Origin of the sequence: Prauserella flavalba, assembly GCF_003202235.1 — a bacterium.
Lineage (GTDB): Bacteria > Actinomycetota > Actinomycetes > Mycobacteriales > Pseudonocardiaceae > Prauserella_A > Prauserella_A flavalba.
The window spans coordinates 227,136-332,401 of record NZ_MASU01000008.1 but is presented as its reverse complement, the minus strand read 5'-3'; the positions used below and the strand labels follow the sequence as shown (position 1 = coordinate 332,401).

106 protein-coding genes, 1 tRNA gene and 4 pseudogenes (1 of these 111 only partly in view) are annotated in these 105,266 nt (G+C 71.1%); 58 read left to right on the top strand and 53 right to left on the bottom strand.

Annotation, left to right across the window (positions count from 1 at the left end):
- The first annotated feature begins 69 nt into the window (after positions 1-69).
- Both istA and istB read left to right on the top strand, forming a co-directional pair.
- Positions 70-1,287: an IS21 family transposase gene (gene istA, locus BA062_RS22015; RefSeq protein ID WP_210406951.1), complete on the top strand. Its 1,218-nt coding sequence runs from the start codon at positions 70-72 to the stop codon at positions 1,285-1,287.
- Positions 1,287-2,078 carry an IS21-like element helper ATPase IstB gene (istB, locus tag BA062_RS22010; RefSeq protein ID WP_110339647.1) on the top strand — a complete coding sequence of 264 codons (792 nt, stop codon included), beginning with the start codon at positions 1,287-1,289 and terminating at the stop codon, positions 2,076-2,078. The genes istA and istB overlap by 1 nt, the downstream gene beginning before the upstream one ends.
- Before the next feature lie 1,101 nt (positions 2,079-3,179).
- Here istB and BA062_RS22005 read toward each other — a convergent pair.
- The 4 genes from BA062_RS22005 to BA062_RS21990 form a co-directional block, all read right to left on the bottom strand.
- A complete protein-coding gene (locus BA062_RS22005; protein ID WP_245959939.1) occupies positions 3,180-4,562 on the bottom strand; it encodes an MFS transporter in 1,383 nt (460 codons plus the stop codon).
- A gap of 29 nt (positions 4,563-4,591) precedes the next feature.
- On the bottom strand, positions 4,592-5,086 hold the full coding sequence (locus BA062_RS22000; RefSeq protein ID WP_110339645.1) for an SRPBCC family protein: 495 nt from the start codon (positions 5,084-5,086) through the stop codon (positions 4,592-4,594).
- Positions 5,087-5,208: 122 nt separating this feature from the next.
- Positions 5,209-5,781, bottom strand: coding sequence for an RNA polymerase sigma factor (locus tag BA062_RS21995; protein ID WP_245959938.1), 573 nt, complete (start codon positions 5,779-5,781; stop codon positions 5,209-5,211).
- A gap of 286 nt (positions 5,782-6,067) precedes the next feature.
- A complete protein-coding gene (locus tag BA062_RS21990) occupies positions 6,068-6,403 on the bottom strand; it encodes a YciI family protein (RefSeq protein WP_110339643.1) in 336 nt (111 codons plus the stop codon).
- A gap of 477 nt (positions 6,404-6,880) precedes the next feature.
- Between BA062_RS21990 and BA062_RS40565 the strand changes: the two genes are divergently transcribed.
- From BA062_RS40565 to BA062_RS21965, 4 genes and pseudogenes are all read left to right on the top strand, one after another.
- Entirely contained in the window at positions 6,881-7,522 is a 642-nt protein-coding gene (locus BA062_RS40565) for a transposase family protein (RefSeq protein WP_342768939.1), read from the top strand.
- Positions 7,420-8,169 (top strand): annotated as a pseudogene (locus BA062_RS40560) (ISL3 family transposase); the annotation flags it as partial. The gene BA062_RS40565 and the pseudogene BA062_RS40560, both read left to right, overlap by 103 nt.
- Before the next feature lie 83 nt (positions 8,170-8,252).
- On the top strand, positions 8,253-8,471 hold the full coding sequence (locus BA062_RS21975) for a cupin domain-containing protein (protein WP_245959935.1): 219 nt from the start codon (positions 8,253-8,255) through the stop codon (positions 8,469-8,471).
- Between the two features lie 320 nt (positions 8,472-8,791).
- On the top strand, positions 8,792-9,358 hold the full coding sequence (locus BA062_RS21965) for a dihydrofolate reductase family protein (RefSeq protein WP_110339639.1): 567 nt from the start codon (positions 8,792-8,794) through the stop codon (positions 9,356-9,358).
- 96 nt (positions 9,359-9,454) lie between these two features.
- Here BA062_RS21965 and BA062_RS21960 read toward each other — a convergent pair whose 3' ends face one another.
- The 4 genes and pseudogenes from BA062_RS21960 to BA062_RS21945 all read right to left on the bottom strand — a co-directional run bounded on the left by BA062_RS21960 (position 9,455) and on the right by BA062_RS21945 (position 11,801).
- Positions 9,455-9,943: an SRPBCC family protein gene (locus tag BA062_RS21960; protein WP_245959934.1), complete on the bottom strand. Its 489-nt coding sequence runs from the start codon at positions 9,941-9,943 to the stop codon at positions 9,455-9,457.
- Between the two features lie 155 nt (positions 9,944-10,098).
- A pseudogene (gene folE, locus BA062_RS21955) lies at positions 10,099-10,700 on the bottom strand (GTP cyclohydrolase I FolE).
- 46 nt (positions 10,701-10,746) lie between these two features.
- Positions 10,747-11,205: a hypothetical protein gene (locus BA062_RS21950; protein ID WP_110339635.1), complete on the bottom strand. Its 459-nt coding sequence runs from the start codon at positions 11,203-11,205 to the stop codon at positions 10,747-10,749.
- 41 nt (positions 11,206-11,246) lie between these two features.
- Complete coding sequence (locus BA062_RS21945) at positions 11,247-11,801, bottom strand: DUF2231 domain-containing protein (protein ID WP_110339633.1); 555 nt, start codon at positions 11,799-11,801, stop codon at positions 11,247-11,249.
- A gap of 131 nt (positions 11,802-11,932) precedes the next feature.
- On the opposite strand from BA062_RS21945, the gene BA062_RS21940 reads away from it, so the two are divergent.
- Entirely contained in the window at positions 11,933-12,688 is a 756-nt protein-coding gene (locus tag BA062_RS21940; RefSeq protein ID WP_168214050.1) for a helix-turn-helix transcriptional regulator, read from the top strand.
- Positions 12,689-12,844: 156 nt separating this feature from the next.
- Positions 12,845-13,666 (top strand): annotated as a pseudogene (locus BA062_RS21935) (DUF72 domain-containing protein); the annotation flags it as partial.
- Between the two features lie 196 nt (positions 13,667-13,862).
- Here the strand turns inward: BA062_RS21935 and BA062_RS21930 are convergent.
- The 7 genes from BA062_RS21930 to BA062_RS21890 form a co-directional block, all read right to left on the bottom strand.
- Complete coding sequence (locus tag BA062_RS21930; RefSeq protein WP_110339627.1) at positions 13,863-14,696, bottom strand: carbohydrate ABC transporter permease; 834 nt, start codon at positions 14,694-14,696, stop codon at positions 13,863-13,865.
- Positions 14,686-15,660 carry a carbohydrate ABC transporter permease gene (locus tag BA062_RS21925; protein ID WP_245959933.1) on the bottom strand — a complete coding sequence of 325 codons (975 nt, stop codon included), beginning with the start codon at positions 15,658-15,660 and terminating at the stop codon, positions 14,686-14,688. The genes BA062_RS21930 and BA062_RS21925 overlap by 11 nt, the downstream gene beginning before the upstream one ends.
- Complete coding sequence (locus tag BA062_RS21920) at positions 15,654-16,505, bottom strand: metallophosphoesterase (protein ID WP_210406950.1); 852 nt, start codon at positions 16,503-16,505, stop codon at positions 15,654-15,656. The genes BA062_RS21925 and BA062_RS21920 overlap by 7 nt, the downstream gene beginning before the upstream one ends.
- A gap of 2 nt (positions 16,506-16,507) precedes the next feature.
- Positions 16,508-17,881: an ABC transporter substrate-binding protein gene (locus tag BA062_RS21915; protein WP_110339623.1), complete on the bottom strand. Its 1,374-nt coding sequence runs from the start codon at positions 17,879-17,881 to the stop codon at positions 16,508-16,510.
- Positions 17,882-17,911: 30 nt separating this feature from the next.
- Positions 17,912-19,003 (bottom strand): ABC transporter ATP-binding protein, encoded by a 1,092-nt coding sequence (locus BA062_RS21910; RefSeq protein ID WP_110339621.1) that lies wholly within the window; start codon positions 19,001-19,003, stop codon positions 17,912-17,914.
- Positions 19,004-19,696: 693 nt separating this feature from the next.
- Complete coding sequence (locus BA062_RS21895) at positions 19,697-19,939, bottom strand: hypothetical protein (RefSeq protein WP_110339617.1); 243 nt, start codon at positions 19,937-19,939, stop codon at positions 19,697-19,699.
- Between the two features lie 70 nt (positions 19,940-20,009).
- Positions 20,010-20,636, bottom strand: a complete 627-nt coding sequence (locus BA062_RS21890) for an HNH endonuclease family protein (RefSeq protein ID WP_245959932.1) — start codon at positions 20,634-20,636, stop codon at positions 20,010-20,012.
- A 337-nt stretch (positions 20,637-20,973) separates the two neighbouring features.
- Between BA062_RS21890 and BA062_RS21885 the strand changes: the two genes are divergently transcribed.
- A complete protein-coding gene (locus tag BA062_RS21885; RefSeq protein ID WP_110339613.1) occupies positions 20,974-22,557 on the top strand; it encodes an alkaline phosphatase D family protein in 1,584 nt (527 codons plus the stop codon).
- Between the two features lie 673 nt (positions 22,558-23,230).
- Here BA062_RS21885 and BA062_RS21880 read toward each other — a convergent pair.
- The 13 genes from BA062_RS21880 to BA062_RS21815 all read right to left on the bottom strand — a co-directional run bounded on the left by BA062_RS21880 (position 23,231) and on the right by BA062_RS21815 (position 36,528).
- Entirely contained in the window at positions 23,231-24,817 is a 1,587-nt protein-coding gene (locus tag BA062_RS21880) for a glycerophosphodiester phosphodiesterase family protein (RefSeq protein ID WP_110339611.1), read from the bottom strand.
- Between the two features lie 681 nt (positions 24,818-25,498).
- Entirely contained in the window at positions 25,499-27,019 is a 1,521-nt protein-coding gene (locus tag BA062_RS21870) for a long-chain-fatty-acid--CoA ligase (RefSeq protein ID WP_110339609.1), read from the bottom strand.
- Positions 27,020-27,035: 16 nt separating this feature from the next.
- Positions 27,036-28,457 (bottom strand): MmgE/PrpD family protein, encoded by a 1,422-nt coding sequence (locus BA062_RS21865; protein WP_245959931.1) that lies wholly within the window; start codon positions 28,455-28,457, stop codon positions 27,036-27,038.
- Positions 28,454-29,221, bottom strand: coding sequence for an ABC transporter permease (locus BA062_RS21860; RefSeq protein WP_110339607.1), 768 nt, complete (start codon positions 29,219-29,221; stop codon positions 28,454-28,456). The genes BA062_RS21865 and BA062_RS21860 overlap by 4 nt, the downstream gene beginning before the upstream one ends.
- A complete protein-coding gene (locus tag BA062_RS21855; protein ID WP_110339605.1) occupies positions 29,218-30,027 on the bottom strand; it encodes an ABC transporter permease in 810 nt (269 codons plus the stop codon). Before BA062_RS21855 ends, BA062_RS21860 begins: the two co-directional genes overlap by 4 nt.
- Positions 30,024-30,851, bottom strand: a complete 828-nt coding sequence (locus BA062_RS21850; protein ID WP_110339603.1) for an ABC transporter ATP-binding protein — start codon at positions 30,849-30,851, stop codon at positions 30,024-30,026. Before BA062_RS21850 ends, BA062_RS21855 begins: the two co-directional genes overlap by 4 nt.
- Positions 30,852-30,858: 7 nt before the next feature.
- Positions 30,859-31,851: an ABC transporter substrate-binding protein gene (locus BA062_RS21845; RefSeq protein ID WP_110339601.1), complete on the bottom strand. Its 993-nt coding sequence runs from the start codon at positions 31,849-31,851 to the stop codon at positions 30,859-30,861.
- A complete protein-coding gene (locus tag BA062_RS21840) occupies positions 31,848-32,381 on the bottom strand; it encodes a LeuD/DmdB family oxidoreductase small subunit (protein ID WP_110339599.1) in 534 nt (177 codons plus the stop codon). The genes BA062_RS21845 and BA062_RS21840 overlap by 4 nt, the downstream gene beginning before the upstream one ends.
- Positions 32,378-33,640: a 3-isopropylmalate dehydratase large subunit gene (locus BA062_RS21835; protein WP_110339597.1), complete on the bottom strand. Its 1,263-nt coding sequence runs from the start codon at positions 33,638-33,640 to the stop codon at positions 32,378-32,380. Before BA062_RS21835 ends, BA062_RS21840 begins: the two co-directional genes overlap by 4 nt.
- On the bottom strand, positions 33,633-34,490 hold the full coding sequence (locus tag BA062_RS21830; RefSeq protein WP_110339595.1) for an isocitrate lyase/PEP mutase family protein: 858 nt from the start codon (positions 34,488-34,490) through the stop codon (positions 33,633-33,635). Before BA062_RS21830 ends, BA062_RS21835 begins: the two co-directional genes overlap by 8 nt.
- On the bottom strand, positions 34,483-35,256 hold the full coding sequence (locus BA062_RS21825) for an IclR family transcriptional regulator (RefSeq protein WP_110339593.1): 774 nt from the start codon (positions 35,254-35,256) through the stop codon (positions 34,483-34,485). Before BA062_RS21825 ends, BA062_RS21830 begins: the two co-directional genes overlap by 8 nt.
- Positions 35,257-35,333: 77 nt before the next feature.
- The gene (locus BA062_RS21820; protein ID WP_110339591.1) at positions 35,334-35,678 is read right to left on the bottom strand and encodes a hypothetical protein; all 345 of its coding nucleotides are present in this window, start codon (positions 35,676-35,678) and stop codon (positions 35,334-35,336) included.
- A gap of 274 nt (positions 35,679-35,952) precedes the next feature.
- On the bottom strand, positions 35,953-36,528 hold the full coding sequence (locus tag BA062_RS21815; protein WP_110339589.1) for a CGNR zinc finger domain-containing protein: 576 nt from the start codon (positions 36,526-36,528) through the stop codon (positions 35,953-35,955).
- Between the two features lie 81 nt (positions 36,529-36,609).
- Here BA062_RS21815 and BA062_RS21810 point away from each other — a divergent pair, with 81 nt between their 5' ends.
- The gene (locus BA062_RS21810; protein ID WP_110339587.1) at positions 36,610-37,782 is read left to right on the top strand and encodes an epoxide hydrolase family protein; all 1,173 of its coding nucleotides are present in this window, start codon (positions 36,610-36,612) and stop codon (positions 37,780-37,782) included.
- 31 nt (positions 37,783-37,813) lie between these two features.
- On the opposite strand, the gene BA062_RS21805 is transcribed toward BA062_RS21810, so the two are convergent.
- Both BA062_RS21805 and BA062_RS21800 read right to left on the bottom strand, forming a co-directional pair.
- Positions 37,814-38,827 (bottom strand): MerR family transcriptional regulator, encoded by a 1,014-nt coding sequence (locus tag BA062_RS21805; protein ID WP_110339585.1) that lies wholly within the window; start codon positions 38,825-38,827, stop codon positions 37,814-37,816.
- Positions 38,821-39,507, bottom strand: coding sequence for a HEAT repeat domain-containing protein (locus BA062_RS21800; protein WP_110339583.1), 687 nt, complete (start codon positions 39,505-39,507; stop codon positions 38,821-38,823). Before BA062_RS21800 ends, BA062_RS21805 begins: the two co-directional genes overlap by 7 nt.
- Before the next feature lie 109 nt (positions 39,508-39,616).
- On the opposite strand from BA062_RS21800, the gene BA062_RS21795 reads away from it, so the two are divergent.
- The 5 genes from BA062_RS21795 to BA062_RS21775 all read left to right on the top strand — a co-directional run bounded on the left by BA062_RS21795 (position 39,617) and on the right by BA062_RS21775 (position 47,809).
- Positions 39,617-40,939 (top strand): M20/M25/M40 family metallo-hydrolase, encoded by a 1,323-nt coding sequence (locus tag BA062_RS21795; protein ID WP_110339581.1) that lies wholly within the window; start codon positions 39,617-39,619, stop codon positions 40,937-40,939.
- A 66-nt stretch (positions 40,940-41,005) separates the two neighbouring features.
- A complete protein-coding gene (locus BA062_RS21790; RefSeq protein ID WP_110339579.1) occupies positions 41,006-44,146 on the top strand; it encodes an ATP-binding protein in 3,141 nt (1,046 codons plus the stop codon).
- A 189-nt stretch (positions 44,147-44,335) separates the two neighbouring features.
- Positions 44,336-45,037 carry a GntR family transcriptional regulator gene (locus BA062_RS21785; protein WP_110339577.1) on the top strand — a complete coding sequence of 234 codons (702 nt, stop codon included), beginning with the start codon at positions 44,336-44,338 and terminating at the stop codon, positions 45,035-45,037.
- 29 nt (positions 45,038-45,066) lie between these two features.
- Complete coding sequence (locus BA062_RS21780; protein ID WP_110339575.1) at positions 45,067-46,233, top strand: NAD(P)/FAD-dependent oxidoreductase; 1,167 nt, start codon at positions 45,067-45,069, stop codon at positions 46,231-46,233.
- Between the two features lie 25 nt (positions 46,234-46,258).
- Complete coding sequence (locus tag BA062_RS21775) at positions 46,259-47,809, top strand: AbgT family transporter (RefSeq protein ID WP_110339573.1); 1,551 nt, start codon at positions 46,259-46,261, stop codon at positions 47,807-47,809.
- 80 nt (positions 47,810-47,889) lie between these two features.
- On the opposite strand, the gene BA062_RS21770 is transcribed toward BA062_RS21775, so the two are convergent.
- Genes BA062_RS21770 through BA062_RS21760 form a run of 3 tightly spaced genes read right to left on the bottom strand, consistent with a single transcriptional unit; the run spans position 47,890 to position 50,346 of the window.
- Positions 47,890-48,747 carry an ABC transporter permease gene (locus tag BA062_RS21770; RefSeq protein ID WP_110339571.1) on the bottom strand — a complete coding sequence of 286 codons (858 nt, stop codon included), beginning with the start codon at positions 48,745-48,747 and terminating at the stop codon, positions 47,890-47,892.
- Positions 48,744-49,742, bottom strand: a complete 999-nt coding sequence (locus BA062_RS21765; RefSeq protein WP_110339569.1) for an ATP-binding cassette domain-containing protein — start codon at positions 49,740-49,742, stop codon at positions 48,744-48,746. The genes BA062_RS21770 and BA062_RS21765 overlap by 4 nt, the downstream gene beginning before the upstream one ends.
- Positions 49,743-49,761: 19 nt before the next feature.
- Entirely contained in the window at positions 49,762-50,346 is a 585-nt protein-coding gene (locus BA062_RS21760) for an NADPH-dependent FMN reductase (RefSeq protein WP_110339567.1), read from the bottom strand.
- A 108-nt stretch (positions 50,347-50,454) separates the two neighbouring features.
- On the opposite strand from BA062_RS21760, the gene BA062_RS21755 reads away from it, so the two are divergent.
- The 6 genes from BA062_RS21755 (at position 50,455) to BA062_RS21730 (ending at position 54,371) form a co-directional block, all read left to right on the top strand.
- Positions 50,455-51,240, top strand: coding sequence for an MOSC domain-containing protein (locus BA062_RS21755; RefSeq protein WP_110339565.1), 786 nt, complete (start codon positions 50,455-50,457; stop codon positions 51,238-51,240).
- Positions 51,237-52,223, top strand: a complete 987-nt coding sequence (locus BA062_RS21750) for a PDR/VanB family oxidoreductase (protein ID WP_110339563.1) — start codon at positions 51,237-51,239, stop codon at positions 52,221-52,223. The genes BA062_RS21755 and BA062_RS21750 overlap by 4 nt, the downstream gene beginning before the upstream one ends.
- 168 nt (positions 52,224-52,391) lie before the next feature.
- Positions 52,392-52,742, top strand: a complete 351-nt coding sequence (locus BA062_RS21745) for a histone-like nucleoid-structuring protein Lsr2 (RefSeq protein ID WP_110339561.1) — start codon at positions 52,392-52,394, stop codon at positions 52,740-52,742.
- Between the two features lie 256 nt (positions 52,743-52,998).
- Entirely contained in the window at positions 52,999-53,346 is a 348-nt protein-coding gene (locus BA062_RS21740; protein ID WP_110339559.1) for a histidine triad nucleotide-binding protein, read from the top strand.
- A gap of 48 nt (positions 53,347-53,394) precedes the next feature.
- Positions 53,395-53,742 carry an ArsR/SmtB family transcription factor gene (locus BA062_RS21735; RefSeq protein ID WP_210406949.1) on the top strand — a complete coding sequence of 116 codons (348 nt, stop codon included), beginning with the start codon at positions 53,395-53,397 and terminating at the stop codon, positions 53,740-53,742.
- Positions 53,739-54,371, top strand: coding sequence for an SRPBCC family protein (locus BA062_RS21730; protein WP_110339555.1), 633 nt, complete (start codon positions 53,739-53,741; stop codon positions 54,369-54,371). The genes BA062_RS21735 and BA062_RS21730 overlap by 4 nt, the downstream gene beginning before the upstream one ends.
- Positions 54,372-54,375: 4 nt before the next feature.
- On the opposite strand, the gene BA062_RS21725 is transcribed toward BA062_RS21730, so the two are convergent.
- Both BA062_RS21725 and BA062_RS21720 read right to left on the bottom strand, forming a co-directional pair.
- The gene (locus BA062_RS21725; protein ID WP_110339553.1) at positions 54,376-55,983 is read right to left on the bottom strand and encodes an amidohydrolase; all 1,608 of its coding nucleotides are present in this window, start codon (positions 55,981-55,983) and stop codon (positions 54,376-54,378) included.
- Between the two features lie 136 nt (positions 55,984-56,119).
- Positions 56,120-57,322, bottom strand: coding sequence for an ROK family transcriptional regulator (locus tag BA062_RS21720; protein ID WP_110339551.1), 1,203 nt, complete (start codon positions 57,320-57,322; stop codon positions 56,120-56,122).
- Positions 57,323-57,403: 81 nt separating this feature from the next.
- Here BA062_RS21720 and BA062_RS21715 point away from each other — a divergent pair, with 81 nt between their 5' ends.
- From BA062_RS21715 to BA062_RS21670, 10 genes are all read left to right on the top strand, one after another.
- Entirely contained in the window at positions 57,404-58,504 is a 1,101-nt protein-coding gene (locus BA062_RS21715; RefSeq protein WP_110339549.1) for an ABC transporter ATP-binding protein, read from the top strand.
- A gap of 74 nt (positions 58,505-58,578) precedes the next feature.
- The gene (locus tag BA062_RS21710) at positions 58,579-59,259 is read left to right on the top strand and encodes a hypothetical protein (protein WP_110339547.1); all 681 of its coding nucleotides are present in this window, start codon (positions 58,579-58,581) and stop codon (positions 59,257-59,259) included.
- A 90-nt stretch (positions 59,260-59,349) separates the two neighbouring features.
- Positions 59,350-60,315 carry an aldo/keto reductase gene (locus BA062_RS21705; protein WP_110339545.1) on the top strand — a complete coding sequence of 322 codons (966 nt, stop codon included), beginning with the start codon at positions 59,350-59,352 and terminating at the stop codon, positions 60,313-60,315.
- Between the two features lie 97 nt (positions 60,316-60,412).
- A complete protein-coding gene (locus tag BA062_RS21700; protein WP_110339543.1) occupies positions 60,413-60,607 on the top strand; it encodes a hypothetical protein in 195 nt (64 codons plus the stop codon).
- A complete protein-coding gene (locus tag BA062_RS21695; RefSeq protein ID WP_210406948.1) occupies positions 60,604-61,578 on the top strand; it encodes an AAA family ATPase in 975 nt (324 codons plus the stop codon). Before BA062_RS21700 ends, BA062_RS21695 begins: the two co-directional genes overlap by 4 nt.
- Positions 61,575-62,501, top strand: coding sequence for a DUF58 domain-containing protein (locus BA062_RS21690; RefSeq protein WP_110339539.1), 927 nt, complete (start codon positions 61,575-61,577; stop codon positions 62,499-62,501). The genes BA062_RS21695 and BA062_RS21690 overlap by 4 nt, the downstream gene beginning before the upstream one ends.
- Positions 62,498-63,457: a VWA domain-containing protein gene (locus tag BA062_RS21685; protein ID WP_110339537.1), complete on the top strand. Its 960-nt coding sequence runs from the start codon at positions 62,498-62,500 to the stop codon at positions 63,455-63,457. Before BA062_RS21690 ends, BA062_RS21685 begins: the two co-directional genes overlap by 4 nt.
- Before the next feature lie 10 nt (positions 63,458-63,467).
- Positions 63,468-64,337 (top strand): S1C family serine protease, encoded by an 870-nt coding sequence (locus BA062_RS21680; RefSeq protein ID WP_110339535.1) that lies wholly within the window; start codon positions 63,468-63,470, stop codon positions 64,335-64,337.
- 6 nt (positions 64,338-64,343) lie between these two features.
- Positions 64,344-65,033, top strand: coding sequence for a response regulator transcription factor (locus BA062_RS21675; RefSeq protein ID WP_110339533.1), 690 nt, complete (start codon positions 64,344-64,346; stop codon positions 65,031-65,033).
- Complete coding sequence (locus BA062_RS21670; RefSeq protein WP_110339531.1) at positions 65,033-66,250, top strand: sensor histidine kinase; 1,218 nt, start codon at positions 65,033-65,035, stop codon at positions 66,248-66,250. Before BA062_RS21675 ends, BA062_RS21670 begins: the two co-directional genes overlap by 1 nt.
- Before the next feature lie 75 nt (positions 66,251-66,325).
- On the opposite strand, the gene BA062_RS21665 is transcribed toward BA062_RS21670, so the two are convergent.
- The 3 genes from BA062_RS21665 to BA062_RS21655 all read right to left on the bottom strand — a co-directional run bounded on the left by BA062_RS21665 (position 66,326) and on the right by BA062_RS21655 (position 69,119).
- Positions 66,326-66,916: a TetR/AcrR family transcriptional regulator gene (locus tag BA062_RS21665; RefSeq protein WP_110339529.1), complete on the bottom strand. Its 591-nt coding sequence runs from the start codon at positions 66,914-66,916 to the stop codon at positions 66,326-66,328.
- A gap of 64 nt (positions 66,917-66,980) precedes the next feature.
- Complete coding sequence (locus BA062_RS21660; protein ID WP_110339527.1) at positions 66,981-68,336, bottom strand: MFS transporter; 1,356 nt, start codon at positions 68,334-68,336, stop codon at positions 66,981-66,983.
- Between the two features lie 153 nt (positions 68,337-68,489).
- Positions 68,490-69,119 (bottom strand): TetR/AcrR family transcriptional regulator, encoded by a 630-nt coding sequence (locus BA062_RS21655; RefSeq protein ID WP_110339525.1) that lies wholly within the window; start codon positions 69,117-69,119, stop codon positions 68,490-68,492.
- 114 nt (positions 69,120-69,233) lie between these two features.
- Here BA062_RS21655 and BA062_RS21650 point away from each other — a divergent pair, with 114 nt between their 5' ends.
- Both BA062_RS21650 and BA062_RS21645 read left to right on the top strand, forming a co-directional pair.
- A complete protein-coding gene (locus tag BA062_RS21650; protein ID WP_110339523.1) occupies positions 69,234-70,130 on the top strand; it encodes a shikimate dehydrogenase in 897 nt (298 codons plus the stop codon).
- A complete protein-coding gene (locus BA062_RS21645; RefSeq protein ID WP_110339521.1) occupies positions 70,117-71,931 on the top strand; it encodes a bifunctional sugar phosphate isomerase/epimerase/4-hydroxyphenylpyruvate dioxygenase family protein in 1,815 nt (604 codons plus the stop codon). Before BA062_RS21650 ends, BA062_RS21645 begins: the two co-directional genes overlap by 14 nt.
- A gap of 183 nt (positions 71,932-72,114) precedes the next feature.
- Here BA062_RS21645 and BA062_RS40255 read toward each other — a convergent pair whose 3' ends face one another.
- The gene (locus BA062_RS40255) at positions 72,115-72,465 is read right to left on the bottom strand and encodes a hypothetical protein (RefSeq protein ID WP_210406947.1); all 351 of its coding nucleotides are present in this window, start codon (positions 72,463-72,465) and stop codon (positions 72,115-72,117) included.
- Between the two features lie 117 nt (positions 72,466-72,582).
- On the opposite strand from BA062_RS40255, the gene BA062_RS21635 reads away from it, so the two are divergent.
- On the top strand, positions 72,583-72,849 hold the full coding sequence (locus BA062_RS21635; RefSeq protein ID WP_110339519.1) for a hypothetical protein: 267 nt from the start codon (positions 72,583-72,585) through the stop codon (positions 72,847-72,849).
- A 52-nt stretch (positions 72,850-72,901) separates the two neighbouring features.
- Here the strand turns inward: BA062_RS21635 and BA062_RS21630 are convergent, their stop codons facing one another.
- The 3 genes from BA062_RS21630 to BA062_RS21620 are packed head-to-tail and all read right to left on the bottom strand — an operon-like array spanning position 72,902 to position 76,503.
- Positions 72,902-73,363 carry an NUDIX hydrolase gene (locus BA062_RS21630; protein ID WP_110339706.1) on the bottom strand — a complete coding sequence of 154 codons (462 nt, stop codon included), beginning with the start codon at positions 73,361-73,363 and terminating at the stop codon, positions 72,902-72,904.
- A gap of 23 nt (positions 73,364-73,386) precedes the next feature.
- Positions 73,387-75,591 (bottom strand): SF1B family DNA helicase RecD2, encoded by a 2,205-nt coding sequence (gene recD2, locus BA062_RS21625; RefSeq protein ID WP_110339517.1) that lies wholly within the window; start codon positions 75,589-75,591, stop codon positions 73,387-73,389.
- Between the two features lie 12 nt (positions 75,592-75,603).
- Entirely contained in the window at positions 75,604-76,503 is a 900-nt protein-coding gene (locus BA062_RS21620) for a LysR substrate-binding domain-containing protein (protein WP_110339515.1), read from the bottom strand.
- Between the two features lie 70 nt (positions 76,504-76,573).
- On the opposite strand from BA062_RS21620, the gene BA062_RS41200 reads away from it, so the two are divergent.
- The 3 genes from BA062_RS41200 to BA062_RS21610 all read left to right on the top strand — a co-directional run bounded on the left by BA062_RS41200 (position 76,574) and on the right by BA062_RS21610 (position 78,982).
- Positions 76,574-77,293, top strand: coding sequence for an FAD-binding oxidoreductase (locus BA062_RS41200; RefSeq protein ID WP_342768937.1), 720 nt, complete (start codon positions 76,574-76,576; stop codon positions 77,291-77,293).
- A complete protein-coding gene (locus BA062_RS41195) occupies positions 77,185-77,949 on the top strand; it encodes a BBE domain-containing protein (RefSeq protein WP_342768936.1) in 765 nt (254 codons plus the stop codon). The genes BA062_RS41200 and BA062_RS41195 overlap by 109 nt, the downstream gene beginning before the upstream one ends.
- Before the next feature lie 94 nt (positions 77,950-78,043).
- Positions 78,044-78,982: an endonuclease/exonuclease/phosphatase family protein gene (locus tag BA062_RS21610; RefSeq protein ID WP_210406946.1), complete on the top strand. Its 939-nt coding sequence runs from the start codon at positions 78,044-78,046 to the stop codon at positions 78,980-78,982.
- 28 nt (positions 78,983-79,010) lie between these two features.
- Here BA062_RS21610 and BA062_RS21605 read toward each other — a convergent pair whose 3' ends face one another.
- Positions 79,011-79,286, bottom strand: coding sequence for a PASTA domain-containing protein (locus BA062_RS21605; protein ID WP_110339513.1), 276 nt, complete (start codon positions 79,284-79,286; stop codon positions 79,011-79,013).
- 116 nt (positions 79,287-79,402) lie between these two features.
- Here BA062_RS21605 and BA062_RS21600 point away from each other — a divergent pair, with 116 nt between their 5' ends.
- Positions 79,403-80,266 (top strand): P-loop nucleotide/nucleoside kinase family protein, encoded by an 864-nt coding sequence (locus BA062_RS21600; protein ID WP_110339511.1) that lies wholly within the window; start codon positions 79,403-79,405, stop codon positions 80,264-80,266.
- A gap of 150 nt (positions 80,267-80,416) precedes the next feature.
- Here BA062_RS21600 and trxA read toward each other — a convergent pair whose 3' ends face one another.
- Complete coding sequence (gene trxA, locus BA062_RS21595; protein ID WP_110339509.1) at positions 80,417-80,794, bottom strand: thioredoxin; 378 nt, start codon at positions 80,792-80,794, stop codon at positions 80,417-80,419.
- 66 nt (positions 80,795-80,860) lie between these two features.
- Between trxA and BA062_RS21590 the strand changes: the two genes are divergently transcribed.
- From BA062_RS21590 to BA062_RS21575, 4 genes are all read left to right on the top strand, one after another.
- Positions 80,861-81,490, top strand: a complete 630-nt coding sequence (locus BA062_RS21590; RefSeq protein WP_110339507.1) for an alpha-ketoglutarate-dependent dioxygenase AlkB — start codon at positions 80,861-80,863, stop codon at positions 81,488-81,490.
- 71 nt (positions 81,491-81,561) lie between these two features.
- Positions 81,562-82,842: an ATP-grasp domain-containing protein gene (locus tag BA062_RS21585; protein ID WP_110339505.1), complete on the top strand. Its 1,281-nt coding sequence runs from the start codon at positions 81,562-81,564 to the stop codon at positions 82,840-82,842.
- 9 nt (positions 82,843-82,851) lie between these two features.
- On the top strand, positions 82,852-84,873 hold the full coding sequence (locus BA062_RS21580; protein WP_110339503.1) for a CocE/NonD family hydrolase: 2,022 nt from the start codon (positions 82,852-82,854) through the stop codon (positions 84,871-84,873).
- Between the two features lie 130 nt (positions 84,874-85,003).
- Complete coding sequence (locus tag BA062_RS21575; RefSeq protein ID WP_110339501.1) at positions 85,004-85,909, top strand: IS5 family transposase; 906 nt, start codon at positions 85,004-85,006, stop codon at positions 85,907-85,909.
- 66 nt (positions 85,910-85,975) lie between these two features.
- Here BA062_RS21575 and selB read toward each other — a convergent pair whose 3' ends face one another.
- From selB to BA062_RS21560, 3 genes are all read right to left on the bottom strand, one after another.
- Positions 85,976-87,736: a selenocysteine-specific translation elongation factor gene (selB, locus tag BA062_RS21570; RefSeq protein WP_110339499.1), complete on the bottom strand. Its 1,761-nt coding sequence runs from the start codon at positions 87,734-87,736 to the stop codon at positions 85,976-85,978.
- A complete protein-coding gene (gene selA, locus BA062_RS21565) occupies positions 87,724-89,016 on the bottom strand; it encodes an L-seryl-tRNA(Sec) selenium transferase (protein WP_110339497.1) in 1,293 nt (430 codons plus the stop codon). Before selA ends, selB begins: the two co-directional genes overlap by 13 nt.
- A 21-nt stretch (positions 89,017-89,037) precedes the next feature.
- Positions 89,038-89,129: transfer RNA gene (locus tag BA062_RS21560), tRNA-Sec, on the bottom strand.
- 60 nt (positions 89,130-89,189) lie between these two features.
- Between BA062_RS21560 and selD the strand changes: the two genes are divergently transcribed.
- Both selD and BA062_RS21550 read left to right on the top strand, forming a co-directional pair.
- Positions 89,190-90,182 carry a selenide, water dikinase SelD gene (gene selD / locus BA062_RS21555; RefSeq protein ID WP_110339496.1) on the top strand — a complete coding sequence of 331 codons (993 nt, stop codon included), beginning with the start codon at positions 89,190-89,192 and terminating at the stop codon, positions 90,180-90,182.
- A 54-nt stretch (positions 90,183-90,236) separates the two neighbouring features.
- Positions 90,237-90,823 (top strand): annotated as a pseudogene (locus tag BA062_RS21550) (YbhB/YbcL family Raf kinase inhibitor-like protein).
- Positions 90,824-90,945: 122 nt separating this feature from the next.
- Here the strand turns inward: BA062_RS21550 and BA062_RS21545 are convergent.
- Positions 90,946-92,340 (bottom strand): aldehyde dehydrogenase family protein, encoded by a 1,395-nt coding sequence (locus BA062_RS21545; RefSeq protein ID WP_110339495.1) that lies wholly within the window; start codon positions 92,338-92,340, stop codon positions 90,946-90,948.
- A 78-nt stretch (positions 92,341-92,418) separates the two neighbouring features.
- The gene (locus tag BA062_RS21540) at positions 92,419-92,610 is read right to left on the bottom strand and encodes a DUF2795 domain-containing protein (RefSeq protein WP_110339494.1); all 192 of its coding nucleotides are present in this window, start codon (positions 92,608-92,610) and stop codon (positions 92,419-92,421) included.
- A gap of 56 nt (positions 92,611-92,666) precedes the next feature.
- On the opposite strand from BA062_RS21540, the gene BA062_RS21535 reads away from it, so the two are divergent.
- The 3 genes from BA062_RS21535 to BA062_RS21525 are packed head-to-tail and all read left to right on the top strand — an operon-like array spanning position 92,667 to position 94,196.
- Positions 92,667-93,236 (top strand): nucleotidyltransferase family protein, encoded by a 570-nt coding sequence (locus BA062_RS21535; protein WP_110339493.1) that lies wholly within the window; start codon positions 92,667-92,669, stop codon positions 93,234-93,236.
- Positions 93,220-93,486, top strand: a complete 267-nt coding sequence (locus BA062_RS21530) for a BON domain-containing protein (RefSeq protein ID WP_110339492.1) — start codon at positions 93,220-93,222, stop codon at positions 93,484-93,486. The genes BA062_RS21535 and BA062_RS21530 overlap by 17 nt, the downstream gene beginning before the upstream one ends.
- A complete protein-coding gene (locus BA062_RS21525) occupies positions 93,483-94,196 on the top strand; it encodes a metallophosphoesterase family protein (RefSeq protein WP_110339491.1) in 714 nt (237 codons plus the stop codon). Before BA062_RS21530 ends, BA062_RS21525 begins: the two co-directional genes overlap by 4 nt.
- Here BA062_RS21525 and BA062_RS21520 read toward each other — a convergent pair.
- On the bottom strand, positions 94,178-96,163 hold the full coding sequence (locus tag BA062_RS21520; RefSeq protein ID WP_245959930.1) for a VanW family protein: 1,986 nt from the start codon (positions 96,161-96,163) through the stop codon (positions 94,178-94,180). The genes BA062_RS21525 and BA062_RS21520 overlap by 19 nt on opposite strands.
- A gap of 99 nt (positions 96,164-96,262) precedes the next feature.
- Positions 96,263-97,852: a serine/threonine-protein kinase gene (locus BA062_RS21515; RefSeq protein WP_110339490.1), complete on the bottom strand. Its 1,590-nt coding sequence runs from the start codon at positions 97,850-97,852 to the stop codon at positions 96,263-96,265.
- Positions 97,853-98,118: 266 nt separating this feature from the next.
- On the opposite strand from BA062_RS21515, the gene BA062_RS39910 reads away from it, so the two are divergent.
- Genes BA062_RS39910 through BA062_RS21460 form a run of 11 tightly spaced genes read left to right on the top strand, consistent with a single transcriptional unit; the run spans position 98,119 to position 103,623 of the window.
- Positions 98,119-98,655, top strand: a complete 537-nt coding sequence (locus tag BA062_RS39910; RefSeq protein WP_168214048.1) for a hypothetical protein — start codon at positions 98,119-98,121, stop codon at positions 98,653-98,655.
- A 5-nt stretch (positions 98,656-98,660) separates the two neighbouring features.
- Positions 98,661-99,731, top strand: coding sequence for an SRPBCC family protein (locus tag BA062_RS21505; protein WP_245959929.1), 1,071 nt, complete (start codon positions 98,661-98,663; stop codon positions 99,729-99,731).
- Positions 99,728-100,141 (top strand): gas vesicle protein GvpJ, encoded by a 414-nt coding sequence (gene gvpJ / locus BA062_RS21500; RefSeq protein WP_110339489.1) that lies wholly within the window; start codon positions 99,728-99,730, stop codon positions 100,139-100,141. Before BA062_RS21505 ends, gvpJ begins: the two co-directional genes overlap by 4 nt.
- 1 nt (position 100,142) lies before the next feature.
- Positions 100,143-100,916 (top strand): GvpL/GvpF family gas vesicle protein, encoded by a 774-nt coding sequence (locus BA062_RS21495; RefSeq protein WP_110339488.1) that lies wholly within the window; start codon positions 100,143-100,145, stop codon positions 100,914-100,916.
- A gap of 4 nt (positions 100,917-100,920) precedes the next feature.
- Positions 100,921-101,172 (top strand): gas vesicle protein GvpG, encoded by a 252-nt coding sequence (locus BA062_RS21490; RefSeq protein WP_110339487.1) that lies wholly within the window; start codon positions 100,921-100,923, stop codon positions 101,170-101,172.
- Between the two features lie 5 nt (positions 101,173-101,177).
- On the top strand, positions 101,178-101,471 hold the full coding sequence (locus tag BA062_RS21485) for a gas vesicle protein GvpO (protein WP_210406944.1): 294 nt from the start codon (positions 101,178-101,180) through the stop codon (positions 101,469-101,471).
- Positions 101,468-101,920, top strand: a complete 453-nt coding sequence (locus BA062_RS21480) for a gas vesicle protein (RefSeq protein ID WP_110339486.1) — start codon at positions 101,468-101,470, stop codon at positions 101,918-101,920. The genes BA062_RS21485 and BA062_RS21480 overlap by 4 nt, the downstream gene beginning before the upstream one ends.
- 18 nt (positions 101,921-101,938) lie before the next feature.
- Positions 101,939-102,742: a GvpL/GvpF family gas vesicle protein gene (locus tag BA062_RS21475; RefSeq protein ID WP_110339485.1), complete on the top strand. Its 804-nt coding sequence runs from the start codon at positions 101,939-101,941 to the stop codon at positions 102,740-102,742.
- The gene (locus tag BA062_RS21470; protein WP_110339484.1) at positions 102,739-102,936 is read left to right on the top strand and encodes a gas vesicle protein; all 198 of its coding nucleotides are present in this window, start codon (positions 102,739-102,741) and stop codon (positions 102,934-102,936) included. Before BA062_RS21475 ends, BA062_RS21470 begins: the two co-directional genes overlap by 4 nt.
- Positions 102,929-103,231 (top strand): gas vesicle protein K, encoded by a 303-nt coding sequence (locus tag BA062_RS21465; protein WP_110339483.1) that lies wholly within the window; start codon positions 102,929-102,931, stop codon positions 103,229-103,231. The genes BA062_RS21470 and BA062_RS21465 overlap by 8 nt, the downstream gene beginning before the upstream one ends.
- 20 nt (positions 103,232-103,251) lie before the next feature.
- Positions 103,252-103,623, top strand: coding sequence for a DUF6401 family natural product biosynthesis protein (locus BA062_RS21460; protein ID WP_110339482.1), 372 nt, complete (start codon positions 103,252-103,254; stop codon positions 103,621-103,623).
- 100 nt (positions 103,624-103,723) lie between these two features.
- Here the strand turns inward: BA062_RS21460 and BA062_RS21455 are convergent, their stop codons facing one another.
- Entirely contained in the window at positions 103,724-104,581 is an 858-nt protein-coding gene (locus tag BA062_RS21455; RefSeq protein ID WP_110339481.1) for a mechanosensitive ion channel family protein, read from the bottom strand.
- Between the two features lie 202 nt (positions 104,582-104,783).
- Positions 104,784-105,266, bottom strand: the 3' portion of a protein-coding gene (gene mmuM / locus BA062_RS21450) for a homocysteine S-methyltransferase (protein ID WP_110339480.1). Its footprint extends 408 nt past the window's final position; 483 of the gene's 891 nt are visible here — the last part of the coding sequence; the start codon falls outside the window, past its right edge; it ends in the stop codon at positions 104,784-104,786.

Here is a 105,266-nt window from a genome sequence, read left to right as displayed (position 1 = left end):
TGTCGACGACGCTCGAAAACGAGGCCGTAGCGACGCTCGAAAACGAGGCCACCCAGACAGATTGGATGGGTGATCTCGGTGGAGGACTGGGCGTTGATCCGGCGGCTGGTCGCGGACGGTGTTCCGCGGCGGCAGGTCGCGCGGCAGTTGGGTATCGGGCGGGCGACGGTCGATCGGGCGGTGGCGTCGGACCGGCCGCCGAAGTACGAGCGCAGGCCGGTGCCGACGGCGTTCACGCCGTTCGAGGCAAGGGTGCGGGCGATCTTGGCGGAGCATCCGGAGATGCCGGCGACGGTGATCGCTGAGCGGGTGGGCTGGACCGGCTCGATCACGTGGTTCCGGGACAACGTGCGCCGGTTGCGGCCGGGGTATCGCCGCCCTGATCCGGCTGACCGGCTGGTCTGGGAGGCGGGGGACGCGGCGCAGTGCGATCTGTGGTTCCCGCCCAAGCGGATCCCGTTGGAGGATGGGTCCAGCGCGTTGTTGCCGGTGTTGGTCATGGTCGCCGCGCACTCGCGGTTCATCACCGGGCGGATGCTGCCCACTCGGCGGACCGAGGACTTGCTGCTCGGCTCTTGGGAGTTGATCGGGCGGCTTGGGCGGGTGCCACGCCGGCTGATCTGGGACAACGAGCCGGGCATCGGTCGCGGTGGTCGCCTGGCCGCCGGCGTCGCGGCGTTCACTGGCACGCTGGCCACGAAGGTGGTGCAGCTGCCGCCGAACGACCCGGAGTCCAAGGGCATTGTCGAGCGCCGCAACGGGTTCTTTGAGACTTCGTTCATGCCCGGCCGTTCCTTCACCTCACCAGCCGACTTCAACACCCAGTTCGACCAGTGGCTGAGCCGCGCGAACGCGCGCATCGTGCGCACGATCAAGGCCCGCCCGGTCGACCTGATCGAGGCTGACAGGGCACGGATGCTCGCGCTGCCGCCGGTTCCGCTGCTGCTGGGTTGGCGGCACCGGGTCCGGCTCGGCCGCGACTACTACGTCCGCCTCGATGCCAGCGACTACTCCGTCGACCCGACCGCGATCGGGCGGATGGTCGAGGTGAGCGCGGATCTGGACCGGGTCCGGGCCCGCCTCGACGGCCGCGTGGTCGCCGACCACGCCCGGGTCTGGGCCCGCGGCGCCACCGTCACCGACCCGGCTCACAAGCGGATCGCGCAGGCGCTGCGTGAGCAGGCACGACAGCCACGGGTCGCCGCCACCGCCACCAACGCGGATGACCTGACCCGGGACCTGGCCGACTACGACCGCGCATTCGGGCTCAGCGGGGAGGTCGCGTGATGGCTGCCAAGACCACCCCGGAGTCGGTCAAGCAGATCCACTACCTCGCCGCCGCACTCAAGGCACCGCGGATCACCGAGACCGCGCAGCGGCTGGCCGACCAGGCCCGTGACGCGGGCTGGACCCACGAGGACTACCTGGCCGCCGTGCTCGAACGGGAAGTGTCCGCGCGCAACGCCTCCGGCGCCGAACAACGCATCCGCTCGGCCGCCTTCCCCGCCCGCAAGACCCTCGAGGACTTCGATTTCGACGCCCAACCCGCCATCCGGGCCCAGGTCGGCTCGCTGGCCTCAGGCGCCTTCCTGACCGAGGCACGCAACATCGTGCTGCTCGGCCCACCTGGCACCGGCAAGACCCACCTGGCGATCGCACTCGGCGTCGCTGCCGCCCGCCACGGCCACCGCGTGCTGTTCGCGACCGCGACCGATTGGGTCACCCGGCTCACCGAAGCCCACCGCTCCGGCCGACTGCCGCAGGAACTGACCAAACTGCGCCGCTACGGGCTGATCATCGTCGACGAGGTCGGCTACCTGCCCTTCGAGCAAGACGCCGCGAACCTGTTCTTCCAACTCGTCTCGTCCCGATACGAACACGCCTCGCTCGTGCTCACCAGCAACCTGCCGTTCTCTGGCTGGGCCGGCGTCTTCGGCGACCAAGCCGTCGCCGCCGCGATGATCGACCGCATCGTCCACCACGCCGACGTGCTCACCCTCAAAGGCGCCAGCTACCGCCTCCGCGGACGAGGAATCGACAGCCTGCCCAGCATCAGAACACAGAACCAGGCAGACTAGACACACCGACCGGTGGCCTCATTTTCGAGCGTCACAACGGCCTCAGATTCGGGCGTCGTCGACAGTGGGGACGGGACGGGGAGTCGCATGTCTGTCCCGGAGTCCCGGGCGCGGATATGCCCAGGTCAACGGGGCGCGGGGGGCGTCCCGAGACGTTGCGCAGCGACGGTCGGCCGGGGACGGCTAGGACGGCCCTCATTTAGCTCAATGGCGATTCTGTGACGGATGCCAGCATGTGGCGCCCGGTATGTGGAGCCGTGAGGCTAACGTGCATATCCCCCTCGGACACCAGCACAATCCCTACGACCTGGTCTGCTGGTCGCTGTCACCGCATCCTCTTCATGTTGGTAGACCATCTCCAGTCCGAGACCGGCATACGGCTCCTGCAGCTTGTTGGCTTCTCCGCGCTGGATGATGCGTCTGACGTCGCCTAGTGAGTCGATCCTGGCGTGGATCTCGGCTGCCGTGAGCTCGTTGGGTGCGGGAGTCCCGTCGAGTTCGGCGCGTGCGGCAGCACGTTGCTCTTGCCGGGTTGATGCTCTCGACGAGTGCGGCCGGCCGGGTCGACACCTGCCTCGATCGCCGCGGGGAGCTTGCGAAGGCGCCCTTCGGCAAGTTGAGCCGCTGTTGAGCCGCCTCTCGCGTGGCCGTTCCGGCTCCGGATCGGCGCTGCGAGTCGAGAAGGGAGGCGACGCGCCGGTCGACGTTGTCTCGCCGAACAGGCTGTCCAGCCAGGCGTTGAGTGGTTCGAGCACAGCCGCTACGGCCAGGTAGACGTTCTTCGGGTGGATCTCCAGTGCGGGTGCTCCGGGTACGAGTGAACGAGCAGCGCAGCGATGGTAGGTCCGGGATTGCCGGGGTGTGCCCTCCATGCGTCGTGTGCAATACCCGCACCGCAACGGGAAGCTGGTTCTCGTGGGTCGTCGGGCAAGCAAATCGGTCAACGTCTGCGGTTCGCACGGCATCCGCGAAAACATTTGCGCCGTAAGCTGCGGATTTCGGCGACCGTGGGGATTGTCCGGCGCGGCCGCAGGTAGGTTCGAACCTTGTTGGTTGCACAAAGGTCTGAGGCTTGGTTACATGCTCCCGGAACAGGAGGCACTACTTCTTCCTGAAGCCGATCACCGCTGTGATTATTCCTAGACCTGCGAGAACACCGATGGCGGCGAAGGCGGTGCGGAAGCCGTCGAGGCCCGTTCCCGTGACGAGGACTGTCGCGACGACGGCCACGCCTGCCGCGGCACCGATCTCACGCGTCGTTTCGATCAGGCCCGAGGCGACTCCCGACTCCGCCTCGGTGACGCCGGACAATGCGCCGATTTGCAGCGAGGGGACACAGAGCCCGAAGCCGATTCCGGCGAGCAGGAACGCCGGAAGCAGGCCGATGAGGTAGTTGCCGTCGGCGGAGACCTGAGTGAGCCACGCCATCGCGGTGGCCAACAGTGTCAGACCGGTTACCAGCATGCGGCGGACGCTCAGGACGGCTGTGAGACGACCCGCGGCGGACGCGGTCCCGAATTCGGTCATTGTCGTGGCCAGCCACGCGAGACCTGTTTGCATGGGCGAGTAACCGAGTTCCTGCTGCATCAACAGCGACCCGAGGAAGATGAACGAGAAGAACGCACCGAAGGCGAGCAATGCGGTGAGGTTCGCCGCGACGAGTGTGCGGTTCCTCAGTGTTCTGCCCGGCACCAACGGGGCGGGTGAACGCCTCTCGATCAACACGAACGCGGCCATCAGCACACCTGCCACGACAAACCATGCCAATGTGGAGACAGAGGCCCATCCGTGGGTGGCGGCGTGGTGGAGTGCGTAGACGGATGTCAGCAGTCCACCGGTCGCCGCGCTCGCCCCCGCGACGTCGAGCCGCCCGGAACGGCCACGGGCAACATCGGCCGCGAGGCAGGTGATGGCGAGCGCGACGAGCACGAGGCCGACAGGAACGTTGATGAAGAACGACCACCGCCAGCCAGGGCCGGCGGCGATGAAACCGCTCGCGACGACGCCCACCGTTCCGGCCGCTCCGCCGACAGCTGCAAAGATGCCGAAGGCCCGGTTGCGTTCCCGCCCCTCCTGAAACGTGGCAGCCACCAGCGAGAGTGCGGCCGGCGCGATGAGTGCCCCGCCCAGCCCCTGAAGGCCGCGCGCGGTGATCAGCACGCCGCCGTGCTGCGCCAGGCCCGCTACGAGCGACGCAATGGTGAACAGGCTGAGGCCGGCGAGAAAGATGCGGCGTCGTCCCAGCAGGTCGGTCATCCGGCCGCCGACGAGGAGGAATCCGCCGATGACCAGGCCGTAGGCAACGACCACCCATTGCACGGTGCCTTGGCTGGCGCCGAGGTCTCGCTGAATCGAGGGCAGGGCCACGTTCACGATGGCGATGTCGAGGCCCACCATTGCCTGGGCCGCGCAGGCCAGGCCGAGCACGAGCCCTTGGCGAGTATGCGTCGCCTTCTGGCGCGCGACGGTGTTCCCGAAATTCATGGTTGGGCTTCCCTTCGACCCGCGGCGGGTCAGCGGTGGTAGCTCGGCATCGGCTGGCCGACGCCGGTGGTGATCAGCTGCGGCAGGCTCTTGGTGATATAGAAGGTCCAGCCGGCCGAGCACGCTTCGAAACAGGCGGATTCGGCCGCGGTGAGACCCTCGTGTGTGAACTGCACCGTCGTGCCCTGATCCGTGACACCGATGTCGAAGACGACGGTGGTGCCAGTCCACTCGTCCGGGTCGTCGACGAAGGTCAGCACGGAGTCCACGCAGTGCCAGACCATCCGGCTGCCTGGCACGACCTCGGTGAGCTGAAACCGGGCGAAACGGATGCCCTTTTTGGCTCGGGCGGTCTCACCGGCGTACTCGCAGTCGTCGGTGAATACGAACTCATCGTGTAGTGCGGCCGAATGGCCGATGAGGTTCTCGCTCCACCACCCACGCACGTTGGTGACGGCCTCGAAGACCTCCTCCGGCGTCCGGTCGACGGTCATGGTGGCGGTCAGGTACTCGGTGTTCGACATGGGTTCTCACTTCTCTCCGTTTGGCGGCTTTGCCCACCGACGAAGGAGAACGCCCAGGATCGACATCGGCGCCGAAGAACTTGAGAAAAATCTACGACAGAGGTGAAGGCACTGGTCAGAGGCTATGAAGACGTGCCTTCAGGTAACGACGCTCGGCGTCGGTCGGCGCCAGTTCCAGCGCTTCCTCGTAGGCCGCGGCTGCCTCGGTGAGGTGGCCTTTTCCTGTGGAGGAGGTCGGCCCGGGTGGCGGGCAGGAGGTAGTAGCCGTCGGGTCGGCCGGCCTCGGCGAGCTCGTCGACGAGCGCGAGCCCCGCGGAGATGCCCTCGGCCATCGCTGTCGCCACGGCACGATTCAGGTCCACGACGGGAGACGGCGCCAGCCGCGCGAGCTCGGCGTAAACGGTGTTGTGACAGGCGGCTATCGCAGCCTGCACCTGGTACGGCCCAGAGCGCCGCATGGCCAGCGCTTCGTCGAGTGTCGCGACACCCCCGGCGATCAGCGCGTGATCCCACCGGGACCGGGGCATCACCCGGACGAGCGTCCGTGCGAGGTGAATCGCGGGTGCGACCCGATACGGGATCCCTGCCTCGACGATCTTGCGCTTGGCACGCACCAGGCGTTGCGTCATCGTCGGCTCGACGGCCAGGAACGCCTTGCCGAGCTCACCCGTGCTCAATCCCGCCAGCGTGCGCAACGGAGGCGACGCGGGCCTGGAACGGCAGGGCGAAGGTGCGGCAGTTCGCTGTGCTGGAGCGGGTGCCAATCGAGCCCGCGTCGGAGGAGATTCCGGACGAGCGGCTGTGGCTGATCTTCACAAGCCGTCATGGCGCGCCGGACGGAACGGAACTCCGTCGCGCGTCCACGTCGCCAACGCGGCGGCCAACGCCTCCTGCGCGCAGTCCTCAGCCAGATCCCAGTTCCCGGGTCCCACTCGTCCCGGTACGCCGCGTCGACCGCGGCACGAACCATCTCCGGCGCGGTCACTCCCATACGGGGCGGACCTCGATACAACCCCGGCTCGCGTAGGGGTGCAGCGCCGCGAGCGCGAGAGCGTCGTCGAGATCGGCGCACTCGACGATGTCGATACCGCCGACGAAGTCCTTCGTCTCCGCGAACGGGCCGTCGGACACCATCGTCTCGCCGTCCCGGACACGGACTGTCGTTGCGGCCGCCACCGGTCGCAGCCGCGCGCCGCCGAGGCTGCCTCCCCGCCGGTCCACCTCCGCATCGTAGGCCTGGAACGCCGGGTCCGCCCTTATCTCCTCCATGGACGGCGACGTCGTCTCATCGTCACAGATCAGGAACACATACTTCATGGGCTCACATGATGCCCGAACGGGCGCGGGCGTCATCGGCACTGCGGGAATAAACATCACCTGCGTCGCAGACGGCGGTGCGCCAGCCCGGGACTGTCCGTGATCCGGCCGAACCGGGGCCTGCTGGCGATGATCTTGATGTTCGGGTCGCGCGGGAGCTGATCGACAAGGCCCGCGACGAAGGCGTGTCGCCGACTTCTGCGTCGAGTGGGAAGAGAAATACCCCGCCATGATCCGACTCTGGCGCAATAGCTGGGAAGAATGCACGCCCTTCCTCGTTTACCCACCTGAGTTGCGGAAGCTGGTGTAGACGACGAACGCGATCGAGACTTTGAACTCGCCACGCGACGGCGCGGTTGTTGGAAACGCGCGCTGAACACGCTGGCCATGCGCTACGGCGACCGACTCGACATCACCACTGACAGGCGATCGCACCGTCACCCACAAGATCGCTGGCTCTGTCGCTGATCTTGTGGAGTGTCTACCTGGTTTCTGACTCGAAGCATCATAGGGTGGCGACTGTGCAGTGTGGACAGTCATAGCTTGTGGCCTCACCTCAGTGAGTTGATCGTAGAACACATCGAGCGGAAGGTCGACGAAGTCGTCGTCTCCGCGCGGGTCCGCGGTCATCGTGCTCGTTGCCGTCACTGTGGGAAGTATTCTGGGCGGGTCCACGGCCGCTACGACAGGACGTTGGCGGATGCTCCGGTGGCAGGGGCTGGCGTGGTGGTTGTCCTCCAGGTGCGGCGTTTCCGTTGCACCAACGGAAAGTGTGCCGCCGTGACCTTCACCGAGCAAGTCCCGGGTGTGACCACTCCACACTCTCGAGCGACGCCGTTGTGGCAGGACATGGTGGCGCGCATTGGGCTGGCGCTGGCCGGCCGCGCCGGCGCGCGGTTGGCAGCGGCGATCGGCATCAACTGTGGCCGAGACACGATCCTGCGGCGTGTCCGGGCTCCACCGGACCCGCCGCGCGGTGAGGTGACGGTGGCGGGCGTGGACGATTTCGCCCTACGATACGTGAGGGCACACGTGCCACCACCACCCGCGAGCGCTGGCACCACGTCCACGACCTCCTCGACCGCGGTGTGGGAATGCTGGAGTGCGCACGACGACTGAACCTCGCCCTTAACACCGTCAAACGGTACGCACGCATCACCGAACCAGAGCGTCTCGTGCGCGCCCCGGTCTATCGGCCCACGCTGGTCGACCCATACCGAGAACATCTCCGCCAACGCCGTGCCGATGACCCCACCGTCGGCGTGACACAGCTACTCAAGGAGATCAAAGCCCTGGGCTACCAAGGCAGCGCGAATCTCCTCGCCCGTTACATCAACCAGGGACGAGTCGAAAACGATCGGGCCTCGATCTCGCCGCGCCGCCTCACCAGCCTCATCCTCACCCACCCTGATCGCCTGACCGACGTCCAACGACACCTGCGCGACGAACTCACCAGCGCCTGCCCCGAGATGATCGATCTCGCCGATGCCGTCCACGGCTTCGCGGAACTGCTGACACCCAGCCCAGGCAACGCCACCCGGCTACGCGCGTGGATCACGACCGTGCGCAGCTCTGACCTGCCCTACCTGCACTCCTTCACCCGCGGACTGGGCAAAGACGCTAGCGCCGTGACCGCCGCGCTCACCCAGCCTTACAGCAACGGCCCCACCGAAGGCCACGTGAACCGCATCAAAATGATCAAGCGACAGATGTACGGCCGAGCCGGACTCGACCTCCTCCGCAAACGCGTACTCCTCACCAACTAATAAGAAGACATCACAAGATCAGCGACAGAGCCAGATCGCTGATACTCCCCCCGCTGGGACAGACCGTTTTCGTCACCGAGGGGATGGGCCTGTGCCAGCGCCGGGGCGGGCCGGTCGAGGTCATCCGGCCCGGTGACCGAGTTCTGTTCGAGGCCGACGAGGAGCACTGGCACGGCGCCGCACCGAACCGGCTGATGGTCCACCTGGCGATCAACGAGGGCGACGCCGACCATGATGTCGTCCACTGGCTGGCCCCCGTCACCGACGAGGAGTACGCCGCGGCCCCGGAACCTCACCTATGACTTCGCCGGCCAGGTCGCCGCGAAGGAACTCACCGACGACGGCCACCGAGCCCTCGCCCTACCTGCGACGTCGCCGACGAAGACGCCGACCAGTTCGACCGCGTCAGCGCCATCAACCTGCGCTTCATCTGGGCGAGCATGAAGCACGGGCTATGTCACCGGCATCGCCCTGCCCGTCGGCGGCGGTGACACGGCCCCATCACAGCCGCGACCGTCGCCGCCACGTCAGGCTGCCGGTGAAGGGTGCTCAGATCGCGCTCCGATGAGTTCTCCGCGTCGCGCCGGTCTGTACCCGAAACGACTCGCGGGAGGTTGGCGCCATGCGGAAACTGAGCTTCGGGATGAACGTGAGCCTGGACGGCTACATCGCCGCGCCCGGCGACGACATCGGCTGGGGCGGGCCACCGAGCGAGGAGCTGTTCCAGTGGTGGCTCGAGCTGGAACGGGCGAGCGGCCTGTCGCTGTACGGGCGCAAGCTGTGGGAGACGATGAGTTCCTACTGGCCGACCGGCGACCAGCAGCCCGACGCCACCCCGGCGGAGATCGAGTTCGCGCGGAACTGGCGGGAGACGCCGAAGGTGGTGTTCTCCTCGACGATCGACAAGGTCGACTGGAACACTCGCCTGGTCACCGGCGACGCGGTCGCCGAGATCACCCGGCTCAAGGCCGGGGACGGCGGCCCGATGGGCATCGGCGGCGCGACGCTCGCCGGGGCGGCCATGCGGGCCGGGCTCATCGACGAGTACCAGCTGGCCACCTACCCGGTCCTGGTGGGCGGCGGCACGCCGTTCTTCACCGCGCTCGACAACTGGGTGAACCTGAACCTCGTCGAGACGCGGACGTTTCCGGGCGGCGTGGTGCTGACCAGGTACCAGACGAGGCGCTGAGCGCTCGCCCCGGGAGTGTTCACACCGGCCGTTGAGAACCCCGGTTCGGCGTTCGACGGCGAACCGAGACGGCGCGGCGGTTCCTCCGGGTCTCGGTCACGCCGGCGCCGCCGATGCAGCGAGCTCCGCCAAGTGGTGCAGCGAGTTGGTGAGATGCTCAGGGCCGAACGGCGGGAAACGGATGCCGCGCTCGCGGATGTACCGCGGCACCGCCGACCAGTCGTAGGTGAGCGTGACCTCGGTCTTGGCCAGGCCGAGCGGCGCCAGGTCGTAGCGCCAGGTCCAGCCACCGAACTCCAGCCGGCCGTCGGTCTTCCGCTGCCCCGTCAGCCAGCCGATGGCGTGCGGCGGATCGAGCGCCTGGACCTTGTTGACCACCTGGTAGTCACCGTCCGGATGTCCGGCGTGATACATGTCCATGCGGAAGAGCTGTCCCACCGCCGTCAGCGGGGCCCGGTCGACGGGTTCCTGAACCCAGCCGGTGCCGTCGATCGCGGAATGGGTCGCCGGGTCCGCCAGCACCGCGAACACCCTGGTGACGGGCACGGCGATCGTCAGGGTGGCGCTCACGTTCTCCTCGGTCATGGTGTGCACGCTCCTTGTCACTGCGTTCCGGGCCTTCGCGAGCGCGAGGCCCCTCGCACAGTGGCAACGAACTCGGCGACGCCGGTTCGACACGGGGTCCGGGTTTTTTCGCCGGGGCCAGGGACTCGGACGCCGAGTCCCTGGCGCCGGTGCCTTCAGCCGTGGACGCCGGTGAGGGCGAAGAACTCCTGCCGGGAGCGGGCGTCCTCGCGCAGGACGCCCAGCAGGGTCGAGGTGACGGTGGTCGAGCCGGCGGCCTGCACTCCGCGCAGGGTCATGCAGCTGTGCTCGGCCTCGATCACGACCCCGACCCCCTTCGGGTGCAGGTGCTCGGCGAGCCAGTCGGCGACCTGCTTGGTCAGCCGCTCCTGCACCTGGGGCCTGCGCGCGAAGTGTTCGACGATCCGGGCCAGCTTGGACAGCCCGAGAATGCGTTCGCCCGGCAGGTAGCCCACGTGAGCCACCCCGACGAACGGCAGCAGGTGGTGCTCGCAGACCGACCGGACCGGAATGGCGCGGGCCAGCACCAGTTCGTCGTAACCCTCGTCTTGGGAAACGTCGTGAGATCGAACGGACGCGGGCTGAACAGCTCGGCGTAGGCGCGGGCCATCCGCCCTGGGGTGCCACGCAGGCTCTCCGAATCCGACTCGACGCCGAGTGCCCTGAGGAACTGTGCGGCGGCGTGCTCGGCCGCGACCAGATCGACACCCGGATCGGGCTCGTGGACCACCCGTAAGGCGGCGGAGGCAGAGTGCATGGACAGCCCTTTCGATCGTCGACATGGTGGAGAACGGGGTGTGGGCTCAGCTTCCGCCGATCTCGAGGGCGGACAGCAGGACGAGCACCACGGTGGCGAGCGCCAACACGCCGTGTGCGCCGACCACCACGACCGGGAAATGCTGCTCGGCCGGTTCCCGGTCACCGGTCTCGGCCGTGCCCGGCCGGCCACCGCCGCTGCCGGTGGTGACCGTGGCGCGAGCCCGGTAGGCGGGTATCCAGCGGGCGAGCATGGTGAAGCCCAGCAGGGCGACGGGGACCAGCAGCCCGAACGCGATCCAGGCCAGCACGGTCGTGTCCGCGACGAGGTAGATGATCCACACGACGAGACCGGCGGCGGCGAGTGCGAAGTGCCCGAAGATCACCGCGGGCGGGAAGTTGCTGGCGCGCGGGGTACGGGCGCCGCCCTTGGCGATCCAGGTGCCGAGCAGGACGAAGCCGCCGGCGGCGGTGACGACCCAGGCGATCAGTGCGGCGATGGACATGATCGGCCTCCTTACGGGAACGGGACAGCGGTGGGTCTGGTTCAGTGGGCGTGGCCGGTCCGTCCGCGCACCGGTGGTGTGCGGACGGACCGGTAGCCCTCTGCCTGTGCGGTTTCCTCGGCGACCCGCACGCCGTAGCGGTAGGCGAGTTTCCCTCCCAGATACCCGGACACGCCCAGCGCCGCGAGGCTGACCGCGGACAGCGCCAGTGGGCCGACGGCCACCGGCCCGGGCTGGCCGTAGGTGGCGTTCCGCCAGAAGAAGTTGCCGATGTAGGCGCCGACGACCAGCAGGTTGAGGCTCATGTGCAGCAGGCCGGTGCGGAACGCGCGGGTTCCGGTGGGAATGGCCAGCAGGTCGAGGAATCCGATCATCGCCGCCAGCAGTGCGCCGATCACCCCGATCGCGATCAGCCACACCGAGCCCTGTGTCAGGAACGCGGGGTCGCCGATGATCCGCGAGGCGATGTCGAACACGAGACCGGCCACCCAGGCGCCGATGGGCACGGTGACCAGGATCGGGTGGAACGGGTGCCCGTACGGGCCGGCGAGCGCCTTGCTCACCGGCTGCTTGGCCTGTTGGACATCTCCGGTCACAGGGAACACCACCTCTCCGCTAAATCACTAAGAAATTTTGGTCCTATTGAGAGCCTCCGTCAAGCTCGCCCTGTGTCCGGGCGTTCGCCGAGCTGTCATGGGATACGTTTGTTGGTGTTATCGTGAGGGACGTGACAGGCGATGCGGGCATCAGGGCTGTCGCCGTACTGGACGACGAGCTGCGCCGGGGCATGTACCGGTTCATCCGGGCCGCCCGGCGCCCGGTCACCCGCGACGAGGCCGCCGCCGCGGTCGGGATCTCCCGCAAGCTGGCCGCGTTCCACCTGGACAAACTCGTCGACGCCGGGGTGCTCCAGGCCGGCTACCAGCCGGTCAGCGGCATCCGGAAGGTCGGCCGGGCGCCGAAGGTGTACCAACCGGTCGCGGCCGACATCCGGGTGAGCATCCCGCCCCGCCAGCCCGACCTGCTCGCCGACATCCTGGTGGACGCCGTCCTCTCCGGCACCCAGTCCGACGACAGCGACAACCGCGATGACAGCGACAACGGCGACGAGGACGGCCGCGAACGTGACGGGCAGGTCCGGCGCGCCGCGCTGCGGGCGGCCCGCCGGCGCGGTCACCGGATCGGCGCGGCCGAGCGCGAGCAGGCCCGCCCCGGACGGCTGGGTGCCGAGCGTGCCCTCACCCTGACCGCGGCGGTGTTGGGCCGTCACGGATTCGACCCGGATCGCGGGTCGTCGACGTGCCTGCGACTCGGTACCTGCCCGTTCCACCCGTTGGCTGACAGGGCACCGGAGCTGGTGTGCGGCATCAACCACGCGTTCCTCGCCGGTCTGCTCGACGGACTCGGCGCCGCGACCGTCGAGGCGGTGCTCGACCCGCACGCGGGTGAGTGCTGCGTCGAACTGCGCGCCCGTCGCGGGTGACCGGCACCCGATTCGTGGAGCCGATCGCCTTCGACAGGCCAGGGCCGGCCTTCGACCAGGCCACGGGCGCGTGCCCGCAGGTGCTGCCCGGGTAGTAGGTTCACTGCCGGCTGACGGGAGGTGGATGGAGTGGCACGTCTGCACGTCGGTTGCGCGATGTGGACCCACAAGGCGTGGGCAGGGCGGTTCCTGCCGCAGCCGCTGCCGGCGAAGGAACGCCTGCGGGCCTACGCCGGCTGGTGCAACGCGGTCGAGGGCAACACCACCTTCTACGCGACCCCCGCCCGGGACACCGTCACGACGTGGGCACGGCAGACCGACGCCGGCTTCCGGTTCCTGGTCAAGCTGCCCAAGGTCGTCACGCACGAGCGCCGGTTCGCCGGTGTCGAGGCCGAGATGCGGGCATTCCTCGACGCGATCGAACCCCTTGGCGAACGGGCGGTCCTGTGGACCCAGTTGCCCGCCTCGTTCGGCCCCTCGGACGTCGACGCTCTCGGCCGCTTCCTGCGCCGGCTCCCCGCCGGCCGCCGACGCGCCGTCGAGGTGCGCCACCCGGGGTTCTTCACCGACATCCACTCGACGTCGCTGCTGGAAGGAACACTCGCCGACGCGGACGCCGAGTGGGTGCCGTTCGACACCACGGTCTTCTTCCAGAGCCCGCCGACCAGCGAGGCCGAGCAGGACGCCCGGGCCAAGAAACCGCGGCTGCCGAGGCGGACGCGAGCGCTGACCGACCGGCCGATCGTCCGCTACCTGGGCCGGGACTCTGTCCAGGAGACGGTCGAGGGGTGGCGGCCGTGGACCGAGGTGGTCGCGGGCTGGCTGCGCGAGGGCCGATCTCCGACGGTCTTCGTGCACACCCCCGACAACGCCGACGCGCCCGCACTCGCCCGCCGCTTCCACGACGACGTGCGAGCCCTGGTGCCCGGCCTCGACGCGCTGCCCGAACCGGCACCGGTCGAGCCCGCGACCCTGTTCTGGCCGATGCCGCGGCGGGAGCGGGACACCCCTCCCCCGCCGCCTGATCCGTGCGCGCCGACGCGGTCCAGATTCCGGTGGACCGGCGAAAAACGGCAGCGCCGGTGAACCTGCCGCCGCGCCGACCCGGCGCCACGGCAATCCTGACGACCATCAGGCCGGTCTAGGTTGTTTCTCGGCTGCCTGCCCGGCACGCCTACTTGAGCCCCGACCGCACGAAGGCGTTCACGATGTGCCGCTGCAGGACGAGGTAGAGGACGAACACCGGAAGGCACGCCAGACCGGCCGTGGCCATCAGCGGACCCCAGTCGTTGCCCTCGGTGCCCATGAAACTGCGCAGCCCGAGCTGCACCACGGCGTTGCTCCGCTGCAGCACCATCGCCGGCCAGAAGTACTCGTTCCATGCGCTGATCGCCAGCAGGATACCCAGCGCGGCGAGCGCGGGCCGCAGTGCCGGCACCACGACCGTCCACAACGTACTCCACGACGAACGGCCGTCCATCCGCGCTGCGTCGAGGAGCTCCTTCGGGAAGCTGTTCAGGTGCTCCCGCAGCAACAGCACACCCAGCGCTGAGCACAGGGTCGGCACGATCACCCCGGCGAGGGTTTCCAGCAGGCCCAGCCGCGACAGCAGCACGTAGTTGGGCAGCATCGTCGCCTGGAACGGCACCAGCCACGTGCCGACGAACATCAAGTACAGCAGCCGTTGCAGCGGGAACCGCCACGCCGCGAAGGCATAGGCGGCGAGCAACGCCACCAGCAACTGTCCGAGGGCGCTGAGCACCGCGATCACCCCGGTGTTGAACAGCATGCCCAGCACGTCGTTCTTCGCGAACGCCTCCGTGTAGCTCGCCGTGGACAACGGCCACGGCAGCACCGACAGCGAGTACACGTCCTGCGGTGCACGCAGCGACGTCGCGTAGAGCCAGTAGATCGGGAACACGCACGCCAGGCTCAGCACCCCGAGCACGACGTGCCCGCCGAGCCGCCTTCCCCGGGACGACTCCCCCACCACCTCGTCAGTCGTCATGGTGACTGAGCCTTTCCGCGAGCCGCGTCAGCAGTGCGGCCACCACAATGAAGCCGAGGAAGAACAGCACACCGGCCGCGGCGGCCAGGCCCGCATCGTGGCTGCGGAAGCCGTACTCCCAGAGCAGGTAGTAGAGGTTGGTGGTCGACCCGACCGGCCCGCCCTGGGTCAGGGTGTCGATCAGCGGGAACGTCCACTGCGCCGACAGCAGCACGGTCATCAGCACCAGGAACGCCAGTGTCGGCGAGAGCAGGGGCAAGGTGATCCAGCGTGTCACCTGGCTTCGCGAGGCTCCGTCGACCTGCGCCGCGGCGGCGTAGTCGGGATTGATCCCCGCCAGCCCCGCCGTCACCACGAGCACGGCGAACCCGACGACGTGCCAGCCGGTGATCACGATGATCGACAGCTGCGCGGTGCCCGCGGTGTTGAGCCAGTTCACGTCGGTGCCGAGCACCCGGTTGACCGCGCCGGCGGACGGGTCGAGCAGCCACTGCCAGACCGCGGCACCAGCCACCGGCGCGACGAGCATCGGCGCGAACACCAGGGCCCGGTACACGCCCTGCGCCCGGCCACGCACCCGCCGCGTGAGCAGCGCGACCGCCACCGGGATGCCGACCGTGAACGGCAGTATCCCGAGGATCACGACCACCGTGCGCCAGACCGAACGGCCGAGCTCCGGCGTGCTGAGCAACCGCTCGTAGTTGCCGAGCCCGACGTCGACCATCGGTGTGCTCGGCACGAGGTTCCACGAGTAGGTCGAGAGCACGAACGTCTGGGCCAGTGGCTGGTAGGTCCACACGACGAGCAGCACCACGGCTGGCAGGAGGTAGAGGTAGGGCGGCGCGATGCGCCGCACCCGCTGCCACAGCGCCGGGGAGGCGGGCACAGTGTCCGGCATGCCCGCCGCGCGCGCTTCCCGGCTCCGCACGGGCGGAGCGACCTCCACGAAGGCGCCGCTCACCATGCGCCGACGACCTCACGCACGAGCCGCACCCGCTCGGCGGCCGCGACGTCGTACACGCCCTCGGCCCGCGACAGCGGCACCGCGGTGGCGACGACCTGCTCGCCGAAGACGTCGATGCGGCTGAACGCCGCGTCCGCGCCCGCCCTCAGCCTGCCCTTCGGCGGCACCGCCGCGACGCCGTAGGCCAGCGCGGGCCCGACCCAGACCGGCACGCCGCCCAGCGCCCCGCAGCCCGCGTGGTGGGCGTGCCCGGTCACGACGAGCCGGACGTCGCTGCCCGCGACCACCCCGGCCAGCCGTTCCGCCCCACGCAACCGCAGCAGGTGCACGGTCGGCACCGGCGAGGGCAGCGGTGGGTGGTGACACACCAGCACGGTGCCTGACGGCGCGGGGTGGGCGAGCACGTCGGCCAGCCAGTCGAGCTGCTCACCGGACAGATGCCCGTCGTGCTGTCCCGGCTCACTGCTGTCCAGAGACACGACGCGCAGGCCGCCGACCATAGTCACCGTGTTGTAGTCCGCTGTGGATGGCTCCTCACCGAGTACTTCGGCACGGAAGGCACCGCGCTCGTCGTGGTTGCCCATCGTGTAGATCACCTCTGCACCGAGCCGCCGGGCGGCGGGCTCCACCGCCTCCCGCAGCCTGCGATAGGCGGAGGGAGCGCCATTGTCGGCGAGGTCGCCGGTGAGCAGCAGAGCCGCCACCGGCAGCTGCGACCGCTCGATCATCTCCAGCGCCGCGACGAGGTTCGCGGCCGTGTCGACCACGTCGTGCATCAGCGCTCCCTCGGGCAGCAGGTGGGTGTCGGTCAGCTGCACCAGGGTGAGGTCCGGCCCGGTGCCCACGCTCACTTCCCTCCGCCCGGGAGCAGCGCGGACGCCTCCTCCTGCGCGGACCGCAACGAGTCGGCGGGATTCGCGCCCTGGTACACGGCGTTCTCCACTGCCTGCATCATCCCGTCGCGGATCTGCAGGTAACTCGCGCCGGGCATCGACACCCACGGCTCCAGGTGCTCCAGCTGCTTCAGGTTCGGCTCGAGGTACGGGTTCTCGTCGGCCCATTTCTTGAGGCCTTCGGGGTCGTTCACGAGCCCGGTACGCAAGGGCAGATAGCCGATCTTGGTCGCGATCGTCGTGTAGGCGCGCTCGCTGGTCAGGAACTTGATCAGTTCCCACGCCGCCCGCTGCTTGGCCTGGTCCTGGGAGAACACGAACAGTGCGGCACCGGAGTTGGTCGGGATGGCCTGCTTGCCCTCGAAGCTCGGCATCGCCGCTGCGCCGAGCTCCCACTTGTCCCCGGCTCCCTTGAGGAACGTGCCCTGGATGGCGCTGGACTCCAGGATCATGCCGAGGTCGCCGCGGGCGAACGACTCGACAGCCTGCATCTGCGTGCGATTGGGCATCACGCCGGCCTTCACCATGTCCTGCATGGTGCGCACGGCCTGGACCGACGGTGGATCGGCGAACGTCAGCGTCGAGCGGTCCTCGGAGATCACCCGCCCGCCGGCCGAACGCACGAGAGCCTGGAAGCACCAGTCCTTGGCGGCCTTGGTCAGGCAGTCCACATAGGCGCCGTCCTCGCCCGTCTTCTCCTTGATGGCCTTGGCCGCGTCGCGGACCTCGGCCCAGGTCGTCGGCGGGTGCTCGGGGTCGAGACCGGCCTGGGTGAACAGCTGCTTGTTGTAGTAGAGCATCGGCGTGGAGAACACGAACGGCACGCCGTAGGTCTTGCCCTTCCAGTCTCCGAGCGTGCGCGCCGACTCTGCGTAGGGGTACTCGTCACCGTCGAAGTTGGCCTGCACGGCGTCCTTGCCGACCAGGTCGTCCAACGGCAGCGCTTTGAGCTGGTTGACGGTGAAGTCGAGATCGGAGAAGCCGAGCTGCACGACGTCTGGCGGGCTGCCCGCGGTGAGCTGGCTCTGCAGGCTGGAGATCGTGTCGGTCGCCGGGTTCGCGCTGTTGCCCTGCGGCTTCTGCGCCGTCACCGAGATGTTCGGATGCTCCTTCTCGAACGCGGCGATCAGCTCGTTGAACGTATCCGTCCACGCTCCGGCCTGACCGAAGTTGTAGCTCTCGAAGACGATCGACACCTTCTGGTCCGGCTGCAGCTCGGGAACGCGGCTCACCGACCCTTCCGCGCCGGTGCTCTCGCTGCCCAGTCCGCAGGCCGAGGTGGCCAGCAGGAGCGTCGCGGCGCAGGCCGCGAGCAGGGTCCTTTTCATGGGGAGGTTCCTCTTTCTGTGCGGGGACGATCAGACGGGCTGAGGGACCGACGCGGCCTGCCAGGCGAGCCTGCGGCCGCTGTCGTGGTCGAACAGGTGCAGGTGTTCCGGCCGGGCGGACAGGGTGACGGCCTCGCCGGGGACGACGCCGAGCGGGCGCGGACCGCGCACGGAGACACCGGTGTCGCAGTGGGCGACCTCCTCGCTGCCCAGGTTCTCGACCGCCGTGACGACGGCCCGGATTCCCTGGCCGCCGGCGGAGGTGAGGGTGAGATGCTCGGGCCGGACACCGAGCCGCACCGGCCGGTCCGGGATGTCCGCGTCGATGCCTAGTGACAAGCGAAGCCCTTCGGCCTCGGCGACCAACGTGCCGTCCACGGCGCGCACGGTCGTGTCGACGACGTTCATGGCGGGCGAGCCGAGGAACGTCGCGGCGAACACCGACGCGGGCGCGTCGTACACCTCGGACGGTGTCCCGAGCTGCTCGAGCCTGCCCTCGTTCAACAGTGCGATACGCGTGGCCATGGTCATGGCCTCGACCTGGTCGTGGGTGACGTACACCGTCGTGGCCCGCAGTCTCCGGTGCAGCCCCGCGATCTCGGCCCGTGTTCCCGCACGCAGCTTGGCATCCAAATTGGACAATGGTTCGTCCATGAGGAAGGCACCGGGGTCTCGCACGAGCGCCCTGCCGAGCGCGACCCGTTGCCGCTGGCCACCGGAGAGTTCCCTGGGCTTGCGGTCGAGCAGGTCCGTGAGCCCGAGGGTGGCGGCCACCTCGGCCACCTTCGCCTTGATCTCGGCGCGCGGACGTTTCCTGGTGCGCAACGGGAACCCGATGTTGCGGGCCACGGACAGATGTGGGTAGAGCGCGTAGCTCTGGAACACCATCGCCACGTCGCGCCGTTGCGGCGGCAGATGCGTGATCTCGGTGTCGTCGAGCCAGAGCCTGCCCTCACTGGGTGGAAGAAGACCGGCGATCATGCGGAGGAGCGTCGACTTGCCACAGCCGCTCGGTCCCAGCAGAACGAGAAACTCGCCGTCGGCGACATCGAGCCCTATGTCGTCAACGGCCGTCACCGCGCCGAAGCGCCGCGTCAGCCCCTGAAGTTGAATCCGGCTCACAACCGCTACCGCACCTTTCCCTCGCGTCGGTGGCTTTCCACCGAACGGCGTTCAGCGCAACAGTGGTTCGTGTACGGACGGTGAACAGACCCCGCGGCGATCGGGAAACCCAATCGGCCCAATGCGATCGCCTCTGGCCACCTGCTCGGGCGGCACCGGTGGCGTTTCCCGAACCCAGGCTGAGTCACGGCCAACGGACCCGTACCAGCACTACGCCCGGCTGCGCGCGAGCGTGCCAGTCTTCGAGCAGCCACCCGGGTTCTTGTTGCTCACCCGCTACGACGACGTGTCGGCGCTGCAGGAAGCCGAAGGGCATTCACTGCTGCCCCGGTGCGGCGCTTGCCCGAAACGCTGAGCTACCTGCCGAACATCTCCATCCGACGGATGCGGGCGCTGCCCGTCCGACACCACACGGCTGGCGCACAAGAAGACGGGGATCGCCGGGCACACGCCCGAAGCAGGCGACGGGGTGGTGCTGCTGTTCGGATCGGCCAACCGTGTCCCGGAAGCCCTCCCCCGACCCCGATCGCTGTGACATCACCCGGTATGCCGGCACCCAACCCGCGGCGCGTCACCTCACGTTCAGTCGCAGCTGCTGTCGACGGGCCGTCGCTCGCCGACCGTCCCCGCACCCATCGCTACTTGGTCAAGGTCCGGCAAGGATCGACACAATCCTCACGGGCTCTGATCAGGTCAAGGGCGGGCGAGCACGGTGGCCAGGATGCGGTGCACGACTTCATGATCGCGCGGATCGTGCAGGCGGTAACCCTCGCCGGGCAAGGTATACCACTCGTCGGCGCCGCTGTAGGTGATCGCCAATGTGAGGGCGCCATCGTCATCGCATTGGGTGCGCAGCTCGAGTTCGCCGCTGATCACGCCGACCTCGGCGGTCATCACCCCGTGGCTGGCCGTGAAGACCGAGGACTGTTGCGTCATGCCAGAACTCCCTGTGCCGCAAAACCGCGGCGTCATACGCGCGAGCCCACGACGCCGCGGCGGGGCGGACTCAGTAGGTGCAGCTGTTGAGCATGCTCTGCAACGCGGACTTCTCCGACGACTGCAGCTGCAGGTCCCAACGGTACTTGGTGTGAATCCACCACTTCGCATACGCGCAGCGGGCACCGGAACGGGGTGGCTGCCACGTGGACGGGTCCTGGTCACCCTTGGCCTGGTTCACGTTGTCGGTCACCGCGATCAGCTGCGGGCCATCGAGGTCGTTGGCGAACGACTGGCGCTTGGACGTCGTCCAGTGACTCGCCCCGGAACGCCACGCCTCGGCCAGCGGCACGATGTGGTCGATGTCCAGGTCGGACGCCTGGTACCAGACGGCCCCGTCGTAATAGCTGTACCAGCGACCGGAGGTGGGGTAGCAGTCGGAGCCGACCGTGACCGAGTCGGCATCGCGTTTGAGCACGGTTTCGCGAGTGTTGCAGGCGCCGGAGATCGTGATCCAGTGCGGGAACTTGTCGCGAGAGTAACCCGTCATCGACTCCTGCGAACGGACCGACAGCGCGTTCAGCTCCGACTGCGCGGTCGCCTTGGACGGCGTCCCCGGCGGTAGCGCCCAAGCGGACGGGGTTGTAACGATGGTTCCTGCGATGAACAGCAACGCAGCGACCGCGACGGTGAGCAAGCAACTCAGAGCGTTTCTCGGCGAGACAACCACTTTGTGAACCCTTCAGGCAGAAAGATACGACCCTCCCACGATGTTCGGGCTCGGTGACATGACCGTGCTGCGCCCATGACGCGGTGCTAGCCGATTCGCGAACAGTATCGGTGTCTTTCGGCACCGGCGGTGACCGAATCCGGGCGAAGTCAACACATTTGACCTCGTCGATCTCTGTGGACTCAGCGCCGAGGGTCGAACTGACGCATTGAGTTCGCGGGGCAGGCTACCGGCGTTCACCTGATCGAGGGTCTGATCGGTCAAAGTTGACGCGGCCCGCGTCCGGTTCGCTGGAGGTCCTGTCGTGTCCGCTTCCTCGTCTTCGTCGTTCTCTCGCCGTGCCCTGCTGGGTGGAGTCACCGGTGCCGCGGCGCTGGGCGTCGCCACACTGGGTGGCTCCGGGCTCGCTGCGGCTCGAGTGAACTCGTCGCCGAAGGTGATCGACCCGTTCACGCTGGGGGTGGCTTCCGGCGATCCGCTGCCCGACGGCGTGGTGCTGTGGACCCGGCTGGCTCCCGACCCGCTCAACGGCGGCGGTATGCCGGCGCGGCCGGTGCCCGTGCAGTGGCAGGTCGCCACCGATGAGCGGTTCGCCACGATCGTGCGGGAAGGCACGGTGCTCGCGCACCCGGAGAGCGCGCACTCCGTGCACGTCGAGGTCAGTGGCCTGCAGCCGCGGCGCGAGTACTTCTACCGGTTCCGCGCCGAATCGGAACTGAGCCCGGTGGGGCGGACGAAGACGGCGCCGGCGTTCGGCGCGCCGGTCGATGCGGTGACCTTTAGTTTCCTGTCCTGCCAGAACTTTCCGGCCGGCTACTACACCGCATACCGCAACATGGTCGACGAGGACCTCGACCTGGTGATCCACCTCGGCGACTACATCTACGAGGGCCCGTCGCAGGGCACGCTCGGCCGGGCACACCTGCCTGATGTCGAAGTGCGGAGCCTGGCCGACTACCGCATCCGCCACGCGCAGTACAAGACCGACGCCGATCTGCAGGCCGCCCACGCCGCGTTCCCCTGGCTGGTCACGTGGGACGACCATGAAGTCGAGAACAACTACGCCGACGAGGAGTCCGATCCGGACAGTCCCGCCGCGGAGTTCCTCACTCGCCGCGCGGTCGCCTACCAGGCCTACTACGAGCACATGCCGCTGCGGCGCGGCTCGATGCCCACCGGGCCGGACATGACCTTGTACCGGCGCATCTCCTACGGCGAGCTGGTCGACTTCAACGTGCTCGACACCCGCCAGTACCGCTCCGACCAGCCGCGCGCGTGCGCCCCGGAAACCCGGGACTCCAGCGGGTACTGCGCCGAGGCCCTCGACGAGGGCCGCACCATGTTGGGTGCCCACCAGCGGCAGTGGCTGCTCGACGGGCTGGCAAACTCGCCGGCCCGGTGGAAGGTGCTGGCCCAGCAGGTGCCGTTCGCACCCATGGACCAGGACGCCGACCTCGCCGAGCGCTCGTTCGGCGGCGACAAATGGGACGGCTACGTGGCGGACCGGCAGCGGATCCTCGACCTCATCACCCAGCGCCAGGTCGACAACCCCGTGGTGATCACCGGCGACGTGCATGTCAACCGGGTCTGCAACGTCCCCCCGAACTTCACCGACTTCGACGCCGCACCAGTGGCCACCGAGTTCATCGGCACCTCGGTCACCTCCGGCGGAGACCGCACCCTCAATACCCGCTACGACATCGACCCGAACAACCCGCACCTGCTGTTCCGCGACAACCACCACGGCTACGTCCGCTGCACCCTCAACGACGACCAGTGGGTGGCCGACTACCGCGTCGTCGACACCGTCGAAGCGCCGACATCCCCGATCCACACTCTCGCGTCGTTCGCCGTCGACAGCGGCAAGGCGGGCGCCCACCGCGTCTGACTGGGCGACGGCGGTCAAACTCGGGTTACCTCGCTGGATCTCGGTCATCCAGCGAGGCGCTGACACCAGCCTCCAGTGCACCTGGCCATCGTCGAGCACTCACCGGCCGTGGCCAGGCGATTGCGATCAACGGGGCGACGTCCGACCGTCGACCCCCAGATTCCCGACGACCTCGAGCCCGCCGTGAAGCCCCTGCGAGGCTGACCTGCGGGCGCAAACGCGATTGAGCTCCGGGTCGTTGCCGATCGCGGATCATGCTCACGGGCTCGGTTCCTCGCCGAAGGCTCATTCGCCGGAGTTCCTGCGACGTGCCCTCGATCTGCTCGAAATGAGACGCTCGGTGCTGAATATCGCCGCATCGCCTCTCAGCGCCGGGCAGGTGGGCTCAGTCGAGGCGAGGGCGTTGCCAGGGCGCGCGCGACAGCGACGAACAACCGCCCGCCCGCCTCGTGCGTCGGTCGTGGGGTCGTCAGCTGCGGCACGGCGAGCTCCAGCGGTTTCATCGCGTCGGTCATCGTCTGCTGGTAACCGACCGAGACGTAGACGGTGCCGCATCACTTGCGACGGACTCGGGACTTCAGGCTGGTCGAACGACGCTCACCGAAACCGCGTGAACGTGGGGAGTGTGCGGCGCCGGCCGGTTCGTCCGAGCCCGGCGCCGCACAACGGGGCGTCAGGCGCGCGGGCTCCAGGAGCCCGGGGTCGAGCGCGGCTCCGTGAAGGTCGCGGGCACGGCGGTGCCGGCTCCGTTGTTCCACAGTGTCGCCAGCTCGTCGGTGCTGAGCACGCGGTTCCAGATGGCGACGTCGTCGATGGCGCCGGCGAAGTAGCGGCCGTCGGCGCCGCGGTAGGTGCCGACGCGCAGTCCCGTGGTGTCGGCCAGCTGGCCGCTGCCGGTCTCCTTGGGGTCGGCGAACGTGGTCACTTCGGTGCCGTCGAGGTAGAGCCGGGAGGAGCCGGTGGCGGCGTCGTAGGTGACGGCCACGTGGTGCCAGCGGCCCCCGGCCGGGGTGACGGTGGACTCGGCGATCACCGAGGTGCCGCCGGTCTGCACGGAGTACTTCAGGTGGCCGCTGACGTCGGCGAGCTCGATCGAGATGGCCCAGGAGCCCGCGGTCTCCAGGACGAACTGCCGCCCCCGGCCGACCTGCCCTGGCTTGAACCAGGCCGACGCGGTGTAGGCGGGAGCCTGGTCCGGCAGCACCTGGAAGGGAACCTCGACGTGGTCACCGTTGCCGTCCAACGCCACCGCGCCCTTGAGGTGCCCGTGGCCGGGAGCGGTCAGGTCGGCGTTGGCCCGGAGCCTGCCGTTGCGCAGCGGGTTCGGGGAGCCGTCGTCGTCAGCGACGCCGCCCGTGACGTCGTCGAACGACCAGTGTCCGAGCAGCCCCCGGCCGAGGCCCTCGCGCCGGTCGTGACCGAACAACAGCAGCGCCTGGTCGACGCTGTCGGTGTAGAGGCGGTCGATGCCCCAGCCGATGAAGCGCTGCATGACCTCGGTGTCGTTGACCGTCCACGCTCCCGATTCGAAGCCGGCGTCCTCGATCGTGGCGATCACCGACGGGCTGATGCGGGCCTGGTTGACCACGAGTGACTCGAAGCCGCGATCGCGGGCGGTGGCCAGCTCCGCGTTCAGGTCTCCGCTCGGCGGCAGGTCCCAGAAGACGTGGATGCTGGGATCGAGTTCCTTGACCAGGCTCATCTTGGCCAGGTTCCCGTCGTTGAAGCCCACCCACCGCTGCATACCGAGCTCCTGCACCAGCGCCACGGCGGCGGCGGTGGAGCCGTCCTTGGGCTGGATCGAGAGCCGAGTGCGGTCCTGCGTCTTGATCAGCTCCAGCACCTCGGACAGCAGCGGCATCCTGGCGGGTGGCACCTCTTCCTCGGTCAGGCCGTTCGCCGCACGAAACCCGTGGGCGACGTCGAGCCGGCTCAGCTCGGCGTAGGTGCTCTCGGAGATGCGCAGGTCGCGATCGGCGAACCGGCCCGTGGTGGCGTCGTGCGACACGACGATCCGGCCATCGGCCGAGGTGAAGATGTCCAGCTCGATCCAGTCCACCCCCAGCCGCAACGACTCGGTGAACGCACGCATGGTGTTCTCCGGGTAGGCGCTGGAGTAGCCGCGGTGCGCCGTGACGCCGTTGTCGAGGAATCCGGTGGGCTCGCCCGGGTCCGGCTGCGCGGCGGCCGGTACCGCGGCCAGCCCGGCCAGCAGCGCGGCGCAGATGAGCACACCACAGTTGCGGTGAACGTTCCTCATGGGATCAGGTCTCTCCGATCGTGACTCGGCGTCGCGGGCCGCCAACCGGGCCGCGACGCGACGGCGGCACCGGCACGCGGCGCGCTCGTCGCCGGAATCCTGCTGAGGAATCGTGAACGGTGCGTGCCGCACGGCCGACGCGGTCGTGAACGCGGCCACAAGAAACCCCGGCTGCGTGCGGCCCGCGGTGCTGTTCGCACAACCCCGCCGGAAGGTGCACGACGGTTCGTTCAGGGTTCACCTCGTGTGCCCGGCTCGTTCCCCCGATGCCCAAATCTCCTGCTCGCCGCCCGCAGACGGGCCCCGAGTGCCCGATGCCCGCGTGGGCGTGCACGGCATCGAAAGGGCCTGATCATGAACAGACGGCAGGACGATCGGCGAGCTGCGCGGCAGCGGCAGCGCGAAGGTCTCGCGATGATCATCATCAGCCACGATCTCGGCGTGGTCGGCAGGACGGCACGGTCGATGGTCGTCTCGGTGCGGGCGATCTTGTTCCTGGCCGCCTGCGAACCCGGGCGCTCACACTGGGCGGCCAGATCATGTCTGGCGCGGCTTTCGTCAACGCCATCGGCCGTCGCGGACGATGCGACCGTGTTGACAGGGCTGGTGGTCAGGGGAACGGCCTCTCCTTCGAGCCCGAGTCCGAGTCCGGCCAGGATGGTGTCGGATTCCGGCCGGCCGTCAGATCTCCCGCTTGAGGATCTTGCCGGTGGCCGTCATCGGCAGGGTGTCGCGGAACTCGACGATGCGCGGGTACTTGTACGCGGCGAGGCGCTCCTTGGTCCACGAGACGATGTCGTGCTCGGTGACGTCGTCGTGGCCGGGGTTCCTGACGACGACGGCCTTGATCTCCTCGCCGTGGGAGTCGTGCGGGACACCGACGACCGCGACCAGCGAGACGGCCGGGTGTGTCAGCAGCAGCTCCTCGATCTCGCGCGGGTACACGTTGAAACCGCCTCGGATGATCATGTCCTTGGCACGGTCGACGATGTAGTAGAACCCGTCAGCGTCCTTTGTGGCCAGGTCGCCGGAGCGGAACCAGCCGTTTCTGAGCGCTTCGCCGGTCGCTTCGGGCCTGCCGTAGTAGCCCTTCATGACGTTGTGGCCTTTGATCGCGATCTCGCCGATCGCCTCGGGACCGTCGGGCACGTCGGACCAGTCGTCGTTGATCAGCTTCATCTCGACGCCCGGGATCGGCAGGCCGATCGATCCGACGCGCGGTTCCCGCCCGTAGACGGCGAACGACGCCACCGGCGAGGTCTCGGACAGGCCGTAGCCCTCGAGGATCGTCACGCCGAACCTGGCCTTGAACTCCTTGTGCACCTCGCCGGGCAGCGCCGAACCGCCGGCCACCGCCACCCGCAGGTTGGCCGCAAGGGCCGGCCCGTCCGCGCCATCGCCGAGGGCACCGAGCAGACCCCAGTACATGGTCGGCACCCCGGCGAAGAAGGTCACCGTCTCCGTGAGCATCAGAGTCAGCGCCGCGCGCGCGTCGAACCGCGGCAGCATGACCATGGTGCCGCCGAACGCGACCGCGCCGTTCTGGATGACCGTCTGCCCGAACGAGTGGAACAGCGGCAGCACGCACAGGTACGTGTCGGGGTTCTCCGCGTCGGCGGCGAAGAGATCCTCGCCGGCCAGCGCGTTGTCGCGCATGTTGCGATGCCGCAGCTCCGCTCCCTTCGGCCGGCCGGTGGTGCCCGAGGTGTAGAGGATCACCGCGGTCTCGTCGTCGTCGACGTCGACCGTGTCGAAGTCGGCAGGCTGGTCCGCCCAGGGCGGTGGGGCCGCCGCGGCGGGGACGATGAACAGTGAGCGGCAGTCTTCGGTTTCCTCGAATGCCTGTGCCGCCGACTCGCCGATCGGGAGGTCCGTCGTGCCCTCGAACGCGAAGTACGCGACCGCGTCGGAATCGTCGAGGTGACACGCGATCTCGCGCGGCTTCAGCAGCACGTTCAGCGGCACGACCGTGGCACCGGCCTTGAGGATGCCGAAGTAGATGATCGTGAAGTGCGGCAGGTTGGGGCAGGACAGCGCGACCTTGTCGCCCGGACGCACCCCGTGGGCGGCGAGCAGGTTCGCGACCTGGTTCGACGCCGCGTCGAGCTGGGCATAGGAGAGCCGGCTGTCGCCGAACACGATCGCCGTGCGTCCGGGGTGCTTCGCGGCGGTCGAATCCAGCAGGGCGGCGAGGTTCCTCATGGGAGTCCTCTCGGGGTCAGAGCGTCACGGGCAGCGCGGGGACGCTCGACGCGAGCTCGCCGACCAGAACGGAAGCGTCCGGCAGGGAGTCGAGGTCGAGCACCAGGCGTTCGATGCGCTGCCACCGTTCGGAGATGTCGATCGACTCGGCGAGACGGCGTGCCTTCGCCACCACATCGCGGTTGGGCAGCGGTCGCGTGGGCCCGCCCAGAGGGCCGTCGACCTCGATCTCCACGGTGTCCCCGCTGTGCGACGTCAGCCGCATGCGGGTCCGGAAGCGGTCGTCGGGGCCGTCGAAGTCCGCGCGGTGGTGGACCTCGATCCGGCGGAGCAACGACCAGACGTCGTCGGCGGAGATCCGGTCGCGGGTGAACTGCTCGGCGAGGACCTGGCCGTCCAGCAGCGCCACCGAGACGGCGTAGCCGATGTTCATCTGCGCGCCGATGGTCTCCAGCGGAGGCTCGGGCTTCCACCAGCCGTGGTGGTAGGCCGCGTGGGACACCTCCACCGAGATGGCCCCGATGTCGTCAGCCGAGATGCCGCGCGCGCGGGCCTCCAGTGCGCAGTCGATGGGGGCATGGGTGGCGGCCATCGCGGCGTAGGCCTTCACACCGGTGTCCATCAGCACCCAGTCCTGGCCCAGCCCGTCGGTGATCAGGTCCGCACGGGGGCTGTGTCCCTCGCCGAATGTGGCCAGGAACCCGCCGTACTCGCGCTCGTACACCCTTTTGATCCCGGTGTAGCCGGCCTCCGCGAGTGCCGCCGCGTAGAGGCCGTTGCGGGAGGAGAAGCCGTGGTGCATCCGCTTGGACATGGCTTCGTACTGGGCGGCCATCAACCCCGCGGACTGGGTTGCGGCCAGCCCGAGGGCGTCCTCGACACGCGCCGGGTCGAGGCGTCGTAACCACGCCGAGGTCGCGGCGCTCGCGTGGGTGCCGAAGACCGCGCCGGAGTGCCAGCCGCGCGAGAGCATCTCGGCGCCGTGCAGCGCCAGGCCCACCCGTGGGCCGACCTCGTAACCGGCGATCAACGCCGTGAGCAGTTGCCGCCCCGAGACCTTCCCGTCGAGGGTCGTGAGTGTGCTGATGGCGCTCGGGACGACCAGCGAGTTGCTGTGCAGCGGTGCGCGCACGTGGTAGTCGTCCAGTTCGAAGCCCTGGATGAAGGTGCCGTTCAGCAGGCACGCCGCGGGCGCGGAGGTGGTGAGACCCCAGCCCATTATGGGGACATCGCCCCTGCCCTCGAGGGCCAGCACGGCCTCGACGGCCCGCTCGGACCAGGGGAGCCGGGCGCCGACCAGCGCGCACACGAGCCCGTCGAGCAGGAGGTGCCGCGCTCGCTCGCGCACGGCCTCCGGGATGTCGTCGTACCGCAGCTCCGCGATCCAGGTCGCCAGCCGGCCGGTCACGCCCTGGGGATCGGTCGGTTCGATGGTCACGCGGTCACCTCGTAACGGTTGCGGATGCGGAGCTCCAGCTGCTGCAGAGCCAGCGTCGGGACGAGCGCGAGGACACCGATCAGGATGACCTGGCCGATGATGTTCTCGACTCGCGCCAGCGACAGGTTGCGCAGCAGCTCGTAGCCCAGTCCGGAGGACCCGGAGAACATCTCGGCGAGCAGCAGGCCGATCAAGGTGAGACCGAAGCACAGGCGCATACCCGAGGCGAGGGACGGCAGCACGCTCGGCACCACGATCCGCCGCAGCAGGGACCATCGCGACATCCCGAGGCTGGCCGACATCTTCAGATGCAGCCGGCTCACCCCCGCGGTCGCCTCCACCATGATCAGGAACATCGGGAGCACTCCCGAAACGAACGCGAAGGAACCCCTGCTGAGGTCTCCGATGCCCAGGAAGAGCAGGAAGATGGGATACAGGACGATTTTGGGAACGCTGTTGAGCGCGTACACCACCGGAAGAGCGGCTCTCGACCAGAACGCGCTGAGCCCGAGCAGCATGCCGGTGATCGCACCCACGCCGATCGCCGCGGCGTACGAAAGGAGCAGCACGCGGGCGGTGTCGGCGACACTGCCCATGAACCGGGTGTCGCCGATGTCCGCTCGCAGGCTCTCCAGTGCCTGGCCTGGTCCGGGGTAGACGGCGCTGTCTGCCAGCGCGGCCGTCACGGTCCACACGGCCACGATCGCGGCGGCCAGCACCAGCGGCGGGATCCACGCGGGACCGCCCGCGCGACGCGCGCTCATCGCCGCCTCCAGTCGAACGCGTTCAGCGCGGCACCGAGAGCGAGGTTCGCGAGCAGCGCGAAGACGCTGACGAAGACGATGCCGGCGTACATGTCGACCGTGTTGAAGTTGTTGTAGGCCCGATTGACCACCTGACCGAGCCCGGTGGTGGCGAGGATGAACTCCGTCGCGAGGACGGCGATGATCGCGTAGGCCAGGCCCAGCTTCAGTCCCGCGAGAATGTCCGGCAACGCCGAGGGCAGCAGGATCTTGCGCAGCTGCTGTGACCGCGACATCTCGAGCGACAGCGCGAGCTTGGTGACGATCGGCGGTGCCGACTCGAACCCGACCAGCGCGTTGGAGATGACGATCACGACGCTGAACAACGTGGCCAGCAGGATGATCGGGACGACGCCGGTCCCGAACATGACGACCATCACCGGGTACAGCGCGAAGATCGGGAGGGCGTAGAACACGTTGACGTACGGCTTGACGGCACGGTGTACCCAGCGGGATCGGGCCATGACGTACGCGACGGCCACCCCGGCGACCGCCGAGGCGGTGAAGCTCGCGCAGATGAGCAGGACGCTGCGGAGCAGCGCGCCGACGACGAAGTCGCGATCACCGAGCAGTTCGACCGAGCGGGAGACCATCTCGCTGACCGGGATCAGATCAAGCCGCGACACGGCGCCCGAGCGCGCGTACAGCTCGATGGCGACGACGAGTCCGGCGACGAGAACGACCGTCCACGCCGGGGAAGGAAGTCCGGCGACCCGGCGCGGAGTCGGCCGCACGTAGGACGGGACGACGGACGAGCGTGCCTTCATGGTGTGCTCCTCGTCGCCACCATCGCCACCTCGGCCTCGGCGCGGATCTGCGCCCAGATCCGTTCCTGAGCTGCGGTGGCGGACGGTTCGGACAGTGCGGCGTGCATGCGCGGGCGGGGCAGGTCGATGGGGACCTCGTCGATGAACGTTCCGGGCCGGCGTCCCATCACGAGCACCCGGTCCGACAGCAGCACGGACTCCTGGATGCTGTGCGTGATGAACAGGACGCCGCAACCGATCCTCTCGACGACACGGAGGAGTTCCTCGGCCATCAGCATGCGGGTCTGCTCGTCGAGCGCGCCGAACGGCTCGTCGGCGAGGATGAGGTCCGGGTCGGTGGACATCGCGCGCGCCATGGCGACGCGCTGCCGCATGCCGCCCGACAGCTGTGCCGGGTAGTGGTTCTCGAAGCCACCGAGTCCGACGAGCTCGACGAGTTCCCTGGCGCGTTCCCGTCGCTCCTTGCGGCCGATGCCGCGCACCTCGAGCGCGAACGCGACGTTGTCGACGACCGTGCGCCACGGCAGTGTCGCGGACTCCTGGAAGACGATCGCGGTGCGCCGGCGTGGACCGGTCAACGGCGCGCCGTCCACCTCGACGGAGCCGCGCGCCGGGTCCTGCAGGGCGCCGATGATCTCGAGCAGGGTCGACTTGCCGCAGCCGCTCGGCCCGACGATCGACACGAACTCGCCGCGCCCGATCGTGAGGTCGACGGGTCCGAGTGCGTGGACGGGTCCGAAATGCTGCTCGACGCCTTCGAGCTGCACGATCGGTGTCGGGGCGGTGGGCGCGCTGTCGCGCTTTTCCTTCATCTGCGTGGTCATCGGCGACTCACTCACATTCGGTCGGCAGCGTGCTGCGGACGTTCCCCGGCAGGAACGTGTTCTGGAACAGATCGCAGAACTCGAGGTCCGTGCGATCCATGGCGATGCGCTGGGCCTCGACGGCCTGCTCGATGGCCTCGGCGTCGAAGCCGGCGCCCCAGTTGTCGTACTCGATCGCCTTCTCGACGATCGAGGTCGCGGACTCGACGTCGATGTCGATGTAGTCGGCGTAGAGCTGCGCGGCCTTACCGGGTTTCTCGCGGATGAACTCCACCGCGTCCGCGTAGCCTGCGACCACGGCCTTGACCGTCTCGGGGTTCCGCTCGGCGAACTCCGGCGTCGTGGTGATCACGCTCTGCTGGAACTTCTTCAGGTAGTCGGCGCTGGAGACGACCACGCGGAACTTGTCCGTCTTCGCGACCACCGACGGCGGGACCACGGCGACGTCGACGTCCCCCGCCTCGAGCAGTGCCACCCCCTCGCCGACGCCGCCCGAGGAGGTCCGCTGGATCTTCTGGGTCACCCCCGCGACCTCGGGCAGGATGAACGACAGGGCCTGGGTCACCGACTGTGGGTTCGTGTAGGCCCAGTTCCGGACGTCCTCGATGGTCTGCACGTCCGTGTTGCTGTCGAGCGTGTAGAAGTCGAGGCCGTAGACGCTCTGCGTCGCACCGCCGACGACGGTGAGGGGCGTGCCCGCCTCACTGGACTCCAGCACCGAGGTGAAGCCGACGTCGGCGATGGGGAGGTCGCCACTGAGCATGTTGCGAACGGTCGTACCGCCGCCCTTGCCCGGGACGATCTCGCCGATGGTCACCCCGCGCTTCTCGAAAAAGCCCTGGTCCTTGCCGACCAGCCAGGGGATGGAGTACGGCTCCGAGGCGTTGCTGACCGCGATGTCGAACGAGGTCACCCCCTCCGCGTCGCCGCTTCCGCCGCACGCGCTCAGCACCAGGGCGGCGGTGGCCGTGCAGGCGATCAGAGCGTTCCTGCTCTTCATGGTTGTCCTCCGGTGGTCGCGTCGTTGCGATCCAGGAAGCCTTCGGCTTCCAGGCGGTTGATCAGTCCCCCGCCGGCGACGAGTTCGACGACGAAGGCCGGCAGGGGCTCGATGTGGTGCTCGGCTCCCCGCGTTTCGTTGCGCAGCAGGCCTTCCACGGCGTCGATCACGAGGACGTCGCCCTCGTCGATCAGCGTGCGCGCCTCCGGCACGGTGAGCGCCGGGAGCCCGTAGTTCAGGGCGTTGCGGTGGAACAGGGAGTTGTACTGCTCGGCCACGAGGCACGAGACGCCGAGGTGGACGAACAGTTCGGCGCACGCGCGGCTCGACCCGAGGCCGAAGTTCTTGCCCGCCACCACGATGTCGCCCTTCTCGACGAGGGCGGGCCACCCGGGCCGGGTGGCGTCGAACATGTGCTGCGCCGCTTCGGAAACGGGCAGCTTCATCGCGAAGCCCGGGTACATGTCGTCGGTGTTGATCTCGTCGCCGAAGACCCAGGCGCGTCCCCGGACTCGCAGGGGCGATGTCACGCGGCCACCTCCATCAGCTGGTCCGGCCCGGCGATGTACCCGGTCAGCGCGGACGCCGCGACGGTGGCGGGCGAGGCCATGTAGACCTTCGCCTCGGTGCTGCCCATGCGACCGCGGAAGTTGCGGGTACTCGAGGTGACGCAGACCTCCCCCGGCGCGAGCACTCCCATGTGGTAGCCGAAGCACGCGCCGCACGTGGAGTTGGTGACCACGGCGCCCGCCTCGACGAGCGTGGCGACGTAGCCGCGCCGGACGGCCTCGAGATACACCTGCTGCGAGGCCGGCGTGACGATGAGCCGCACGCCAGGAGCCACCTTGCGTCCCTCGACGATCCTCGCCGCGGTTTCGAGGTCCGCGAGCTGGCCGTTGGCGCACGACCCGATGAACGCCTGGTCGATACGGGTCCGTTCGAGACCGCTGAGCGGCACCGCGTTGTTGATCACGGTGCCCGGCAGGGCCACCATCGGCTCGACCGCGCCGAGGTCGATGGTCCGCACCTCGGCGTAGACCGCGTCCGAATCCGGGTCACTCGGCACGTACGACGACCCCTGAGCCACACCGGCCAGGAACTCCTCGGTGACGGCGTCGCACGGAAACAGCGTGAAGTCCGCGCCGATCTCGGCTCCCTGGGTCGCGATGGTCCGGCGGTCCGGCATGGGCACGGAGGCGAGGCCCGGGCCGCCGAACTCGAGTGCGTGGTCGGTGGCGTCGCCGTACCGTCCGGAGATCGTCAGGAAGATGTCCTTGCCGTTGACGTGGGCCGGTTTCGTGCCGGTGAGCTCGTAGCGGATCGTCGGCGGCACGCGGTACCAGGTCTGGCCGGTGCAGAGCATCTGGAGGATCTCGAGCGGCCCCAGTCCCCGCGCGGCGGAGTTCAGCGCCCCGCCTGCGCACGTGTGGGAATCGGTGCAGCATACGACGGTGCCCGGCAGCACGAGCCCCTGCTCGGCGATGACCTGGTGAACGATGCCGTGGCGGCCCACGTCGTAGAACCGGTCGATGCCGTGCTTGGCGACGAAGGTCCGCGCCTTCGCGCCGTGACCTGCGTCCCTCGGCGTGGGTGCCGGGACCGCGTGGTCGAGAACCACCGCGACCTTGTCCGGGTCGTGGACCGCGCGGACGTCCGCGAGACGGTCGTGGGCGAACTGGACGTCGATCACCACGGTCATGTCGACGTCGCACGTGACGATCTGTCCTGGTTGGACGTCGGCCAGCCCGGCCGCGCGGGCCAGGATGCGCTCGATGATGGTGTCAGGCACGGCTCGGCTCTTTCCGTGCGCGCCGTGCGGCCCACTCATCGAGACCCACGGCCTCGAACAGGGCGCGCGGTCCGATCGCGGACCCGGACGCGAGGCCGCCACCCGCGATGTCGGACAGGGCTTCGGTCATGGCGGTGAACGCGGCGCCGATGGTCGCGGCGGGCAGGATCGCGCCGGCGTACCCGAACTGCTCGAGCCGCTCCCGTGACACCTCCGGCGTTTTGCCGCCAGGGACGACGTTGAAGATGACCGGTGCTCCGATCGCCGACGGGATCGCCGCCACCTGCTCGACGGTCTGCGGTGCCTCGACGAAGATCACGTCGGCGCCGGCGGCGACGTACTGCTTCGCCCGCGCGATCGCGGCGTCGAAGCCTTCGACGGCGATCGCGTCGGTGCGCGCGACGATCAGGCTCCCCCGGCGCCGTGCGGCGACCGCCGCCTCGATCTTGACGGCGAACTCCTCGACGGGAATGAGGGCCTTGTCGTCGAGGTGGCCGCATCTCTTCGGGAACACCTGGTCCTCGAGCTGCACGGCCGCCGCGCCGGCGTCCTCGTAGGTCCGCACGGTGCGGAAGGTATTGGTCTCGTCGCCGAAGCCGGTGTCGGCGTCGGCGATGACCGGGACGTCCAGGTGACGCCTGACCACCGCGATCGCACGGGCGATCTCGGTGACGGTGGTCAGCCCGATGTCGGGCAGTCCTTCGGCGGCGGAGACGGCCGCGCCGGAGACGTAGGCCGCCTCGACGCCTGCCCGCGCGGCGACGGCGGCCGACAGGCCGTCGTAGACACCGGGTGCGACGAGCAGCCGCCGCTGGCGCAGGAGTCCGGAAAGGACGGAGGCGTCAGACATCGGCGGGCTCCTCTGCCGGGACGTGCCCCATCCGGGCCGCGATGGCCCGCGCGGTGGCGGCGACGATCGGGCCGACCCGCTCGGCCTCCTCCCGGTCGAGCCGGATCGACGGACCGCCGATCGCCAGTGCTGCCTCCGGCCTGCCGTCGAACCCCGTCACGGGGGCGGCAACGGAGTTGAGGCCGACCTCGCGCTCGCTCTCGGTGAAGGCCCAGCCGCGTTCGCGCACCTGTGCCAGCTGGCGGTCCAGCTCCTCCCGCGCGACCACCGTCGCGTCGGTGAAGCGCTCCAGACCCGCGTCGAGCGCGGTGCCGAGCGCGTCCTCGTCGAAGGCCATGAAGCACTTGCCGGCCGCACCGGCGTGCAGCGGAAGCACCTGGCCGACGTAGCCCCGGTAGATCACGGAGTGCTGGGAAGCCGCCGAGATCACGAGCACGCGGCTGGCGCCCTGGCGCACGTAGAGGCCGGCGCTCTCCCCCGTCACGTCACGCAGCTGGTCGACGAACGGACGCGCGACGCCGAGCAGGCTCGACCCCGACCGCGCCGGCGCGCTCCACACCAGGACGCGCAGGCCGACCCGGTAGGAGTCCCCCTCCCGGACCAGGAGCCCCTCCTGCAGGAGCGTCGAGACGATCCGCGCGACGGTGGTCGCGGGCAGCCCCGTACGCGCGCGGATGTCCGCCACCCCGAGACGCGGCTCGGTCTCGGTGAAGCAATCCAACACATCGCACGCGCGGCCCAGCACGCGCACCCCAGGCTCTGGCATCCCATCCTCCAACACCGTTCTGCGGTTTCTGAAACCGTATAGCGGTGTGGAACGATAAGCAGGTGGCCTGCGTCACGTCAAGCCCGCGTGATCGAGGCTCGCTCCACCGGCGACGTCCGCGGCCGGACGGCCGGCCGGACGACAGGACACGCTGTGACCGGCGCCCCAGGATGGACCGCCCGCGCGATGCTGAGACTCTCGCCCACGCCGGCCACCACGTCGTCGGCGTGGATCTCCCTGCCACGGGCAACGTTGCCGACCTTGCCACCGCGCAAGCCGCGGCTCGGTGCGCCGACGCCGTCCGCCACCTCGCTGTGCTGGAGACCGCTCGCCGCGAGCGCGTCGCACGGGTCGTGCCGATCAGTTCCGCCGCGGTGCACCTGCCAGCCGTGGGCGACCGTCCGCTGACCGTTCTGCCCCACCTTCGGGATGACCAGTGTCGTGCTGCGCGCGGATCCCCAGGTCGACAGCCGCGCCCGCGCGGACCCGAGGGGACGGCCCCGTGCCGAGCTGCGCTACGCACGCGGGGGCTGGCTGTGTCGCCACGACCTGGCCGAGGCCTGCCTCGAAGCCGTGAATTCCGGAGTTACGCGAACCCGGATTCCGGCCCCGGGCGACTTCGACCATGGCGGAGAGGCAATTCCGGCACCAGACGTTGTCGGAGTATGTCCATGATGGACATGCCGAGGGCAGCGATCACCTTGCCGGTCGGGGGTTCTTGCTCCGGTTGGCGTTGAAGCGCGCCTTTTTCTGACGGTTGCCGCATGTGTTCATGTCACACCATTTGCGGGTGCGGCTCTGGCTGGTGTCGAAAAAGGCCGCCTGGCAGGTCGGTGATGCGCACAGCGCCAGTTTCCCGTCTCGTTCGCCGGCGATGATGCTGATCGCGTCGGCCGCGATCACGCCGAGGGCGTCTTCCACGCGGGAAGCCGAGCTGAGCCGCCACCGCCGTTCACCCTCGGGCGTCAGTACCGCCGCGGCCCGGCCCTGAGCGCTGCAGTCGTTGATGACGTGGACCGCCGCCGCGGGGAGAGGGTCCTGGATCGCGGCCGCTGTCGCGGCGGCGTGGATCGCCTCCCTCAGTTCCCGGGCGCGGTCGAGCTGGGCGGGGGTGCAGGAGTCCACGGCGAGGCCGTACACCGCCAGCCAGTCGATGAGCCGCTGCGGCGTGGGGATGCGCTCCACAGGGTCGCCCTGACGCTCGGACAGAGTCCCCGTGAAGCTGGTCGCCAGCACGTTACCGAGTCGGAAGTCAGGGAATCCAGCACGCATGGAACCACCTTAGCCGGTTGCACCCGGCATGCCGGCGTGCTAGAACCGGCTTAGCCGGTTCGCCGATGGCCAGGAGGTCTCATGTCCCGCCCCACCAGCGACGTGCACGCATTCGAAGCCCACGCGCCTGACGCCGACCTCGACGATCTGCGCGCGAGACTGGCCGCGGCGCGGCTACCGGAGGCCGAGACGGTCTACCGCGCCCCGCCCGGCCCACGCCGGTGGGACCAGGGCGTTCCACTCGCCGACCTCATCGAGGTCCTGAACTACTGGCGCACCGGGTACGACTGGCGGTCGTTCGAAGCGCGGCTCAACCGCATCGGCCAGTTCCGCACGACCATCGATGATCTGGGCATCCACTTCCTGCACCGCCGGTCCGCGCGCGCGGATGCCACTCCCCTGATCCTGACGCACGGCTGGCCGGGCAGCATCGCCGAGTTCATCGATGTAGTGGACGAGCTGGCGGCCCCGGAAGATGCGGGCGCGCCGGCGTTCCACGTCGTGGTCCCGTCGTTACCCGGCTTCGGGTACAGCGACAAGCCGGCCGCCACCGGGTGGGGAATCGAGAAGATCGCCGCCGCCTGGGTGGAACTGATGGGAAGGCTCGGCTACGGCAGGTTCCTGGCCCACGGCGGCGACTGGGGAGGTGTGATCACCACCGTCCTCGGCGGCAGGTTCCCGGCGCACGTTCTCGGCATCCACACATCGACCGCGCAGGCCCCGCCCGGGTTGACAACGGAAGGGCTGACGGCGACCGGGCGCCGATGGACCGAGGAAACCCGCGATTTCTGGCGCCACCGCGCGGCGTACGCGAAGCAGCAGGCGACCCGGCCGCAGACCATCGGCTACTCGCTCGTCGACTCACCGGTCGGGCTTCTCGCCTGGATCCTCGACAAGTTCGCCGAGTGGTCGGACACCGAAGACAGCCCGTTCGAGACGATGTCCCGAGACCGGATTCTTGACGATGTCACCCTGTACTGGCTGACCCGGACCGGCGCATCGGCGGCCCGCATCTACTACGAAAGCCACCTCTCGCTCGACCCCGATCTTCGGGTCGACGTCCCGTCAGCGATCACCGTGTATCCCCGCGACATCGAGAAGTGCCCGCGCGCCTGGGCGCAGGAGCGGTACCGGCAGATCGTCCGATGGAGGTCGCCCGAAACCGGGGGACACTTCCCATCGCTGGAGGTTCCCGGGTATTTCGTCAAGGATCTGCGGGACAGCCTCGCGGCAGTACTGGCCGCCAATCAGTGACCCTGGCCGGCACCCGGGTCGCGCCTCGGTCTCAGTCTGGGGATCGGTCGTCGAGCAACCCGGCGAGGGCCGAGGCGACGAGCGCGACCGACCGGTCGTCGTCGTGGGCCAGCTGCCGCAGGAGGTCACTGGCGACAGGCGCCGGCAGCTCGACGAGTGCCTGGGTCAGGCGGATCCGCACCGCGGAGTCGGCGGTGTGGGCGGCGAGCTCACCGGCCAGTGCGCTCCTGATCCGGTCCGCGCACTCGGGCTCCGACGCCAGGGTCCCCAGCACCTCGGCCGCCTCGACGTCGTTGGCGCCCTCGACCACCATGTCGACGAGCGTCGGCACGGCCGCGGTCGCGCCACGCCTGCCCACGGCCAGCGCGGCATGCCTGCGCACGGTCGTGTCCGAGTCCTGGAGCGCGTCCGCGAGCACCGCGGCCGCCTCGTCACCGGGCAGCTCGGCGATCGCCAGTACCGCGCGCCGCCGGATGCCCGCGTCGTCCGAGTACACGCCGGGCGCCACGCTCGCCACCCCGTCAGCTCCCGCCCGCGCGAGCGCCCACCGCAGTGTGCCCGCGACGTTCGGATCGGATTCGGCGAGGACCGCCTTGGCCAGCACCTCGGTGGCAACCGGCACGTCCTCGGCCGGGGCGAGCGCGGCCTGCTGCCTGCGGGCGGCGTGGGGTGAGCCGAGTCCGTGCAGCAGCTCGACGACGCGCAGGACGCCCTGCCAGTCCAGGGGCGCCGAGGCATCGATCGCGCGGAGTCGTTCGAGTAGCTCCCGATCCCGCCTCAGCCGCTCTTCGGTCCGCCGGATCAGGTCGCCGACCAGTGTGGACGGCACGAAGGCGGGATCCTCCAGCGCACGCCCGATCTGCCGCAGCGACAACCCCAGTGACCGCAGGCCTTCCACGTGGAAGATCCGGCGAATGTCCTCTTCGGAGTATTCCCGGTAGCCGCCCACGGTGCGGCCGGTGGGCCGGACCAGCCCGAGGGAGTCGTAGTGCCTGAGCATCCGCGTGCTCACCCCGGAGCGGCGTGCCACCTCGCCGATCAGCACGCCGCTCCCCCGGCCGTTTCCTGGCCGAGCGCGGCGATCCGCTTCGCCTCGTCGACGGCCAGGTCGAATCCGGACTCGGGATCCCGCAGGAGCCGCAGCGTGGCGTGCGCGTGCGCCCGCACCGCCGGGTCGCCGCTCGCCAGTGCGGGCCGCAGGGCGGGCTCGATCACCTCGCCGAGCGCGACGAGTGCCCGGCTCAGGCTCAGCCGCACGGCCCGGGCACCACGGCCGAGCTGTGTGGCCAGCTCGGCGGCCAGCCATGCCCGCTCCCCGTCGGGCACGAGGGCGACGGCGGTACGCCACGCGGTTCGCGCGACCTCGTCGTCGGCGTCCCGCAGCAACGACCGCGTGATCGCGGGCCACGTGCCCTCGTCGCCGACCTTCGACAGCGTGTGCAACGCCTGGCTCCGGGCCTGAGCGCGCTCCGAACGCAGCTCCGCGAGGAGGCGGGGAACCGTGGTCTCCGCCGGAAGGCGGGTCAACGCCCAGGTGAGCATGTCGCGCACGAAGAAGTCCGGTTCGATCGCGCATCGCCGCACGAGTGCGTCGGCGAGGCCGGGGTCGGCCCGCGTGCCGATCGCGAGCGCTGCCTCGAGCCGCGTCGACGAGCTCCCGGCGCTCAACGCGTCGCGCAGGCGGGTGTCCTGTGGGTTGCCGGGTGTCGGGTGGATGGGGATCACCTCCTGCCCGCAGTCAAGACCTTGTCACGGTGTCAAGGTCAAGCGTCCTGCCCGGATCGGGTCCCCCGCGGCCCCCATGTCTCACCTGCGCCAATGATAGGAATGTCAGGTGACCGAACCTAACCTGATCGATGCCGCCGCCGATGAGGCCGTGACGCTCACCAGCGAGCTCCTCCGCATCGACACGACCAACACCGGCGATCCCGCCACCCTCGTCGGCGAGCGGGCCGCCGCCGAGTTCGTCGCCGAGAAGCTCACCGAGGTCGGGTACGAGATCACCTACGTCGAGTCCGGCGGCAAGGACCGGCACAACGTGATCGCGCGCCTCGCCGGTGCCGATCCCGGCCGGGGCGCGCTGCTCGTCCACGGGCACCTCGACGTCGTGCCCGCCGACCCGTCCGAGTGGTCCGTGCACCCGTTCTCCGGGGCCATCCAGGACGGCTACGTGTGGGGCCGCGGCGCGGTCGACATGAAGGACATGGTCGGCATGACGCTCGCGCTGGCCAGGCACTACAAGAAGCACGACATCGTCCCGCCGCGCGACATCATCTTCGCCTTCCTCGCCGACGAGGAGGCAGGCGGCAAGTACGGCGCGCAGTGGCTGGTCGACAACCGGCCCGACCTGTTCGAGGGCGCCACCGAGGCCATCAGCGAGGTCGGCGGGTTCTCGATCACCCTTCGCGACAACGTGCGCGCCTACCTGATCGAGACCGCGGAGAAGGGCATCCGCTGGATGAAGCTGCGGGTCCGCGGCACCGCGGGCCACGGTTCGATGATCCACCGCGACAACGCCGTCACCAAGCTCTCCGAGGCCGTCGCCAGGCTCGGCAACCACCGCTTCCCGCTGGTGCTCACCGACTCGGTCCGCGAGTTCCTCGCCGGGGTCACCGAGATCACCGGCTGGGACTTCCCCGAGGACGACCTCGAGGGCTCCGTCGCCAAGCTCGGCAACATCTCGCGCATGATCGGCGCGACCCTGCGCGACACCGCCAACCCCACGATGCTCACGGCCGGCTACAAGTCCAACGTCATCCCCTCCACGGCCGAGGCCGCGGTCGACTGCCGGATCCTGCCCGGCAGGCTCGAGGCCTTCGACCGCGAACTCGACGAGCTGCTCGGCCCCGACATCGAGAAGGAGTGGATGGAGCTGCCGCCTGTCGAGACCACGTTCGACGGCGCGCTGGTGGACGCGATGACCGCCGCGGTGCTGGCCGAGGACCCCGGCGCGCGCACCCTGCCGTACATGCTCTCCGGCGGCACCGACGCGAAGTCGTTCCAGCGGCTCGGGATCCGCAACTTCGGGTTCGCTCCCCTGCGGCTACCGGCCGACCTGGACTTCTCGGCTCTCTTCCACGGTGTCGACGAGCGGGTTCCCGTGGACGCGCTGCGCTTCGGCACCCGCGTGCTCGACCGGTTCTTCCGGGCCAGCTGACAGCCCGGCGGACACCCGGATAAGAGCCGACAATTCGGGCCCTCAGTCGCTAGGGTCGACAACGCCATGCGAACCGAGAACCCCGCCGGCGTGCTCATCGGCCGTGAGCATCCGGCCGGACAGCTGCGCGCCGAGGTCGCCAGGGCCGCCGAGAGCCACGGCGGCCTCGTTCTGGTGACCGGTGAGGCCGGGATCGGCAAGACGACCCTGGTCACGAGCGCGGCCGACGACGCCCGCAAACAGGGCGCCCTCGTGCTGGGCGGGTCCTGCTGGGACTCCGACAACGCGCCCGGCTACTGGCCGTGGGTGCAGGTCGTGCGCGGGTTGCGGCGCGGGGCCACCGCCGGGGAATGGGCGCGGGCCGGGGAGGCGGCCGGCGACCGGCTCGGGATCCTGCTCGGCGAGTCCGCGCCCACCGAGCAGGCCGACGCCTTCCAGCTCTACGACGCCGTCACCAGCGCGCTCGTCGCGGTGTCCCAGGAGCGGCCCGTGGTCGTGGTGCTCGACGACCTGCACTGGGCCGACCCTGCGTCGCTCAAGCTGCTGGAGTTCGCGGCGCAGCACACGTGGTTCGAGCGCGTGCTGCTGGTGGGCACATACCGCGACGTCGAGGTCGAGGCCGCCGACCACGCGCTCGCCCCGCTGATCATGTCGCTGCTGGGCAGGGCGACCACACTGACGCTGACGGGCCTTGAGCCCGCCGGCGTCGGCGCGCTCATGGCCCGCACCATCGGCGGCGAGCCCGACGCGGAGCTGGTCGCCGAGGTGCACCGGCGCACGGGCGGCAACCCGTTCTTCGTCGAGCAGACCGCCCGGCTGTGGCACGGCAGCGGCACGATCACCACCATCGCGCCGGGCGTGCGCGACGCGGTGCGCCGCAGGCTGTCACTGCTGCCCGAACCCGTGACCGCGCTGCTCACCGGCGCCGCCGTGCTCGGCAGGGAGTTCCACCGCCAGGTGCTGGCCGCGACCGTCTCCGCGCCGGTGCCACAGGTCGACCGCCTGCTCGAACGCGCGACCGCGGCGAGGCTGGTGCTCTCGCGCGGCGGGGGCTCGTTCGCGTTCGCCCACGACCTGGTGCGCGAGACGCTCTACGACACGCTCGACGAGGCCGAGCTGCGCGGCAGGCACGCGGCCGTCGTCCGCGCGCTCGACCGCTCGCCCGCGCTCGCCGAGCGCGTCTTCCCCGCCGACCTCGCCCGCCACGCCTATCTGGCGGGCGAGGAGATCGAGCGAGGACACGCGGTGCGGTTGCTGCTGGCGGCCGCGCGGCACGCCTCCAGCAGGCTGGCCTCCGAGGAGGCCGTCGGGCACTACCGGCGCGGGCTCGAGCTGGCGGGTGAGGCGCAGCCGCGGCTGTGGATCGTGCTCGCACTCGAACTGTTCCGCCAGCTCGACCACGACCGCGACACCGAGAACGCCCGCAGGCTGCTCGGCGAGGCCAGAACGTTCGCACTCGACCGGGACGACCCCGCGCTGCTCGCCCGCGTGGCGCTCACGGCGTACCACTCGCACCGGGGGGCGGGGCGCGAGCTCGCACGCGACCTGCTCGCCGAGGCCCATCACGCGCTGATCGGCGACGGCGGGCCCGAGGACCGCTCGTCGCAGCAGCTGGCCGCCGAGCTCACGTTCCGGCTCGAGAAGCTCGCCCGGCAGGACGGGGACGACGAGACCCTCGGGTTCACCCTGTGGTCGCTGCACGACACGCTCTGGGGGCTCGGCACCGCCAAGCAGCGCGTGACGCTCACCGACGAGCTCGCGGACGTCGCCCGCCGCACCGGCGACACGGAGACCGAGCAGTTCGCCACCTCACTGCGCTGGGTCGCGCTGCTGGAGATGGGCGATCCCGCCTACCTGGACCAGCTCGACAGGTTCGTCGCGCTCACCGCCACGATCGGCGACACCCGCATGGCCATCGGAGCGCTGATCGACCAGAGCCTGATCGCCGCGTTCACCGGCCGCTTCGCCGACGCCGAGGAGCTCGCCGCCCGTGCGGACGAGTCCTGGCCCGCCGAGCACGAGCACCTCTTTCCCATGAGCCACCACCAGCGCTGGCAGTTGCTCTACTTCAGGGGCGACCTGGCGGGGCTGGAGCGGCTGCACGACACGATCGGCCCCGCAGACTACTCGCACGCGCCGCTCATCGCGGCCATCACCGCGCTGCGCAAGGGTGATCCCGGCCCCGCGCTGCGGCTGCTGGCCGAGGGGCCGGGCGACGACGCGGAAGCCCGCAGCGTCGGCCCGCTGTGGCTGCGCCTGCGCGCGCAGACGGCCGCCGTCACCCGTGACCCCGAGCTGTGCGAGCGGGCCAGGGAGGAGCTGACCCCGTTCGCGGGCCAGTACCTCGTCTCGCTGTACGGCTTCGATCTCAGCGGTCCCGTGGACTACTGGCTCGCCACGGTCGACGCCGCACAGCGGCGCTGGGACCGGGCGATCGAGGGCTTCACCGGCGCGTGGCGTTCCGCCGACGCCATGCGCACCCGCGTGTGGTCGATCGAGGCGCGGGCGGGGCTCGCGGAGGCACTGCTCGGCAGGAACGCACCAGGGGACGCCGGCCGCGCCGCCGCGCTGCGGAGCGAGATCGAGCGCGAGGCAGGGGAACTGGGGATCACGCTCGACGCGCCGTCGTCCACAGTGGAGAGTCAGGCGAGCGGTGTTTCGGGCGAGTTCCGGTTCACCGGCGAGGTGTGGTCGCTCGGACTCGACGGGCACACCGTGCACCTGCCCGACGCCAAGGGATTGCGCGACCTGCATCACCTGATCAGCAGGCCCGGCACGGACGTCTCCGCCGTGGAACTGCTCAGCCCCGACGGTGGCGAGGTGGTGATCGCCGCGAAACGCCTTGGCGGCGACGACATTCTCGACGACGAGGCCAGGGCGAACTACCGGCGCAGGCTCGCCGTGCTCGACGAGCAGATCGACAGCGCCGCCGCCCGCGGCGACGACACCAGGGCCGCCGAGTACGACCGCGAACGGGCGGCGCTGCTGCACGAACTGCGCGCGGCCGCGGGACTCGCGGGGCGCCAGCGCCGCCTCGGCGACGAGGCGGAGCGGGCCCGCAAGGCCGTGACCGCGCGCATTCGCGACACCCTGCGCAAGCTCGACGATCGCCACCCGCGGCTCGCCGCGCATCTGCGGGCGACCGTCTCCACCGGCGCGAGCTGCCGCTACGACCCGGGCGCCGAGGCGATCTCCTGGCGGCTCTGACCAGGCCGCGTCAGGCCTCGACGAGTAGGTCCTCGCGGCGTGGCTGCCGTGGGCAGGGCAGGCTACGGCGGCGTCGTCCGCCTCCGCGCTGATCGTCTCGTGCACCGGTCCATGACCATCCGGCTACCCTCTCGCGACCTCCACTGCTCGCATATTGACCTAACAATTGAGTTTTTGTACGGTCTAAGCATGCCGACGCTGCACGAGAAGATCAGGCGGGAGCTCGAGGACCGGATCCACGCGGGCACGCTGGCCCCGGGCGCGAAGCTGCCGACCGAGCTGGAACTGTGCGAGCAGTACGAGGTCAGCCGCGCGACCGCCCAGCGGGTCCTCAACGATCTCGCTGATGCGGGGCTGGCCGTGCGGCGGAGGCGCCAGGGCACGTTCGTCGCGGACGTGCGCCAGCAGATCAACCTGCTCAGCTACGCGTCGCCGGACACACATGTCAAGGGCGTACCAGGGCGGCACGAAGTGCTGTCCGCCCGGATCGTCCGGGCGGCCGACGCCGTGCTGGAGCTGCCCGGAGCCGAGGACGACACCGCGGTGGTGGAACTGGTGCGGCGCAAGCTGGACCTGCACGACCAGCCGCGCACGATCGAGCGGCACGTCGTGTTGTTCTCGGCGGCACCCGAGCTGCTGAACGAGGACCTCGCGGAACTCGTCTCCCTGTCGTACTTGCGCGACCGCGGGGTTTCGATCGACCGCATCCGGGTCTATCTGGACCCGGTGGTCCTCGATGAGCACGACGCCGAACTGCTCCGCAGCGAGGCCGGGACGCCGACGTTGAGGCGGCGCCGCGAGCTGCGCGCACCCGATGGGACCGCGATCGAGATCGTCACGGCCCTGATCCGCCCGGGTGCCGCGGAGTTCTTCGTCGAATTCCCCGCGTAGCTACCACTTGAGAAAGGAGCGAACCTCCGATGAAGGTCATCGTGGTCGGGGCCGGGGTGCTCGGTGCCAGTGTCGCCCGATCGCTGTCGAGGGCCGGCGAGGACGTTCTCCTGCTGGACCGCAAGGGGCCGGGCGCGGGCACGAGTTCGACCACCTTCGCGTGGACCAACTCGAACCGTAAACCGGACCCGGACTACTACCGGCTGAACCTCGAGGGCATGGCGGAACACGAGAAGCTCGCCAGGGAACTGCCGGGCGAACCCGCGTACTTCCGCAGTGGCGGCCTGCAGTTCGCCGATACGGACAGCGAGCCGTGGCTGGTGCAGAATGTGGAACGCCTGCGGGCACTGGGGTATCCGGCCCGCTGGGTGACCCGTGCGGAGGCGGCGCCCATCGTTCGCGGGATCCGGATTCCCGATGACACCACGGCGATCGCGCATTTCCCTGCCGAGGGCTATGTCCGCCCGGACCGCTTGGTGCAGAATCTGCTGGCTGACGCGGTCCGGCACGGCGCGGTGCTCTCGATCGGGGAGGTGCTGTCCATCAGCGACGGCCCGGATCGGGCCTCGGTCACCTTGGCCGATGCCACAGTGCACACCGCCGACCGGGTGGTGTTGGCCGCGGGGCGGTGGACCGACGACCTCGCGGCCCGCTCCGGCATCGACGTCCCGATGATCACCGACACCGGGCGCGGATCACCGATCATCGGCCTGCTCGGCTACGTCCGCTTCCCTGCGCTCGACATCGGCTGTGTGGTGCACACCCCAAGACTGAACCTGCGGCCCGGCGCCGGCCTGCCCGTCGTGGTGCAGGCACTCGACCTGAACCCGGACGTCGACCCATCCCGCCCACCCGCACCCGGCAGTGAGATCGCCACCGCGATCACCCGGCGGCTCACCGCCCTGCTGCCCGATCCCGCACAGACCCCGGACATCGACCTCCGCGTGGGCCTGCGCGCACTGCCCGCCGACGGCAACACCATCGCGGGCTACCCGGCCGAGCACGCGCGGACCTACTGCCTCGCCTCCCACGGCGGAATCACGCTGGCGCCGCTACTCGGCCGTCTGGTCGCCACCGAGATCGTCACCGGCGAAAGCCAAGAACTCCTGAAACCCTTCCGCCCCAGCCGGTTCGCCGGAATGCGGCGGTCCGACCTCCCGGCCGTTCCCCGCCCCGTCATGCTGGGTGAGCAATAGCCGGCCACACGGAAGGCTACAGCCAATGACCGACCGCAAAGGCAATGTCGCCGAGGCCGGCAACGACCGCTTGACCGGCTTGTTTCGCGTCATCGGCGCAATCGAGCGAGCCGGGAACAGACTTCCCCACCCGTTCTGGCTCTTCTGGATCCTCGCCGGGATCCTCGGAGTCGTCAGTTTCGTTCTGTCCATTCTGGACATCTCCGTCACCCTACCGAAAACGGGTGAGGTCGTCGCGGTGAAAAGCCTGCTGTCACTGGACGGCATCGGCTTCGCCGCGGAGTCGGCGCTGGAGAACTTCGCGGAGTTCAAACCGCTCGCGGTCATCGTGGTGATGCTGCTCGGCGTCAGCGTGGCCGAGAAGAGCGGGCTGCTCGAGGCGATCCTGCGGCTGACGGTGATCCGGCTGTCCGGCCGCTGGGTCACCTTCGCCATCGCGTTCGGCGGCATGGTCGCGCACATCATGAGCGATTCGGCGTACCTGGTCATGATCCCGCTCGGCGCGCTCGCCTTTCGCGCGGCCGGGCGCAGTCCGGTCCTCGGTATCATGGTCGCCTACGTGTCGGTGTCCGCCGGGTTCAACGCCAGCCCGCTGCCCACCCCCGGCGACGCCATCCGGGCCGCGCTCACCACCCAGGCCGCGCAGACCGTAGACCCGGACTACGTGGTGACGCCGGTGGCGGCCTACTTCTTCTTCGCGGCGTCGTCGCTGCTGCTGGCCGTGGTGATCACGCTCGTCGTGGAGCTCGTGCTGGCGAAACGACCCGACCTGGAGACCCACGACAACCCACCGGCGGGGCAGGAGCCCGAAGTCCGACTGACCACACCGGAAAGGCGGGCGCTGCTGCGGGTCGGCATCATCGCGGTCGCCTTCGTGCTCGCCGTTGTCGCCCTCCTGCTGATCCCCGGTTCGTCGCTGCTCGGCGAGGACGGCACCGTGGTGCGGTCGGTGGTCATCGAGAACATCAGTGTGTTCATCGCGCTGCTCTTCGCGCTGATCGGGTTCGCTTACGGCAAGACCGTGGGCACGGTGCCGGCACTCTCATCCCTGCCGAAGATCATGGCCGACGGGGTCGGCCGGGTCGCGCCGGTCATCGTGTTGTTCTTCGCCGTGGCGCAATTCCTCGCCTACTTCGAATGGACCGGAATTGCGTCGGTACTGACAGTGCACGGCGCCGACCTGCTCAACGCCGTCGACGCCCCGCATCTGGTGGTGATGCTGGTCATCATCGTGTCGATCAGCCTGCTGAACCTGATCATCACCAGCGGCTCGGCGCAGTGGGCGATCCTCGCCCCGGTCATGGTGCCGATGATGATGTACGTCCAGCTGCCGCCGGAGGCCGCGATGGCCGCGTTCATGATCGGCGACTCGGTCACCAACGCGGTCACCCCGATGAGCCCGTACTTCGTGCTCGCTCTCGGCTTCGTCCAGCAATACCGCCGGAGCGCGGGAATCGGCACGCTGATGTCGTTCACCGTCCCGATCTCGTTCGCCATCCTCGTCGTGTGGTCGGGCTTCTTCGCGCTCTGGTACGGCCTCGGCCTCCCACTCGGGCCGGGTGTGCAGCTGAGCTAGCCGGCAACCCCGGGGAGAGAGCGGGAGGGTGTTCAGCTCGGTCGGCGCGACCGGATCTCGAACGCCCTCCCGCCTCGACGTCATTTCCTGTTGTAGAGCCGCATCGTCAGCGTGCCGAAGATCGCGAGGATCACGCCGCCGGAGATGAGCGTCCACAGGATCTCACCACCGTCGGGCGTGCCCGCCATCAACGAGCGCACCGCCGCCACGAGGTGCGCGATCGGGTTGACGTCCACGAACGCCTGCAGCCAGCCCGGCATCGTCTCCGGGTTGACGAACACATTGGACAGGAACGTCATCGGGAAGAGCACGAGCATGCTCACGCCCATCACCGACTTCTCGCTCTTGAGGAACAGGCCGAACATCGTCCAGATCCACGAGAACGCGAACGAGAACGCCACGAGCAGCGCCACACCGAGCAGCACACCGGTCAGCCCGCCCTCGGGACGGAAACCGAGGATGAGCCCCAGCGTGAGGATCACCGTCGAGCCGATCAGGTACCGGCAGACGTCACCGAGCAGCGCACCGACCAAAGCGGACGGTCGCCAGATCGGCAGCGTGCGGAACCGGTCGAACACACCCTTCTCGATGTCGGTGTTCACCCCGATCCCGGTGTACATCGTGATCATCACGATGCTCATCACCAGGATGCCCGGCAGCAGGAACTGCAGGTACTCACCCGTCGACCCGGCGAGCGCGCCGCCGAAGAGATAGGTGAACATCAGCGTCATCATGATCGGGAACGCGGTGACGTCGAACAGCTGGTCGGGCACGTGCTTGATCTTCAGCATCGCCCGCCAGCCGAACGTCACCGACGCCGACCACGCGCTCGGTCTCGGTGGCTGCTCGCCCGAGGCGAGCACGGCACCGAGACCTTCTGCGGTGGGGACGTAGGCGGCCGACGGAGCGGTCTCCTTCTCCGGGGTCGCGGTCGTCATGCCGCCACCTCCTTCTCGGTCGGGTTGGCTGTGTGGTCGGTGAGGGCGAGGAACACCTCGTCGAGGCTGGGCTGCCCCAGCGAGAAGTCGTCGACGGTGATACCGGCGGCGGCGAGCTCGTGCAGGGCCCGGGACGCCTGCTCGGCCGCTCCGCTGCCGGACTCCTCGCCGGAGATGCGCGCCGTGAGCGCCACCGGCTCCGGTTCGAGCGTGACGTCCGTGCCGAGCGTGCGCGCGAGCACCCGCTCGGCCTCGGGCCGCTGCGCGGCGTCGCGCAGCCGGACGTGCACCGAACCGGCGCCGACCGACGACTTCAGCTCACCGGGCGTGCCGTCGGCGATCACCCGGCCCTGGTCGATGACCGCGATGCGGGATGCCAGCTGGTCGGCCTCGTCCAGGTACTGCGTGGTGAGCAGCACCGTCGTGCCCTGAGCGACGATGATCCGCACGATGTCCCACACCTGGTTGCGGCTGCGCGGGTCGAGGCCCGTGGTGGGCTCGTCGAGAAACAGCAGGTCCGGCGTCTTGATGATGCTCGCGGCGATGTCGATGCGCCTGCGCATCCCGCCCGAGTAGTTCTTTACCTGCCGGTCCGCGGCCTCGGTGAGCCCGAACGCCTCCAGCAGCTCGGCCGCCCGCCTGCGCGCGCCCGGCTTGCGGTGCCCGAGCAGCCTGCCCAGCAGCACCAGGTTCTCGGTGCCGGTCAGGTCCTCGTCGATCGAGGCGTACTGCCCGGTGAGACTCACCTTGCCGCGGACCGCGTCCGCCTCGCGCACGATGTCGTGGCCGAACACGGTGGCCTCGCCCCCGTCGGGCCGCAGCAGCGTCGCCAGCATGCGGACAGCTGTCGTCTTGCCGGCTCCGTTCGGCCCGAGCACCCCGTACACGGTCCCCGCTGGCACCTCCAGGTCGATGCCACGCACCGCCCTCGTCTTACCGAAGGTCTTGATCAGTCCTGACGCCTGGATCGCCAGTTCTCCCCTGTGCTTGCTCATCAACTTTCCTTTCTCCAAGTCAGGTGACGTAGGGCCGCTCGGCGCGCGCGGCGCGCAGCGCCCGGCCCCACCAGACGAGCTGGTCGAGCATCGCGGCGACCCGGGACGCGGTCTCCCCGTCGTCGGCGGGCCTTCCGCTCTCGTCGACGTCGTCGGCGAAGAGGTCGAAGCTCACGGTGTCGCGCATGGTGACGACGTGCAGCTCGACGAACACGCACCGCAGCTGTTCCACGGCGTAGAGCCCGGCGGAGCGGCAGCCGTAGGAGACGAACCCGGCCGGTTTGCCGTGCCATTCGTCGTAGGCGACGTCGATGGCCTGCTTGAGGGAGGCCGGGAAGCTGCGGTTGTACTCGGGGGTCACCACCACGAAGGCGTCCGACTCCTCGATCCGCGCCGCGAGCCTGGCCATGTCGTCGGTCGCCTCGGCGGGCAGCTGCCCTGGCAGGTCGAAGTCGGCGAGGTCGACGACGTCCACGTCGAGGTCCTCCCGGTGGCGCGCCAGACCGGCGAACCAGTGCGCGACGACGTCGCCGACCCGCCCCTTCCTGGTGCTGCCGACGATCACCGCGACACGCAGTGCGGTCGTGTCCTCGCTCGCGGTCATCCGGCCTCCTCTCGCTCCCGACCTCCAGGCGCGAGATCGGGAGGGGCGGCCGCTAGACCGGATCTAGCGGGATACGGTGCACCTGGCGAAGGGAGCGAGACGACTGCGATGACCGGACACATCCGCCACCTGTACGTCTACCCGATCAAGGGCCTGAGCGCGCAGCCGCTGGACTCGGTGACCCTCGAGGCGGGTCGCGGGGTGCCGCACGACCGCGTGTTCGCGCTCGCCCGGCCGGAGGGCCGGTACGTGCCCGGCCAGACGAGCCCGCTGCCGAAGGACCAGTTCTTCATGCTGGCCCGCGACGAGCGCCTCGCCGGACTCGCGACCCGGTTCGACCCGGCGAGCTCGGTGCTGACGGTGGACGTGCGCGGGCACCGGGTGCTGGAGGCGGACCTGTCCAGCGAGCGGGGCGCCGAGGAGGTCACCGCGTTCTTCGCCAGGGTGCTGGACCGGCCCGCCGAGCGCCCGCCGCTGCTCGCCCACGCCGAGGGCAGGCGGTTCACCGACGTGTCGGTGGTCTCCGACGCGATGATGAACGCGATCTCGCTCATCAATCTGGACTCGGTGCGCGATCTGGAGGACCGCGTGGGCGTGCCGGTCGACCCGCTGCGGTTCCGGGCGAACGTGTACTTCGACGGGCTGCCACCGTTGAGCGAGCTCGACCTCGTGGGCAAGGAGTTCCGGATCGGCGAGCTGCGGCTGCGGGGCGTGCTCAACACCAAGCGCTGCGCGGCGACCGAGGTGGATCCGGTGAACGCCGTCCGCGACATCGCGGTCCCGCGCCACCTCGTGCAGCAGTACGGCCACGCGGAGCTGGGCTGCTACGCCGAGGTGCTGAGCGGTGGCACGATCCGGCCCGGGGACGTCATCTCCTACGGGGCTGCCGCATGAGCACGCCGGCGTTCCCCCTGCGGATCACGGCCAAGGACCTGCTCACTCCGTCGGTGTGCCGGTTCGAGCTGCGGGCCCCCGACGGCTCCGCGCTGCCCGCCTTCACCCCCGGCGCGCACCTGACCGTGCACACCCCGTCGGGGGCCGCGCGCAGCTACTCCCTCACCGGCGACCCGGCCGAGCGCGACCGCTACGTGATCGCCGTGGCCCGCGAGGACGGCGGCCGGGGCGGTTCGGTGAGCCTCGTCGACGACACCCGGGCCGGTGACGAGCTGGCGGTCTCGGCGCCGTCGAACAGCTTCGAGCTGCGGCCCTCGCAGCGGTACCTGCTGATCGCGGGCGGTATCGGCATCACGCCGATCAGGGCGATGTTCCGGCACCTGCGCCGCCGCGGGGCCGACGTGCGGCTGGTGTACCTGACGCGCTCGCCGGAGCACACCGCGTTCCTCGGCGAGTTCACTGTGGACGACGAGACCGTGGTGCTGCACCACAGCGGCGCCGGGGCGGGCCGCCTCGACCTGTGGCCCTACCTCGCCGAGCCGCGCGAGGACACCCGCGTGTACTGCTGCGGGCCCGCCGGGCTGCTGGCCGACGTGCGCGCGCTGACGATGCACTGGCGGCCGAGCCGGGTGCACTTCGAGGACTTCGCCGGGGTCGCGGGCACCGACGGCACGGCGCTGCCGTTCCGCGCGACGTGGCGGCCCACCGGGCAGACGGTGGCCGTACCCGCGGACACGACGTTGCTGAACGCGCTGCGGGACGCCGCGATCGAGGTGCCGAGCTCATGCGAGAGCGGGACCTGCGGCACGTGCCGCGTCCGGCTGTACGCGGGCGAGCCCGAGCACCGGGATCTCGTGCTGGACGCCGATCAGCGGCGCCGTTTCGTGATGCCGTGCGTTTCCCGCGCCGAGGGTGAGAGTCTCGAGATCGGTCCCGACGTGGCCACCTCTGGCGAATACCCGGCGCCGGCGGACAACCAGTAACCGCATTTGCGCGTCTACCGGCTAGTGGAGTTGCTTTCTCCTATCCGGGGTTAGTGCGAACACAGACCGTTATAATCGGGAACGTGTTCCCGGGCCGGCGGTATCCGGTACACTTCCGGCTGGTAAGGCAATTCACATTTGCATTGTCCGGGCAAAGCAGGAGGAACAGTGGCTCAGCAGGTTCTTGTCTCCCTCGTGGACGATCTCGACGGTTCCGAGGCCGACGAGACCATCGAGTTCGGTCTGGACGGCGTCAACTACGAGATCGACCTCTCCTCGGAGAATGCCGAGGAGCTTCGCGACACGCTGGCGCAGTACATCGAGCACGCGCGCCGCGCGGGGGGCCGCAAGCGTACGCAGGGCAGGCGGGCGAACGGACAGGCGCCGGGCCGCTCGTCGTCGGCCGACCGTGAGCAGAATCAGGCGATTCGAGCCTGGGCCCGCAAGAACGGTTTCGACATTTCCGAGCGTGGGCGCATTCCGTCCGAGGTCACCGAGGCCTATCACCGGCGCAACTGAAACCGTCGTTTCAGGTAATGGCAGGACGTCGCGGGCAACCGGCGTCCTGTCGCATATCCGGGGCATTACCGCGACGAATGACGTCCGGCCGGCGAAACGGCGGCGGCACCGGTGAAAACCGGCCGGGACGAAAATCAACGTCGCCGTTGCGGTGAGCGCCGGTCACGGTCCGTGATGGCGAAACACGACAACCGCAAGTTGCGATCTGCCGCCGATTTCCCCGCGCCACCCGGACGATTGGCATACAGTGAGCACAATGAGCACCGAGTGCCTGTTCTGCCGCATCGTGGAGGGGACGCTGCCCGCGACCGTGGTGCACGAGACCGAGACCGTTCTCGCCTTCCGGGACATCGACCCCAAAGCCCCCACCCACGTGCTGGTGATCCCCAAGGAGCACCACGCCGACGCCGCCGCGCTGGCGAGCGCGGACCCGGCACTGGCGGGCGAGGTACTGGCCGTCGCGGGCGAGGTCGCCAAACTCGACGCGGTGGACGCGTCCGGCTACCGGCTCGTCTTCAACACCGGTGCGGACGGCCAGCAGACCGTCTTCCACGCGCACTGCCACGTCCTCGGAGGGCGGGGCATGACCTGGCCACCGGGCTGAATATTTCAGTCTTGACTTATATAAGCGGCCGTTGCAAGGATTTGTCCCGTGCACGCGTTCGACGTACTGGGCGATCCGGTCCGCCGCCGGATCCTGGAGCTGCTCGCCGACGGTGAGCAGACGTCGGGCGCCGTCACGGCCATCATCCAGGACGAGTTCGGGATCTCCCAGCCCGCGGTCTCCCAGCACCTGCGGGTACTGCGCGACAACGGGTTCGCCACCGTCCGGGCTCAGGGCGCCCGCCGGCTCTACGCCGTCGACGCCGCCGGGCTGAAAGAGGTCGACGCGTGGCTGGAGCGTTTCCGCGGCTTCTGGAACCAGCATCTCGACGCGCTGGCCACCGAACTCGCACGAGGCAAACGGGACCGCCGGAAGAAGGGCACGGAACAGCCATGATCGACATAGCCACTCAGCTCAAGACCGTCTACCGCGAGGTCAGGAAGAGACAGGGAGCGGGCGGTGAATCGGGCGAGACGGTGAGCATCCTGCTGCGCCGCCGCTACACCGCCACGATCGACGACGTCTGGGACGCGGTGACCGAACCGGAGCGCCTCGCGCGGTGGTTCTCCCCCGTCAGCGGCGACCTGCACTCCGGGGGCAAGTTCCAGGTCGAGGGCAACGCCGACGGTGAGATCCTGCGCTGCGAGCCCCCTCAGCTGCTGCAGGTGACCTGGGGCGCCGAGAACAGCACCGTCGAGCTGCGGCTCGCCTCCGACGAGAACGACGACACGGTGATCGAGCTGGAGCACACGGTGCCCATCGAGATCGCCGGCAGCGGCGCCGGCGCCCTCTACGTCGGCCCCGGCTGGGACGTCAGCCTGCTCGGCCTGGACCGCTACGTGCGCGGCGAGGCCGAGGGCGACCCGGCGGAGTGGGAGAACTCCGCGGACGTGCAACGGTTCTCGCAGCACTCGGTGAGTGCGTGGGCGAGCGCGGCCGAGGCCTCCGGCACCGCGACCACGGACGAGGTCGACCAGGCCAGGAAGGTCGCGCTCGCACAGTTCGCGCCCGACCTGACCACTTAGGACGTTACTCGGCGCGGGTCCACACGCGACGTCCGCCGACGTAGGTGTGCTGCACGCCGATCTCCGCGATCGTGTCCGGTTCGGCCGTGAGCGGATCGCGGTCCAGCACTACGAAGTCGGCGAGGAAACCCGGCGCCAGCCGTCCCTTCCGCCCCTCGTCGCCGCACGCCGCGGCCGAGCCGACGGTGTAGACCGCGAGCGCCTCGGCGGCGCTGACGCACTGCCCGCCGCCGACGAGCGCACCGTCGTCGACGCCGCGGCGGGTCACCATGCTCTGCAGACCGAGCAACGGCTGGTACGGCCCGCACGGGTAGTCCGACGACCCGGCCACGGTGATCCCCGCGTCCAGAAAGGACCGGTGTGCGAACATCCGGTCCGTTCTTTCCGCTCCGTACCACGATTCCAGCGCACCGCCGTGGTAGGCGGCGTAGCCCGCGAACGGCACGGCGATCGCGCCGAGCGCGCTCATCCGGCGCAGGATGTCGTCGTCGACGAGCGAGCAGTGCTCGATCCGGTGCCGCAGCCCGGGCCTCGGCAGCGTCGCCGCGAGCTCCTCGTAGACGTCGAGCAGCAGGCGGATCGCCGCGTCGCCGTTGGCGTGCACACCCATCCGGTTGCCGTCGGCGTGCACCCGCGCGATCTGCTCGCGCAGCTCGGCGGTGCCGGTGATCTGCAGGCCGTGGTCGGCGGTGCCGGAGAACGGCTCGGAAAGGAGGCACGTACGGCCGCCGATCGCGCCGTCGACGAACCCCTTGACGCCCACCATGCGCAGGTGGTCGTCGCCGAAACCGCTGCCGACACCCAGCTCGGCGGCCTTCGCGTAGTGGTCGACCGCGAGGAGGAACCCCGTGCGCAGCGTCAGCTCCCCCTCGTCGCGGGCGCGGCGCAGGAGCGCGATGTCGGCGGGCGAGGCGAGCGCGTCGCAGATGGACGTGAGCCCGGCGGCGTGCCAGCGCTCGACAGCCCTGCGCACACCGACGAGGCGCTCGTCCTGCGTGCTCGGCCGGATCGGCGACTCGCCCTTGCCCGTGGCCGGGTACAGCACGTCGAGCAGCGCGCGCTCGACGAGCCTGCCGTCGAGCCGCCCGTCGGCGTAGCGGCCGAGGTCGCCGCCCGGCGGAGGTGTGCTGTCGTCATGGTAGCCGAGCGCCGCGAGCGCGGCGCTGTTGGCGACGCCCCAGTGCGCGGCGATGTGCGTGATGATCACGGGCACGTCGCCGGCGGCGGCGTCCAGCTCCCACCTGCCGACGACGCCGGTCTTCACGTCGTCGTACCGCGCGCCGCGGACCCACTCACCCGGCCCGGCCGAGCCCGCCGCGTCCCGGACCGTCCTCAGCAGACCGTCCACACTGGACACAGCGGCGTGCGAGAGGTCGAGGTGCAGCAGGTCCTCGGCGGTGAGTCCGAGGTGGATGTGGGCGTCGTTGAACCCCGGGACGATCGTGCCGTCACCGAAGTCCCGCACCCGCGCGAAGGGGAACGCCTCGCGCAGCTCCGAGGGGGAGCCCACGGCCGTGACGCGCTCGCCGGTCACCAGGAAGGCCCCGACCGGGACGGCGGCCTGCGCGTGCACGGTCCGTGCGGTGTAGATGGTCGCGGGCGCGGTGTCCATGCCGCTCCTTTCAGCCGAGTCCAGCGAGGAAAGCCGACGTCACTCCCCCCCATCCTGGCAGCCCGCCCGCCGCAGTGAAGGCCACCTTGCCTGCGTTGAACGCAGTGAAGGTGGCCTTCACTGCAGTTGGGGTGGGCTACTCGGCGAACCAGGCGGCGGGGTTCTCGATCAGGGCATCGGTGACCGTGGTGGCGGCGGCCCTGGCCACCACGTCCGGGGGCAGGCGGGAGGCACGCACGCGGGTCTCGCTGCCGGGGCAGCGGGCCCGCAGCGCCGCCTCCACCGCGCCCACGAAGTCCTCACCCAGCGCGGGGAAGTGCCCGCCCAGCACCACGACCTCCGGGTCGAGCGCCGGCACCAGCCCGCCGAGGACCTCGCCGAGCGCGGCCGCCGCTCTGCGGGCGGCCGACAGTGCCCCCGGCTCGCCGGAACGGACGAGGCCCGCGAGCCCGCTCTCCCCGCCAGCGAGCCGCGATCTCGCCGGGCCGTCCAGCCCGGCGGCCCGCAGCAGCGCGCTCTGCCCCGCCACCGCGTCGAGACAGCCGCGCCCACCGCACACGCACGGCTCCTCCGCCCCGGCGACACGCACGTGGCCCAGTTCCCCCGCCGCGCCGCGGGCCCCCGCGTGCACCTCGCCGCCGACGAGGACGCCCGCGCCGAGTCCGTCCTCCCCGCCCACGTAGACGAGCACGTCGGCGTCCTCGCCGTCGAACCAGCGCTCGGCACGGGCCGCGAGCGGATGGCTGCCCGCGACCGTCACCGGGATACCGCCCGCGCCCAGGGCCGTGAGCCGGTCGCCGAGGAGCCACGGCAGGTTCGTCTCCGTCCAGCCGAGGCCGTCGGCGCGGACCACCGTCGCGTCCCGGATCCGCCCCGGAAGGCCCACCGCGACCCCGGCGACGACGTTGTCGGTGCTGTTGGCGGTGTTCAGCAGCCGGCGCAGCACGGGCTCGGCCGCCTTGACCGCGCGCAGCGGGTCGCCGCGCAGGTCGTCGGCGCGGCGCAGCGCGCGGTCGCGGACGCGGCCGGTGAGGTCGAGCAGGCAGCCCGCGACGTGGTCGGCCTCGATCTGCAGGCCGATCCCGGCAGGCCCCAGTGAGTTCAGCACGAGCAGGTTGGCGGGGCGGCCGGGGCCGCCGGAGCGGCCCGTGCCGATCTCGCGCAGCAGCCCGCCGTCGAGCAGCTCGCCGGTCAGCTGCGTGACCGTGGACTTGGTCAGCCCGCTCTCCTGCGCCAGCCGCGCCCTCGACACTGGGCCGAGGCGGGCCGCGAGCCGCGTGACCAGCGCGAGGTTGTGCCGGTGCTGCTGGACTGGGCGTACCGGCGCGTCGCGCTCCACCACGGCTCCTCGATAATTAGTTCGTCTACTGGACTATCGAACTCTAGCGGTCGCGAACCGTGATCGGCTAGACAGTTGCGCATGGCTGATGTGTCCTTCCGCGAAGCGTCCCGCATCTTCTCCGGCAACCCCCCGGTCCGGGCGGTCGACAGGCTGTCACTCGACATCGCCGACGGCGAGTTCCTCGTGCTCGTCGGCCCGTCGGGCTCGGGCAAGTCCACCGCGCTGCGCATGCTCGCCGGACTGGAGGACGTCGACGAGGGCGCCATCACCATCGGCGGCCGCGACGTCACCGAGGTGTCGCCGAAGAACCGCGACATCGCGATGGTGTTCCAGTCCTACGCGCTGTACCCGCACATGACGGTCGCCGAGAACATGGGCTTCGCGCTGAAGATCAAGCGCATCAGCAAGGCCGAGATCGCCGAGCGCGTCAAGGAGGCGGCGCGCCTGCTCGACCTCACCGACTACCTCGACCGCAAGCCGAAGGCCCTCTCCGGCGGCCAGCGCCAGCGTGTGGCGATGGGCCGCGCGATCGTGCGCGAGCCCGCGGTGTTCCTGATGGACGAGCCACTGTCCAACCTGGACGCGAAACTGCGCGTGGAGACGCGTGCCAACATCACCGCGCTGCAGAGCAGGCTGGGCACCACCACGGTGTACGTGACCCACGACCAGATCGAGGCCATGACGATGGGCCACCGGGTCGCGGTGCTGAAGAACGGTGTGCTGCAGCAGTGCGACACGCCGCGCGCGCTGTACGACCGGCCCGGCAACGTGTTCGTCGCCGGGTTCATCGGCTCTCCCGCGATGAACCTGACCACCGTGCCGCTCACCGCGGAGGGCGCGAAGCTCGACGGCCTGACCGTGCCGATCGCGCGCGAGCTGCTGAGCGGCCGGGAGGCGAGCGAGCTGAGCGAGGTGACCGTCGGCATCCGGCCGGAGGGCCTGCGCCCCGCCGACGCGGGCGAGCCCGCGCTGGAGCTCAAGGTGGAGCTGGTGGAGGTGCTCGGCTCCGACGCCTACGTCTACGGCCAGGTCGCCATCGGCGGCGGGCACGAGCGCTTCATCGTCCGCACCGAGACCCAGAACACGCCGTCGTTCGGCGACACCATCCGGGTCACCCTGCGCGACCCGGACGCCGCGCACACGTTCAACCCGGAGACGGGTCAGCGTCTGACCGCCTGAGCCGGGGGTTCGGCAGCCGTTGTCCTGGCCGTTCGGGGGTATTGCCGGGGCGCTCGCGGTGGGAGCATGGACCGATGGCCAGCCCGCGACCGCCCGCACCCGACCCGACGGGAGCCAGGCCGGACACGGGCGGGCGGCGGCGTGGTTCACTCGGTCTCGTCGCCGCGCTGCTGCTCCTGCTCGCCGCGGGGCTCACGGCGTTCGCCTCCTTCCAGCCGTTGTTCACCGGCCGGATCTCGACGCCGGGCCAGCCCGGTTTCGAGCTGTCCATCACGGCGTGGGGCGTGAACACCGACGCCCCACAGCAGGAGGGCGGGGTGCCGACCAACGGCCTGCCGCTCTCCGTGGCGGCCGGGCTGCTCGCCGGGGCCGCCGTCCTCACTCTGCTGGCGGTGTCGCGGCGGGCGGCCGGGCTGTTCGCGGCCATCGGCACCGCGTTCCTCGCCGGAGCGGGCTGGGTCGTGTTCATGCAGGTGCTCAGCTGGATCGACACGTTCCGCTCCAGCGAGAACGGCGGAGGCGCCTTCCGGATCGACACCAGCACGAGCATCGGACTCGGTACCTGGCTGCTGGGCGGCGCCCTCGTGCTCGCCCTCGCGGGAACCGTCGTCGCCCTGCGCACACCGAAGGCTCGCAGCGAGGCGGTGACCCCGCGCTACGGCTTCCCCGCACCGGTGGGGCCACCCCCGCCGTCCCAGCCTCCTCCCGGTGCGTGGAGCCCCGCGGAACGGCACGGACCACCGCCGGCGCACTAGAGCCGAGCCGTATAGGTCGTTATACGCAAATGTCCACTGTGGCTGACGGAGCTTGCGCTGGAGCGCGCTCCAGGTCGTAGCGTCGCCGGCATGGTCGAACAGACGCGACGGTTGTGGCAGGACGGACCCGAGGTCGGGGCGATCGGCCTCGGCTGCATGGGCATGACGTGGGCGTACGGGAGCACGGCCGACGCCGACGGCCCGGACGAGGTGATCGGCAGGGCGTTGGAGCTGGGCGTGAACTTCGTCGACACGGCCGACATGTACGGGCCGTTCACCAACGAGGAGGTGGTCGGCGCCGCGCTCAAGGGCAGGCGTGAGGAGGTCGTCCTCGCCACCAAGGGCGGCAACGTCGTCCGGCTCACCGACGACGGGGCGCCCGCGATGCCGGCGCAGGACGGGCGGCCCGAGCACCTGCGCGAGGCCATCGACGGCTCGCTGCGACGGCTCGGGGTCGACCACGTCGACCTGTACTACCTGCACCGCCCCGACCCGAAGGTGCCGGTGGAGGACAGCATCGGCGCCATGTCGGAGATGGTCGCCCAGGGCAAGGTCCTCGCGCTCGGCGTCTCGGAGTTCACCGTCGAGCAGCTCGACCGGGCGCAGGCCGTGCACCCGATCAAGGCCGTGCAGTCGGAACTGTCGCTGTGGACCCGCGAGCACCTCGCCACCACGCTGCCGTGGTGCGTGCGCAACGACGCCGCGTTCGTGCCGTTCTCCCCGCTGGGCCGCGGATTCCTGACGGGGCGGTTCCGCGAGGCCGCGTTCGCACGCGACGATTTCCGCGCGCGGATGCCGCGGTTCCAGGAGGAGAACCTGCGCGCCAACCTCGCCATCGTGGACCGGGTCGAGGCCGTGGCCGCCCGGCACGACGCCACGGCGGCCCAGGTGGCACTGGCCTGGACGCTCGCGCAGGGCGAGCACGTGGTGCCGATTCCGGGCACCCGCAGGCGTTCCCGGCTCGAGGAGAACGCCGCCGCGGCGGCACTGACGCTGACGGACACCGACCTCGCGGAACTGGACGCGCTTCCGGCCCCGGAGGGCACGCGCTACTGATTCCCGGGCGATTTCACACTTTCTTTGCTTACCGTGCCTTTCGCCCCGTTCTGTTCGGATGGACTCCTCGCGCAGGAAACGCGAAAGGGGAATCACCATGCGAATCAGGACACTCGCAGGCCTTGCGGTCGCGGGCGCCTCGGCCGCGGCGATCGCGGGCGGGGTCGCGCTGGCCGCCCCACCCGGCTCCGAGGAGGAGCCGACCGTGCGGATCGTGCAGGAGTCGCAGCCGGGTGAGGGGAAGGCCTGCCCGTCCGGCAGCGGGCAGCCCTCGCCGGAGCAGGGACTGTGACCGACCGGCTCGAACAGACGCTGTTCGAGGTCAAAAGGGTGATCGTCGGGCAGGACCGCCTGGTCGAGCGGCTCGTGATCGCGCTGCTCGCCGACGGTCACTGCCTGCTGGAGGGCATGCCCGGCGTGGCGAAGACCCTCGCCGCGCAAACGCTCGCGAAGGCCGCGGGCGGCACGTTCTCCCGCATCCAGTTCACGCCCGACCTGGTGCCCTCGGACATCGTGGGCACGCGGATCTACCGCTCCTCGCGGGAGAGTTTCGACGTCGAGCTGGGGCCGGTCATGGCCAACATCGTGGTGGCCGACGAGATCAACCGGGCACCGGCGCGGGTGCAGTCGGCGCTGCTGGAGTCGATGGCCGACCGGCAGGTGTCCATCGGCGACGCCAGCTATCCCGTTCCCGAGCCGTTCCTCGTGCTCGCCACGCAGAACCCGGTGGAGTCCGAGGGCGTCTACGCGCTGCCGGAGGCGCAGCGCGACCGGTTCCTGATGAAGGTGTTCGTCGACTACCCGAATGAGCTCGACGAGCTCGGGATCCTCTACCGGATGGGCACCCGCAGGCCGGTGGCGAGGCGCGTGCTCGACCCGGAGACCGTGCTGCGGCTGCAGGAACAGGCACGGGAGGTCTACGTGCACCACGCGCTCGCCGAGTACGTGGTGCGGCTGGTGCTGGCCACCCGCAAGCCCGAGCGGGCCGGGCTGCCGGAGCTGGCCCCCGTGCTGGCCTTCGGGGCCAGCCCGCGCGCCACGCTCGGGCTGGTCGCCGCGGCGAGGGCCCTCGCCCTGCTGCGCGGCCGTGACTACGTGCTGCCCGGCGACATCCAGGAGCTCGCCGTGGACGTGCTCGCCCACCGGCTGGTGCTGTCGTTCGACGCGCTCGCCGACGGCGTCGCCGCCGAGGACGTGGTGCGGCGCATCGTCACCACCCTTCCCGTGCCGCAGGTGGCACCGGCGCAGGCGGAGGTCGCATGAACGGCACACTCGGCGGACTCGTCCCGCACCACCGCCTGCGGCGGCTGGAGCTCACCGTCACGCGGCGCCTCGACGGGCTGCTGCGCGGGCAGCACGCCGGACTCCTGCCCGGCGCGGGCACCGAGCCCGCGGGCAGCAGGGAGTACCGGCCCGGTGAGGACGAGGTGCGCCGCATCGACTGGGCGGTGACGGCGCGCACGGGCACCCCGCACGTGCGCGACACCGTCGCCGAGCGCGAGCTGTCGGTGCACGTACTCGCCGACGCCACCGCGAGCATGGACTTCGGCACCGTCGAACTGGAGAAACGCGAGCTGGCCGTCGCCGCCGTCGGCGCGGTCGGCTTCCTCACCGCCGGTGCGGGCAACCGGCTCGGTGCCGACCTGCTCGGCCCGCACGGGGTGCGGCGGTTCCCGCCCCGTGCGGGCCGGTCCCACCTGCTCGGCGTGCTGACCGCGATGCTCACCGCGCCACGGGCCACCGAGGGCACGGTCGCGCTGGCGGGCGCGTTGCAGGGGCTCGGCCGGTCCCTGCGCAGGCGCGGGCTCGTCGTGGTGGTGTCGGACTTCCTGGACGACGGCGACTGGGGCACCCCGCTGCGCAGGCTCGGGCAGCGGCACCAGGTGCTCGCCGTCGAGGTCACCGATCCGCGCGAGCTGGAGCTGCCCGACGTCGGCCTGCTCACGGTGGTCAACCCGGAGACGGGCCGCCGCGCGGAGATCCCCACCGGCAGCAGGCGGCTGCGGGAGCGCTTCGCCGAGGCCGCGGCCGCGCAACGCCACCGGGTGCGGGACACGCTGCGCCGCGCGGGGGTGGCACACGTGGCGCTGCGCACCGACCGCGACTGGGTGGCCGACCTGGGCAGGCACGTGCTCGCGCAGCGGCGGCTCGCGCTCGCCGCCAGGGGCAGGGTGGGGACGCCATGAGCTTCCTGTCCCCGGAACGGCTCTGGCTGCTGCTCGGCGTGGCGGCCCTGCTCGTGGCCTACGTGCTGCTGCAACGCCGCCGCAGCCGCTACGCGCTGCGGTTCACGAACCTGCCGCTGCTCGAGAAGGTCGCGCCCGCGCGCCCCGGCTGGCGCCGCCACGTCCCCGCCGGGTTGTTCCTGGCGATGCTGGGGCTGCTCGTGGTCGGTTTCGCCCAGCCCGTGGAGGAGGTGCGCGTGCCGAGGGAGCGGGCGACGGTGCTCGTGGCGGTGGACGTGTCGCTGTCCATGCGGGCCGCCGACGTCCCGCCCGATCGGCTCGCCGCGGCCCGCGACGCGGCGGCGGAGTTCGTGAACGGGCTGCCCGAGGAGTTCAACGTCGGGCTCGTCGCCTTCGCGGGCAACGCCACGGTCGTGGTGCCACCCGTCACCGACCGCGCCGCGCTCCACGCCGGGCTCGACCGGCTCGACGTCGGCGCCACCGGCACGGCGGGCACGGCCATCGGCGAGGCCATCGCGGCGTCACTCGACGCCGTGCGCGGCCTCGACGCGCAGGCCGTGACGGAACCACCGCCCGCCAGGATCGTGCTGCTCTCCGACGGCGCCAACACGGCGGGCCGCTCGCCCGGGGACATGGCCGCCGAGGCGGGCGCCGCCGAGATCCCCGTCGACACGATCTCGGTGGGCACCGAGGACGGCGAGGTGGAGATCGGCGGGCAGTGGCAAGGCGTCCCGGTGGACGGCGAGACGCTGCGCATGGTCGCCGAGCAGACCGGCGGCACCTACCACGAGGCCGCCACGTCCACCGAGCTGCGCGACGTCTACGGCGACATCGGCTCGTCGGTGGGCTACCGCACCGAGGAACGCGACGCCTCCAGCCGGTTCATCGGCTTCGGCCTGCTCGCCGCTCTCGCCACGGCGGGCACGTCGATGCTCTGGTTCTCCCGGATCCCGTGAGGAGCACACAGTGACCCTGCGACCGATCGGACTCGGCGAACCGCGCGGCCCGCGGTTTCTGCCCCCACCGGAACAACCACCGCCGCCGGCCGAGCCGTGGCAGCCGTTCGCCCCGCCACCCGCTCCACCCGGGGGAACGCACCGCCGGTGGCCGCGGCTGCTCGGCGCGGGGCTGCTCGTGGCCGCGCTGTCGGCGGGCACGGGCGCGCTCGCCGGGCGCGCGGCGGCACCGGACGACGGCGCGGTGACGTTCCCGCGCGCCGAACCGGCCCCCGACTCCACCGCCGGGCTCGTCGGCGTCGCCGAGCGCGTGCGCGCCGGGGTCGTCTCGATCTCGGCGCCCACCGGGGGCGGGGTTGCGGGCGGCTCGGGGTTCGTGCTCGACGACCGCGCCCACGTGCTCACCAACGACCACATCGTGTCGGGTGCGAGCTCGGTGAGCGTCACCGGCTCCGACGGCAGGCGGGTGCGCGCCGACGTGGTGGGCCGCGACCCGCGCAACGACATCGCCGTGCTGCGCATCGAGCCCAGCGCGGCGCTGCGGGCGCTGCCGCTCGGCCGCTCCGCCGACGTCCAGGTGGGCGAGCGGGTGCTCGCCGTCGGCTCCCCGCTCGGCCTGTCCGGCACGGTCACCTCCGGCATCGTCAGCGCCGTCGAGCGGGAGGTCCGCCTCGGTGGCACGTCGCAGACCGCCGTGCAGACCGACGCCTCGATCAACCCCGGTAACTCCGGCGGCCCGCTCGTCAACGCGCGCGGCGAGGTGATCGGCGTGAACACGGCGATCGCGACCGACGACGGCGGCGGCAGCATCGGCATCGGCTTCGCCATCCCCGTCGACCGGGCCGCCGACGTCGCCGAGCGCCTGATCGCGGGCGGGTGAGCGGCGATGCGGCTCCTGCTCGTGGAGGACGAGGAGGACCTGGCCGAGGCCGTGGTGCTGGGGCTGCAGCGCGCCGGGTACGCGGTGGACCACGCGGCGACCGTCGCGCAGGCCACCGAACGGCTCACGGTCAACGCCTACGACCTGCTGCTGCTCGACCTGGCGCTGCCCGACGGCGACGGCTTCTCGCTGTGCCGGGCGATCCGGGACGGCGCACTGCCCGTGGTCGGCGGCAGCGACCTGCGCGTGCTGATGCTCACCGCGCGCGGTGCGCTCCCCGACCGCGTGCGCGGCCTCGACGACGGCGCCGACGACTACGTGGTGAAACCGTTCGCGCTCGACGAGCTGCTCGCCAGGGTGCGGGCGCTGCTGCGCAGGGAGACGCGCGGGGTCACCGCCGTGCTCAGCGTCGGCGAGCTGCGCATCGACACGGCGCGGCACCGGGCGTGGCGCGGCGAGCGCACCCTGTCCCTGTCCCCCAAGGAGTTCGCGGTGCTCGAGTACCTCATGACCCGGCCGGGCCATGTGGTGTCCACAGAGGAACTGCTCGAACACGTGTGGGACGAGAACATCGACCCCTTCACCCACACCGTGCGCGTCACCGTCGGCACGCTGCGCCGCAAGATCGGCAACGGTGACCAGCACTCGATCATCGAGACGATCGTGGGCCGGGGGTACCGCCTGAGGGAGTCCTGATGCCCGCGTTCCTCCGCTCGATCCGGTTCCGGTTGACGGTGCTGTACTCGACCCTGCTCTTCGTGCTCGCGGGCGCGGGGCTGCTGGCGATCTACGTCGCCGTGGAGCGCAGCACCGACCCCAAGCCGATCACCGAGCGCTACGAGGCCGAGCTGGTCAAGCGTAAGGCCGACGGCAGCGAGGTGCAGGTGGGCACGATGGAGGTCGCCGCCGTCGAGGAGATCGAGTCGGAGGTGAACCTGCGGACGTTGCAGGCGATGCGGAACTACTCGGCGGCCGCGGTCGGCGGGCTGTTCGTGCTGAGCCTCGGCATCGGCTGGGTGCTCTCCGGCCGCGCGCTGCGGCCCGCGCGCTCGATCGCCCACACCGCGCAGGAGATCCAGGCCAGCGACCTGTCGCGGCGGATCCGCCTCGACGGCCCGCGCGACGAGCTGCGGGAGCTGTCCGACACGATCGACTCGATGCTCGACCGGCTCGACGCGGCGTTCTCCGCGCAGCGTCAGCTGATCGACGACGCCTCGCACGAGCTGCGCAGCCCGCTGGCGATCATGCGCGCGCACCTGGACGCGTCGCTGAAGTCGCCGGAGTCGACCGAGGAGGAACGCGCCCGGGCGGTGCAGGCGATCGACCGGGCCGCCGAGCGCATGTCGCGGCTCGTGGAGGACCTGCTCGCGACCGCGCGGCGGGACACCGACACGCTCGCCGACACCGACGTGGACCTGGCGGCCGTCGCCCGCGAGGCGGGTGAGGACTTCGCCGTGCTCGCGAGCGAGCGCGGCCTGCGCCTGTCCTACGTGCTGCGCGACGGACTCACCGTGATCGGCGACCACGACGCGCTGCGCAGGGCGGCGGGCAACCTGCTGTCCAACGCGGTGCGCCTCTCCCCCGCCGACGGCGAGATCACCATCGGCTGCGGCCGGGAGGGCGCGTGGCTGTGGCTCGCGGTCGCCGACCACGGCCCCGGCATCGCGAGCGGTGACCAGGCACGCGTGTTCGACCGGTTCTGGCGCGGTGAGCCGGAGCGGCCCCGTGGGCGTGACCGGCATACCGGGCTGGGGCTGGCGATCGTGCGCCAGATCGTGGAGTCGCAGGGCGGCCGGGTCGCCGTGTTCTCCGGGCTGGGCGCGGGAAGCACGTTCGTGCTGTGGTTCCCCGCCCACGGCGCCGACACCGACACCCACCCGCCGAAGGAAAACCCCCTTTCGCGCCGTGCCTGACGGTCGGCTCAGGGGTGGAGGAGGAGCTTCACGTGGCGTTCGGGGCGCTGGGTCAGCTCGCGACGAGGCCGTGTGTCACCAGCACGCGACGAGCGCACCCACGAGGTCCGCGGCCAGGTCGTGCAGCGTGTCCCCATCCGGCCGGTCCCCGGTGAAGGCGACCAGGAACGCCTGCTGGAAACAGGCGCCGAGCAACAGCGCGGCCGCGGCGCCGGGGTCCACCTCGGCGGGCACGCGGCCACCGTCGCGCTCGGCGCGCAGGTAGGCGGCCAGCGCCGTCAGCGGCCTGTCGGGCCCCGAGCCGGGAGCCAGCTCCCGCAGCCGTTCCCGGTGCGCGGCGAGCAGCTGCCGCGAGGAGAACACCGACGCCGAGAGCGGGAAGCTCTCGGCGTAGAACGCGATGGCGGTGCGCGCGACGTCGACGAGGTTGTCGCGCACGGCACGCTCACCCGCCCTGCCCTGCAGGTCGCCCAGCAGGGGCACCAGCCCGGGCAGCCGCTCGGTGAGCACGCTGACGAAGATCTCGGTCTTGTCGCGGAAATGCTTGTACAGCGCGGCTTCCGAGTAGCCCGCCGCCCGCGCGATCTCCTTGGTGGTCGCGCGGGCGTAGCCCTCGTCGCGCATGATCCGCGCCGCGGCCGCGATGATGTCCTCGCGCGTGCCCATCGCCTGCTCCCGGTGCCGAGGTGAGTGTCTGCTTACCCTAGCCGGGCACGCGCGAGGAGCGCGCTCAGGCCGACGCGGCCGCCGCGTTCGCCGACGAGGGCCTGGCGTCCTTCTGGCCGAGCAGTTCGGTCGGCACCCGGTAGGTCTCCTTGCCCGTGGCCACCGCGATCGCGTTGACGAGGCACAGCGCGGCGGTGAAGACGGCGACGGCGACCCAGTTGGACCCGTCGTCACCGGCGAGCGCCGCCGAGATGCTGGGCGTGAAGCCGGCGACGGCGAAGCCGATCTGCGTGCCGATCGCCATGCCCGACAGTCGCACCTTCGCGGTGAACATCTCGCCGTAGAACGACGGCCAGATCGCGTTGGTGGCGCTGTAGACCACACCGAACATCAGGATGCCGACCGCGAAGATGAGCCCGAGGTTGCCCGTCGAGATCGCCCACAGGTAGGCGAAGATCAGCACGGCGCACCCGAGGGAGCCGCCGATGAACACCGGCTTGCGGCCGATCCGGTCGGCGAGGATGGCCCACAACGGGATCGCGACGAGCGCGACGACGTTGGCGAGCACGCCGACCCACAGCATCGGGGTGCGCTCCACGCCGACGGTGTTGACAGCGTAGGACAGCGCGTACACGGTGAAGATCGTGCTGACCGACGCGATCACGGCGGCCACGATCACACGCAGCACGTCGGCCCAGTGGTCGCGGAAGAGCACCACCACGGGCAGCTTCGCCTTGTCCTGCGCGACCTCCTCGGTGAACACCGGGGTCTCGTCGAGCGTGCGGCGGATGACGAACCCGACCACCACCACGACCGCGCTGAGCCAGAACGGCAGCCGCCAGCCCCACGACATGAGCTGCTCTTCCGGCATCGCCGCGATGGGCAGGAACGCCGCCGTGGCAAGGATCTGCCCGGCCTGCGTGCCGCTGAGCGTGAAGCTCGTGTAGTAGGCCCTGCGGTGCGCGGGGGCGTGTTCGAGGCTCATCGAGTTGGCGCCGGCCTGCTCGCCCGCCGCGGAGATGCCCTGCAGCAGGCGCAGCGTCACCAGCAGCACGGGCGCCAGCACGCCGACCTCGTCGTAGGTGGGCAGGCAGCCGACGAGGAACGTCGACACCCCCATCAGCAGCAGCGTGAAGACGAGGACCTTCCTGCGGCCGAACCGGTCGCCGACGTGGCCGAGCACGAAGGCGCCGACCGGCCTGGCGAGGTAGCCGACGCCGAACGTCGCGAGGGCGAGCAGCGTGCCGGTGGCCGGGTCGGCGTCGGGGAAGAAGATGTCCGAGAACACGAGCGCGGCGGCGGTGCCGTAGATGAAGAAGTCGTAGTACTCCAGCGCACTCCCGATCCAGGCCGCCAGTGCGGCCTTGCGGGGCTTGCCCCGAGGCGCGGCTGCCTCGGTGGGTCCGGAGGGAGACGTCACGGTGTGCTCCTCTGTCGCTGCTCCGTTGCGGGAACAGGGGGCGATCCAAAGATCGTACGTACTAGATAGTTATGTACTAGATGGTTAATAGGGATGTTGTGATGCCGCCACCCGGTTTGTCAAGCGTGCGTTTTCTGCGCGGACCTCGCGGGCTCAGCGCGCGGTGAGGTAGTCGAGCACGAGCTCGCCGAGCATCGTCCGGTAGTGCTCCCGCCGGGCCGGGTCGAGCATGTCGCGCTTGAAGATCGCCTCGAAGGTGTGCCGGTTGGCGGTGCGGAAGACGCAGAACGCGCTGATCATCATGTGCACGTCGAGCGGGTCGACGTCGGCACGGAACCTGCCCGCCGCGCGGCCGCGCTCCAGGATGCGGGCCAGCACGTCGAGCGCCGGGTTGGCCAGGCTCGACAGCACCGACGACGTGCCGATGTGCTCGGCGCGGTGGATGTTCTCGATGCTGACGAGGCGGATGAAGTCCGGGTGCGACTCGTGGTGGTCGAAGGTCAGCTCGGCCAGCTGCCGGATCGCGTCGACGGGGTCGAGGTGCTCGACGTCGAGCTCCTGCTCCAGTGCGCGGATGGTCGTGTACGCCTTCTCCAGCACGGCGACGAAGAGCTGCTCCTTGCTGCCGAAGTAGTAGTAGAGCATCCGCTTGGTGGTGCGCGTCTTCGCCGCGATCTCGTCCACCCGCGCGCCCGCGTAGCCGTGGTCGGAGAACTCGCGCGTGGCCACCTCGAGGATCTCCGCCCGGGTCCGCTCGGCGTCGCGAGCAGGCTGCGCTGCCAACGAGTCCCCCTTCGTCCGACGGTGAGAGATGCCACTCTAGCTGGCAGTACTTCCCGGCTCCGCACGGCGCCGCTACAATTAACTAGCTGGTTCGTTCAATGTTGGGGAGAGTTCGTGTCGCCACCGCACACCGAAGGCAGCTACCTCGTCGGGCTCGTTGGCACGGGCATCGGCCCGTCGCTGAGCCCTGCGCTGCACGAGCGCGAGGCCGACGAACTGGGCCTGCGCTACCTCTACCGCAGGCTCGACCTCGACGTGCTCGGCCTGAAGGCCACGGCGATCGGCGACCTCGTGGCCGCGGCGAAACTCGCCGGCTTCGACGGCCTCAACGTCACCCACCCCTGCAAGCAGCTCGTACTCGCCCACCTCGACGAGCTCGCCCCGGAGGCCGAGGCACTCGGCGCCGTCAACACCGTCGTCTTCGAGGGCGACCGCGCCATCGGGCACAACACCGACTCGTCCGGCTTCGCCCGCAGCGTCGGGCTCGGCCTTCCGGACGCGGCACTCGACGACGTCGTCCTGCTCGGCGCGGGCGGGGCCGGCGCGGCGGTCGCCCACGCTCTGCTGACGCTCGGCGCGGGCACGATCCGGATCTTCGACGCCGACCCCTCGCGCTCCGGGGCGCTCGCCGACGCGCTGCGCGGACGGTTCGGCGCCGAGCGCGCCGAGGCCGGCAGGCTCGACCGCGGCGACGGGCTGGCCGCGGCGCTCGCGCGGGCCGACGGGCTCGCGCACGCCACGCCCACCGGCATGGCCGCGCACCCCGGCCTCCCGCTGCCCGCCGAGCTGCTGCGACCCGGGCTGTGGGTCGCCGACATCGTGTACCGGCCGCTCGACACCCCGCTGGTCACCACCGCGCGGGAGCGCGGCTGCCGCGTGCTCGACGGCGGCAAGATGGCCGTCTTCCAGGCCGCCGACGCGTTCCGGCTGTTCACCGGCCACGAGCCGGACGCGGGCCGCATGCTCCGCCACTTCGACGCGCTCACGGGAGAGACGCATGTCCGCACCTGACCGCCCCCGGCACGGCATCGCGACCGTGTGCCTGTCGGGCACCCTGGAGGACAAGCTCGCCGCGGCGGCCGCCGCCGGGTTCGATGGCGTGGAGATCTTCGAGAACGACCTCGTGTCGGCACCGGCCTCGCCCGCCGAGGTCCGGGCCCGGTGCGCCGACCTCGGCCTCTCGATCGACCTCTACCAGCCGTTCCGCGACTTCGAGTCCGTGCCGCCCGACGTGCTCGCCGCCAACCTGCGGCGCGCCGAGCTCAAGTTCGACGTGATGGAGCGCCTCGGCGCCGACACGATGCTCGTGTGCTCCTCGGTCTCGCCCGACTCGGTGGACGACGACGACCTCGCCGCCGAGCAGCTGCACCTGCTCGCCGACCGCGCGGCGGCCAGAGGCCTGCGCATCGCCTACGAGGCGCTCGCCTGGGGCAGGCACGTCAACACCTACGACCACTCGTGGCGGATCGTGCGCCGCGCCGCGCATCCCGCGCTCGGGCTGTGCCTCGACAGCTTCCACGTGCTCTCCCGCGGCAGCGACCCCGCCGGGATCCGCGTGATTCCCGGCGACAAGATCTTCTTCCTGCAGCTGGCCGACGCGCCGAAGCTGCACATGGATGTGCTCCAGTGGAGCCGCCACCACCGGCTCTTCCCCGGCCAGGGCTCCTTCGACCTCGCCGGGTTCGTCTCCACGGTGCTCGGCACGGGGTACGCGGGACCGTTGTCGCTGGAGGTGTTCAACGACGTCTTCCGGCAGGCCGACCCCCGGAGGGCCGCCGTCGACGCGATGCGCTCGCTGCTCGCCCTGCGCGAGGACTCCGGTGACGCCACGCTGCCCCCGGCACCCGCGTTGTCCGGGCACGCGTTCACCGAACTCGCCGTCGACGGCACGTCGGGGCCGGTCGTCGCCCGCGCGCTCACCGCACTCGGCTTCACGCACACCGGGCAGCACCGCTCCAAGCCGGTGCAGCTGTGGGAGCAGGGCGAGGCCAGGATCCTGCTCAACGCCACCCCGCGCGCGGCAGCCGGTGCCGAGGTGGCCGCGCTCGGCGTGGAGAGCGCCGACCCGGTGACCTCGGCGAAGCGGGCGGAGGCGCTGCTCGCCCCGGTGCTGCCCCGGCAGGCCGGTGCCGACGAGGCCGCGCTGTCGTCGGTGGCCGCGCCCGACGGCACCGCGGTGTTCTTCTGCCGCAGCGGCGACTGGCGGTCCGACTTCGCCCCCGCCGGTGCCGGCCGGGCACCGGGCGCGGGCCTCACCGGCACCGATCACGTGTCGCTCACGCAGCCGTTCGACAACTTCGACGAGGCCGCCCTGTTCTACCGCTCGGTGCTGGGGCTCGATCCCGAGCCGGCGACCGAGTTCGCCGCGCCGTTCGGGCTGGTGCGCAGCCGGGCGGTGACCGACGAGGCGAAGCGGGTGCGGATCGCGCTCAACGTCGCCCGCCTGCGCCGGGGCGAGTGGGCGCCGCGTGTCCCGTCGCCGCAGCACGTGGCGTTCGGCAGCGACGACGTGATCGCGAGCGCCGCCGCGATGCGGGAACGCGGCGCCCCGCTGCTGGAGATCCCGGACAACTACTACGACGACCTCGACGCGCGCCTGGCGCCGCCGCCAGGGCTGCTCGCCGCGCTGCGCGAGCACTCCGTGCTCTACGACCGCGACGAGACCGGCGAGTACCTGCACTTCTACACCGAGGTCCTGGGCGGGCGCGTGTTCTTCGAGGTGGTCCAGCGGCTGCACGGCTACGCGGGTTACGGCGCCGTCAACGCCCCCGTGCGGATGGCCGCTCACCGCAGGCTCAGGGCCCGGACATAGTGGTGCGGGCAGCCAGCACCCCATTTAGCCGGCTGCCCGCACCTCCACTTGGGGCCGTGCGGATGCCAGGCACGACACCGTCACCTGGCTGCACGCCCCCGATACCATCCGGCGATTTCCCCGCCACCGGTCGGTACCTGCCGCGGACGGACCCCGTTTTGATCCACCCATTTCACCGCGGCCCTAACGGGCGAACGCATACAGCTTGACGCCGGCCGGCGTGGCACGGCAGGGCCGAAAGCCCTCAATTCGCTCCCGGCGTGGCCGGCGCCGCGCGCCCAGTGCGGCATAGCAGGAGGGGCACACCAGCAACCGGTGCAGCACGCCGACGAGCGTGGCCTCACACGAGGCGTGGCAGCGGGCGCATTCGAACTCGATCGCCGAGGCGAGGCTGTGCAGCCCGATCTCCCTGCACACGGGGTACGACGCGAGAACGCGGACGGATCGCCCGCCGCCCAACAGGATTCGCCGGCGACGGCGCCCCGTCACGCACACGCGTCCCGGGGCGGCCGTCCTCTCCGGCATCGTCGTCATGATCGATACGTACCCGGCACGGCCGGGAGAAAACAACCACCCGAGCGGTTTGGGACGTCACCCGGCTGGGTACATATGCGTCGCCGCGTGTCCGCCCCGCCGCGAGGGAGCCGTGTCATGGAAGCCAACCTGCCGACCTTGGACAGGGACGCGTACCTCGGCTACCAGGCGACGGAACTGCTGATCACCACGCGCAGCCGCGACTCCCACCACGCCGTCCAGGTGATCCGCCATGTCTTCGCCGAGGCGGGCACGGCCGCGGGGATGTGGCTGGCGAACTGGTACTTCGACACCGTGACCCGCACGAGCAGCGACCCGGCGATGCACGCCATCGTCGACGACTGCATCCGCGCACTGGAACAGACCTACGGCCGCCGCCGCTGACCCCGGTTCCCGACTGCAGTGAAGGCCACCTTCACTGCGGTCCCGCCGCGACTCAGCGCAGGGCTGCGAGGCGGTCGAGGAAGACGCGCTGGGCCTTGACGAGCTTCTCCCCCGCCTCCGCGAGCGGGAACCACGCGACCCGGTCCAGCTCGGGAAACTCCTGCACCCGCCCAGATCTCGGCGGCCATTCCAGCTCGAACGTGCCCGGCACGACGGCCGAGGGATCGAGGTCGCCCTCCAGCGCCCACACGGTGACCACCTTGCCGCCGGACTGCCGGACCTCGCCGAGCGGCGCGAGCTCACCGTCGGGCGCGGGCAGCCCCAGCTCCTCGAGGAACTCCCGGCGCGCCGCGGCCACGGGCTCCTCGTCGTCGGCGTACTCACCCTTCGGCACGGTCCACGCACCGGCGTCCTTGCGCGCCCAGAACGGCCCGCCCATGTGACCGAGCAGCACTTCGGTGTCGTCACCGGTGCCGCGATGGAGCAGGATCCCCGCACTGCGCTTGGCCGCCACGGCCGCCATTCTGCCGGGGCGGCTCAGGCGCGCAGGCGGTGGGCCAGCGCGGTGTGCCTGCGCCCGGCTCCGGTCGTGCGCACCGCCTGCCCGATGGCCCGCTTCGACCCGATCAGCACCACGAGCTTCTTCGCCCTCGTGACGGCGGTGTAGAGCAGGTTGCGCTGCAGCATCATCCACGCGCTCGTGGTCACGGGCACGACGACGCACGGATACTCGCTGCCCTGCGAGCGGTGGATGCTGACCGCGTAGGCGTGGGCCAGCTCGTCCAGTTCCGTGAACTCGTAGTCCACGTCCTCGCCGTCGTCGGTGCGCACGGTGAGCTTCTGCTCGTCGGTGTCCAGCGCGGTCACCACGCCCTGCGTGCCGTTGAAGACCCCGTTGGCGCCCTTGTCGTAGTTGTTGCGCAGCTGCGTGACCTTGTCGCCGGGCCGGAAGACGCGGCCTCCGAAACGGCGTTCGGCCAGGCCGGGCCTGGCCGGGGTGAGGGCCTCCTGCAACCCCGCGTTGAGAGCGCCCGCGCCCGCCGGGCCCCGGTGCATGGGCGCGAGCACCTGCACGTCACGCCGCGCGTCCAGCCCGAACTTCGCCGGGATGCGCCGCGCGACGACGTCGACGGTGAGCCGCGCGGCCTCCTCGGGATCGTCGACGGTGAAGTGGAAGAAATCGGGCAGGCCCTGGGTGAGCGGGTAGTCGCCCGCGTTGATGCGGTGGGCGTTGGTCACCACGCCGGACTTGCTCGCCTGCCGGAAGATCCGGGTGAGCCGGACGTGCGGCACGGGCGTGCCCTCGGCGAGCAGGTCGCGCAGCACCTCGCCCGCACCCACCGACGGCAGCTGGTCGACGTCGCCGACGAGCAGCAGGTGGGTGCCGGGCGCGACGGCCTTGGCGAGCTTGTTGGCCAGCAGCAGGTCGAGCATCGACGCCTCGTCCACCACCACGAGGTCGGCCTCCAGCGGCCGGTCCCGGTCGTAGGCGGCGTCGCCGCCGGGTTTGAGCTCCAGCAGCCGGTGCACGGTCGCGGCCTCGTGCCCGGTGAGCTCGGTGAGCCGTTTCGCCGCGCGCCCGGTGGGGGCGGCCAGCACCACCTTGGCCTTCTTCGCGGCCGCGAGCGCGACGATCGAGCGGACCGTGAAACTCTTGCCGCAGCCGGGACCGCCGGTGAGCACCGCGACCTTCTCGGTGAGGGCGAGCCGCACGGCGGCCTCCTGCTCGGGGGCCAGCTCAGCACCGGTAGCCCGGTGCAGCCACGCCAGGGCCCTGCCCCAGTCCACGTCCGCGAACGCGGGCAGCCGGTCGGCGGAGGTGCGCAGCAGCCGCAGCAGCTGCGCCGAGAGCGCCACCTCGGCGCGGTGGAACGGCAGCAGGTAGATCGCCGCCTCGGGGTCATCGTCGTCGCCGGGCAGCTCCTCGCGGACCACACCCTCCTCGGCCACCAGCTCGGCCAGGCAGTCGATCACGAGCCCGGCGTCCACGGAGAGGATCTTGATCGTCTCGGCGATCAGCTCCTGGTCGGGCAGGTAGCAGTGGCCGGAGCCGCTCGCCTCGGACAGGGTGAACTGCAGGCCCGCCTTGATCCGTTGTGGACTGTCATGCGGGATGCCGACGGCCTTGGCGATGGTGTCGGCGGTCTTGAAGCCGATGCCCCACACGTCGGAGGCGAGGCGGTACGGCTCGGTGCGCACCACGTCGATCGCGGTGTCGGCGTACTGCTTGTAGATCCGCACGGCCAGCGACGTGGACACCCCGATGCCCTGCAGGAAGACCATCACCTCCTTGATGGCCTTCTGCTCCTCCCACGCGCGGGCGATCAGCCCGGTGCGCTTGGGGCCGAGGCCGGGCACCTCGATCAGCCGCTTCGGCTCGCGCTCGATCACGTCCAGCGCGTCGACGCCGAAGTGCTCGACGATCTTGTCGGCGAGCTTGGGGCCGATGCCCTTGACCAGCCCGGAGCCGAGGTAGCGCCGGATGCCCTGGACGGTGGCGGGCAGCACCGTGCGGTAGTCCTCGACGTGGAACTGCCTGCCGTACTGGGGATGCGAGGCCCAGCGCCCGCGCATCCGCAGCGCCTCACCGGGCTGCGCGCCGAGCAGCGAGCCGACGACGGTGACGAGGTCGCCGCCCCGGCCGGGGTCGACGCGCGCGACGGTGTAGCCGGTCTCCTCGTTGGCGAAGGTGATGCGCTCCAGCGTCGCCTCGAGCGTCGACCAATGGATCTCCCCTGCCACGCGCCTGTCCTATCACGACGCGGCGACGGTGAAGCCGGCGAGCGAGGTCCGCGCGTGGTCGAGGAACGCTTGTGCGGCGGGCCCGCTCGGCCCCGCCGCCCGCCACGCGAGCGCCACCGTGCCGCGCAGCCGGGGACGCACGATCGGGACGCCGCACAGGTCGGCGCGGTCGCGGGCGGTGGACTCGGGCACGATCGCCACGCCGAGTCCGCGGCTCGCCAGGTCGGCCAGCACCCCGGGATCGCCCGCCTCGAACGCGATGCGCGGCGTGATGCCCTCGGCGGTACACGCCTGGTCGAGGATCGCGCGCATCCCCCCGCCGGGCGGCAGGCTGATCAGCGCCCGGTCGGCGAGCGCCCGCAGCGGCACCGTGTCGCGCCCGGCCAGCGGGTCGCCGGGCCGGACGGCTGCGACCAGGTACTCGTCGAGCACGGTCTGGGTGGCGAGGCCCTCGGGCGCGCTGCCGCCGAACGCGACGAGCGCCGCGTCGAGCCCGCCGTCCCGCACGCCGTCGAGAAGCGTGCCCGCGTCGGACTCGGTGAGCGTCACCTCCACGCCGGGGTGCCGCTCGTGGAAGCTCGCCAGCAGGTCCGCGACGCCGAGTGGCGCGCACGAGGGCAGCGTGCCCATCGCGACGCTGCCGCGCAGCAGCCCGGTCAGCTCCTCCACGGCGCACCGTGCGCCGTCGACGGCGGTGAGCGCGGCCCGCGCGTAGGGCAGCACGGCGGAACCGGCCTGCGTGAGCCGCACGGCGCGGCCCGAGCGGTCCAGCAGTGGCTGCCCCAGCTCGCGTTCGAGCTGCCGGATCTGGGCGCTCACGCCCGGCTGGGCGACGTGCAGCTTCTCCGCGGCGCGCGTGAAGCCGCCCTCGTCGACCACGGTGACGAAGTACCGCAGCTGCCTCAGCTCCATAACCAGACATGATAGCTATGAGCAGAAATAGCTGTTGGACTTCTGGAAAATCCGGCCCCAGGCTGGGCTCATGACCGCTTCCGCGACTCACCTCGACCACCTCGCCCGCCACGTCCGCGGCCCGGTCCACCTGCCCGGCACCGAGGGTTACGCCGACGCACGCTCCGGCTTCCAGCGGGCGCTGACCCACCGGCCCGCCGTGGTCGCCGAGGCGCTCGACGCCGCCGATGTCGGCGCGGCGGTACGGTTCGCGACCGCGCGCGGACTCGCCGTCGCGGTACAGGCCACCGGCCACGGGCTCGTCGCGCCCGCCACCGGGGACGCGATGCTGATCAGCACGCGGCGCATGGACTCCGTGCGCGTCGACCCGGTGGCCCGCACGGCGTGGCTCGGCGCCGGGGTGCGCTGGCGGCGAGTCCTCGACGCCACCGCCGCGCACGGGCTGGCTCCGCTGAGCGGCTCCTCCCCCGGCGTCGGCGCCGTGTCCTACACGCTCGGCGGCGGCCTCGGCCCGCTCGCCCGCCGCTACGGCTACGCCGCCGACCACGTGCGCCGCGTCGAGCTCGTCACCGCGGACGGCGAGGTCCGCGAGGTGAGCGCCGACAGGACCCGGACCTGTTCTGGGCGCTGCGCGGCGGCGGCGGCAACTTCGGCGTCGTCACCGGGCTGGAGCTCGGCCTGGTGCCCGTGGCGCGGCTCTACGGCGGCGGTCTGCTCTTCGACGGCGCTCACGCCGCCGAGGTGCTGGAGGCCTACCGGAGCTGGACGGCGACCGTGCCCGCCGAGCTGACGTCGTCGGTGGGCATGGTGCCGGTGCCGGACGCACCCGGCGTACCGGAACCGTTGCGGGGCAGGCATCTCGTGCACGTGCGCATCGCCCACCTCGGCGGCGAGGCGGAGGGCGAGGAACTGGTGGCGTCGCTGCGGGCCGTGGCGCCACGCCTGCGCGACGAGCTGGGCGAGCTGCCCTACTCCGCCACGCCCACCATCTACAACGACCCTTCCGATCCGCACGCCTACGTGGGCGACAACACGTTCGTGCGCGGGCTCGACGCGGCGGCGGTGCGCTCGCTCGTCGCCCTCGCCGGACCGGGCGCACCGGTGCCGTGCGTGGTGGACCTCCGCCACCTCGGCGGCGCCCTGCGCAGTGGCGGCACCGGCGGCGCGGTCGGGCACCGCGACGCCGAGTTCCTGGTGCGCGTGCTCTCGGGGCTCGACGAGGAGGTGGACGCCCCCACGGCCCGCGGCGCGCACGCGCAAGTGCTCGCCGCGCTGGGGCCCGCGACGCTCGGGCGTTCGCTGAACTTCGTGTACGGCACGGTGGCCGACGCGCGCACCGGCTACGACCCCGGCGACCACGACCGGCTCGCGAGGCTCAAGGCGGTGCACGACCCGGCCAACGTGTTCCGCTTCAACCAGAACATCGCCCCGGCGACGAGTGCGTGAACAAGGCACGAAGGCCCTTGCCGCCCCGGCGTCGCCGCGAGGACAGTGAGCACGTCACTGTCGTCTCGGGGGGCGCCGGTGAGCGGAGGTCGTGATGATCGCGATCGGCACGTGGAACCTGGAGAACCTCTTCCAGCCCGGCGGGGAGGCCGGACCGCGCACGCGCGACGCCTACGAGGCCAAGCTCGCCGCGCTCGCACGCACCATCCAGAGTCTGGAGCCGGACGTCCTCGCCGTGCAGGAGGTCGGCGATCCGGACGCGTTGCGCGAGCTCGCCGACCGCGCGGGCGGTGACTGGGAGATCGAGCTGGCCGAACCCGACACGCGCGGCATCCGGGTCGGGTTCCTCTCCCGGCTGGCGCTGGCCGGCCTCGAGGAGGTCGCGGAGTTTCCCGGCAGGCTCGCGCCGGTGCAGGTGGACGACGACGGGCGCACGACCGGCCGCATGGGCAGGCCCGCGCTCAAGTCCGTCGTGCGCACGGGCGGGCTCGACGTGACGCTCGTGTCGTGCCACCTCAAGTCGAAGCTGCTGACCTTTCCCGGCGGCCGGTTCGCCCCACGGGACGAGGACGAGCGTGCCCGGTTCGCCGTGTACGCGCTCGGCCGCAGGGCCGCCGAGGCGGCGACGGTGCGCGAGTTCGCGACCCGGCTGCTCGACGGCGAGGGACGACGGCGGGCGCTGGCGGTGCTCGGCGACCTCAACGACGAGCAGTACGCGGCGACCACGACCCTGCTGCAGGGGCCGCCCGGTTCGGAGCTGCACACGCCGGGCTTCGACCGCGACGACCGGGGAGACGGCGCGCGGCTGTGGAACCTCGCCCCGCTGATCGAGGAGAAGCACCGGTTCTCCAGGACCTACCAGGGCCGGCGAGAGCTGATCGACCACATCCTCGTCAGCCACCGGCTCGTCGGGTCCGTGAGCGCGGTGGTCACCGGCGAGGGCGGCGACTCGGTGACCGACGACCCGGGAGAGCGGCGCGACGCGCCCGGCTCGGATCACCGGCCCGTGCTCGCGCGCCTCGATCTCGGCTGAGTCATCACCGTCCGATGCGGACAGTGCGTCAGACGGGATCCAGCTCGCCCGACTCGACCGGTGTCGGCGGCACCAGCACGGTGTCCGTCTCGCGGCCCGGGTGGGTCCACAGCACCACCTGGGTGCCCTCCTCGGCCCCGGCGGTGCCCACGGGACGCTGCGCCGTGACCACGCCGGTCGTCGGCTCGGCGCCGTCGTCCGGGCCGACGGGAACCAGGCCGGCGCGCCGCACGATCGAGCACGCGTCCTGCGCCCCCAGCCCGACTACGTCGGGCACCTCGGTCACCGGTCGAGGTCGATGCATGGTCCAAGTGTAGGAGCCTTGTCGACACGACGGGCGCTTCCGGCGGCTGGCGTATCACCGGCCGCGTGAACGGTCGGGTCTTCCCTCACGACCCCCTCGGGTCGCACACTGGGAACGTGGTCAACGGACCGCGTTCCACCGTCCGCGAGCAGGCCCGAACGCTCGCGCGGCATCATGCCACCGCCGACCGGGGCCGCGAGAGCCAATGGGCGGCGACGCGCGAACGCTGGCGTGCCGTGCGCGCGGGCGAGATCAGGCGCCTCGCCGGTGAGTTCCTGGCCGGGCGCGAGCCGCTGTTCGCCGACCGGGCCGAGCGGGGCAGGGTGGTCGCGGCCGGCGGCGGCGGGTGGGTCGACGGGCTCGACGAGGCCACCGGCGTCGCCGCAGGGCTGGAGGCGGAGGGCCGGGCCGAGGACGCGGCGCTGCTGCTCGCCGAGTACACCGAGCACGCCGGCGACCCGGCTCCGGACACGCTGCGGCACCACTACCTCGCCTGGCACGCGCTCGCCGCCGGCCACACCGAACGCGCGCTGCGGCACCTGCGGCAGGCGACCGTGCGGCTCATCCTCGTCGGCGGGCTGCCCGGCTCGGGCAAGTCGACCCTCAGCTGCGCGCTGGGCGATCACCTGCACGCGCCGGTGCTGAGCCTGCGCGACCAGGAGCACGCCGAGCGGTCCTACCCTGAGCTGCTCAGGCGCGCGGCGACCCGCCTCGGGATGGGCACGCCGGTGGTGCTCGACGCGTCGTGGATGGCGCCGGAACACCGCATGGCGGCCACCGATCTCGCGAGGGAGACCCACAGCAAGCTGGTGCGGCTCTGCTGCTGGGCACCGAAGGCGATGACGGCGCGCCGGGGCGGCCCGGGCTCGGAGCAGTGCGCCAAGGCCGAGGAGCACGTCAACCCCTGGCCGGGCGCCTACACGATCATCACCGCGGGCAGCCCCGCCGACTCCCTCACCCAGGCCCTCGACTTCGTCTAGCCCTGCGCTTCCGCAGTGAAGGCCACCTTCACTGCGTTCAACGCAATGAAGGTGGCCTTCACTGCGGACGAGCGTCAGATGCCCAGCGAGCAGTTTGTGCGCCCGGGCCCGCGCTCCGGTGGAACCACCCGGATGGGGGGTCGCCCGCGCTCAGGCCTGCTTGTTCTTCTTGCCCTGCTCGTCCAGTTCCCTGCGGACCTCGTCCATGTCCAGGTCGCGCACCTTGCCGATCAGCTGCTCAAGGGCGTGCTCGGGCAGCGCGCCCGGCTGCGCGTACAGGAGCACGCCGTCGCGGACGGCCATCAGCGTCGGGATCGAGGAGATGCCGAACGCCTGCGCGATCGAGGTCTGCGCCTCGGTGTCGACGGTGCCGAACACGATGTCGGTGTGCCGGTCCGCCGCCTGTTCGTACACGGGTGCGAACTGACGGCACGGCCCGCACCACGAGGCCCAGAAGTCGACCAGCACGATGCCGTCCTTTCCCACGACCTCCTCGAAGTTGTCGCTGGTCAGCTCCACGGTCGCCATGCGAATCCCTGCTTTCCGCTCCACTCGGGGTAGAACACTTGTTCGATAGCCGGTAGGCTCACCGGCATGGATGTCGCACTCCAGGGTTCCCTGTTCGGGGCGAGCGATGCCACCGCGCTCGGCCCGCTCCACGACGTCCGGCGCACGGAACTGGGCGCGGGCGCGTGGGTCGACGTGCTGCCGGGGTGGCTGACGGGGGCCGATGTGCTGTTCGAGCGACTGGCCACGGGGGTGCCGTGGCACGCGGAACGCAGGCGGATGTACGACCGCACCGTGGACGTGCCGCGCCTGCTCAGCTTCTACGGCGAGGACGACGAGCTGCCGGATCCGGTGCTCACGCGGGCGCGCGAGCTGCTGAACGAGCACTACGGTGCCGAGCTCGGTGAGCCGTTCCGCACCGCGGGGCTGTGCTACTACCGCGACGGGCGCGACAGCGTCGCGTGGCACGGCGACACGATCGGCAGGGGCAGCACCGAGGACACGATGGTGGCGATCCTGTCGGTGGGCGCTGCGAGGGCATTGCTGCTGCGGCCGAGGGACGGGCCGGGCGGCACGGTGCGCTACGGGCTCGGCCACGGCGACCTGATCGTCATGGGCGGGTCGTGTCAGCGCACGTGGGAGCACGCGGTGCCGAAGACGAGCAAACCGGTGGGGCCGCGCATCAGCATCCAGTTCCGGCCCCGCGGCGTGCGGTGATGCCGGTTTAGCAACTCCGGCAATGGTCATCCTGGGAACTCCAGTCAGCGTTCCCAGGAAGGAAGGCAGCCGTGCCCGAGAACATCTTCGTCCTCGGACTCGACGACGCGAACCGCGAGGTGCTCGAACGGCTGCCCGGCGCGGAGAACTACCGGTTCCACGGTCTGCTGGACGTCGGCGCGATGCGGATCGGCGACACCGACTACGAGCGGCTGCTCGACAGGGCGAACCGGGAGCTCGACGCGTTCGATGGGCCGGTGCACGCGATCACGGGGTACTGGGACTTCCCGGTGACGTCTTTGGTTCCGGCTCTGTGCGAGCCGAGGGGGCTGCCGTGCCCGAGCCTGGAGTCCATCGCCAAGTGCGAGCACAAGTACTGGAGCAGGCTGGAACAGCGCGCGGTGATCGACGAGTACCCCCGGTTCGGGCTCGTCGACCTCGACGGCGAGCCCGCACTGCCGGAGGGGCTGCGCTACCCGGTGTGGCTCAAGCCGGTGAAGTCGGCCTCGTCCAAGCTGGCGTTCGAAGTGGACGGTGACGAGGCGCTCGCCGAAGCCGTGCACACGATCCGGGAGGGCATCGACGACGTCTCCGGCCCGTTCGACGCCGTCCTCGCCAGGCTGGATCCGCCACCGGAGATCGCCGAGGCGGGCGCGCGGGCGTGCCTGGCCGAGGAAGCCGTCGGCGGTGCGCAGATCACCGTCGAGGGCTACAGTGTCGACGGCGAGCCGCACGTGTACGGCGTCGTCGACTCGGTGTCCTATCCGGACAGTTCGAGTTTCCTGCGCTACCAGTACCCCTCGACCCTGCCCGCGCCCGTGCAAGAGCAGGTCACGGACATCTCGAAACGGCTCTGCACGCGGCTCGGGCTGACGGCCACGACGTTCGACATCGAGTTCTTCGTGGACGAGGACGCCGCCCGCGTGTGGGTGCTGGAGATCAACCCACGGCTGTCGCAGTCCCACGCGCGGCTGTTCGAGCACGTGGACGGCGTGTCCAACCTGCACTGCATGGTGAGCCTCGCGCTCGGCCGCGACCCGCGGATGCCGCAGCGCGAGGGCCGGTACGCGCTGGCCGCCAAGTGCTTCCTGCGCCGGTTCACCGACGGCGTCGTGCGCCGCGTGCCCACAGCGGAGGAGGTCGAGCGGATCGAGCGTGAGGTGCCCGGCGTCTCGATCGACCTGACCACCGAGGAGGGCGCGCGGCTGTCCGCACAGTACGCGGCCGACAGCTACAGCTACGAGCTGGCCGACCTCCACATCGGAGCCGACGACCAGGCGGAGCTGACCGCGAAGTACGAACGGTGCGTGGAGGCGCTGCCGTTCGAGATCGAGGAGCGAGCCGACGACTAGGAGGCGTTGTTGCGGACGGTGACCTCACTGCCGTACGAGGTGCGCGAGGACGACTGCGTCTGGATCCCGATGTCCGACGGCGCACGGCTCTCGGCCCGGATCTGGCGACCCGTGTCGGCGGACGACCACCCCGTGCCCGCGATCCTGGAGTTCATCCCCTACCGCAGGCGCGACCTCACCGCACAGCGGGACTCGGTGCACCACCCCTACCTCGCCGGGCACGGCTACGCCGCCGTACGCGTGGACCTGCGCGGCAGCGGCGACTCCGACGGCATCCTCGCCGACGAGTACCTGGAGCAGGAGCTCGCCGACGGCGAGGAGGTGCTGGCGTGGCTGGCCGGGCAGCCGTGGTGCGACGGCAACACCGGCATGATGGGCATCTCGTGGGGCGGGTTCAACGCGCTGCAGCTCGCCGCGCGGCGCCCGCCCGGCCTCGGCGCCATCGCGACACTCAGCTCCAGTGACGACCGGTACGCCGACGACGTGCACTACATGGGCGGCTGCCTGCTCTCGGACAACCTGTCGTGGGCGTCGACGATGTTCGCGTACAACTCGTGCCCGCCCGACCCGGCCGTCGTGGGTGAACGCTGGCGGGACATGTGGCTGCACCGCCTGCGGCACAACGAACCCTGGCTGATCGAATGGCTGCGGCACCAGCGGCGGGACGATTACTGGCGGCACGCGTCGGTGTGCGAGGACTACGTGGCGGTCGGCTGTCCCGTGCTGGCGGTCAGCGGCTGGGCCGACGGCTATTCGAACTCCGTCTTCCGGCTGCTCGCCGAGCTCGACGTGCCGAGGCAGGGCCTCATCGGGCCGTGGTCGCACAAGTACCCGCACCTCGGCGAGCCCGGCCCGGCGATCGGCTTCCTGCAGGAGCTGGTGCGGTGGTGGGACCACTGGCTCAAGGGCGACGACAACGGTGTGCTGGACGAGCCGATGCTGCGGATCTGGATGCAGGAGAGCGTGCGCCCTTCCACGGCCTACGAGGAACGGCCCGGCCGCTGGATCGGTGAGCCGAGCTGGCCGTCACCGCATGTCGACCCGCTGCGGCTCACACTGCTGCCCCAGCGGATCTCCACCGATGGCGCCGCCGAACCGGAACGCGAGCTGAGCGTGGAGTCACCGCTGTCGGTCGGCCAGTTCGCGGGCAAGTGGTGCTCCTACAACGCACCGCCCGACCTGCCCTACGACCAGCGCGAGGAGGACGGCGGCTCGCTCGTGTTCGACAGCGAGCCGCTGCGCGAGCGCCGCGAGATCCTCGGCGCGCCGGTGGCGGAGCTGGACCTCGCCGCCGACCGGGAGTGCGCGATGGTGGCCGTGCGCCTGTCCGACGTGGCGCCGGACGGCAGGGCCACGCGCGTGAGCTACGGCCTGCTCAACCTGGCCCACCGGGACGGGCACGACCGTCCGGAGCCGCTGGTGCCAGGGCAGCGCTACCGGGTGCGGGTGGCGCTCAACGGCGTGGCGCAGGCGTTTCCGGCGGGGCACCGGATCCGGCTCGCGATCTCCACGTCGTACTGGCCGCTCGCGTGGCCGCCGCCGGAACCGGTGCGGCTGAGCGTGTTCGCCGGAAGCAGCACGCTGGAGCTGCCGGTGCGCCCGCCGAGGGAGGACGAGTGCGTGCCCACGCGGTTCGGCGAGCCGGAGGGCGCGCCGCCGATCACCACCACGCGCGTGCGCCCCGGCGACGGGCGGTGGACGGTGTCGCGGGATCTCGTGGACTACCACTCGGCGCTGGAGGTGGTGAAGGACCTCGGCGTGGTCCGGTTCGAGGACATCGGCCTCGACGTGCACCGCAACGCCTACGAGAGGTACGAATGGGTGCGCGACGACTTCCAGTCGGTGCGCGGCAGCGTCGACTGGACGATGCGGTTCGCGCGCGGTGACTGGGATGTGGAGACCACGACGTCGACCACGCTCACCTGCACGCCCACGGAGTTCCACGTGCACGCGCGGCTCGACGCCTACGAAGGCGGCCAGCGGGTCGTGTCCCGCGACTGGGACACCACCGTCCCCCGCGACCACGTCTAGCGCCTGTTTTAATGCGCTGATCTGGAAAGTTTCTGGTCAGCGTGGTGATCACGGCGTGTCAGAGGTCAGATAGTCGAGGTCTCCGGTAGATCGATCAACGACCAAGTAGATCGAGAACACCGGAGACCTCGTGGCCAGCGTAGCGGCGACGGGGCGAGCCGACCTGACCGACGCGCAGTGGGCGGTGCTGGAACCGCTGCTGCCGGTGGGACAGAAGCCGGGTCGCCCACCGAAATGGACCAAGCGTCAACTTCTTGACGGAATCCGGTGGCGGGTGCGTGTGGGCGCTCCCTGGCGCGATGTCCCACCGGTGTATGGGTGCTGGCAGACGGTCTACGGGCTGTTCCGGCGCTGGCAGCGCGCTGGCGTGTGGGCGGTAATCCTGGCGGCGTTGCAGGCCAGAGCCGATGGAGCCGGGGTGATCACGTGGGACGTGAGCGTGGATTCCACGATCAACCGAGCGCATCAGCATGCGGCGGGCGCGCGGTCCGATGGTGACCTTCAGCAGGAACCGCCGGGTGGGGTGGGTGAGCCCGAGCCAGCCGATCACGCGTTGGGCCGGTCTCGGGGTGGATGGACTACCAAGCTGCATCTGGCGACCGAGCAGGGGCAGAGGCCGCTGTCCTTGCTGGTGACCGCAGGGCAGTGGGGGGACAGCCCGCAGTTCGAGGCGGTGCTGGCCGGAATCCGGGTCGCCCGAGTTGGTGGTGGGCGAGCCCGGACCCGACCGGATCGGGTGCTGGCGGACAAGGCCTACAGCTCCCGAGCTAACCGGGCCTACCTGCGCAAGCGCGGGATCGCGTGCACGATTCCCCAGCCCGCCGATCAAATCCGGCATCGCCGCAAGCGTGGACGGGCGGGTGGTCGACCACCCGCGTTCGACCCGCACACCTACACGCAGCGCCACGCGGTCGAATGCGGGATCAACCGCCTCAAACGTAACCGAGCTGTGGCCACTCGATATGACAAGCTCGCGGTCCGCTACGAAACGACAGTCCACATCGCCGCGATCAACGAGTGGCTACCTCGCTTATAAAACACGCCCTAGCCCCGACCGCAGTGAAGGCCACCTTCACTGCGTTCAGCGCAGGCATGGTGGCCTTCACTGCGGCCGGCCACGGGGGACGCGGAGGCGGCGGGCGCCGTCGGCGTCCCGCGCCGTGACCCCCTCGGCGTCGAGGCGTTCCAGCAGCGGCACGGCGACGCGCCGCGTGGTGCCCAGGGCGCGCCGCGCCTCGCTCACCGTGAACGGCTCGGCGAGCCCGCCCAGCACCCGCTCCGCGTGCCGCAGCGCGTCCGGCGCGAGCACGATCGTCTCGGTGAGCCGCAGCAGCCTGCCCGCGCGCTCGGCGGCGGCCAGCTCCTTCGGGCCAAGGCCGAGTGCGGCGAGGTCGCCGGCCTCGGGCGCGCGGAACGGTTCCTCCGCGAGGCTGCGCAGCAGCGCGGCGACGGCGCGGCCGACGGATTCCGGCAGGCTGCCCTCCCGCTCCGGGCGCAGCACGAGTCCGTCGTGGACGGTCAGCCCGGTACCCTCCAGCGCGGCGGGCAACAACGCCGCGGGTACCCCGAGTGCCCGCCGCAGCGCGTCGGCGGGCATCCCGGCCGCGAGCGGATCGGCCGCGGTGAACGACTCGACGGCCTCGGCCGCCCGCGCGGGCAGGGCGGCGAGCAGGTCCGCGTCGACCGCCCACTCCCCCACCGTCACACCGGCGGGCTCCCAGCCGAGCGCCCGCAGCCGCGCGAGCGGCACGGCGCCGTGGCGGCGCACGTGGGCCGCGGCGAGGTCGCCGCGCCCCAGCTCGTGTGCCCGCGCGGTCGCCGCGCCCCGGCGGCGCAGCGGGGGCGGTGCGGGGTCCAGCACCTCGGCTCCGGCGGGGACCCGGTGCTCGCCGGGATCACGCAGCAACCCGGTGTCCCCGGCCCGCAACGGCAGCGGGCTCGCGAGCGCGAGCCGGGCCGTGTCCGTCCCCAGTGGACGAACCCGGCACGGCACGGCCGCGGCGCCGACGTGCAGCACCAGCTGGCGGTGCAGGTCGGCGGCCTTGTCGCCGCGCAGCCGCACGTCGATCTCCCGCGTGTTCTCCCACGCACCCGGTGTGACGAGCGCGTCGCCGCGCCGCACCCGGTCGCGGTCGACGCCACGCAGGTTCACCGCGACCCGCGCGACCGCGGCGACCTCCTCGCGGGCCTCACCGAGCGACTGCAGGCCGCGCACCACCACGCGCTCGCCGGTCCCAGCGAGCAGCAGCTCGTCACCGGCGCGCAGGGTTCCGGCGCCGAGGGTTCCGGTGACGACGGTGCCGGCACCGCGCACGGTGAACGCGCGGTCGGCCCACAGGCGCACCTCCGCGGTGCGCGCGGGCGCGGGCAGGCGGCGGACCAGCGCGAGGAGTTCCTGCCGCAGCACCGGCAATCCCTCGCCGGTGCGGCCGCTGACGGCGACGGCGGGCACGTCGCCCAGTGTGGTCGCCGCGAGGCGCTCCCGCGCCGAGGCCAGCACCGGTGCGGGATCGGCGCGATCGGCCTTGGTGACCACCAGCAGCCCGTGCCGCACGCCGAAGGCGTCGAGCGCGGCGAGGTGCTCGCCCGACTGCGCCTGCCAGCCCTCGTCGGCGGCGACCACGAACATCGCCGCGGCGACCGGCCCCGCTCCGGCGAGCATGTTGGGCACGAACCGTTCGTGGCCGGGCACGTCGACGAACGCCAGCACCTCGCCGTCGAGCTCGGTCCAGGCGAAGCCGAGGTCGATGGTGAGGCCACGGCGCCGCTCCTCGGCGAGCCGGTCGGGCTCCATGCCGGTGAGGGCACGCACGAGAGTGGACTTGCCGTGGTCGACGTGCCCCGCGGTGGCTAGGACGTGCATCGTGCCACGGCCTCCCGCAGGAGCCGGTCGTCGGCGGGCGCGACGGTCCGGAGGTCGAGCAGGCACCGGCCGCGCTCGACCCGCCCTGCCACGGCCGGGTCGCCGAGCCGCAGGCGGCGCGCGTACGACTCGGGCAGGCTGACCGCGGCGCTGCGCAGTTCCACACCCGGCGCCCCGCCGCCGCCCACTGCGGCCCGCGCGTCCACGGCGACGGCGTCGGCCCCCGCCTCGCGCAGCTCGGCGGCGAGGCGCTCCGCGCGCTCCCGCAGGGCTTCCGGGTCCGCGTCGAGGGCGGCGCGCACCGGCGGCACCGGGCCGCGCAGGGTCGCCTCCAGTGCCGCCAGTGTCAGTTTGCCGACGCGCAGCGCCCGCGCGGCGGGATGGCGGCGCAGGCGCTCCACGAGGCCGGGCTCCCCGAGCAGCAGCCCCGCCTGCGGGCCGCCGAGGAGCTTGTCTCCGCTGGCGGTGACGAGCGAGGCGCCGGCACGCAGCGCCGTGGTGGCGTCCGGCTCGTCCGGCAGCAGCGGATCGGGGCGCAGCAGCCCGGAGCCGATGTCCGCGACCACCGGGACGCCAAGCTCGGCGAGCTCGGCGAGCCCGGCCTCGGCGGTGAAGCCGCTGACGCGGAAGTTGGACGGGTGCACCTTCAGCACGAACCCCGTCTCCGGGCCGACGGCCCCGGCGTAGTCGCGGGCGGTGGTGCGATTGGTGGTGCCAACCTCGCGCAGCCGCGCCCCGGCCGACTCCAGCAGTTCCGGGATCCGGAAGCCGTCGCCGATCTCGACGAGCTCACCCCTGCTGACCACGATCTCCCTGCCCTGCGCCAGGGCGAGTGCGCAGAGCAGGAGCGCGGCGGCGTTGTTGTTGACCACGTGCACGGCGCCGGCCCCTGGCACGGCCTCGGCGAGCGCGGCGAGCGCCCCGCGGCCCCGCCCGGCGCGCTGCCCGGTGCCGAGATCGAACTCGACGTCGGTACTGCCGCCCGCGGCGCGCACGGCGTCGAGCGCGGCCGCGGACAGCGGGGCGCGGCCGAGGTTGGTGTGCACCACCACGCCGGTGGCGTTGAGCACGGGCCGCAGCGACGAGGCCGTGGCGGGCAGTGCGGCGACGGCCTCCTCGGCGACGTCCTCGGGCGCGATCTCCCCGGCACGGGCGCGGTTCTGCGCGGCGATGACGGCCGCTTTCACCAGCGCGGGCCCGAGCTCGGCCGCCGCCTTCGCGAGCCTCGGCTCGGCGAGCAGGGTGTCGGTGCGCGGGATGCGCCGCCGCGGGTCGGTCATGGCGGCGCCCCCACGCCTCGGCGGAGGCGAACGGGAATCGAACCCGCCAACGACAGTGCCTGCCGTTCCACGGTTTTGAAGACCGCGCCGGTCACCAGGCCGGAAGCGCCTCCCTGGGACATGCCGTCATCTTCGCAAGGCGCGCCGGCGCCCGCAGCGCGAGCATGGGTGGCATGGCTTACCGACTCACTCAGTACGCGCACGGCGGCGGCTGCGCCTGCAAGATCCCGCCCGGCGAGCTCGAGGACGTGGTTCGCGGGCTGGCCGGCCCCGGTCCCGAGAAGCCGCACGGGGAGCTGCTCGTCGGTCTCGACGACGGCGACGACGCCGCCGCGGTCCGCATCGAGGGCGGGCAGGCGCTGATCGCCACCACCGACTTCTTCACGCCCGTCGTCGACGATCCCTATGACTGGGGCCGGATCGCGGCGGCGAACGCGCTGTCGGACGTCTACGCGATGGGCGGGCGGCCGGTGGTGGCGGTGAACCTGCTGTGCTGGCCGCGTGAGACGTTGCCGTTCGAGCTGGCGGCCGAGGCGCTGCGCGGCGGCAAGGAGGTGTGCGCGAGCGCGGGCTGCCACCTCGCGGGCGGGCACAGCGTGGACGACCCGGAACCCAAGTACGGCCTCGCGGTCACCGGTGTCGCCGACCCGGATCGCCTGCTGCGCAACGACTCCGGCCGCGCGGGGCTGCCACTGTCGCTGACGAAGCCGCTCGGGCTCGGGGTGCTGAACGCGCGGCACAAGGCGACCGCCGAACGCTTCGAGCAGGCGATCGAGGTGATGACCACGCTCAACGACACCGCGGCGAGCGCCGCCGTGGCCGCGGGCATCACGTGCGCGACCGACGTGACCGGTTTCGGGTTGCTGGGTCACCTGCACAAGCTGGCGCGGGCCAGCGGCGTCACGGCGGTGGTCGACGCGGAGGCGGTGCCCTTCGTGGACGGTGCGAGGGAGGCGCTGCGCGCCGGGTTCGTGCCGGGCGGCAGCCGCCGCAACCTCGACTGGGTCCGCCCGCACGCCGACCTCGGTGTGGCCGAGGAGACCGCGCTGCTGCTGGCCGACGCGCAGACCTCCGGCGGCCTGCTGCTCGCGGGCGAGATTCCCGGCGCGCCGGTGATCGGCGAGCTGGTGCCCCGCCGCGGGCACACCACGCTGGTGGTGCGCTGAGGTTTGCCTCCCCCGGTGCCGGTAACTCCTGGGCCGATGGGGAAAGGAGGAACCATGCCGGACCAGGGAAGCGAGCGCTCCGCACGCGCGCCGGGCTACCCCGACCGGGCGCCGGGTCCGAAGGGCACCGAGGGCACCAGCCGGGCGACCCGGCCCTCGACGCCGAGGGCAACCCGCCGGGGCCCGCCGAGGGAGAGCTGGAGCTGCGCAGCGCGGCGTTCACCGACCACACGCTGATCCCCGACCGCTACGCCCACCACCGCGACAACGTCTCGCCGCCGCTGGAGTGGTCGCGGCCGCCGGACGGGACCGAGGAGCTGGCACTGGTATGTGAGGACCCGGACGCGCCGGGCGGGACGTTCACCCACTGGGTCGTCACCGGGCTCGCGCCCGACTGCACCGGCGCCGACGAGGGCCGCCTGCCGTCCGGGGCGACGCCGGGCCGCAACGGCTTCGGCGAGCTGGGCTGGGGCGGCCCGCAGCCGCCGGTCGGCGACGACGCGCACCGGTACTTCTTCCGGCTCTACGCCGTCGACCGCCCGCTCGGGCTCGGCGAGGGCGCGAGCGCCGAGGACGTGCACGCCGCCGTGTCCGGGCACACCCTGGCGAAGGGCAACCTGGTGGGCCTCTTCGCCCGCTGACCCGGGTTGACCGGCCCACAGACGCCGCGACCCCCCTTCGCGGCGGCGCCCACCGCCCCCAAGGCCACCTTTGTTGCGTTCAACGCAACCAAGGTGGCCTTGGGGGGCGTTCAGTCAGGGGCTCAGGGGGCTGGTTCGACGTGGACCACCTTGGTGGTGGTCATCTCGTCGAGGAGTTCCGGGCCGTAGCCGAAGCCCTGGCCGCTGGCGCCCCTCGGCTGGGCCGCGCCGCCCGGCGCGCCGCCGAACACGGCGTTGACCTTCACCGTGCCCACCGGCAGGGCGCGCCACGCCCGCTGCGCGTGCTCCATCGAGCGGGTCAGCACCGTCGCCGCGAGGCCGTAGCGGTCCTCGCCCGCCGCACGGAGCCCGGCCTCGAAGTCGTCGACCACGCACACGGGGGCCACCGGCCCGAACGTCTCCTCCCGCAGGATCGCCAGGCCGGGCGCGCAGTCGGCCAGCACCGTCGCCGGGTATCGCGCACCGGGGCCCTCGGGGACCACGCCGCCCGCGCACAATCGTGCCCCCTCGGCCACGGCGTCGGCGACCTGCCCGTGCACCTTCTCCCGGTGCGGCACGTCCACGAGCGGCAGCAGGCCGAGCCGCTCGGCCTCCGCTGTCAGCGCCTCGACGAACGGCCCGGCGAGCGCGCGGTGCACGTAGATCCGCTCCACCGCGACGCAGATCTGGCCGCTGTTGCCGAACGCGCCGGTCGCGGCCTGCTCCGCCGCCCACGCGGGGTCCACGTCGCCGTCGACGAGCAGCGGGTCGTTGCCCCCGTTCTCCAGCAGCACCTTCGCGCCGGTCCGCGCCGCGGCCCCGGCGATGGCCCGCCCGGCCTCGGTGCTGCCGACGTGCGCGATGAGGTCGACGCCGTCGCTGCCGGCGAGCCAGGCGCCCACCTCGCCGTCACCGGCCAGGCACGTCAGCACGCCCTCGGGCAGGTACGGGGTGATCAGCTCGCCGAGCAGCAGGCCCGTGTGCGGGCACCGCTCGCTCGGCTTGTGCACCACGGTGTTGCCGGTGGCCAGTGCGGCGCCGAGCAGGCCGCACGCCACGGCCACCGGGTCGTTCCACGGCGTGAGCACCGCCGCGACGCCCCGCGGCTCGGGCACCATGAGGTCGGTCGCCCCCGGGTCGCCGAGCAGGCTTCTCCCCCGGTGCACGGGCCCCAGTTCGGCGTACTGCTCCAGCGTGCCCGCCCCCGCGAGCACGCCGTCCTTCGCGTCGGCGGCGGGACGGCCGGTCTCGGCCTCGTTCACCCGGGCGAGGTCCTCGGCCCGGTCCCGGATCGCGGCCGCCGCCGAGCGCAGGGCGGCTCCCCGTTCCGCGGCGGGAGCTCCCGCCCACAGCGCGCGTGCCCCGCGTGCGGTGGCGACCGCGCCGGCGACGTCCTGCCTGCTCGCCTTCGCGACCCGGCCGACGAGCCCCCCGTCGAGCGGGCTGTCGATGCGGATGGCGTTCGGCTCGTCGGGGCCGGCGGCGGGCAGGTCGAGTTCAACGGCGAGATCGGTCATGGCACACCTCCTGCGGCGAGGGTGGTCCGCCGGCGTCCGCCATAAACGTGACCGCCCCGCCGCGAAGGTCCGCCCGGGTCAGGTCTTGGAGTACTCCGCGCTCACCGCGTTCGGCCCGTCGTAGGTGCGCTCGGGCAGGGAACGAAGGTGCTCCAGCACGTCGTCGTCCGCGCCCTTGCTCCTGGCGTGCTCCACGAGGTCGTCCCTCGAGCACGGGTAGTCCACTCCGGCCAGGTACTTCTGCATCTGGATCGGGTTCGGTTGTGCCATCGGTGCATCACCTCCACGCGGCGCATACCCACGAGCCGACCGGGTAACCGAACACGATGGAGGTCGACCAGGAACAGCTGCTGCGCACCATCACCAGGGTGGTGAACACGCTGAAGGCCGCCGGGCTGCGGTTCGCGCTCGCCGGGGGCTGCGCGGTGTACGCGCGCGGGGGCCCCGCCTCCGACCACGACGTGGACATCTTCGTCACCGAGCAGGACGCCGGCGTCGCGCGCAAGGCGCTCATCGCGGAGGGCATGCGTGCCGCGGACCCGCCGGAGGACTGGCTCACCAAGGTGTACGACGGCGACTGCCTCGTGGACCTCATCTTCAGGCCCAACCAGCGCCCCGTGACGCCCGAGCTGCTCGACAGCTGCGACGAGCTGCGGGTCGGCGCCACGGCGGCGCCGGTGCTGCCCGCCACCGACGTGATCGTCGACAAGCTGCTCGTGCTGGGCCCGCACCGCTGTGACCTGACGCCGCTGCTGCCGATCGCGAGGGCGCTGCGCGAGCAGGTCGACTGGGCGCGGGTGGAGCGCGAGACCGCCGGCTCGCCGTACGCGCGGGCCTGTCTCGGCCTGCTCACCGATCTCGGTGTGAAAGGAGTGTCCGATGCTGAACCCGGGTAGCGGCGAGGCACCAGAGTACATCGCGGCGAGGATCCGCAGAGCGCTCGCGGAGGATCCGCGCACCGCGGAGCTCGGCATCCAGGTGATCGTGAAGGGCGCGCACGTGTACCTGTGCGGAACCGTCTCGTCGCAGCAGTGCAAGGAGGAGCTGAATCGCGTGGCACAGGAGAGGGAACCCACGCTGACCGTCCACAACGACGTCGACGTGGTCGAGGCGGGCGAGCCGGGCGCGCCGGAGGTGCTCCGATGATCCGCATCGCGGCCGTCGGCGACGTGCACCTCGGCCCGGAAGCCCAGGGCAGGCTACGGCCCGCGCTGGAACACCTGCCCGAGCACGCGGACGTCCTGCTGCTCGCGGGCGACCTGACCCGGCACGGCACCCCCGAGGAGGCGCGCGTGGTCGCCACCGAGTTCCGGGACGTCGGCGTGCCGGTGCTCGCCGTGCTCGGCAACCACGACCATCACGGCGACGCCGTGCCCGAGGTCACCGAGGCGCTGTCCGAGGGCGGCATCCAGGTGCTGGAGGGCGACGGCGTGGTGCTGCCCGTGGACGGGCACCGGCTCGGCGTGGCCGGGGTGAAGGGTTTCGGCGGCGGGTTCGAGGGCCGCTGCGCGAGCGCGTTTGGCGAGCCCGAGATGAAGGCGTTCGTCGGGCACACCATCGAGATCGCGGGCAAGCTCCAGTCCGCACTGGGCTCGCTGTCGTGCGACATCCGCGTGGCGCTCATGCACTACTCGCCGGTGCCGGACACGCTGCACGGCGAGCCGCTGGAGATCTACCCGTTCCTGGGCGCCTATCAGCTCGGCGAGGCCGTGGACGCCACCGGCACACATCTCGCGGTGCATGGCCACGCCCACGCCGGCTGCGAGCGCGGCGTGACACCGGGCGGCGTCCGGGTGCGCAACGTCGCGCAGCCGGTGATCCGCTCGGCGTTCACGGTCTACTGCGTGGAGGCCTGAGAGTCACCGGGAAGCAGCCCCTCGGCATCGTCCGGGGTGGACGGTGGCTGCTCGGTCTCCGCCTGCCCGCCGTCGTCCGGTTCCGGCGACGGACGCGGCTCGGGCTCGGGTTCCGGCTCCGGTTCGGGTTCCTCGCAGACGATGGCGGGCTGCGGGTTGTAGACGACCGTGCGCGGCTCGCGCCGGACCTCCTGGCCCGTGGCGGCGTCGCGGAGGATGCGGGTGTCGGTGACGCTGAAGCCGCTGGCGCCGCTGCTCGGAGAGCACGTCTCGATCGGCTCCACCTGCACCGGTGGCGAGGTGTAGCCGAAGCGCTCGCCGGTGACGGACTCGACGTCGTAGCGCTTGGTGCCCCACAGCCGCACGGTGATGTCCGACTCGGTCCAGATGGTCTGGATCACCACGCCGGTCTCGGAGTCGTTGGTGAACTTCAGGTCGATGACGCTGGAGCCGTCCGGGTTCTGGTACACGGTGGCCTCGCGGCCCTCCGGGTAGCGGCTGATGTAGTAGCTGTGCTCCTTGTGCTCGGTGTCCTTCATCCCGGCGAAGTACGCGGCGTTGTAGAGCGTGGTCGCGAACTGCGAGATGCCGCCGCCGACCGCGCGGCCCGGCACGCCGTTGGAGATCACGCCCGCGGCGACGTAGCCCTGCTCGAGCCCGCGGGGGCCGGTGAACCCGTTGAGGCTGAACGTCTCCCCCGGTTTCACGACCGCACCGTCGACCTCCTCGGCGACCGTGCGGATGTTGATGCCGGAGTCGTAGGCGAAGCCCTCGGTGGTGAACTCGCCGATGACCTCCTTGATGCCCAGCCGCTCGGCCTGCTCGGTGGTGAGCGCCGCGGGCTGCGCCGCGTACGTGGCGGTGATCGCGCGCTCGCCGCGCTGCTTCAGCACGCCGGGCAGGCCGGCCAGGGTCTTGTCCCAGTCGATGCCGCGGCCGTGCACGGACGGCTCGATGCGCACGGAGCCGCCCGCGAAGACGAACCGGGCGTCGCGGCCGCGTTCCTCGGTGGGGGCGAGCTCGGCGCCGACGGCGTCGACGACGGCCTTCCGCTCGATGCGAGGGGCGAGCGAGCCGTCCTCGCGGGCGGAGAACTTCAGTGCCGCCGCGATCGCCTCGGGCGCCAGCACCGCATCCCTGCCCTCGCCGCGCACCGTCACGGGCCCGGACACCGCGGGGGTGGCGATCTCCTCCAGCGCCGCGCGCACGGTCTCGGGGGTGCTGCGCACCGGGAGGGTCGACACGGGCAGCGACAGCGTGCCCTCGGCGGGCCAGTACCGCAGGATCCGGCTGCGGGCCTCGGCGACGTCGAGCTTCACGCCCTCCTTCGGGTCCTGCGCCACGGGGGTGAGCCCCTCGAAGCGGACCGTGCCCTCGGCGGCGTCCCGGTCGATGGCGGCGCGCAGGCGCTCCACCTCGGCGTCGAAGCGCCGGGGATCGGCCGCGGAGACCACACCGATGTCGTCGCTGGAGAAGAACGACGCGATCCGGGTGAACGGGTTCAGCGGCTGCCGCGCGGCCTCCTCGACGGTCGCGGCCCAGTCGACCCGCAGGCCGACGGAGCCCGGGTCGAGGGTGTACGAGGCGCCCTCGGCGGACAGCTCGACCGGCCCGGCGAGCCGGGGTTCCAGCTCGGTGCGCAACAGCCGCTCGGCGTCCTCGGTGCTCAGGCCGGCGACGTCGACGCCCGCCACGACCGTCCCCCTGGCGACGTCGCCCTGGGACACCAGCAGGTCGAGACCGTAGAGCAGCGTGAGCCCGCCGACGACGGCACCGGCGATGATCCCGGCCTTGCGCAGCTTCCGCCGGTCCGGGCCGGAGTCCACTGCGGACTCCGGCGGTTCGGCGGAGAACTCCGAGGACTCGGCGGACTCCGCGGACGCGGGTGCGGTCGGCTCGGTGGTCTCCGCCTCCTGGCGGGTCTCGTCGTCCGGCTGCGGTTCGGTCGAACTGTTCTCCTGAGACACGGTTTCCCCGACTGATCTACTGGTGTGGCAGAAGAGGTGAGCCGGGCAAAAGTACCTCACCAAGCCGGATTCGATGATCAGCACCCCGGTGGAGCACGCTCAGCCCTCGTCGTCGGAGTCCCGTTCGCCGCGGCCGTCCTTGCCGTCCTTGCCACCGTCGTCGATCTTGCGGGAGGAGACGAGCTCGTCGGAGTCGATCAGGGCCTCGCCGTCGTCGGTCACCATGCCGAGGCGGTGCACCTCGCGGTACACGTCGCCGCCGTCCACGGTGAACTCGAGCGCCACCTGCACGGTCTCCTCGTTCAGCGCGCGCGGGCCGCTGACGACCTCGACCTTTTTGATCTCACTCCAGAACTTCTCGTACTCGTCCTTGCCCTGCTCTCGCAGGCCCGGACCGAGTGCGGCCCACCCGGCATCGGTGTCATCGGGTAGCGACGCGTAGTAGTCGTCGACGGCGTCCACCAGCTGGTCCGGGTCCACGGTCTCGGAGGTCGGCGTCGGGCTCGGCGGGCTCGACGAGACGGCGGTGGTGGTGGCCGCGGCGGTGGCCGTCCCGGCGCCGGCGCCCGCCGAGGCGCCCGTGCTGCTGGTGGCGTTGACCAGCAGCTCGGCGACGAGGATCCCGAGCGCCGCCGCGGCCAGCACGGCCAGTGCCGTCAGTGCGATGCGCCTGCTCTGCGAGGACGGGCGGGGCGGCGGGCCCTGGCCCGGCGGCATTCGCGAGACCGCGGCCTGGGGCGGCGGGGAGGGCGGAGGCGGCGGCAGCGGCGCGGCCGGGTGCAGGTCCAGCCGGGTGGCCGGCCTGCGCGGGGGCGGCACGGGAGCGGTCGCCGGCAGCGTCGGCGGGTCGGCGACGGGCGGTTGCCTGCCGTCGGCGACGGCCTGCAGTGCCTCGGCGACCCAGGCCATCGTGGGCCGCGCCGAGGGCTCGGTGCTCAGCATCGCCTGCAGCGGGGCGGTGAGCGGCCCCGCCTGGCGCGGCGGGATCGTCTGCCCGGTCGCGACCGTGTGCAGCAGCGCGATCTCGTTCTCGGTGTTGCCGAACGGGGGCTGGCCCTCGACCGCGGCGTACAGCGTCGCGCCGAGGGAGAAGACGTCGGAGGCGGGCCCCGGTTCGCTGCCGCGCGCCGCCTCGGGCGAGAGGAAGGCGGGCGTCCCGGCGAGCAGACCCGTGCTGGTGACCGTGATGTCCCCGGCGGCGCGCGAGATGCCGAAGTCGGTGATCTTGGTGGTGCCGTCGTCGCCGAGCAGGATGTTGCCGGGCTTGACGTCACGGTGGATGACGCCGGCCGCGTGCGCGGCGGTCAGCGCGGAGGCGACCTGCGCGCCGATGCGGGCGGCCTCGACCGGGGACAGCACGCCCCGCTCGTCGAGCACCGCGGAGAGGCTGCGCGAGGGCAGGTACTCCATGACCAGCAGGGGCTGGCCGTCCTCGTCGGCGACGTTGTAGAGGGAGATGGCGTTGGGGTGCTGCAGCCGGGCGGCGATGCGCCCCTCCCGGAACGCCCGCTGCCGGGCCTTCTCGGTCTCGGCCTCGTTCAGCCCGGGCGGCAGCAGCAGCTGTTTGACGGCGACCGTGCGATCGAGGCGGTCGTCCACGGCCCGCCACACGACCCCCATCGCGCCGCTGCCGATGCGGCTCTGGAGGCGGTAGCGGCCGCCGACCACGCGTCCCTCGTCGTCACTCAACGGCGCCTCCCCTGTCACGCGGACAGATTAGAGCGTGCGTGTCACCGTGCCCCGCCGAGGACCCGGCACATGCTCAGCCACCTGGAGTAATTCGCCTCCGGGCAGCTCAACAGCGTTTCATCGTCACCCGATGGTGGTAACTCGTCCGTGGGCAAGACCTGGCAGGTTAGCAAACCACCATTGATCGAAGGAGATCGATCATGAAAGGCGGGGCACAGGTAGCCGCGGCAGTCGGGGCCGGCTATCTCCTTGGACGCTCTCGCAAGATGCGGCTGGCGTTGATGATCGCCGCGGCGGGTGCGACCGGACGGCTCGGCGGAACGCCCCGCGAGCTGCTGCAGCAAGGGGTGAAGCGGCTCGCGGCATCGCCCGAGCTGGGCAAGATCACCGAAAGCGTCCGTGGCGAACTGCTCGACGCGGCCAGGTCCGCGGCGATGACGGCGGCGAGCAGCCGGATCGACTCGCTCAACGACCGCCTGCAGAGCACGGCAGGACGCGGCGGGAAGGCGCGGGACGAGGAACAGCCCGAGGACGAGGACTACCTCGACGTCGAGGAGGAACCGGAGGCCGAAGAAGCCGAAGAGCCCGAAGAGGCCGAGGACACCGAAGAGCTGGAGGACACCGAGGAATCCGGGGAACCGGAAGAACCCGAGCCCGAGGAAGAGGAAGAGCCCGAGCCACCCCGGCGCAGGCGCGCCGCGGCGGGCAGGTCGTCCACGGGCCGGTCCACCCAGGGCAGGGCGACGCGTACCCGGGCCACGCAGAGCCGGGGCCGGGCACCCGTCCGGCGCACCGGGAGGTGAGCACAGTGGCCACGAGGACGGCGTCCCGCGCCACGAAGGCCGCGGGCGACACGGCGAGCAAGGCCGCGGGCGGGGCCACCAAGGCCGCCGGTGACGCGACCGGGGCGGCGAGCGGAGCCGCGCAGAAGGCGGGCGGCGCACTGCTCAAGCAGGCGATGGGCCAGCTCGCCACGACCGTGGCTCAGCGGGCGGCGTCGTCGGTGACCGACCGGGTCTCCGCGACCGCGGAGCGGCTCAACCAGTACGCCGAGAGCGGCGGCAGCGAGAGCCTCAAGACCGCGCTGACCGGCGCGTCGAAGCTCGCCGAGGGCAAGTCGCCCGTGTCCGCCGTGCTGAGCACCGGGGTCAGCCGCGTCAAGGACAAGGTCAAGGATGCCGTGAGCGGCCTCGGCGGCGGTGAGGGCGGCGACTCCAGCACCAAGGTGAAGGTCACCAACATCGTCGAGTCGATCGACGTCGGCGTGCCCGTCGACCTCGCCTACAACCAGTGGACGCAGTTCACCGACTTCCCTCGCTTCATGAAGAAGGTCGAGCGGGTCGAGCAGGTCTCCGACGAGAAGCTCGAATGGAAGGCCCAGATCTTCCTGTCCCACCGCACGTGGGAGTCCACCATCGAGGAACAGGTGCCGAACGAGCGGATCGTGTGGCGTTCCAAGGGCGAGAAGGGCTACGTCGACGGCGCGGTGACGTTCCACGAGCTGGCTCCGTCGCTGACCCGCATCGTGCTCGTGCTCGAGTACCACCCGCAGGGCTTCTTCGAGAAGACCGGAAACCTCTGGCGGGCGCAGGGCCGCAGGGCGCGCCTGGAGCTCAAGCACTTCCAGCGCCACGTCATGGCACACGCGCTGCTGCACCCCGAGGAGGTCGAGGGCTGGCGCGGCGAGATCCGGCAGGGCGAGGTCGTGGACGGGCAGGCCGCCGACGAGTCCGCCGAACAGTCCGAAGAGGACGAAGGCGCGGAGAACGCGTCCGAGGAAGGAACAGAGGACAACGACCGGGAGGAACAGCCCCCGCCCCGTCGCCGCCGGGCGGCTTCGGGGACAACGACACGCAAGACCCGAGGAGGTCGTTCGTGACCACAGCTGTCCAGCCGGCAGGCGGCGGAGGAGGCGGATTCGACCGCCCCTCCTCCTCCAGCCTCGCCGACGTCATCGACACCATCCTGGACAAGGGTCTGGTGATCGATGCCTACGTGCGGGTCTCGCTCGTCGGCATCGAGCTGCTGACCATCGACGCGCGGATCGTCGTGGCCAGTGTGGACACCTATCTGCGGTTCGCCGAGGCGGTGAACCGGCTCGACATCTCCGACACCGAGCAGAAGGGCTTGCCGGAGCTCATCGAGGACATGAACGAGGGCGGGGCCAAGTCGAAGACCAAGGGCGCGCTCGAAGCCGCGGGCGACAAGCTCAAGGACTTCCTCGCCGAGCCCACCGACGACGGCCGGCAGACGGCGAACCGAGGCCGCGGCCGAAAGGACGACGACTGACATGGCCGACACGCAGTCGACACAGGACACCGTGACCTACGTCTACGGCATCGTGCCCGGCGACGTGGAGAGCGACCCGGAGGCGCGGGGCATCGGCGACCCGCCGGGCAAGATCGCGGTGGTGCGGCACGGCGACATCGCGGCGCTGGTCAGCCACATCAGCCGCGACACGCCGCTCGGCAAGCCCGAGGACCTCGCCGCGCACGCGCAGGTCCTCGACGCGACCTCGGGTGTGGCCCCGGTGCTGCCGCTGCGCTTCGGCGCCGTGGTGTCCGGCGAGGACGCCGTGGCCGAGGAGCTGCTCGCGCAGCACCACGACGAGTTCCGCTCCGCGCTGCGGGAGCTGGAGGGCAAGGCCGAGTACGTGGTCAAGGGCCGCTACGAGGAGCAGGCCATCCTGCGGGAGATCCTCGCCGAGAGTGAGGACGCCGCGCGCCTGCGCGAGGCCGTGCGGGAGAAGCCGGAGGACGCGGCCCGCAACGACCGCATCGCGCTCGGCGAACTGATCAACAACGCGATCGCCGCCAAGCGCGAGGTCGACACCCGCAAGGCCGTCGAGAAGCTCGGCGAGCTGGGCGTGACCGTAAACGTGCGCGAGCCGACCCACGAGCGCGACGCCGTCTACGTCGCGTGCCTCGGCGAGGTCGCCGCACAGGGCGAGCTGGAGAAGGCGGTGGGCGAGCTGGCGAAGACGTGGGAAGGCAGGGTCGACCTGCGCCTGCTCGGACCGCTCGCCCCGTACGACTTCGTGGTGACGAAGCAACCCCAGGAGTGACGACATGGGTCTCCTCTCATTGCTCACGGGCCTGCCGCTCGCCCCGGTGCGCGGCGTGATCGCGCTCGGGCGGGTGATCCAGGAGCGCGTCGAGACCGAGATGCACGACCCCGCGTCGGTGCGCCGCGACCTCGAGGCCGCCGAACAGGCACGGGAGCGAGGCGAGATCTCCGCTCGTGAGGAGGCGAGGGTGCAGCAGGAGGCCCTCGACCGCATGACCACTGAGCCGGACTCGCCCGGCGCCGGGAAGGAGTGATCGCGGTGGCAGGCGCGCAGGACGCCTCGGAGCTGCCCGCCCCGGAGGCCGCCGAGGTCGCGGTCGAGCACATCGGCAAGCTGACGGGCCGCGAGATCGTGGGTGTCACGTCGGTCGAGCCGACCGACGACGGCTGGCGCGTGGAGATCGAGGTCGTGGAGGAGCGGCGGATCCCCTCCACCTCCGATCTCCTCGCACTGTACGAAGTGGACTTGGACCTCGGGGGCGAGCTGCTCGCCTACCGAAGAACCCGCCGCTTCAACCGCGGCAGGGGCGACTCCGGGAACGGGATGGCATGACCGAGATCGGACAGCCGGCGTCCTCCGCACTCGGACCCTCGCAGGCGGGTGGTCACCAGCCCGCCAACCTCGGCGACATCCTCGAGCGGGTGCTCGACAAGGGCCTCGTGATCGCGGGTGACATCCAGGTCAACCTGCTCGACATCGAGCTGCTGACGATCAAGCTGCGGCTCGTGGTCGCCTCGCTGGAGACGGCGAAGGAGGTGGGCATCAACTGGTGGGAGAACGACCCGTGGCTCACCGGCGCCAACGGCACCAGGGAGCTCGAACGGGAGAACCGCGAGCTGCGCGCGCGGATCGAGCGGCTCGAGTCGGGCCGGGCCGAGCCAAGGCAGGTGGAGGCCGCGAGCGAGGACGAGCAGTACGAGGAGGACGAGTACGAGCCGGTGGACGTGGTGAACGGCGAGCTCGCCGAGGAGGAGGAACCCGCCCGCGACGAGCGGCGCTGAGGGGAGGTGTGAGCGACGATGGCGGACACATCCGGGGGCTGGCTCTACGCGGTCGCCCGTGAGCTGGACACGGACGCGCTCGCCGGGTTGCGGGGCGTGGCAGGGGCGCCGGTGTACGTGGTGCGGGACGCCGGGCTCGCCGCCGTGGTGAGCGCCGTGGACCTCGCCGAGTTCGGCGCGGAGCCGTTGCGGCGCAATCTGGAGGACCTGGACTGGCTCGCGGTCACGGCACGGGCCCACGACGCCGTGGTGACCACCGTGGGCGCCGCGGCGCAGGCCGCGGTGCCGCTGCGGCTGGCGACCGTGTGCCTCGGCGACGACCGCGTCCGCGATCTGCTCGCGCGCCGCAGGCCCGACCTGGAGAGCGCGCTGGCGCTGCTGACCGGCCGGACGGAGTGGGGTGTCAAGGCCTACGCCGACCCCGAGGCGCTGGCTTCCGTGAACCCCGCGGACACCGCCGGCCCCAGTGGCAAGGGGGGTGCCGGGACGGCCTACCTGCTGCGTCGCAAGGCGCAGCTCTCGGCACGCGAGAAGGCCGAGCGCAACGCGGCCGCGCACGCCGACCGGTTGCACGGCGAGCTCGCGGCGCTGGCCACCGCCGCCCGCAGGCACCCACCACAGGACCCGAAGCTGTCGGGCCGCAAGGGCTGGAACGTGCTCAACGGCGCCTACCTCGTGGACGACGCGAAGGCCGACGAGCTCGCCGCCGCCGTCGACCGGCTCGGCGCCGAACTGGAGGGTGTGCGGCTGGAGCTGACCGGGCCGTGGCCCGCCTACTCCTTCGCGGGCATCGAGCAGGGCGCCGAGCAGGAGCCGCGATGAGTGCCGAGCTGGAGGCCGCCGCGCCGGAACGCCGGATCGCGCTGGTCGACCTGCTGGACCGCGTGCTCGCCGGTGGCGTGGTGCTCTCCGGCGAGGTGACGCTGTCGATCGCGGATGTCGACCTGGTGCACGTGTCCCTGCGCGCATTGATCACGTCGGCCAGCACGCTGGAACGGAGCCTCTCCGGTGAGTGAGAACGCCCACAGAAACGAGCTGCAGGAACGCATCGACGCCGACCCGGAGACCGTCGAGAAGGGTCTCGTGAGCCTCGTGCTGACAATCGTCGAGCTGCTGCGGCAGCTGATGGAACGGCAGGCGCTGCGCCGCGTCGAGGACGGGAAACTGAGCGATGAGCAGGTGGAACGGATCGGCCTGACGCTCATGCGGCTCGAGGAGCGGATGGGTGAGCTCCGAGATCATTTCGGGCTCGAACCGGAAGATCTCAACATCGACCTCGGGCCGCTGGGGCCTCTTCTCGCACCCGAATAGGGGACCTAAGCTGTCCCCTCATGGGTTGGTTGCTGAACGCGTGGCACGAGTCTGCCGCGAAGCGGGAGCTCTCCGCGCTCGCCGACCGGCTGAGCCGGGTCGGGCTCGCCGTCGGCGGTCTGGCGCCGGGGCTGCTCGCCAGCGTCGACCAGCACGCGGCCGCGGTCCGCGACATCCTCACGCTCAGCGGCGGCCGGGTCGGTGCCGTGGAGCTGGCCGGTTACGCCAGGGGCATCCAGGACGCGGCCACCGAGTCCGGCTGGCATCCCCCGCTACGGGACGGCTGGGACGCCGACTGGGTGACCCTGCGCCTGGTCGCCGTGTGCCTGCTGGCCGCGGCCGGCACGGTCGCCGTCGCGGGCGGTGACGTCGACCCCCTGCTCTTCTTCTAACCCCGCCTACCCCACCCCCTCCGCAGTGAAGGCCACCTTGCCTGCGTTGAACGCAGGCAAGGTGGCCTTCACTGCGGTTGTACCTATGGTTACCTCACCGTCACGGGTAGTCGCCACGCGGCGGAGCCGGGGGCGGCGTCGTGGGCGGCGTGGTCGGAGGCGGCGTGGCGCCACCCCTCGGCGTGCCCGTCTGAATGGGCTCGGTCTGCGGCGACTGCTGCATGGTCGGAGCGGCCTCGCCCGTCCTGGCGCGCATCGCGTCCTCGCGGCCCCGCTGGTAGGCCTGGGCCTGCGACCTCGCGTTCGGCATCTCCTCCTCGGCGCGGTTGAGCCAGCGATCCCAGCGCTGCTGCATCGGGCGGATCATGCCGCCACCCATGCCGACGACGAGGATGCCGCCCGCGGTCGCGAGCACGGCGACGAGCACCGGCGTGGTGACCGCGGTCGCGACCCCGATCTGGTTCAGCGCGGCGATCACGCCGAGCGCGATGATGAAGACCTGCGTCAGCCTGGCCACGAAGTTGCCGTAGCTGAGGCCGCCGAGCGCACTGCCCACCAGGTCACGCACCGCGTTGGCAATGGCGGCGGCCACCACGACGATGACGATCGCGACGATCGCCCTCGGCAGCCACGCCACGATGCCGGCCAGCATGGCGCTGATCGGGTTGGGCCCGAACACGCCGAACGCCATCTGCAACGCGATCAGCAGCACCGCGTAGTAGACCAGCGCGGCGATCAGGCCACTGGCGTCGTACTTGGACCGGGCGAGCGCACGCTTGATGCCGCCACGCTCGACGGCACGGTCGAAGTTCAGCCGCTCCAGTACGACGTCGACCAGTTTGCGAAGGGCTTTCGCAACAAGCCAACCGATGACCAGGATCACCAGGAAAACGACGAACTTCGGCAGGAACGTGATCACCGCCCGAAGTGCATCGTTGAATGATTCCGTGATGTTCATCCGGTTTCCATCCTTTCCGTGGCCGGCCGACCCGCGGCACCGTTCGAGCTGATCAGGCGCAGCGGGCCACGCGTGTGGACGGTGCTCGCCACACGCTTCCGTGGTGCGCGGACCACACTTCTTCTGGTGGTTCGGATTACCCGGAATCCGAGGGTCACACGCGTGCCGCGCGATCGCCTTTCGGAATTACGGAAAGGTTCGATCAGGTGACACGCAGCGCGGCGGCCAAATCGGCGATGTCACCAGGCCGGACCCGGCAGCAACCACCCACGAGAGCGGCACCGTTCCCGGTCCACCGGTTCACCTCATCGGGGGAGAACGTGGACGCTCCCGCCCACCGGCGGCCCTCGGCGTCCCAGCCCTCACCGCTGTTGGGGTAGGCGATCACCGGCTTGCCGGAGACCTCCGCCGCGATCGCCACGGCGTCCGCGACGTCGGCCGGCGAGCAGCAGTTGACACCCACGGCGATCACCTGCGCGTTCCCCGCGGCCACGGCGAACGCCTCCTCCAGGCTCTGCCCGGCGCGGGTCCGCCCGCCCTCGACCGTGTAGGAGAGCCACGCCGGCACGTCCACCGCCTCGAGCGCGGTCAGCTCGGCTGCGGCCTCGTCGACGTCGGGCACGGTCTCCAGCGCGAGCACGTCCGGCCCCGCCTCGGCGAGCACCTCCAGCCGCGGCCGGTGGAA

Bases quoted from the DNA above. Each gene is read 5' to 3' on its own strand.
- istB (WP_110339647.1), top strand. From the start codon at position 1,287: ATGGCTGCCAAGACCACCCCGGAGTCGGTCAAGCAGATCCACTACCTC.
- BA062_RS22005 (WP_245959939.1), bottom strand. From the start codon at position 4,562: ATGAATTTCGGGAACACCGTCGCGCGCCAGAAGGCGACGCATACTCGC.
- BA062_RS22000 (WP_110339645.1), bottom strand. From the start codon at position 5,086: ATGTCGAACACCGAGTACCTGACCGCCACCATGACCGTCGACCGGACG.
- BA062_RS21990 (WP_110339643.1), bottom strand. From the start codon at position 6,403: ATGAAGTATGTGTTCCTGATCTGTGACGATGAGACGACGTCGCCGTCC.
- BA062_RS21975 (WP_245959935.1), top strand. From the start codon at position 8,253: ATGGGCCTGTGCCAGCGCCGGGGCGGGCCGGTCGAGGTCATCCGGCCC.
- BA062_RS21965 (WP_110339639.1), top strand. From the start codon at position 8,792: ATGCGGAAACTGAGCTTCGGGATGAACGTGAGCCTGGACGGCTACATC.
- BA062_RS21960 (WP_245959934.1), bottom strand. From the start codon at position 9,943: ATGACCGAGGAGAACGTGAGCGCCACCCTGACGATCGCCGTGCCCGTC.
- BA062_RS21950 (WP_110339635.1), bottom strand. From the start codon at position 11,205: ATGTCCATCGCCGCACTGATCGCCTGGGTCGTCACCGCCGCCGGCGGC.
- BA062_RS21930 (WP_110339627.1), bottom strand. From the start codon at position 14,696: ATGACGACTGACGAGGTGGTGGGGGAGTCGTCCCGGGGAAGGCGGCTC.
- BA062_RS21925 (WP_245959933.1), bottom strand. From the start codon at position 15,660: ATGGTGAGCGGCGCCTTCGTGGAGGTCGCTCCGCCCGTGCGGAGCCGG.
- BA062_RS21915 (WP_110339623.1), bottom strand. From the start codon at position 17,881: ATGAAAAGGACCCTGCTCGCGGCCTGCGCCGCGACGCTCCTGCTGGCC.
- BA062_RS21895 (WP_110339617.1), bottom strand. From the start codon at position 19,939: ATGACGCAACAGTCCTCGGTCTTCACGGCCAGCCACGGGGTGATGACC.
- BA062_RS21880 (WP_110339611.1), bottom strand. From the start codon at position 24,817: ATGAGGAACGTTCACCGCAACTGTGGTGTGCTCATCTGCGCCGCGCTG.
- BA062_RS21870 (WP_110339609.1), bottom strand. From the start codon at position 27,019: ATGAGGAACCTCGCCGCCCTGCTGGATTCGACCGCCGCGAAGCACCCC.
- BA062_RS21860 (WP_110339607.1), bottom strand. From the start codon at position 29,221: ATGAGCGCGCGTCGCGCGGGCGGTCCCGCGTGGATCCCGCCGCTGGTG.
- BA062_RS21855 (WP_110339605.1), bottom strand. From the start codon at position 30,027: ATGAAGGCACGCTCGTCCGTCGTCCCGTCCTACGTGCGGCCGACTCCG.
- BA062_RS21850 (WP_110339603.1), bottom strand. From the start codon at position 30,851: ATGACCACGCAGATGAAGGAAAAGCGCGACAGCGCGCCCACCGCCCCG.
- BA062_RS21845 (WP_110339601.1), bottom strand. From the start codon at position 31,851: ATGAAGAGCAGGAACGCTCTGATCGCCTGCACGGCCACCGCCGCCCTG.
- BA062_RS21830 (WP_110339595.1), bottom strand. From the start codon at position 34,490: ATGTCTGACGCCTCCGTCCTTTCCGGACTCCTGCGCCAGCGGCGGCTG.
- BA062_RS21825 (WP_110339593.1), bottom strand. From the start codon at position 35,256: ATGCCAGAGCCTGGGGTGCGCGTGCTGGGCCGCGCGTGCGATGTGTTG.
- BA062_RS21815 (WP_110339589.1), bottom strand. From the start codon at position 36,528: ATGCGTGCTGGATTCCCTGACTTCCGACTCGGTAACGTGCTGGCGACC.
- BA062_RS21810 (WP_110339587.1), top strand. From the start codon at position 36,610: ATGTCCCGCCCCACCAGCGACGTGCACGCATTCGAAGCCCACGCGCCT.
- BA062_RS21790 (WP_110339579.1), top strand. From the start codon at position 41,006: ATGCGAACCGAGAACCCCGCCGGCGTGCTCATCGGCCGTGAGCATCCG.
- BA062_RS21785 (WP_110339577.1), top strand. From the start codon at position 44,336: ATGCCGACGCTGCACGAGAAGATCAGGCGGGAGCTCGAGGACCGGATC.
- BA062_RS21780 (WP_110339575.1), top strand. From the start codon at position 45,067: ATGAAGGTCATCGTGGTCGGGGCCGGGGTGCTCGGTGCCAGTGTCGCC.
- BA062_RS21775 (WP_110339573.1), top strand. From the start codon at position 46,259: ATGACCGACCGCAAAGGCAATGTCGCCGAGGCCGGCAACGACCGCTTG.
- BA062_RS21770 (WP_110339571.1), bottom strand. From the start codon at position 48,747: ATGACGACCGCGACCCCGGAGAAGGAGACCGCTCCGTCGGCCGCCTAC.
- BA062_RS21765 (WP_110339569.1), bottom strand. From the start codon at position 49,742: ATGAGCAAGCACAGGGGAGAACTGGCGATCCAGGCGTCAGGACTGATC.
- BA062_RS21760 (WP_110339567.1), bottom strand. From the start codon at position 50,346: ATGACCGCGAGCGAGGACACGACCGCACTGCGTGTCGCGGTGATCGTC.
- BA062_RS21755 (WP_110339565.1), top strand. From the start codon at position 50,455: ATGACCGGACACATCCGCCACCTGTACGTCTACCCGATCAAGGGCCTG.
- BA062_RS21750 (WP_110339563.1), top strand. From the start codon at position 51,237: ATGAGCACGCCGGCGTTCCCCCTGCGGATCACGGCCAAGGACCTGCTC.
- BA062_RS21740 (WP_110339559.1), top strand. From the start codon at position 52,999: ATGAGCACCGAGTGCCTGTTCTGCCGCATCGTGGAGGGGACGCTGCCC.
- BA062_RS21730 (WP_110339555.1), top strand. From the start codon at position 53,739: ATGATCGACATAGCCACTCAGCTCAAGACCGTCTACCGCGAGGTCAGG.
- BA062_RS21725 (WP_110339553.1), bottom strand. From the start codon at position 55,983: ATGGACACCGCGCCCGCGACCATCTACACCGCACGGACCGTGCACGCG.
- BA062_RS21715 (WP_110339549.1), top strand. From the start codon at position 57,404: ATGGCTGATGTGTCCTTCCGCGAAGCGTCCCGCATCTTCTCCGGCAAC.
- BA062_RS21710 (WP_110339547.1), top strand. From the start codon at position 58,579: ATGGCCAGCCCGCGACCGCCCGCACCCGACCCGACGGGAGCCAGGCCG.
- BA062_RS21705 (WP_110339545.1), top strand. From the start codon at position 59,350: ATGGTCGAACAGACGCGACGGTTGTGGCAGGACGGACCCGAGGTCGGG.
- BA062_RS21700 (WP_110339543.1), top strand. From the start codon at position 60,413: ATGCGAATCAGGACACTCGCAGGCCTTGCGGTCGCGGGCGCCTCGGCC.
- BA062_RS21690 (WP_110339539.1), top strand. From the start codon at position 61,575: ATGAACGGCACACTCGGCGGACTCGTCCCGCACCACCGCCTGCGGCGG.
- BA062_RS21685 (WP_110339537.1), top strand. From the start codon at position 62,498: ATGAGCTTCCTGTCCCCGGAACGGCTCTGGCTGCTGCTCGGCGTGGCG.
- BA062_RS21675 (WP_110339533.1), top strand. From the start codon at position 64,344: ATGCGGCTCCTGCTCGTGGAGGACGAGGAGGACCTGGCCGAGGCCGTG.
- BA062_RS21670 (WP_110339531.1), top strand. From the start codon at position 65,033: ATGCCCGCGTTCCTCCGCTCGATCCGGTTCCGGTTGACGGTGCTGTAC.
- BA062_RS21665 (WP_110339529.1), bottom strand. From the start codon at position 66,916: ATGGGCACGCGCGAGGACATCATCGCGGCCGCGGCGCGGATCATGCGC.
- BA062_RS21645 (WP_110339521.1), top strand. From the start codon at position 70,117: ATGTCCGCACCTGACCGCCCCCGGCACGGCATCGCGACCGTGTGCCTG.
- BA062_RS40255 (WP_210406947.1), bottom strand. From the start codon at position 72,465: ATGACGACGATGCCGGAGAGGACGGCCGCCCCGGGACGCGTGTGCGTG.
- BA062_RS21635 (WP_110339519.1), top strand. From the start codon at position 72,583: ATGGAAGCCAACCTGCCGACCTTGGACAGGGACGCGTACCTCGGCTAC.
- BA062_RS21620 (WP_110339515.1), bottom strand. From the start codon at position 76,503: ATGGAGCTGAGGCAGCTGCGGTACTTCGTCACCGTGGTCGACGAGGGC.
- BA062_RS41200 (WP_342768937.1), top strand. From the start codon at position 76,574: ATGACCGCTTCCGCGACTCACCTCGACCACCTCGCCCGCCACGTCCGC.
- BA062_RS21610 (WP_210406946.1), top strand. From the start codon at position 78,044: ATGATCGCGATCGGCACGTGGAACCTGGAGAACCTCTTCCAGCCCGGC.
- BA062_RS21605 (WP_110339513.1), bottom strand. From the start codon at position 79,286: ATGCATCGACCTCGACCGGTGACCGAGGTGCCCGACGTAGTCGGGCTG.
- trxA (WP_110339509.1), bottom strand. From the start codon at position 80,794: ATGGCGACCGTGGAGCTGACCAGCGACAACTTCGAGGAGGTCGTGGGA.
- BA062_RS21590 (WP_110339507.1), top strand. From the start codon at position 80,861: ATGGATGTCGCACTCCAGGGTTCCCTGTTCGGGGCGAGCGATGCCACC.
- selB (WP_110339499.1), bottom strand. From the start codon at position 87,736: ATGCACGTCCTAGCCACCGCGGGGCACGTCGACCACGGCAAGTCCACT.
- selA (WP_110339497.1), bottom strand. From the start codon at position 89,016: ATGACCGACCCGCGGCGGCGCATCCCGCGCACCGACACCCTGCTCGCC.
- selD (WP_110339496.1), top strand. From the start codon at position 89,190: ATGGCTTACCGACTCACTCAGTACGCGCACGGCGGCGGCTGCGCCTGC.
- BA062_RS21545 (WP_110339495.1), bottom strand. From the start codon at position 92,340: ATGACCGATCTCGCCGTTGAACTCGACCTGCCCGCCGCCGGCCCCGAC.
- BA062_RS21540 (WP_110339494.1), bottom strand. From the start codon at position 92,610: ATGGCACAACCGAACCCGATCCAGATGCAGAAGTACCTGGCCGGAGTG.
- BA062_RS21535 (WP_110339493.1), top strand. From the start codon at position 92,667: ATGGAGGTCGACCAGGAACAGCTGCTGCGCACCATCACCAGGGTGGTG.
- BA062_RS21530 (WP_110339492.1), top strand. From the start codon at position 93,220: ATGCTGAACCCGGGTAGCGGCGAGGCACCAGAGTACATCGCGGCGAGG.
- BA062_RS21525 (WP_110339491.1), top strand. From the start codon at position 93,483: ATGATCCGCATCGCGGCCGTCGGCGACGTGCACCTCGGCCCGGAAGCC.
- BA062_RS39910 (WP_168214048.1), top strand. From the start codon at position 98,119: ATGCGGCTGGCGTTGATGATCGCCGCGGCGGGTGCGACCGGACGGCTC.
- BA062_RS21495 (WP_110339488.1), top strand. From the start codon at position 100,143: ATGGCCGACACGCAGTCGACACAGGACACCGTGACCTACGTCTACGGC.
- BA062_RS21490 (WP_110339487.1), top strand. From the start codon at position 100,921: ATGGGTCTCCTCTCATTGCTCACGGGCCTGCCGCTCGCCCCGGTGCGC.
- BA062_RS21480 (WP_110339486.1), top strand. From the start codon at position 101,468: ATGACCGAGATCGGACAGCCGGCGTCCTCCGCACTCGGACCCTCGCAG.
- BA062_RS21475 (WP_110339485.1), top strand. From the start codon at position 101,939: ATGGCGGACACATCCGGGGGCTGGCTCTACGCGGTCGCCCGTGAGCTG.
- BA062_RS21470 (WP_110339484.1), top strand. From the start codon at position 102,739: ATGAGTGCCGAGCTGGAGGCCGCCGCGCCGGAACGCCGGATCGCGCTG.
- BA062_RS21460 (WP_110339482.1), top strand. From the start codon at position 103,252: ATGGGTTGGTTGCTGAACGCGTGGCACGAGTCTGCCGCGAAGCGGGAG.
- BA062_RS21455 (WP_110339481.1), bottom strand. From the start codon at position 104,581: ATGAACATCACGGAATCATTCAACGATGCACTTCGGGCGGTGATCACG.